The organism is Streptomyces flaveolus (genome assembly GCF_014648815.1).
In the GTDB taxonomy this organism is placed as follows: domain Bacteria; phylum Actinomycetota; class Actinomycetes; order Streptomycetales; family Streptomycetaceae; genus Streptomyces; species Streptomyces flaveolus.
Genome location: NZ_BMRV01000021.1, coordinates 1 through 108,429, shown reverse-complemented (window position 1 = coordinate 108,429; position 108,429 = coordinate 1). Strand labels below are relative to the sequence as shown.

Annotated in this window: 112 protein-coding genes, 1 tRNA gene and 1 pseudogene (1 of these 114 only partly in view); 51 read left to right on the top strand and 63 right to left on the bottom strand. The window is 72.3% G+C overall.

Annotated elements, in window-relative coordinates; translation table 11 throughout:
* Together IEZ05_RS33435 and cdgB are read right to left on the bottom strand one after the other, a co-directional pair.
* A protein-coding gene (locus IEZ05_RS33435; protein WP_189234059.1) for a carbohydrate-binding protein crosses the window boundary here: on the bottom strand, window positions 1–875 show its 5' portion. It extends 112 nt beyond the left edge of the window; 875 of the gene's 987 nt are visible here — the first part of the coding sequence; the start codon lies at window positions 873–875; its stop codon lies beyond the left edge, outside the window.
* 119 nt (window positions 876–994) lie between these two features.
* A pseudogene (gene cdgB, locus IEZ05_RS33430) lies at window positions 995–2,654 on the bottom strand (diguanylate cyclase CdgB).
* A 327-nt stretch (window positions 2,655–2,981) separates the two neighbouring features.
* Here cdgB and IEZ05_RS33425 point away from each other — a divergent pair.
* Window positions 2,982–3,581, top strand: coding sequence for a flavin reductase family protein (locus tag IEZ05_RS33425; RefSeq protein ID WP_189234058.1), 600 nt, complete (start codon window positions 2,982–2,984; stop codon window positions 3,579–3,581).
* 48 nt (window positions 3,582–3,629) lie between these two features.
* Entirely contained in the window at window positions 3,630–4,100 is a 471-nt protein-coding gene (locus IEZ05_RS33420) for a GNAT family N-acetyltransferase (protein ID WP_189234057.1), read from the top strand.
* Window positions 4,101–4,259: 159 nt separating this feature from the next.
* Here the strand turns inward: IEZ05_RS33420 and arfB are convergent, their stop codons facing one another.
* Window positions 4,260–4,697: an alternative ribosome rescue aminoacyl-tRNA hydrolase ArfB gene (gene arfB / locus IEZ05_RS33415; protein ID WP_189234071.1), complete on the bottom strand. Its 438-nt coding sequence runs from the start codon at window positions 4,695–4,697 to the stop codon at window positions 4,260–4,262.
* Window positions 4,698–4,855: 158 nt separating this feature from the next.
* Here arfB and IEZ05_RS33410 point away from each other — a divergent pair, with 158 nt between their 5' ends.
* Window positions 4,856–5,431, top strand: a complete 576-nt coding sequence (locus IEZ05_RS33410) for a TerD family protein (RefSeq protein WP_077797970.1) — start codon at window positions 4,856–4,858, stop codon at window positions 5,429–5,431.
* Between the two features lie 61 nt (window positions 5,432–5,492).
* Here IEZ05_RS33410 and IEZ05_RS33405 read toward each other — a convergent pair whose 3' ends face one another.
* On the bottom strand, window positions 5,493–6,140 hold the full coding sequence (locus tag IEZ05_RS33405) for a response regulator (RefSeq protein WP_189234056.1): 648 nt from the start codon (window positions 6,138–6,140) through the stop codon (window positions 5,493–5,495).
* On the bottom strand, window positions 6,137–7,363 hold the full coding sequence (locus IEZ05_RS33400; protein WP_189234055.1) for a sensor histidine kinase: 1,227 nt from the start codon (window positions 7,361–7,363) through the stop codon (window positions 6,137–6,139). Before IEZ05_RS33400 ends, IEZ05_RS33405 begins: the two co-directional genes overlap by 4 nt.
* A 254-nt stretch (window positions 7,364–7,617) precedes the next feature.
* Between IEZ05_RS33400 and IEZ05_RS33395 the strand changes: the two genes are divergently transcribed.
* Entirely contained in the window at window positions 7,618–8,187 is a 570-nt protein-coding gene (locus tag IEZ05_RS33395; RefSeq protein WP_189234054.1) for a GlcG/HbpS family heme-binding protein, read from the top strand.
* A 73-nt stretch (window positions 8,188–8,260) separates the two neighbouring features.
* Complete coding sequence (locus IEZ05_RS33390) at window positions 8,261–9,667, top strand: M1 family metallopeptidase (RefSeq protein WP_189234053.1); 1,407 nt, start codon at window positions 8,261–8,263, stop codon at window positions 9,665–9,667.
* 21 nt (window positions 9,668–9,688) lie between these two features.
* Here IEZ05_RS33390 and IEZ05_RS33385 read toward each other — a convergent pair whose 3' ends face one another.
* On the bottom strand, window positions 9,689–10,636 hold the full coding sequence (locus IEZ05_RS33385) for a bifunctional GNAT family N-acetyltransferase/NUDIX hydrolase (protein WP_189234052.1): 948 nt from the start codon (window positions 10,634–10,636) through the stop codon (window positions 9,689–9,691).
* Window positions 10,637–10,703: 67 nt separating this feature from the next.
* On the opposite strand from IEZ05_RS33385, the gene IEZ05_RS33380 reads away from it, so the two are divergent.
* The gene (locus tag IEZ05_RS33380; protein ID WP_189234051.1) at window positions 10,704–11,204 is read left to right on the top strand and encodes a hypothetical protein; all 501 of its coding nucleotides are present in this window, start codon (window positions 10,704–10,706) and stop codon (window positions 11,202–11,204) included.
* Window positions 11,205–11,243: 39 nt separating this feature from the next.
* Here the strand turns inward: IEZ05_RS33380 and IEZ05_RS33375 are convergent, their stop codons facing one another.
* Complete coding sequence (locus tag IEZ05_RS33375) at window positions 11,244–11,936, bottom strand: pentapeptide repeat-containing protein (protein ID WP_189234050.1); 693 nt, start codon at window positions 11,934–11,936, stop codon at window positions 11,244–11,246.
* Between the two features lie 150 nt (window positions 11,937–12,086).
* Here IEZ05_RS33375 and IEZ05_RS33370 point away from each other — a divergent pair, with 150 nt between their 5' ends.
* From IEZ05_RS33370 to IEZ05_RS33360, 3 genes are all read left to right on the top strand, one after another.
* A complete protein-coding gene (locus tag IEZ05_RS33370) occupies window positions 12,087–13,247 on the top strand; it encodes an NAD(P)-binding protein (protein WP_189234049.1) in 1,161 nt (386 codons plus the stop codon).
* Between the two features lie 47 nt (window positions 13,248–13,294).
* Window positions 13,295–14,275, top strand: a complete 981-nt coding sequence (locus IEZ05_RS33365; protein ID WP_189234048.1) for a zinc-binding dehydrogenase — start codon at window positions 13,295–13,297, stop codon at window positions 14,273–14,275.
* A 67-nt stretch (window positions 14,276–14,342) separates the two neighbouring features.
* Window positions 14,343–15,845, top strand: coding sequence for an MFS transporter (locus IEZ05_RS33360; RefSeq protein WP_189234047.1), 1,503 nt, complete (start codon window positions 14,343–14,345; stop codon window positions 15,843–15,845).
* Between the two features lie 43 nt (window positions 15,846–15,888).
* Here the strand turns inward: IEZ05_RS33360 and IEZ05_RS33355 are convergent, their stop codons facing one another.
* Window positions 15,889–17,295, bottom strand: a complete 1,407-nt coding sequence (locus IEZ05_RS33355) for an NAD(P)/FAD-dependent oxidoreductase (protein ID WP_189234046.1) — start codon at window positions 17,293–17,295, stop codon at window positions 15,889–15,891.
* A 131-nt stretch (window positions 17,296–17,426) separates the two neighbouring features.
* On the opposite strand from IEZ05_RS33355, the gene IEZ05_RS33350 reads away from it, so the two are divergent.
* A complete protein-coding gene (locus tag IEZ05_RS33350; RefSeq protein WP_189234045.1) occupies window positions 17,427–18,305 on the top strand; it encodes an aminoglycoside phosphotransferase family protein in 879 nt (292 codons plus the stop codon).
* Window positions 18,306–18,370: 65 nt separating this feature from the next.
* On the opposite strand, the gene IEZ05_RS33345 is transcribed toward IEZ05_RS33350, so the two are convergent.
* Window positions 18,371–18,444, bottom strand: a tRNA-Thr gene (locus IEZ05_RS33345).
* Window positions 18,445–18,668: 224 nt separating this feature from the next.
* Here IEZ05_RS33345 and msiK point away from each other — a divergent pair.
* From msiK to IEZ05_RS33330, 3 genes are all read left to right on the top strand, one after another.
* The gene (gene msiK / locus IEZ05_RS33340; protein ID WP_189234044.1) at window positions 18,669–19,805 is read left to right on the top strand and encodes a diacetylchitobiose ABC transporter ATP-binding protein MsiK; all 1,137 of its coding nucleotides are present in this window, start codon (window positions 18,669–18,671) and stop codon (window positions 19,803–19,805) included.
* A gap of 250 nt (window positions 19,806–20,055) precedes the next feature.
* A complete protein-coding gene (locus IEZ05_RS33335; RefSeq protein ID WP_189234070.1) occupies window positions 20,056–20,511 on the top strand; it encodes a hypothetical protein in 456 nt (151 codons plus the stop codon).
* A 58-nt stretch (window positions 20,512–20,569) separates the two neighbouring features.
* Window positions 20,570–21,307, top strand: a complete 738-nt coding sequence (locus IEZ05_RS33330) for a nucleotidyltransferase family protein (RefSeq protein WP_189234043.1) — start codon at window positions 20,570–20,572, stop codon at window positions 21,305–21,307.
* 542 nt (window positions 21,308–21,849) lie between these two features.
* Here IEZ05_RS33330 and IEZ05_RS33320 read toward each other — a convergent pair.
* The 6 genes from IEZ05_RS33320 to IEZ05_RS33295 all read right to left on the bottom strand — a co-directional run bounded on the left by IEZ05_RS33320 (window position 21,850) and on the right by IEZ05_RS33295 (window position 28,534).
* Complete coding sequence (locus IEZ05_RS33320) at window positions 21,850–23,568, bottom strand: DoxX family protein (RefSeq protein ID WP_189234042.1); 1,719 nt, start codon at window positions 23,566–23,568, stop codon at window positions 21,850–21,852.
* A 132-nt stretch (window positions 23,569–23,700) separates the two neighbouring features.
* Window positions 23,701–24,642 (bottom strand): 23S rRNA (guanosine(2251)-2'-O)-methyltransferase RlmB, encoded by a 942-nt coding sequence (rlmB, locus tag IEZ05_RS33315; protein ID WP_189234041.1) that lies wholly within the window; start codon window positions 24,640–24,642, stop codon window positions 23,701–23,703.
* Between the two features lie 116 nt (window positions 24,643–24,758).
* Window positions 24,759–26,159: a cysteine--tRNA ligase gene (gene cysS / locus IEZ05_RS33310; protein ID WP_189234040.1), complete on the bottom strand. Its 1,401-nt coding sequence runs from the start codon at window positions 26,157–26,159 to the stop codon at window positions 24,759–24,761.
* 312 nt (window positions 26,160–26,471) lie between these two features.
* Window positions 26,472–26,975: a 2-C-methyl-D-erythritol 2,4-cyclodiphosphate synthase gene (gene ispF, locus IEZ05_RS33305; protein ID WP_189234039.1), complete on the bottom strand. Its 504-nt coding sequence runs from the start codon at window positions 26,973–26,975 to the stop codon at window positions 26,472–26,474.
* Window positions 26,965–27,741, bottom strand: coding sequence for a 2-C-methyl-D-erythritol 4-phosphate cytidylyltransferase (gene ispD, locus IEZ05_RS33300; protein ID WP_189234038.1), 777 nt, complete (start codon window positions 27,739–27,741; stop codon window positions 26,965–26,967). The genes ispF and ispD overlap by 11 nt, the downstream gene beginning before the upstream one ends.
* Before the next feature lie 310 nt (window positions 27,742–28,051).
* Window positions 28,052–28,534, bottom strand: coding sequence for a CarD family transcriptional regulator (locus IEZ05_RS33295; RefSeq protein WP_003953493.1), 483 nt, complete (start codon window positions 28,532–28,534; stop codon window positions 28,052–28,054).
* Between the two features lie 665 nt (window positions 28,535–29,199).
* Here IEZ05_RS33295 and IEZ05_RS33290 point away from each other — a divergent pair.
* The gene (locus tag IEZ05_RS33290) at window positions 29,200–29,889 is read left to right on the top strand and encodes a DUF461 domain-containing protein (protein WP_189234037.1); all 690 of its coding nucleotides are present in this window, start codon (window positions 29,200–29,202) and stop codon (window positions 29,887–29,889) included.
* A gap of 109 nt (window positions 29,890–29,998) precedes the next feature.
* Here IEZ05_RS33290 and IEZ05_RS33285 read toward each other — a convergent pair whose 3' ends face one another.
* Both IEZ05_RS33285 and IEZ05_RS33280 read right to left on the bottom strand, forming a co-directional pair.
* Window positions 29,999–30,679 carry a response regulator transcription factor gene (locus IEZ05_RS33285; protein ID WP_004929857.1) on the bottom strand — a complete coding sequence of 227 codons (681 nt, stop codon included), beginning with the start codon at window positions 30,677–30,679 and terminating at the stop codon, window positions 29,999–30,001.
* A complete protein-coding gene (locus tag IEZ05_RS33280; RefSeq protein WP_189234036.1) occupies window positions 30,676–32,001 on the bottom strand; it encodes a sensor histidine kinase in 1,326 nt (441 codons plus the stop codon). Before IEZ05_RS33280 ends, IEZ05_RS33285 begins: the two co-directional genes overlap by 4 nt.
* Window positions 32,002–32,202: 201 nt before the next feature.
* Here IEZ05_RS33280 and phoU point away from each other — a divergent pair, with 201 nt between their 5' ends.
* The 3 genes from phoU to IEZ05_RS33265 all read left to right on the top strand — a co-directional run bounded on the left by phoU (window position 32,203) and on the right by IEZ05_RS33265 (window position 33,584).
* The gene (gene phoU, locus IEZ05_RS33275; protein ID WP_189234035.1) at window positions 32,203–32,892 is read left to right on the top strand and encodes a phosphate signaling complex protein PhoU; all 690 of its coding nucleotides are present in this window, start codon (window positions 32,203–32,205) and stop codon (window positions 32,890–32,892) included.
* A gap of 189 nt (window positions 32,893–33,081) precedes the next feature.
* On the top strand, window positions 33,082–33,237 hold the full coding sequence (locus IEZ05_RS33270; protein WP_189234034.1) for a hypothetical protein: 156 nt from the start codon (window positions 33,082–33,084) through the stop codon (window positions 33,235–33,237).
* A 98-nt stretch (window positions 33,238–33,335) separates the two neighbouring features.
* On the top strand, window positions 33,336–33,584 hold the full coding sequence (locus IEZ05_RS33265) for an SCO4226 family nickel-binding protein (RefSeq protein WP_189234033.1): 249 nt from the start codon (window positions 33,336–33,338) through the stop codon (window positions 33,582–33,584).
* Window positions 33,585–33,711: 127 nt separating this feature from the next.
* Here the strand turns inward: IEZ05_RS33265 and IEZ05_RS33260 are convergent, their stop codons facing one another.
* Entirely contained in the window at window positions 33,712–34,122 is a 411-nt protein-coding gene (locus IEZ05_RS33260; protein WP_373298895.1) for a DinB family protein, read from the bottom strand.
* On the opposite strand from IEZ05_RS33260, the gene IEZ05_RS33255 reads away from it, so the two are divergent.
* A complete protein-coding gene (locus IEZ05_RS33255; protein ID WP_189234031.1) occupies window positions 34,048–34,257 on the top strand; it encodes a hypothetical protein in 210 nt (69 codons plus the stop codon). The two genes, IEZ05_RS33260 and IEZ05_RS33255, sit on opposite strands and share 75 nt — an antisense overlap.
* A 22-nt stretch (window positions 34,258–34,279) precedes the next feature.
* Here the strand turns inward: IEZ05_RS33255 and IEZ05_RS33250 are convergent, their stop codons facing one another.
* Together IEZ05_RS33250 and IEZ05_RS33245 are read right to left on the bottom strand one after the other, a co-directional pair.
* Window positions 34,280–34,447, bottom strand: coding sequence for a hypothetical protein (locus tag IEZ05_RS33250; protein ID WP_189234030.1), 168 nt, complete (start codon window positions 34,445–34,447; stop codon window positions 34,280–34,282).
* Window positions 34,448–34,594: 147 nt separating this feature from the next.
* The gene (locus IEZ05_RS33245; RefSeq protein ID WP_189234029.1) at window positions 34,595–35,356 is read right to left on the bottom strand and encodes a phosphoglyceromutase; all 762 of its coding nucleotides are present in this window, start codon (window positions 35,354–35,356) and stop codon (window positions 34,595–34,597) included.
* 155 nt (window positions 35,357–35,511) lie between these two features.
* On the opposite strand from IEZ05_RS33245, the gene IEZ05_RS33240 reads away from it, so the two are divergent.
* Entirely contained in the window at window positions 35,512–36,786 is a 1,275-nt protein-coding gene (locus tag IEZ05_RS33240; RefSeq protein ID WP_189234028.1) for an MDR family MFS transporter, read from the top strand.
* A 6-nt stretch (window positions 36,787–36,792) separates the two neighbouring features.
* Here IEZ05_RS33240 and IEZ05_RS33235 read toward each other — a convergent pair whose 3' ends face one another.
* Complete coding sequence (locus IEZ05_RS33235; protein ID WP_189234027.1) at window positions 36,793–37,230, bottom strand: DUF2000 domain-containing protein; 438 nt, start codon at window positions 37,228–37,230, stop codon at window positions 36,793–36,795.
* A 49-nt stretch (window positions 37,231–37,279) separates the two neighbouring features.
* Here IEZ05_RS33235 and IEZ05_RS33230 point away from each other — a divergent pair, with 49 nt between their 5' ends.
* Window positions 37,280–38,083 (top strand): AraC family transcriptional regulator, encoded by an 804-nt coding sequence (locus IEZ05_RS33230; RefSeq protein ID WP_189234026.1) that lies wholly within the window; start codon window positions 37,280–37,282, stop codon window positions 38,081–38,083.
* Between the two features lie 7 nt (window positions 38,084–38,090).
* Here the strand turns inward: IEZ05_RS33230 and IEZ05_RS33225 are convergent, their stop codons facing one another.
* The 4 genes from IEZ05_RS33225 to IEZ05_RS33210 form a co-directional block, all read right to left on the bottom strand.
* Window positions 38,091–38,591: a type III secretion system chaperone family protein gene (locus IEZ05_RS33225; protein WP_189234025.1), complete on the bottom strand. Its 501-nt coding sequence runs from the start codon at window positions 38,589–38,591 to the stop codon at window positions 38,091–38,093.
* The gene (mshA, locus tag IEZ05_RS33220) at window positions 38,584–39,921 is read right to left on the bottom strand and encodes a D-inositol-3-phosphate glycosyltransferase (RefSeq protein WP_189234024.1); all 1,338 of its coding nucleotides are present in this window, start codon (window positions 39,919–39,921) and stop codon (window positions 38,584–38,586) included. The genes IEZ05_RS33225 and mshA overlap by 8 nt, the downstream gene beginning before the upstream one ends.
* 130 nt (window positions 39,922–40,051) lie before the next feature.
* The gene (locus IEZ05_RS33215) at window positions 40,052–40,621 is read right to left on the bottom strand and encodes a TetR/AcrR family transcriptional regulator (protein WP_189234023.1); all 570 of its coding nucleotides are present in this window, start codon (window positions 40,619–40,621) and stop codon (window positions 40,052–40,054) included.
* On the bottom strand, window positions 40,584–41,012 hold the full coding sequence (locus IEZ05_RS33210; protein ID WP_189234022.1) for a DUF4260 family protein: 429 nt from the start codon (window positions 41,010–41,012) through the stop codon (window positions 40,584–40,586). The genes IEZ05_RS33215 and IEZ05_RS33210 overlap by 38 nt, the downstream gene beginning before the upstream one ends.
* A gap of 132 nt (window positions 41,013–41,144) precedes the next feature.
* Between IEZ05_RS33210 and IEZ05_RS33205 the strand changes: the two genes are divergently transcribed.
* The 3 genes from IEZ05_RS33205 to IEZ05_RS33195 all read left to right on the top strand — a co-directional run bounded on the left by IEZ05_RS33205 (window position 41,145) and on the right by IEZ05_RS33195 (window position 44,998).
* Complete coding sequence (locus IEZ05_RS33205) at window positions 41,145–41,957, top strand: class I SAM-dependent methyltransferase (protein WP_189234021.1); 813 nt, start codon at window positions 41,145–41,147, stop codon at window positions 41,955–41,957.
* Between the two features lie 290 nt (window positions 41,958–42,247).
* Window positions 42,248–43,351, top strand: a complete 1,104-nt coding sequence (locus tag IEZ05_RS33200) for a C40 family peptidase (RefSeq protein WP_189234020.1) — start codon at window positions 42,248–42,250, stop codon at window positions 43,349–43,351.
* Window positions 43,352–43,621: 270 nt separating this feature from the next.
* Window positions 43,622–44,998, top strand: coding sequence for a PP2C family protein-serine/threonine phosphatase (locus tag IEZ05_RS33195; protein WP_189234019.1), 1,377 nt, complete (start codon window positions 43,622–43,624; stop codon window positions 44,996–44,998).
* Between the two features lie 24 nt (window positions 44,999–45,022).
* On the opposite strand, the gene IEZ05_RS33190 is transcribed toward IEZ05_RS33195, so the two are convergent.
* From IEZ05_RS33190 to IEZ05_RS33145, 10 genes are all read right to left on the bottom strand, one after another.
* A complete protein-coding gene (locus tag IEZ05_RS33190) occupies window positions 45,023–45,358 on the bottom strand; it encodes a DUF2516 family protein (RefSeq protein WP_189234018.1) in 336 nt (111 codons plus the stop codon).
* 107 nt (window positions 45,359–45,465) lie between these two features.
* Window positions 45,466–46,074 carry a hypothetical protein gene (locus IEZ05_RS33185; protein ID WP_189234017.1) on the bottom strand — a complete coding sequence of 203 codons (609 nt, stop codon included), beginning with the start codon at window positions 46,072–46,074 and terminating at the stop codon, window positions 45,466–45,468.
* An 80-nt stretch (window positions 46,075–46,154) separates the two neighbouring features.
* Window positions 46,155–46,637 carry a helix-turn-helix domain-containing protein gene (locus IEZ05_RS33180; protein ID WP_189234016.1) on the bottom strand — a complete coding sequence of 161 codons (483 nt, stop codon included), beginning with the start codon at window positions 46,635–46,637 and terminating at the stop codon, window positions 46,155–46,157.
* Window positions 46,638–46,718: 81 nt separating this feature from the next.
* Complete coding sequence (locus IEZ05_RS33175; protein ID WP_189234015.1) at window positions 46,719–48,011, bottom strand: phosphatase PAP2 family protein; 1,293 nt, start codon at window positions 48,009–48,011, stop codon at window positions 46,719–46,721.
* A 136-nt stretch (window positions 48,012–48,147) separates the two neighbouring features.
* The gene (locus IEZ05_RS33170) at window positions 48,148–50,280 is read right to left on the bottom strand and encodes a HelD family protein (protein WP_229869969.1); all 2,133 of its coding nucleotides are present in this window, start codon (window positions 50,278–50,280) and stop codon (window positions 48,148–48,150) included.
* 83 nt (window positions 50,281–50,363) lie between these two features.
* Entirely contained in the window at window positions 50,364–50,969 is a 606-nt protein-coding gene (locus tag IEZ05_RS33165) for a TetR family transcriptional regulator (RefSeq protein ID WP_189234014.1), read from the bottom strand.
* 10 nt (window positions 50,970–50,979) lie between these two features.
* Entirely contained in the window at window positions 50,980–51,978 is a 999-nt protein-coding gene (locus tag IEZ05_RS33160) for an ATP/GTP-binding protein (RefSeq protein WP_189234013.1), read from the bottom strand.
* Between the two features lie 86 nt (window positions 51,979–52,064).
* Complete coding sequence (locus IEZ05_RS33155; protein WP_189234012.1) at window positions 52,065–53,198, bottom strand: phosphotransferase family protein; 1,134 nt, start codon at window positions 53,196–53,198, stop codon at window positions 52,065–52,067.
* A 69-nt stretch (window positions 53,199–53,267) separates the two neighbouring features.
* Complete coding sequence (locus IEZ05_RS33150; RefSeq protein WP_229869968.1) at window positions 53,268–54,017, bottom strand: HAD family hydrolase; 750 nt, start codon at window positions 54,015–54,017, stop codon at window positions 53,268–53,270.
* The gene (locus IEZ05_RS33145) at window positions 54,017–54,892 is read right to left on the bottom strand and encodes a GntR family transcriptional regulator (protein WP_229869972.1); all 876 of its coding nucleotides are present in this window, start codon (window positions 54,890–54,892) and stop codon (window positions 54,017–54,019) included. Before IEZ05_RS33145 ends, IEZ05_RS33150 begins: the two co-directional genes overlap by 1 nt.
* Window positions 54,893–55,041: 149 nt before the next feature.
* Between IEZ05_RS33145 and IEZ05_RS33140 the strand changes: the two genes are divergently transcribed.
* The gene (locus tag IEZ05_RS33140; RefSeq protein ID WP_189234010.1) at window positions 55,042–55,230 is read left to right on the top strand and encodes a hypothetical protein; all 189 of its coding nucleotides are present in this window, start codon (window positions 55,042–55,044) and stop codon (window positions 55,228–55,230) included.
* A gap of 48 nt (window positions 55,231–55,278) precedes the next feature.
* Here the strand turns inward: IEZ05_RS33140 and IEZ05_RS33135 are convergent, their stop codons facing one another.
* Window positions 55,279–56,190: a winged helix-turn-helix domain-containing protein gene (locus IEZ05_RS33135; RefSeq protein ID WP_189234009.1), complete on the bottom strand. Its 912-nt coding sequence runs from the start codon at window positions 56,188–56,190 to the stop codon at window positions 55,279–55,281.
* A gap of 189 nt (window positions 56,191–56,379) precedes the next feature.
* Between IEZ05_RS33135 and IEZ05_RS33130 the strand changes: the two genes are divergently transcribed.
* Window positions 56,380–56,565, top strand: coding sequence for a hypothetical protein (locus IEZ05_RS33130; RefSeq protein ID WP_189234008.1), 186 nt, complete (start codon window positions 56,380–56,382; stop codon window positions 56,563–56,565).
* A gap of 165 nt (window positions 56,566–56,730) precedes the next feature.
* Here the strand turns inward: IEZ05_RS33130 and IEZ05_RS33125 are convergent, their stop codons facing one another.
* The 3 genes from IEZ05_RS33125 to IEZ05_RS33115 form a co-directional block, all read right to left on the bottom strand.
* Complete coding sequence (locus tag IEZ05_RS33125) at window positions 56,731–58,011, bottom strand: GNAT family N-acetyltransferase (RefSeq protein ID WP_189234007.1); 1,281 nt, start codon at window positions 58,009–58,011, stop codon at window positions 56,731–56,733.
* Window positions 58,012–58,284: 273 nt separating this feature from the next.
* Window positions 58,285–59,268, bottom strand: a complete 984-nt coding sequence (locus IEZ05_RS33120; protein WP_189234006.1) for an asparaginase — start codon at window positions 59,266–59,268, stop codon at window positions 58,285–58,287.
* A 91-nt stretch (window positions 59,269–59,359) separates the two neighbouring features.
* The gene (locus IEZ05_RS33115) at window positions 59,360–59,914 is read right to left on the bottom strand and encodes an RsiG family protein (protein WP_373298892.1); all 555 of its coding nucleotides are present in this window, start codon (window positions 59,912–59,914) and stop codon (window positions 59,360–59,362) included.
* 252 nt (window positions 59,915–60,166) lie between these two features.
* Between IEZ05_RS33115 and dtd the strand changes: the two genes are divergently transcribed.
* A complete protein-coding gene (gene dtd, locus IEZ05_RS33110; RefSeq protein WP_189234005.1) occupies window positions 60,167–60,592 on the top strand; it encodes a D-aminoacyl-tRNA deacylase in 426 nt (141 codons plus the stop codon).
* 27 nt (window positions 60,593–60,619) lie between these two features.
* Here dtd and ygfZ read toward each other — a convergent pair whose 3' ends face one another.
* The 3 genes from ygfZ to IEZ05_RS33095 are packed head-to-tail and all read right to left on the bottom strand — an operon-like array spanning window position 60,620 to window position 62,624.
* A complete protein-coding gene (gene ygfZ / locus IEZ05_RS33105; RefSeq protein ID WP_189234004.1) occupies window positions 60,620–61,585 on the bottom strand; it encodes a CAF17-like 4Fe-4S cluster assembly/insertion protein YgfZ in 966 nt (321 codons plus the stop codon).
* Between the two features lie 9 nt (window positions 61,586–61,594).
* Entirely contained in the window at window positions 61,595–62,032 is a 438-nt protein-coding gene (locus tag IEZ05_RS33100) for a Fur family transcriptional regulator (protein WP_189234003.1), read from the bottom strand.
* A gap of 16 nt (window positions 62,033–62,048) precedes the next feature.
* Window positions 62,049–62,624, bottom strand: coding sequence for a heme-binding beta-barrel domain-containing protein (locus IEZ05_RS33095; RefSeq protein WP_189234002.1), 576 nt, complete (start codon window positions 62,622–62,624; stop codon window positions 62,049–62,051).
* A gap of 251 nt (window positions 62,625–62,875) precedes the next feature.
* Here IEZ05_RS33095 and IEZ05_RS33090 point away from each other — a divergent pair, with 251 nt between their 5' ends.
* Window positions 62,876–63,238 carry a DsrE family protein gene (locus tag IEZ05_RS33090; RefSeq protein ID WP_077799246.1) on the top strand — a complete coding sequence of 121 codons (363 nt, stop codon included), beginning with the start codon at window positions 62,876–62,878 and terminating at the stop codon, window positions 63,236–63,238.
* Between the two features lie 4 nt (window positions 63,239–63,242).
* On the opposite strand, the gene IEZ05_RS33085 is transcribed toward IEZ05_RS33090, so the two are convergent.
* The 8 genes from IEZ05_RS33085 to IEZ05_RS33055 all read right to left on the bottom strand — a co-directional run bounded on the left by IEZ05_RS33085 (window position 63,243) and on the right by IEZ05_RS33055 (window position 68,558).
* Window positions 63,243–63,503 carry a DUF3099 domain-containing protein gene (locus IEZ05_RS33085; protein ID WP_189234001.1) on the bottom strand — a complete coding sequence of 87 codons (261 nt, stop codon included), beginning with the start codon at window positions 63,501–63,503 and terminating at the stop codon, window positions 63,243–63,245.
* Window positions 63,504–63,599: 96 nt separating this feature from the next.
* On the bottom strand, window positions 63,600–63,887 hold the full coding sequence (locus IEZ05_RS33080) for a DUF1416 domain-containing protein (protein WP_100569102.1): 288 nt from the start codon (window positions 63,885–63,887) through the stop codon (window positions 63,600–63,602).
* A 40-nt stretch (window positions 63,888–63,927) separates the two neighbouring features.
* Complete coding sequence (locus IEZ05_RS33075) at window positions 63,928–64,773, bottom strand: sulfurtransferase (RefSeq protein ID WP_189234000.1); 846 nt, start codon at window positions 64,771–64,773, stop codon at window positions 63,928–63,930.
* A 127-nt stretch (window positions 64,774–64,900) separates the two neighbouring features.
* Window positions 64,901–64,981: a putative leader peptide gene (locus IEZ05_RS37155; RefSeq protein WP_350310325.1), complete on the bottom strand. Its 81-nt coding sequence runs from the start codon at window positions 64,979–64,981 to the stop codon at window positions 64,901–64,903.
* Window positions 64,982–65,217: 236 nt separating this feature from the next.
* Window positions 65,218–65,955: an LmeA family phospholipid-binding protein gene (locus IEZ05_RS33070; RefSeq protein WP_189233999.1), complete on the bottom strand. Its 738-nt coding sequence runs from the start codon at window positions 65,953–65,955 to the stop codon at window positions 65,218–65,220.
* 145 nt (window positions 65,956–66,100) lie between these two features.
* Window positions 66,101–67,378 carry a hypothetical protein gene (locus IEZ05_RS33065; RefSeq protein WP_189233998.1) on the bottom strand — a complete coding sequence of 426 codons (1,278 nt, stop codon included), beginning with the start codon at window positions 67,376–67,378 and terminating at the stop codon, window positions 66,101–66,103.
* Between the two features lie 2 nt (window positions 67,379–67,380).
* Window positions 67,381–67,635 (bottom strand): MoaD/ThiS family protein, encoded by a 255-nt coding sequence (locus IEZ05_RS33060; protein WP_189233997.1) that lies wholly within the window; start codon window positions 67,633–67,635, stop codon window positions 67,381–67,383.
* 62 nt (window positions 67,636–67,697) lie between these two features.
* Window positions 67,698–68,558, bottom strand: a complete 861-nt coding sequence (locus IEZ05_RS33055) for an alpha/beta hydrolase (protein WP_189233996.1) — start codon at window positions 68,556–68,558, stop codon at window positions 67,698–67,700.
* A 234-nt stretch (window positions 68,559–68,792) separates the two neighbouring features.
* Between IEZ05_RS33055 and IEZ05_RS33050 the strand changes: the two genes are divergently transcribed.
* The 6 genes from IEZ05_RS33050 to IEZ05_RS33025 all read left to right on the top strand — a co-directional run bounded on the left by IEZ05_RS33050 (window position 68,793) and on the right by IEZ05_RS33025 (window position 74,364).
* The gene (locus IEZ05_RS33050) at window positions 68,793–69,566 is read left to right on the top strand and encodes a response regulator transcription factor (RefSeq protein WP_189233995.1); all 774 of its coding nucleotides are present in this window, start codon (window positions 68,793–68,795) and stop codon (window positions 69,564–69,566) included.
* 68 nt (window positions 69,567–69,634) lie between these two features.
* Window positions 69,635–70,657 carry a LacI family DNA-binding transcriptional regulator gene (locus tag IEZ05_RS33045; protein ID WP_189233994.1) on the top strand — a complete coding sequence of 341 codons (1,023 nt, stop codon included), beginning with the start codon at window positions 69,635–69,637 and terminating at the stop codon, window positions 70,655–70,657.
* Window positions 70,658–70,768: 111 nt separating this feature from the next.
* A complete protein-coding gene (locus IEZ05_RS33040; protein ID WP_189233993.1) occupies window positions 70,769–71,860 on the top strand; it encodes a S1C family serine protease in 1,092 nt (363 codons plus the stop codon).
* Window positions 71,861–71,880: 20 nt separating this feature from the next.
* Complete coding sequence (locus IEZ05_RS33035; RefSeq protein WP_189233992.1) at window positions 71,881–72,066, top strand: hypothetical protein; 186 nt, start codon at window positions 71,881–71,883, stop codon at window positions 72,064–72,066.
* Between the two features lie 121 nt (window positions 72,067–72,187).
* A complete protein-coding gene (locus tag IEZ05_RS33030; RefSeq protein ID WP_189233991.1) occupies window positions 72,188–72,928 on the top strand; it encodes a response regulator transcription factor in 741 nt (246 codons plus the stop codon).
* Window positions 72,925–74,364: a sensor histidine kinase gene (locus IEZ05_RS33025; protein ID WP_189233990.1), complete on the top strand. Its 1,440-nt coding sequence runs from the start codon at window positions 72,925–72,927 to the stop codon at window positions 74,362–74,364. Before IEZ05_RS33030 ends, IEZ05_RS33025 begins: the two co-directional genes overlap by 4 nt.
* 72 nt (window positions 74,365–74,436) lie before the next feature.
* Here the strand turns inward: IEZ05_RS33025 and IEZ05_RS33020 are convergent, their stop codons facing one another.
* Complete coding sequence (locus IEZ05_RS33020; protein WP_189233989.1) at window positions 74,437–76,260, bottom strand: bifunctional metallophosphatase/5'-nucleotidase; 1,824 nt, start codon at window positions 76,258–76,260, stop codon at window positions 74,437–74,439.
* Window positions 76,261–76,441: 181 nt separating this feature from the next.
* Here IEZ05_RS33020 and mshD point away from each other — a divergent pair, with 181 nt between their 5' ends.
* Window positions 76,442–77,368 carry a mycothiol synthase gene (mshD, locus tag IEZ05_RS33015; RefSeq protein WP_189233988.1) on the top strand — a complete coding sequence of 309 codons (927 nt, stop codon included), beginning with the start codon at window positions 76,442–76,444 and terminating at the stop codon, window positions 77,366–77,368.
* 51 nt (window positions 77,369–77,419) lie between these two features.
* On the opposite strand, the gene IEZ05_RS33010 is transcribed toward mshD, so the two are convergent.
* The 5 genes from IEZ05_RS33010 to IEZ05_RS32990 all read right to left on the bottom strand — a co-directional run bounded on the left by IEZ05_RS33010 (window position 77,420) and on the right by IEZ05_RS32990 (window position 81,941).
* Entirely contained in the window at window positions 77,420–78,109 is a 690-nt protein-coding gene (locus IEZ05_RS33010) for an ABC transporter (protein ID WP_229869967.1), read from the bottom strand.
* Window positions 78,100–79,623 carry an ABC transporter permease gene (locus tag IEZ05_RS33005; protein WP_189233987.1) on the bottom strand — a complete coding sequence of 508 codons (1,524 nt, stop codon included), beginning with the start codon at window positions 79,621–79,623 and terminating at the stop codon, window positions 78,100–78,102. Before IEZ05_RS33005 ends, IEZ05_RS33010 begins: the two co-directional genes overlap by 10 nt.
* A complete protein-coding gene (locus IEZ05_RS33000; RefSeq protein ID WP_189233986.1) occupies window positions 79,620–80,480 on the bottom strand; it encodes an ABC transporter ATP-binding protein in 861 nt (286 codons plus the stop codon). The genes IEZ05_RS33005 and IEZ05_RS33000 overlap by 4 nt, the downstream gene beginning before the upstream one ends.
* A 73-nt stretch (window positions 80,481–80,553) precedes the next feature.
* Window positions 80,554–81,402, bottom strand: a complete 849-nt coding sequence (locus tag IEZ05_RS32995; RefSeq protein WP_189233985.1) for a zf-HC2 domain-containing protein — start codon at window positions 81,400–81,402, stop codon at window positions 80,554–80,556.
* Entirely contained in the window at window positions 81,399–81,941 is a 543-nt protein-coding gene (locus IEZ05_RS32990) for an RNA polymerase sigma factor (RefSeq protein WP_189233984.1), read from the bottom strand. The genes IEZ05_RS32995 and IEZ05_RS32990 overlap by 4 nt, the downstream gene beginning before the upstream one ends.
* A 257-nt stretch (window positions 81,942–82,198) precedes the next feature.
* Between IEZ05_RS32990 and IEZ05_RS32985 the strand changes: the two genes are divergently transcribed.
* The 7 genes from IEZ05_RS32985 to pstB all read left to right on the top strand — a co-directional run bounded on the left by IEZ05_RS32985 (window position 82,199) and on the right by pstB (window position 90,352).
* Window positions 82,199–84,439, top strand: coding sequence for an RNA degradosome polyphosphate kinase (locus IEZ05_RS32985; protein ID WP_189233983.1), 2,241 nt, complete (start codon window positions 82,199–82,201; stop codon window positions 84,437–84,439).
* A complete protein-coding gene (locus IEZ05_RS32980; RefSeq protein ID WP_189233982.1) occupies window positions 84,420–85,565 on the top strand; it encodes a CHAD domain-containing protein in 1,146 nt (381 codons plus the stop codon). Before IEZ05_RS32985 ends, IEZ05_RS32980 begins: the two co-directional genes overlap by 20 nt.
* Window positions 85,566–85,590: 25 nt before the next feature.
* On the top strand, window positions 85,591–86,034 hold the full coding sequence (locus IEZ05_RS32975) for an NUDIX hydrolase (protein WP_189233981.1): 444 nt from the start codon (window positions 85,591–85,593) through the stop codon (window positions 86,032–86,034).
* A 184-nt stretch (window positions 86,035–86,218) separates the two neighbouring features.
* Entirely contained in the window at window positions 86,219–87,349 is a 1,131-nt protein-coding gene (pstS, locus tag IEZ05_RS32970; RefSeq protein ID WP_189233980.1) for a phosphate ABC transporter substrate-binding protein PstS, read from the top strand.
* Window positions 87,350–87,476: 127 nt separating this feature from the next.
* On the top strand, window positions 87,477–88,490 hold the full coding sequence (pstC, locus tag IEZ05_RS32965) for a phosphate ABC transporter permease subunit PstC (RefSeq protein ID WP_189233979.1): 1,014 nt from the start codon (window positions 87,477–87,479) through the stop codon (window positions 88,488–88,490).
* On the top strand, window positions 88,487–89,545 hold the full coding sequence (gene pstA / locus IEZ05_RS32960) for a phosphate ABC transporter permease PstA (protein ID WP_189233978.1): 1,059 nt from the start codon (window positions 88,487–88,489) through the stop codon (window positions 89,543–89,545). The genes pstC and pstA overlap by 4 nt, the downstream gene beginning before the upstream one ends.
* Before the next feature lie 30 nt (window positions 89,546–89,575).
* Entirely contained in the window at window positions 89,576–90,352 is a 777-nt protein-coding gene (gene pstB, locus IEZ05_RS32955; RefSeq protein ID WP_030191650.1) for a phosphate ABC transporter ATP-binding protein PstB, read from the top strand.
* A gap of 105 nt (window positions 90,353–90,457) precedes the next feature.
* On the opposite strand, the gene pitH is transcribed toward pstB, so the two are convergent.
* A complete protein-coding gene (gene pitH, locus IEZ05_RS32950) occupies window positions 90,458–91,456 on the bottom strand; it encodes a low-affinity phosphate transporter PitH (protein ID WP_189233977.1) in 999 nt (332 codons plus the stop codon).
* A 7-nt stretch (window positions 91,457–91,463) separates the two neighbouring features.
* The gene (locus tag IEZ05_RS32945) at window positions 91,464–92,084 is read right to left on the bottom strand and encodes a DUF47 domain-containing protein (RefSeq protein ID WP_077799272.1); all 621 of its coding nucleotides are present in this window, start codon (window positions 92,082–92,084) and stop codon (window positions 91,464–91,466) included.
* Between the two features lie 228 nt (window positions 92,085–92,312).
* Here IEZ05_RS32945 and IEZ05_RS32940 point away from each other — a divergent pair, with 228 nt between their 5' ends.
* Window positions 92,313–92,690, top strand: a complete 378-nt coding sequence (locus IEZ05_RS32940) for a metal-sensitive transcriptional regulator (protein ID WP_189233976.1) — start codon at window positions 92,313–92,315, stop codon at window positions 92,688–92,690.
* A gap of 14 nt (window positions 92,691–92,704) precedes the next feature.
* Here IEZ05_RS32940 and IEZ05_RS32935 read toward each other — a convergent pair whose 3' ends face one another.
* Window positions 92,705–92,869 carry a hypothetical protein gene (locus IEZ05_RS32935; protein WP_189234072.1) on the bottom strand — a complete coding sequence of 55 codons (165 nt, stop codon included), beginning with the start codon at window positions 92,867–92,869 and terminating at the stop codon, window positions 92,705–92,707.
* 77 nt (window positions 92,870–92,946) lie between these two features.
* Window positions 92,947–93,846 carry a hypothetical protein gene (locus tag IEZ05_RS32930; RefSeq protein ID WP_189234066.1) on the bottom strand — a complete coding sequence of 300 codons (900 nt, stop codon included), beginning with the start codon at window positions 93,844–93,846 and terminating at the stop codon, window positions 92,947–92,949.
* Between the two features lie 701 nt (window positions 93,847–94,547).
* Here IEZ05_RS32930 and IEZ05_RS32925 point away from each other — a divergent pair.
* Entirely contained in the window at window positions 94,548–96,122 is a 1,575-nt protein-coding gene (locus IEZ05_RS32925) for an FAD-binding oxidoreductase (protein ID WP_189233975.1), read from the top strand.
* Window positions 96,123–96,124: 2 nt separating this feature from the next.
* Here the strand turns inward: IEZ05_RS32925 and IEZ05_RS32920 are convergent, their stop codons facing one another.
* Complete coding sequence (locus IEZ05_RS32920) at window positions 96,125–96,832, bottom strand: phosphatase PAP2 family protein (protein WP_189233974.1); 708 nt, start codon at window positions 96,830–96,832, stop codon at window positions 96,125–96,127.
* 224 nt (window positions 96,833–97,056) lie between these two features.
* Entirely contained in the window at window positions 97,057–98,076 is a 1,020-nt protein-coding gene (locus tag IEZ05_RS32915; RefSeq protein ID WP_189233973.1) for a C40 family peptidase, read from the bottom strand.
* A 383-nt stretch (window positions 98,077–98,459) separates the two neighbouring features.
* Between IEZ05_RS32915 and IEZ05_RS32910 the strand changes: the two genes are divergently transcribed.
* The 6 genes from IEZ05_RS32910 (at window position 98,460) to IEZ05_RS32885 (ending at window position 105,705) form a co-directional block, all read left to right on the top strand.
* On the top strand, window positions 98,460–98,768 hold the full coding sequence (locus IEZ05_RS32910) for a hypothetical protein (RefSeq protein WP_019526682.1): 309 nt from the start codon (window positions 98,460–98,462) through the stop codon (window positions 98,766–98,768).
* Window positions 98,769–98,973: 205 nt separating this feature from the next.
* Window positions 98,974–99,810 carry a hypothetical protein gene (locus IEZ05_RS32905; protein ID WP_189233972.1) on the top strand — a complete coding sequence of 279 codons (837 nt, stop codon included), beginning with the start codon at window positions 98,974–98,976 and terminating at the stop codon, window positions 99,808–99,810.
* Window positions 99,800–101,146: a hypothetical protein gene (locus tag IEZ05_RS32900; RefSeq protein ID WP_189233971.1), complete on the top strand. Its 1,347-nt coding sequence runs from the start codon at window positions 99,800–99,802 to the stop codon at window positions 101,144–101,146. The genes IEZ05_RS32905 and IEZ05_RS32900 overlap by 11 nt, the downstream gene beginning before the upstream one ends.
* A 14-nt stretch (window positions 101,147–101,160) precedes the next feature.
* On the top strand, window positions 101,161–102,702 hold the full coding sequence (locus IEZ05_RS32895) for an SCO6880 family protein (protein WP_373298896.1): 1,542 nt from the start codon (window positions 101,161–101,163) through the stop codon (window positions 102,700–102,702).
* A 12-nt stretch (window positions 102,703–102,714) separates the two neighbouring features.
* Window positions 102,715–104,127 (top strand): ATP-binding protein, encoded by a 1,413-nt coding sequence (locus tag IEZ05_RS32890; RefSeq protein ID WP_189233969.1) that lies wholly within the window; start codon window positions 102,715–102,717, stop codon window positions 104,125–104,127.
* 18 nt (window positions 104,128–104,145) lie between these two features.
* Window positions 104,146–105,705 carry a type IV secretory system conjugative DNA transfer family protein gene (locus IEZ05_RS32885; RefSeq protein WP_189233968.1) on the top strand — a complete coding sequence of 520 codons (1,560 nt, stop codon included), beginning with the start codon at window positions 104,146–104,148 and terminating at the stop codon, window positions 105,703–105,705.
* Window positions 105,706–105,738: 33 nt separating this feature from the next.
* Here IEZ05_RS32885 and IEZ05_RS32880 read toward each other — a convergent pair whose 3' ends face one another.
* On the bottom strand, window positions 105,739–106,299 hold the full coding sequence (locus tag IEZ05_RS32880; RefSeq protein ID WP_189233967.1) for a GNAT family N-acetyltransferase: 561 nt from the start codon (window positions 106,297–106,299) through the stop codon (window positions 105,739–105,741).
* A 94-nt stretch (window positions 106,300–106,393) separates the two neighbouring features.
* Here IEZ05_RS32880 and IEZ05_RS32875 point away from each other — a divergent pair, with 94 nt between their 5' ends.
* The gene (locus IEZ05_RS32875; protein WP_189233966.1) at window positions 106,394–107,641 is read left to right on the top strand and encodes a sensor histidine kinase; all 1,248 of its coding nucleotides are present in this window, start codon (window positions 106,394–106,396) and stop codon (window positions 107,639–107,641) included.
* The gene (locus IEZ05_RS32870) at window positions 107,638–108,315 is read left to right on the top strand and encodes a response regulator (RefSeq protein ID WP_189233965.1); all 678 of its coding nucleotides are present in this window, start codon (window positions 107,638–107,640) and stop codon (window positions 108,313–108,315) included. The genes IEZ05_RS32875 and IEZ05_RS32870 overlap by 4 nt, the downstream gene beginning before the upstream one ends.
* Window positions 108,316–108,429: the final 114 nt, after the last annotated feature.

Below are 108,429 nucleotides of genomic sequence, written 5' to 3'. Positions count from 1 at the left end.
CAGGCATAGGTCTTGGTCCAGCCCTTGGCGAAGTCGCCGTCCGCGGCGTGCGCGAAGTTGCTCAGGTTCATCTTGCTGCCGAACGGCTTGCCGTTGACGGTGAGCGTCATCGACTGGTCCTCGCCGGCCGCGCTGTAGCGGGCGAAGAGGGTGTAGGCGCCGTCCTCGGGGATGCCGTCGACGGTCCAGGTGACCGAGGCACCGGGCTGGTTGAGGTTCGTCACGTAGGCGCCGCCGTCCGACTCGGCGCCCTCGATGTCCGAGGCCGTCGCCACGCCGGGCGACAGCTGCAGCTGGCCCGCCTGGACCGACGGCAGCTTCACCTCGTCGTCGGCGCTGCTGCTCGCCGACGGGGTCGGGTCGGTGCTCTCGGACTGGGTCGGGGCGGTGCCGCCACCCGCCTCGTTGCCGCCCTTGTCGTCGTCCGCGCCGCTGCTGGTCATCGCCACGGCGATGCCGATGACGACCGCGGCGACCACCGCGACCGCGCCGATCAGCAGGCCCTTGGTGTTGGGGCCGCGGCGTCCGCCGCCACCGCCGCCGCGGGACGACTGCTGCGGGGCGGTGGGGGCACCGCCGCCGGGGATCGTCTCCGGTGCGGCGTAGTGCGCGTTCGGTCGGCCGTAGGCGCCCTGCTGCGGACCGTAGGCGCCCTGCTGCGGCGGGGCCGCCTGGCCGTACGCGGCGGTCGGGGCGGCCTGGCCCTGCGGCGCCCCGTACTGCCGTGTGCCGACGGGACGCACCCGGTTGACGGAGTTCGGGTAGCCGTAGCCGCCTGACGGCGGCTGGGCTCCGTTGGCCTGCCCGTCGGCGTACAGGTAGCCGAACGGGTCGTCGTCCTCGGGCGTGCTCGCGCCGTTGTTGCCGGGCGTCATCCCTAGGTCTCCTAACCAGGTGCGGTGCGTTTGCGGTACAGGTGGTGAGAGGGCGAGCCTACCCGCTCCGACTGACCCGAACGGGTGACTCCGACCGCATCAGTACGCTGACCTGGGGATCATCCCGCACGACGGTGCTGTTTGGGACGAGATCGTTTCTCTACGTACATCCGTTCGTCGGCGGACTTGAGGACTTCGTCCGCCGTCATGCCGCAGTGGGCCCATCCGATGCCGAAGCTGGCGCCGACGCGGACGGCCCGTCCCTCGGCCCGGATCGGCTGGATGATCTCGTTGCGCAGCCGTACGGCGAGGTCCTCGGCGTCGGCCCGGCCGAGTCCGTCGGCGAGGATGACGAACTCGTCACCGCCGAGCCGGGCCACCGTGTCGCCGTCGCGCACCCCGCCGCCGAGCCGGCGGGCGACCTCGATGAGGACGGCGTCGCCCGCGTTGTGCCCGAACCGGTCGTTGATCGACTTGAAGCCGTCCAGGTCGCAGAAGAGGACCGCGAGCCCCTTGGTGCCGTCGTCCCGGCCGTCGCCGGGGGCGATGGTGTGCACGTGGTGGTCGTAGACCCCGTAGGGATCGGCGCCTGAGCCGAAGTCGAAGGTGTGGCCCCCGGAGTCGGTGACGGGGTGCCCGTAGGCCGCGTCCATCGCGTCCGCCACCGCCGCGTGCGGGGACTGCGGGCGCCGGCACAGCCGGGCGGCGAGCCGGGCACGCAGCTCGGCGGAGTTCGGCAGGCCGGTGAGGGAGTCGTGGGAGGCGCGGTGGGCGAGCTGGAGCTCGCGGCGCTTGCGCTCCTCTATGTCCTCGACGTGCGTGAGCAGGAAGCGGGGCCCGTCGGCGGCGTCGGCGACGACGCTGTTGCGCAGGGAGACCCAGACGTACGTGCCGTCGCGGCGGCCCAGGCGCAGCTCGGCCCGGCCGCCCTCGGCGGAGGTGCGCAGCAGGGTGCCGGTCCTCGGGGTGGACGAGGTCGGAGAAGGCGTAGCGGCGCATCGCGGAGGCGGGGCGGCCCAGCAGCCGGCACAGGGCGTCGTTGGTGCGCAGGATGCGGCCGTGCTGGTCGCCGCCCATCTCGGCGATGGCCATGCCGGAGGGGGCGTACTCGAAGGCCTGCCGGAAGCTCTCCTCGCTCGCCCTGAGGGCCTGCTGGTCGCGTTCGAGGCGGACCAGGGCGCGCTGCATGTTGGAGCGGAGGCGGGCGTTGCTGATGGCGATGGCGGCCTGGAAGGCGTACATCTGCAGGGCCTCGCGGCCCCAGGCGCCGGGCCGGCGGCCGTTGCGCGGGCGGTCCACGGACAGGACGCCGATCAGTTCGCCGCTGGTGTCGCCGCGCTGCGGGCCGGGCGCGTACATGGGGGCGAAGAGGCGGTCCGAGGGGTGCCACTCGTCCTCGAAGCGGGGCGCCGGCCCGTCGGTGTACCACTGCGGGACGTCGTCGTCGTCGAGGATCCAGCCCTCGGTGTGGGGTATGAAGATCAGGTCGCCCCACTGCTCGCCCATGCTCAGGCGGCGTTCCCAGGACTCGCGGGAGCCGGCCCGGCCGGTGATCAGGGCCTCGGCGGCCTGGTTGCCGGAGAAGGCCGCGACGACGAGGTCGCCGTCGGGGCGGACCAGGTTGACGCACGCCAGCTCGTACCCGAGGGCCTGGACGACGCCGTCGGCGACGGTCTGCAGGGTGTCCGCCAGGCTGCGGGCCGTGTTCATGTCGGCCATGACCTGGTGCAGTTGCCGCAGGGACGCAAGGCGGACGTAGGGCTCCGACTCGGTCTCCATGCTCGCCCTCCCCCCGAGACCTCGCAGCGAATCAAGGGTTCTCTTCGGCGTATCGTCCTTACCAGCTTCCGCCACTGAATCACAGCGCGCTGCCCACTCGGTACACAGGGTCAACAATTACTGTCCCTTGTGACTCAAGTCACAGCCAAAGATGAACAATTGAGTGGTGATTCTGCGTTTTCCGCGTGCGTTTACTGAACGCAAAGTTTGTAGGTATGCGCACGACTCCTCCCGGACGCCTCCTGCCGAGGTCCTAGGCCGGTCCTAGGCCCCTGTTCGGACCGGGGGCCGATGCCGGGCCGGCGGCCCGGCGATTAGCGTGGCGGGGTGCCGAACACTCCTTCCCTCGCGTCCCCCGCACCCTCCGCGTTCTCGGTGCCGTCGCCAGCCTCCGGGCATCCTGAAGGGGTGAGCAAAGACGAATTCCGTGCCGCCATGTCCCGGCTGGCCTCGGGCGTGGTCCTGGTGACCGCGCAGGAACCGCCGCTCGACCCCGACGATCCGGGGGCGCCGCGCGGCGAGGACGTCGGGATGACGGCCACGGCGTTCATGTCGGTGTCCCTGGACCCGCCGCTGGTCCTGGTCAGCCTGCGGGAGGGCTCCCGGATGGACGACCTGCTCGACGAGCAGCCGGTGTGGGCGGTCTCCGTCCTGTCCGAGAGCCAGCGGCACATCGCGGGGCGCTTCGCGATGAAGGGGCGGGTCAGCGACCGGCTCCTCTTCGAGGACATCCCGTACGTACGGGGCGAGGTGTCCGGGTCCCCGCTGGTGGGCGGCGCCCTGGCGACTCTGGAGTGCCGCACCGAGCAGCGCATACCGGCCGGGGACCACACCCTGGTGATCGGCCGCGTCCTGACCGCCGCCCTGCCGAGCGCGGACGGGGGGCCGCTGACGTACTTCCGGGGCCGGTACCGGCACCTGGACTGAGCGCTAATTCGCTCGTCCGGCGAGCGGGCGCCTGCCTAGGGTGCGCGCATGACGACCCGCACCACGCTCCGCCTGGAGCAGATCACCCCGGCGAACATCGAGGCCGCCCTCGCGATCCGCGTACGCCCCGAGCAGGAGTTCGCCGTCTCCCCGGTGGTGAAGTCCCTCGCCGAGGCCTACGTCCACCCCGAGAAGGCCTGGCCCCGGCTGATCGTGGACGGCGACCGTCCCGTCGGCTTCCTCATGGGCTTCTTCGGCATCGACTGGTACGACGACGGCAGCGCCCTGCGCTCCGGTCTGTGGCGCCTGAACATCGCCGCCGAGGAGCAGGGCCGGGGCTACGGCCGCTTCGCGGTGGAGTCGGTGGCGGCCGAGATCCGGCGCCGCGGCGGCACGGAGTGCTTCGTCACCTGGCACCCGGGCGAGAACGGCCCCGAGAACTTCTACCTGGGCCTCGGCTTCCGCCCGAACGGGGAGAAGGCGGAGGAGGAGACGGTGGGCGTGCTGGCGCTGGACTGAACGCGCTCCGCAGGTGGACGGGACGGACTGCGCCTCGATGACGGGCTGAGGGAACGCGCCCCGCAGGGGCGCGGGGCTGTGACATTTGCGGCTCCGCCGCGTGGGCGCGCCCAGCCACGACGAACCCGCAGGCACACTCGACAGTCGCCGCCCGGCCCCTCACCCCCAGTCCCGCGCGGAGCGCCCCCGCTTGGTGTCCGAGCGCTGCTTCTTCTCCCGCAGCCGCCGCTCGTTGATGCCGCGCGGGATGCGGGTCGGCCTGCGCGGCTTGGGCGGCGGCGCGGTCGCCTCCGCGAGCAGCGCCGCGAGGCGCACCGCGGCGGTCTCGCGGTTGCGCCACTGGGAGCGGTGCTCGGAGGCGCGCACGGTGACGACCCCGTCGGTCAGCCGGCCGGCCAGCCGCTCCAGCGCCCGCCGCTTCCACACCTCGGGCAGCGCCTCGGTGCGCGCCAGGTCGAAGCGGAGCTCCACGGCCGTGTCCGTGGTGTTGACGTGCTGCCCGCCCGGCCCCGAGGAGCGCGAGAAACGCCAGACGAGCTCGGCCTCGGGAAGCGAGACGGAGCCGCGGATGACATGGGGACCGGACATGCCGTCAATGTTCCCCTCCCGGGACGGCCCACGTCACCCGAATATCCTCGGTCCCGGACTCGGTAAAGAAAGTAAAGAGACCTGGAACCTTGCGTACCCCTCTCGTCGTTCATGGGGGTAGCTGTAGCTTTCTTGCCGTACGTAAACGAGGGAAGGGACTCCCAACAATGGCTGTAAGCCTGTCCAAGGGTGGCAACGTCTCGCTCACCAAGGAGGCTCCGGGCCTGACCGAAGTCACCGTGGGCCTCGGCTGGGACGTCCGTACCACCACCGGCACCGACTTCGACCTCGACGCCTCGGCGATCGCGGTCAACACGCAGGGCAAGGTCTATTCCGACGCCCACTTCGTGTTCTTCAACAACAAGCAGACCCCGGACAACACGATCGTCCACACCGGTGACAACCGCACCGGCGAGGGCGCCGGCGACGACGAGGCGATCAACGTCAACCTGGCCGCCCTGCCGGCCGACATCGACAAGATCGTCTTCCCGGTCTCGATCTACGACGCGGAGAACCGCTCGCAGAACTTCGGCCAGGTGCGCAACGCCTACATCCGCATCATCAACCAGGCCGGCGGCGCCGAGATCGCCCGCTACGACCTGTCCGAGGACGCGGCCACGGAGACCGCGATGGTCTTCGGCGAGCTCTACCGCAACGGCGCCGAGTGGAAGTTCCGCGCCGTCGGCCAGGGCTACGCCTCGGGCCTGGTGGGCATCGCCCAGGACTTCGGCGTGAACGTCTGACGTCCGCCTGTCCGTTGACCGTACGAAGGCCCCCCGGCGCTGTGCCGGGGGGCCTTCGGCGTCAGGGCAGCAGGCGCTGTTCCTTCGCCACCGAGACCGCGCCCGCGCGGGTGTCGACGCCCAGCTTGTCGTAGATGCGGCGCAGATGGGTCTTCACGGTGGCCTCGCTGATGAACAGGGCCCGGGCGATCTCCCGGTTGCCCAGACCGGTGGCGAGCTGGGCCAGGATGTCGCGCTCCCGGTCGGTGAGGGAGGGGCGCGGGCTGCGCATGTTGGCCATGACCCGGCTGGCGACCGGCCCGGACAGCGCCGTGCGGCCCCGCGCGGCGGCGTGGATCGCGGCGAACAGCTCCTCGGGACGCTCCGCCTTGAGCAGGTAGCCGGTCGCGCCGGCCTCGATGGCGCGGGTGATGTCGGCGTCGGTGTCGTACGTGGTGAGCACCAGGACGTGCGGGGACGGGCCGCCGGTGGCGGTGAGGCGGCGCGTGGTCTCCACCCCGTCGATGCCCTCGCCGAGCTGAAGGTCCATCAGCACCACGTCGGGCGCCAGCCGCGCGGCGAGGGCGAGCGCCTCCTCCCCGGTGCCGGCCTCGCCGACCACCTCGATGCCGGGAGCGCTGTCGAGCAGGGCCAGCAGTCCGGCGCGGACGACGACGTGGTCGTCGCAGACGAGGATGCGGACGGGGGCCGGGGCGGCCGGTTCGGTCATCGGGGTGCCTCCAGCGGGTCGGCCGGGTCGGTCCGGGGCGGGTCCAGGGGGACGGCGGCGGACACGACGGTGCCCTCGCCGGGGGCGGACTCGACGGTCAGGGTGCCACCGAGCCCGCGCAGCCGGGCACGCATGGCGGGCAGTCCGTGCCCGCGCACTCCCGACGGGGCACCGGGCAGCGCCGCCGGGTCGAAGCCGTGGCCGTCGTCGGTGACGTCCAGGACGGCCTGGTCCTCCAGGAGGGTGAGGGTGAGCGCCGCGGTGGAGGCGCCCGCGTGCTCCCGGACGTTGGCCAGGGCGCCCTGGGCGATCCTCAGCAGGGCCGACTGGACACGGTCGGGCAGCAGCGGGGCCCGGCCGCCGTCGTCCACGTGGACCCGCACGGTGAGGTGGTCGCCGGACTCCCGCTCGGCCAGGGCGCCGAGCGCCGCCACCAGGCCGCCGCCGCGGGCGAGGTCGGCCGGGGCGAGGTCGTGCACGAAGCGGCGGGCCTCGGCGAGATTGTGCTCGGCGACGGACGCGGCGCCCCGGACGTGGGTGCGGGCCTTGCCCGGGTCGGACTCCCAGACCCGCTCGGCCGCCTGGAGCAGCATCCGCTGGCTGGACAGGCCCTGGGCGAGGGTGTCGTGGATCTCCATGGACAGCCGCTGGCGTTCGGCCAGGGTGCCCTCGCGGCGTTCGGCGGCGGCGAGTTCGCGGCGGGTGCGGATCAGGTCGTCGATCAGGGCCCGCTGCCGGGCCGCCTGCCGTTCGGTGTGCAGGAACACGGCCGTGGCGATGGCGGCGACGGCCGGCGGGGCGAGCAGCAGGTTCGGGTCGAAGCGCCCCGCGAGCCGGAGCTGCGCGGCGACGACGAACACCGTCAGGACGGTCACCAGGACGAGCGCCGCCCGGGCCGGCAGGGTCCGCAGGCCGGTGTAGAAGAGGGGCACCGCGCACCAGGAGAAGCTGGGTGCGAGGACGACGAGCACCATCCACACCGCGACCACCGCGCCGAGCCAGGCCAGGCTCCGCCGGGTGGGCCGCGCCCCGGCACCGCTGAGCACGGGCCCGAGCAGGTGCAGCGCGGCGAGGGCGAGGGACAGGGCGATGATCCAGGGGGTGCGGGGCTCGCCGGGGTGGCGCAGCAGGAAGCGGGCGAGGGCGCCGCCGAGCAGGAGGAAGAACGCCACGTGCAGGACGGCACCGAGCCACCGGGTGTCCGGGTCACAGGGCTTCGGCATCCGCGCACGCCTCCTTTCCACCGTTGTGTCCTTCCACGCTGAGCTGCGCGTTCACTCCCATGGTGACCTGCCCGGACGGTGGAGGGGTCAGCCGATCGGACGACCCCGCTGTCGCCCGTTCCGTCGCGGGGGAGCAGCCGGAACGGCGACCGCACACTCCAGGTGCGGGGCGGAGGGTGGAGAGCAGAAGGACGGAAGCGGCCCGCAGGGGCCTCGACGCGGACCGTCCGCCCCGACCCCGAGGAGCATCCACCATGAAGAAGACCCTTTCCCGGCGCGCCCGTATCGCCACCGGCGGCGCCGTCCTCGCCGCCGTCGCGGCGGGCACCTTCGGCACGGTGGCGGCCAACGCCTCGGCACCGGAGGCCGCCCCGGACGCCGCGGTGGCCGCCGCCCCCGCCGCCGCGGCCGGCAAGCGCGACACCACCACCTCCACGCACCTGACGATCGGCGCCGCCACCGAGGCCGCCCAGGCCGCGCTGAAGGCCGCCGCGAAGGAAGGCCAGCGCATCACCGTCGCCGTCGTCGACCGCAACGGCAACACGATCCTCACCATGCGCGGGGACGGCGCCGGCCCGCAGTCGTACGAGTCGGCCGTGAAGAAGGCGTACACCGCCGTCTCGTGGAACGCCACGACCACCGAGCTGGAGGGCCGCCTGGAGAACGCCCCCAACCTGAAGGACATCCCGGGCACGCTGTTCCTGGGCGGTGGCGTCCCGGTCACCGCCGACAAGGCGCCGATCGCCGGTATCGGCGTCGCGGGTGCCCCGTCCGGCGCCCTGGACGAGAAGTTCGCGCAGGCGGGCGCGGAGGCGCTGGGCTAGGCCCTGCCGCCCGACGGGCGCAACGGCCGGATCCGGCGGGCGTTTCACGTGAAACGCCCCATAGGATCACGGCGTGCGCCTCACCCGTCTGCTCGTAGCCGCCGCCACCGTCACCGCCCTCGCGGCGTGCAGCAGTGGTGGCGGCGGTGTCGACGGCACCCCCGGCGGTTCGGGCGTGCGCGATCCGTACTTCCCCAAGGCGGGCAACGGCGGCTACGACGTCGGCCACTACGACCTGGTCCTGGACTACGACCCCGACGCCGAGCAGCTCACCGGCACGGCGACGATCACGGCACGTGCCACCCAGGACCTGTCCGCCTTCAATCTGGACCTCAAGGGCCTGGACGTCGAGAACGTCACCGTGGAAGGCCGGGAGGCCCGCTTCAACCGGGCCGGGCAGGAGCTGACCGTCCGCCCGCCGGACGAGCTGGACGACGGAGAGACGTTCCGCGTGCGGGTCCGCTACTCCGGCGAGCCCGAGACCGTGACCGACCCGGACGACTCCGAGGAGGGGTGGCTGCCCACCGACGACGGCGCGGTCGGACTCGGCGAGCCGACCGGCTCGATGGCCTGGTTCCCCGGCAACCACCACCCCTCCGACAAGGCGACGTACGACCTCGCGGTCACCGTCCCCGAGGACTACGGGGTCGTCTCCAACGGCCGGCTGACCGACGAGACGACCAAGGCCGGCCGTACGACGTACCGCTGGCACACCGCCGAGCCGATGGCGAGCTACGTCGCCACGATCGCCGTCGGCGACTGGCGGATCAGCCGCTCGGCCACCGACGACGGCCTGCCGGTGTACACGGCCGTCGACCCGGAGCAGGCCGGCGCGAGCCGGACGGTCCTCGCACAGATCCCCGCGATCCTGAAGTGGGAGCAGGGCCTCTTCGGCCCGTACCCCTTCTCCTCCACCGGCGCGATCGTCGACCGCCCGGACGACGCCGGCTACGCCCTGGAGACCCAGACCCGGCCCTACTTCCCCGGCGCCCCCGACACCGAGACCCTCGTCCACGAGCTGGCCCACCAGTGGTACGGCGACTCCGTCACGCCGAAGACCTGGCGCGACATGTGGCTCAACGAGGGCTTCGCCACCTACGCGGAGTGGCTGTGGACGGAGGACCACGGCGGCGACACCGCCCAGGAGACCTTCGACGCGCTCTACGACGGCGACTACTTCGACGACGAGGCGGCGAACGAGGCCGTCTGGGCGTTCCCGCCCGGCAAGCCGTCCGATGCCGCCCACATCTCCGACAGCCCGGTCTACCAGCGCGGCGCGATGGTGCTGCACCGCATCCGGCAGACGGTCGGCGACGACGCCTTCCGCGCCCTGCTGCGCGACTGGGCCGCCGCCCACCGGCACGGCAACGCGGACACCGACGACTTCACGGCGTTCGTGGAGAAGTCGGCCCCCGGGAAGGACTTCACGGAGATCTGGGACGACTGGCTGTACGGGGACGGGAAGCCGGAGCGCCCGTGAGGCGGGGCGCCGCCCGCCGCCTCACTCCTCGAACGCGTCGAGCAGCCGGGGCAGGTCCGGCGGCCACAGGGCCTCGGGCGCCTCGGCGAGTTCCGCGCGGCTCCACCAGCGCCAGGTGAGGATGCCGTCCGCGGCGTGCGCGGCGGCGAGGTGCGGTCCGGTGGGCTCGCGCCGGGGGCCGTGGGCGACGTAGATGTGCTCGTGCTGGCGGACCGGGCCCACGCTCAGGTGGGTGAAGTCGTGCTCCCAGGTGCACAGCAGCGGGCCGGGCTCCAGGTCCGTCCAGCCGGTCTCCTCGCGCAGTTCGCGCAGGGCGCCCTCGCGCGGGCTCTCGTCCTCGTCCAGGCCGCCGCCGGGCATCGCCCAGTGCACGCCGACCTCGACGTTGTCGTAACGCAGGAGGAAGACCGCGCCCTCGGGGTCGAGCACGGCGACGCGGGCCGCGCGGCGCGGGATGCGCAGCGGCTTGCGCAGCACCGTGCAGGGGCGGGCGGCTTGCAGGTCCCGGCGGTGGCCGACGGTCTCGTAGCCGAGGGCGGTCCAGAAGGCGAGGGCGTCGCCGTTGCCGTCGAGGACGGCGAGCCGCAGACCGGCATGGCCCGCGGCCCGGAAGCGGTCCTCGACGAGGGACGCGAGCCGCCTGCCGTGCCCCTTCCGGCCCAGCTGCGCGTCCACCATCAGCAGGCCGATCCAGGGGTCGGGGTCGGCCGGGTCGGGATGCCGGGCGAGGGTGACCGCGATCCCGACCAGCCGGCCCGCGTCCCGGGCGAGCAGGACCTCCGCGCCCGGCTGCGCCAACTCGTCGGCCAGCGCCGCCGCCACCTGTTCCGGACGGATGTCGTCGGGATCGGGGAAGTCGCCGCTGAGGGCGTGGAAGGCGCGGTGGGACGCGTAGAGGGCGGTCAGCTCGGTGAGGAGCGGTCCCGGGATGTCGTGGTCGGGGGCGAGCGTGAGCGGGGTGATGATCACGCGGGGCAACCTACCCCGCGCCGGTCCTGCGGTGGCCCGGAAGCGGGGGCATGACACCATCACCTGCGTGCTCGACATCGGCTACGCCCTCTCCACCCGATTCCCCGACCCGCCGCAGACCGACTACCGCCGCGCGGACGTCCACGCCCTGCGGCACGACCTGTTCTGCGGGGACGTGTATCTCGCCGACACCAAGGAGGACCGGGAGATCTCCACAGCCTGGGGATGGGTGCCGGTGCTGGACTTCGCGTGGGCGCTGTGCGACATCGTGGAGCAGGTCGACCGGGATCCGGCGGGCTCCCGGGCCGCCCGGCCGCAGCACGCCGAGCTGGACTTCACCGAGTCCACCGACCGTCTGCTGTTCGAGCGCCGCTTCGGCTGGGTCGACATCGAGGCGGAGTGGCTGCCGGCGAGCGAACCGCCGCTGTCCTTCTCGCACACCGCACTGCGCCGGGAGGCCCGGGACTTCCTCCACGACCTGATCGCGGACCTCACGGACATGCACGAGACCCTGGCGGAGAACCCGGCGATCTGGACCCTCCAGGCCCGCTTCCCCCGCGTCTCCTGACCGCGCCCGTCCCGCCCGGTCGGGCCCCTGGCAGTGCCCCTACTCCTCCGCCAGCACCCGAACCCCCATTTCCGCCGCCAGTACCGGCGCCAGGTCGAGCAGCTGGGCCGGGCTGATCACCGACCCCGCCAGCCGGTCCACGCCGCGGGCCAGCTCCAGCGGATCGGCACCGCGCAGGTCGACGTCCGTCAGGGTCGCCGCGCTGAGGTCGGCGTCCTTCAGGGCGCAGCCCACGAACGCGACCCGCTCCAGGCGCGCGCCCCCGAAGTCCGGCTCGACCAGGACACAGCCTTCGAAGACGACGTCCTTGAGCCGGGCCCGGCGCAGATTCATATAGTCGATCTTCCCGCCGCGGATCAGGACCCGCTCCAGCGCCGCCCCGTGCAACTGCGTGCCGCCCAGCCGGGCGTCGACCAGCTCCACGTCGCGCAGCGTGGCCTCGGCGAGGTCCGTGCCGACGCCCCGTACGCCGGTGAGGACCGAGTCGAGCAGCCGGGCGCGCGGCAGTGACGTCTCGTCCAGCGCGCACCCCGTCAGCGCGCAGTCCATGAAGCGGGCGCCCGCGCCGTCCTGCCCGGCGAAGTCCGTCTCCAGGAACTCCAGCCCGTCGTAGTCGCCGTCCGGCTCCAGTCCTCCGCCGCCGTACGGCTCCAGCGCCGGCAGGCGCACCTCGGGGCGCCGCACCGGCCGCAACGCCGCCGTACCGCCGCCGCCCGCAGCTCTCCTCGCCATGGCCCCATGCTGCACCCCGCCACCGACAATGGCCCCCACCTGCGGCTTCGTGATTCCCTCCGACCGCGTGTCACGTTTCCCGGCCGCGCATCCGTCGTACTCGCAGAAACGCACGACACCAGGCGAACGCGACCCGAGGGAGCCCCAGCCATGCACCGCATCACCGTCGTCGGCGGCGGCTTCGCCGGACTGACCGCCGCCATCACCGCCGCCGAGGCGGGCGCCAAGGTCACCGTCCACGAGGCCCACCACACGCTCGGCGGACGGGCCCGCACCGCCGACGGCCCGTACCGCACCAACGAGGGCCCGCACGCCCTCTACAACGGCGGCCCGCACTGGTCCTGGCTCAAGCAGCGCGACCTGATCGGCCCCCTCGCGCCCCTCCCGCCGCTGGAGGCGGCCCGGCTGCGGCTGCGCCACCGGGGCGCACTGCGCCGCACCCCGCCCCTCGCCATGCTCAGACTGCTGCGCCGGGGCGTCGGACCGGCCCCCGTCGACACCGACTTCCTCACCTGGGCGACCGGCGTCGCGGGCGAGGAGGGCGCCCGTGCCGCCGCCCACTACTGTGCCGTCGCCCTCTTCCACCACGACCCCGGCTCGCTGTCCGCCGCCTTCGTGCAGGAACGCCTGCGCCGGGCTACCAAGCTGCCGCCCGAGGCGCACTACCCGCGCGGCGGCTGGGCCGGCGTCATCGACCGGATGGCCGCCCTGGCATGGAACCTCGGGGTCCGGATGGAGACCCTGTCCCGGGTCGACACCCTCCCGGCGGACACCCCGGTCGTCGTCGCCACCTCCCTCGACGCCGCCCGCCGTCTGCTCGGCGACCCGGCGCTGACCTGGCCCAGCGGGCGCACCACCCTGATCGACCTGGCCGTGCGGTCCCGGCGCGGCGACGCCTTCGCGGTTTCCGACCTGGACGCGCCGGGCTGGATCGAGCGGTTCACCGCGCAGGACCGCACCCTGGCACCGGCGGGCGAGCAGCTGATCCAGGGGCAGATCCCGATCGCGCCGGACGAGTCGAAGGCCGACGGCACCGCCCGCGCCGAGCACCTGCTCGACCTGGGCTTCCCGGGCTGGCGCGAGCGCGTCACCTGGCGGCGCGAGTCCGTCGCGAACGGCCGTACGGGCGCCGTCGACCCGCCCGGCACCACCTGGCGGGACCGGCCCGCCGTCGACCGCGGCGACGGCGTCTACCTCGCCGGGGACCAGGTCGCCGCGCCGGGACTGCTGTCGGAGGTCTCCTTCAACAGTGCCCTGACGGCCGTGTCCCTGGCGCTCGGCCGGAAGGAGCTTGACCTCAAGCAGGCTTGAGGTCGTTGAGTGGGGCCCGGACCACAAGCCTCACAGGGGGGACCGCCATGCGCGCCATCCGTCTGCACACCTTCGGCCCGGCCGAGAACCTCGTCCTCGAAGAGGTCGAGGACGCCCGCCCGGGCCCCGGCGAGGTCCGCGTCGCCGTCCGCGCGGCGGGCGTCCACCTGCTGGACACCGCCCTGCGCGAGGGCGTGCGGGGGCCGGCGCCCGAGCTGCCCGTCCTGCCCACGATCCCCGGCCGCGAGATCGCCGGCGTCGTCGACGCCCTCGGCGCGGGCACCCCCGAGCGCTGGCTCGGCCGGCGGGTCGTCGCCCACCTCGGCTTCGCGCCCGGCGGATACGCCGAACTCGCCGCCGTCGGCGCCGGCCGCCTCCACGAGATCCCGGACGGCCTGGACTTCGCCGAGGCCGTCGCCATGATCGGCACGGGGCGTACGGCGATGGGGATCCTGCAGTTCGCCGACCTCGGCCCCGGCTCCGTCGCCGTGGTCCCGGCCGCCGCGGGCGGCATCGGCACACTGCTGGTGCAGTACGCGAAGAACGCCGGCGCCACCGTCGTGGGGCTGGCCGGCGGCCCGGCGAAGACCGCCCGCGTCGCGGCGAACGGCGCCGACCTCGCCGTCGACTACACCGACCCGGACTGGCCGGCCAAGGTGCGCGCCCATCTGGGCGGCCGGGCGGCGACCGTCGTCTTCGACGGCGTGGGCGGGGACGTCGCCCGGGAGGCCGTCGCCCTCCTGGGACCCGGCGGCCTGCACCTCGTCTTCGGCTGGTCGGGCAAGGGCCTGCGCGACGGCGGGCCCTACCTCGTCGACGGCGTGTCCCAGCAGGTGCTCGGCCCGGTGATGATGGAGAAGGCCGGCGGGCCCGACCCCGTCCGCACGCTCGAACTGCGCGCCCTCGCCGAGGCCGCCGAGGGCCGCCTCTCCCCCGCCGTGCACCGCTTCCCGCTCGCCGAGGCCGCGGCCGCGCACCGCGCGCTCCAGGACCGGGGGACGACCGGGAAGGTGGTTCTGGAGCCCTGACCGGCGACGGTCCCACGGACGACCGGAACGGGATGCGATACGTCCCGATCCATGGTCTTCTGGCCCAATGAGTGCCACCCGGACAGGTGAGGGAACCGCCTCCGCGGACGCCGACCCCCGCCGCTGGTGGGGGCTGGTGGTGATCGCCCTGGCCCAGCTGATGGTCGTCCTCGACGCGACGATCGTGAACATCGCGCTGCCCTCCGCGCAGCGCGACCTGGGCATGTCCGACGCCAACCGCCAGTGGGTGATCACCGCCTACACCCTCGCCTTCGGCGGTCTGCTGCTGCTCGGCGGACGCATCGCCGACCTCGTGGGACGCAAACGCACCTTCGTCATCGGGCTGATCGGCTTCGCCGCCGCCTCCGCGCTCGGCGGCGCCGCCGTCGGCCCCTCGATGCTCTTCGGCGCCCGAGCGCTGCAGGGCGTCTTCGCCGCCGTCCTCGCGCCCTCCGCGCTGTCCCTGCTGACGACCACCTTCACCGACCCCAAGGAACGCGGGAAGGCCTTCGGCATCTACGGCGCGCTGGCCGGCAGCGGCGCCGCCGTCGGCTTCATCGTGGGCGGCGTGCTCACCGAGTTCCTGAACTGGCGCTGGTGCCTGTTCGTCAACATCCCCATCGCCGTCGTCGCCGTGACCGGCGCCCTGGTCCTCCTCCGCGACCGGCCCGGCCACGCCGACGTCCGCCTCGACGTCCCGGGCGTCGTCCTCGGCTGCGGCGGCCTGGTGGCACTCGTCTACGGCTTCAGCGAGGCCCAGCCGCGCGGCTGGACCGACCCGCTCGTCCTGGCGCTGTTCGCCGCGGGCGTCGTCCTCCTGGGGATCTTCGTGTGGTGGCAGACCCGGGCGCCGGTGCCCCTGCTGCCGCTGCACATCATCCGCGACCGCAACCGCGCCGGCTGCTTCCTGACGATGATGCTGGCCGTCATCGGCATGTTCGGGCTGTTCCTGTTCATGACCTACTACCTCCAGGTCATCCTCGACTACTCCCCCGTGCAGACCGGCCTGGCGTTCCTGCCGTTGACCGCCACGATCGTCATCGGCTCCACCCAGATCTCCGCCCGCCTGCTGCCCCGCGTGGGCCCGCGCATGCTGATGGCCCCCGGCATGCTCCTCGCCTCCGGCGGCATGGTGATCCTCACGCAGATGACCGTGCACTCGCAGTACACCACCGAGATCCTGCCCGCCCTGCTCCTGATGGGCCTCGGCATGGGCCTGACCTTCATGCCGGTCTTCTCCACCGCCACCGCCGGTGTCGCCCCGCAGGACTCCGGCGTCACCTCGGCGACGGTCAACACCTCGCAGCAGGTGGGCGGCTCGATCGGCACGGCACTGCTCAACACCATCGCCACCAGCAGCAGCGCCTCCTGGATCACGTCCCACCTCACCGACCCGACCCGGCGGGAGGAGATCATCAGGGAGGGCATCGTCCACGGCTACACGGTCGCCATCTGGGTGGCCGCCGGCATCATGCTGCTGGCGGGCGTGATCGCGGGCCTGATGGTCACGGCCAAGGCCCCGAAACACGGCACCCCGGCCGACCACCCGGTCCCGGAACCGGTGGGCTGAGGACTCCAGGGGCCGCCCGCACCCCCACCGCGGCGCTGAGCGCTCAGTGGCGCCCCGCCACCCGGTCCGCCAGCAGTGCCAGCCGGGACGACGACGCGCGGTGCGTCGTGCGCTCCCGCCGGTCCGCCTCCCGGTACACGGCGTACATGCCCTGCACGCCCAGCCAGCGCAGCGGCTCCGGCTCCCAGCGGCGCACCCGGTGCCCCACCCACGGCAGTCCGGTCAGCTCGGTGCCACCGCCCTCACCCGAGTCCCGCCGCACCAGGTCTCCCAGGGTGCGCCCGGCCAGGTTGGCGGTGGCCACCCCGGAACCGACGTACCCGCCCGCCCAGCCCAGCCCCGTCGACCGGTCCAGGGTGACGGTCGCGCACCAGTCGCGCGGCACCCCCAGCACCCCCGACCAGGCGTGCTCGATCCGCAGCCCGGCCAGGGAGGGGAAGAAGCGGACCAGGATCTCCCGCAACGCCTCGACGGTCGCCGCCTGCGTGGAGCCGTCGTTGTCGGTGCGGGAACCGAAGCGGTACGGCACCCCGCGCCCGCCGAGCGCGATCCGGCCGTCGGCGGTGCGCTGCGCGTACATGTAGGCGTGCGCCATGTCGCCGAGGGTCTGACGGCCCGCCCAGCCCACCGACTCCCACTGCTCGTCGGTGAGCGGCTCGGTGGTGATCATCGAGGAGTTCATCGGCAGCCAGGTCCGCCGCTGGCCCTTGAGCGAGGCGGTGAAACCCTCGGTGCAGCGCAGTACGTAGGGCGCCCGGACGGTGCCGTACGGCGTCACCGCCTGCCGGGGCCGGATCTCCGTGACCGGCGTCGACTCGTGGACCGTCACCCCGAGGCGCTCGACGGCCGCCGCGAGTCCCTTCACCAGCTTCACGGGATGCAGCCGCGCCCCGTGCGGCGTCCATGTCGAACCGACGGCGCCCGCCACCCTGATCCGCTCCGCCGTCTCCCGGGCCCCGTACAGCTCCCGGTCCTTCTCGCCGAACGCCAGCTCGGCCTCGTGGAACGCTTTCAGCCGGGCCGCCTGCGCGGGCGTGCACGCCACTTCCAGCACCCCGCCCTTGTGGACGTCGGCGTCGATGCCCTCCTCCGCGGCCGCCCGGATCACCTCGTCCACGGTGTCGTTCATCGCCCGCTGCAGCCGCACCGCCGCCTCGTGGCCGTGCAGCTTCGCGTACCGGTCGCGGCCCGCGATGCCGTTGTACAGCCAGCCGCCGTTGCGGCCGGAGGCGCCGTAACCGCAGAACCTCTGCTCCAGGACCGTGATCCGCAGGGACGGCGCCGCCTTCTTGAGGTAGTACGCCGTCCACAGTCCGGTGTAACCACCCCCGACGATCACCACGTCCGCCGACGCGTCCCCGGCGAGCGGCTCCCGCACCGCCGGGAGACCGTCGTCCGCGTACCAGTAGGAGATGCCACCGTTCACGACGCCGCTGCTCGGGCTGCTCATGGGCAGGACGTTAGCCCTGGTGAAGGGCCGCTGTCTGCTTCGGATTCCGTTGAATTGCGACGCCCGCGGCGCTCCCGCTGAGCACGAAAAGCACCTGACCGCGCCGCCGCCCGCCGGTACCGTCACCGGACGTGATCGACGTTCCGGACGCCCTCGCGGCATCCCAGGCGAAGTACAACGGGGAAGCGGGCCGCGCCTTCATCGACGCCCTGCCCGAGCTGGCCGCCGGCTTCCTGGACCGCTGGCGACTGCGCCTCGACGGTCCCCCGATGCACGGCTGGGCGGCCCTGGTGCTGCCCGTCGTCCGCGGCGACGGCACACCGGCCGCGCTCAAGCTCCAGATCCTCGACGAGGAGACGGCGGGCGAGCCCCTCGCCCTGCGCCTGTGGGACGGCGACGGGGCGGTACGCCTGCTCGACCACGATCCCGCCACCGGCACCATGCTGCTGGAGCGCCTCGACCCGACCCGCACGCTCGGCCACGTCGAGGACTCCCGCGCGGCGGTCCTCGTCGTCGCCCGGCTGCTCGCCCGCCTCACCGCCACGCCCGCTCCGCCCGGCCTGCGGAGCCTAGACGACATCGCGCGGGCCATGCTGGAGCGGACGCCCTGGGCCCTGGCCCGCATCCCCGACCCCGAGGCCCGCCGCCTGGTCACCGACTGCGCCGCCGCCGTGCGCGAGGTCGCCGGCGAGCCCGGCGACCGGCTGCTGCACTGGGACCTGCACTACGAGAACGTCCTCGCCTGCGACCGCGCCCCCTGGCTCGCCATCGACCCCAAACCGCTGGCCGGCGACCCCGGCTTCGACCTCCTCCCCGCCCTCGACAACCGCTACGACCCGGCCGAGACCCGGTGGCGCTTCGACGCCCTGACCGACATCCTCGGCCTGGACCGCGGACGGGCCCGCGCCTGGTCCCTCGGCCGCGTCCTGCAGAACCTCCTGTGGAACGTGGAGGACGGCGACCCGCTGGAGGCGGAGCAACTGGAGATCGGACGCCTGCTGCGGACGTGAGCGGCCCGGCACCGGAACACGACAACGGCCCCCGCCTGTCGCAGGCGGGGGCCGTTCCGTCACCGAGCCCCCTGTCGGATTCGAACCGACGACCTTCGCTTTACAAGAGCGGCGCTCTGACCAGCTGAGCTAAGGAGGCAGGCATCGCGCGGCGGCGCGCGCGGAGGCTGCTCCACTGTACACAGAGCCGGTGAACGATGGGATTCGAAAATTTCGGCGAAGTTCACAGGGCCACAGGTACTGACAGATCACATGAACGCCGGGTACCGTCCTGAGCCAGTTCACCCGCGTGGACTACACCAACCACCTTCCTACAACGGATCGTCCGGCACGTTCCTGCCGGTAGAAGGGGGCCCATTCATCATGGCCACAGTCCAGTTCGACAAGGCGACCCGCGTGTACCCGGGTTCCGACAAGCCCGCCGTCGACGGTCTCGACATCGACATCGCGGACGGCGAGTTCCTCGTCCTGGTCGGCCCGTCCGGCTGCGGCAAGTCCACCTCGCTCCGCATGCTCGCGGGGCTCGAGGACGTCAACGGCGGCGCCATCCGCATCGGCGACCGCGACGTCACCCACCTGCCGCCGAAGGACCGGGACATCGCCATGGTGTTCCAGAACTACGCGCTGTACCCGCACATGACGGTCGCCGACAACATGGGCTTCGCGCTCAAGATCGCCGGCGTCAACAAGGCGGAGATCCGGCAGAAGGTCGAGGAGGCGGCGAAGATCCTCGACCTCACCGAGTACCTGGACCGCAAGCCGAAGGCGCTCTCCGGTGGTCAGCGCCAGCGTGTCGCGATGGGCCGCGCGATCGTGCGTGAGCCGCAGGTGTTCCTCATGGACGAGCCGCTGTCCAACCTGGACGCCAAGCTCCGTGTCTCCACCCGCACCCAGATCGCCTCGCTCCAGCGCCGTCTGGGCATCACCACCGTCTACGTCACCCACGACCAGGTCGAGGCCATGACCATGGGCGACCGCGTGGCGGTGCTCAAGGACGGTCTGCTCCAGCAGGTCGACTCGCCGCGCAACATGTACGACAAGCCCGCGAACCTCTTCGTCGCCGGCTTCATCGGCTCCCCGGCCATGAACCTGGTCGAGGTGCCGATCACCGACGGCGGCGTGAAGTTCGGCAACAGCGTGGTCCCGGTCGGCCGCGACGCCCTGAAGGCCGCGTCCGACAGGGGCGACCGCACGGTCACCGTCGGCGTCCGCCCCGAGCACTTCGACGTGGTGGAGCTGAACGGCGGCGCCGCGGCGTCCCTGACCAAGGACTCCGCCGACGCCCCGGCCGGTCTCGCGGTCTCGGTCAACGTCGTCGAGGAGACCGGCGCCGACGGCTACATCTACGGCACGGTCGAGGTCGGCGGCGAGACGAAGGACCTCGTGGTCCGCGTCAGCAGCCGTGCGGTGCCGGAGAAGGGCGCGACCGTGCACGTCGTGCCGCGGCCGGGCGAGCTCCACGTGTTCTCGTCCTCCTCGGGCGAGCGCCTCTCCGACTGAGGACCCGACCGGTGTGTGCCGGGGGCGGACGTCCCCGGCACGGGTGAATTCCCCCCGCAGTGACGAGAAGGGCCCCGCAACCTGCTGCGGGGCCCTTTTCGTTGTCGACAAATACCCCGGCACAACGGACGTTTCGAGCAGTGTGCGTCAACGCCTTACCCATTTTCGGGCCTTGCTATGTCACCCGAACCGGTGACTAAATGTCGCCAAATCATCACCGGGCGCTACCCTCACTCGCGTGAAGCACTCCGTGAAGCACTCCGCCACCCAGCAGACGCGAAGCGGCCGGGGCCCCGCCCGCCGGATCGGCCGTTCTCTCGCCTTCGTCCTGCCCGTCGTCCTGGTGCTCTCCGGGACCCTCGCGGTCACCCGGGTCAACTGGTCGGGGGATCCCTCGAACTCGGTGCTCACCGCGTCCGACGCCTCCGCCGCCGGGGCCTCCTCGCGCGCCGCGGCCCGCGCTCCGCACGAGGTGCTGCGCGACCGGCTGCTGACCGAGCTTCAGGAGGAGGACCCGGGCGTGGCCCTCACTCACCTCCAGCAGGCCGTCGACGAGCGCCCGTCGCTGGCCAAGCACTGCGCGTCCATCGCCCGCGCCCTCGGCCGCGCGGCCGTCAAGGTCTACGGCCCGACGCGCGCCCAGTCGTACGCGCGCCCCGTCTGCGACACCGCCTTCGCCTCGGGCGTGCTGGCCGCGCACCGCTGAGCGCCCCACGGCCGAGCACCCCCACGGGGCCGACGGGACGCCACGTACAGTTCGGGTCATGACCGATCCGAACGCCGCGTCCCGCCGCCCCGTTCAAGCCGTCGTCCTGGCCGGCGGACAGGGTTCCCGCCTGCGCCCGTACACCGACGACCGGCCCAAGCCGATGGTCGAGATCCCGGGCACCGGAACCCCGATCATCGGCCATCAGCTCGCCTGGCTCGCCGAGGAGGGCGTGACCGACGTGGTGGTCTCGTGCGGCCACCTCGCCGAAGTGCTCCAGAAGTGGCTGGAGACCGCCGACCTGCCGCTCTCCGTCACCACCGTGGTGGAGCCCGAGCCCCTCGGCCGCGGCGGCGGCCTCAAGTACGCCGCCGCGCGTCTCCCCCACCCGGACCGGCCCTGGTACGCCACCAACGGCGACATCTGGACGCGTTTCTCCCTGCGCGACATGGCGGACTTCCACACCGAGCGGGACGCCGTCGCGACCCTCGCCCTGGCCCGTCCCCGGCTGCCCTGGGGCGCCGTGCAGACGGACGGCTTCGGGCACATCACGGACTTCATAGAGGCGCCCCCGTCGACCTTCGAGATCAACGCGGGCGTCTACGTCTTCTCGCCCGCCTTCGCCGAGATGCTCCCGGAGCGCGGTGACCACGAGCGGACGACGTTCCCGCGGCTGGCCCGCGAGCACCGGCTGGCCGGCTTCCCGATCCCGCAAGGCTCCTACTGGCGGGCGATCGACACCGCGAAGGACCTGACGGAGGCGGCCCGCGAACTGGCGGCCCTGGCCGGCCGCTGAGCGGCCCGCCGGCTACGGAAGCGGTCGCTGCCACCTCACCGTCCCGCCGTGCGAGCGACGTTCCGTGCCCAGCGCCGCAGGCGCCGCCTTCACGGTCACACCGCAGCTCAGCTGCGCCCATTCCGAGGACCGGCCGGCCCGGGTCCGTGGTCGGCCCTTCCGGCCAGCCCCTCCGCGAGGTGGGCCAGCCAGCCGCTCGGAGAGTACGGCGGCGGCGGGTCGACGTCCATCCCCAGCTCCGCCATTGCGAAGCGTGAGGCGGGCGACCAGTTGCGGGTCCGTGGTGGCGGTGCAGTCGCGTACGGCCGCGACATGGTCCGGGAACCCGCCCGGCATGTCCTGCGAGAGCCAGCCACCGGGGAACTGGGCCTACTCGGGGAAGCGGGCGTGCCGCTCCCAGTGGGTGCGGGGCCCGGCCGGGGTCGGGACCACGCCCTCCTGCGCGCCGGCGAGCCGCTGAGCCCCCACGGCGACGGGTCCCGCACGTCATCCGTGCGGGACCCGTCGTCGTACGCGCCCTGGGCTGGCGCGGCGGCCCCGGCCTAGCCCAGGAGACCGCCCACCAGACGGCCGCCCGGCTGGCCCGTGGAGGAGGAGCCGCCGTCGCCGTCGCCGCTTCCGGTGGAGCCGGTGGAGCCGTCCCCGCTGCCCCCGGTGGCGGTGCCGCCGGAGGTCGGACCCGCGGTGGTGCTCGGGGCCTCTCCGGCCGGGGAGGTCCGCTGCGGCGGGGCCTGACCCGTGGTGCCCTGGGTCTGGCTGGGGGCGCCGCCGGGGGTGGTGCCGCTGTCGCCGGTCGCGCCCGGCGTGGTCTCCTCGCCCTCGGAGGGCGTGGCCGCGCCGGCGGTGGCGCCCTCGGTGGATGCGGAGGAGGAGGCCTCCGGCGTCTTCTCCTTCCGCTCGCCGGGCTCCTGGGGAAGCGGGGAGCCGGGGAGTTCGTTGCGCGGGCCCTCGCCGGGTCCGGGCACGACCACGCGGTCGGCGTCGCGTACGGCACCGCCGAGCAGCGAGCCGACGAGGAGGGTGACGCCGGCGACGAGGAAGGTGATGAGGGCGCCGCGGCGCAGCACGTAGCGGCGCAGGTCCCAGATGTCGGCGCGGGGGCCGAGGCGGCGCCAGGCACCGCCGGCGAGACGGCCGTCCACGGAGTAGACGGGCGCGCCGGCGATGATCAGCGGGGACCAGGCGGCGAGGTAGATGATGTCGGGCGCGTCGTAGACCGGGGTGCTCTTCCAGCTGACGGTGACCAGGAGCGCGGCGGACAGGATCGCGCCGATGACGGCGGCGACGCGCTGCCAGCAGCCCAGGACGGTCAGGACGCCCACGATGACCTGGAGGAAGGCGATGACCAGGCCGGACCCGACGGGGTGCTCCAGGGCGAACTGGCGCAGCGGTTCGGCGACGTCCCAGGGGTGCAGGGTGTTGAGCCACTTGACCATGGACCCGCGCTCGCCGCCGTCGAAGTAGACGGGGTCGCAGAGCTTGCCCATGCCGGCGTAGACGGAGATGAAGCCGAGGAAGACGCGCAGGGGCAGCAGCACCACGCCGAGGTTGATGCGGCGTCCGGGGTAGTAGGCGTGCCGTGCCGGATCGTCGGCGTGACGCCTGGTGCGCGGTTCCGTGTCCGTGCCGTCGCCGTAGTCGTGACCGGCGGGGGACGGGCCGAAGTCGTCGTCGCCGTAGGCGGGTTCGCCGTAAGCGGGTTCGTCGTAGGCGCTGCCGACGGTGCGCATGGCGGGCAGCAGCCGGGTGCCGTCGCGGACGGGGCCGCGCTGGGCGCCGACGAGTGGGGCCTCGAGGGGCTGGGTGTCGGGCCCGTCGTCGAAGTCGTCGTACGGGTCGTAGCCGGGGCGCCCGCCCTCGCCGACGCGCGGGATGACCTGGGTGGCGCCGGCGTCGGCGAGCGGGTCCTCGGTGTGACGGCCCGCTCCGGCCCGCACTGCCTGGAGCAGTCGGTGGGCGCCGGTGTCGTCCGGGTCGGACCGGCCGCTCCAGACGACGGGGCGGCGCCGGGCGGGCGTGGGGACCCCCGTGCCGGCGACGGGCATGCGGGCGGTGTCCTGGGTGGCGCTCAAGTGCCGCGCGATCCGCGGGGACCGGGTCCGCCGCGCGGAGGCACCGAGCTGCACGCGGAAGCTGGCGTGATTGACGATGACCTGGGCCGGATCGCTCGGCACCTTCACCATGCTCAGCGCGGGAGCTTCGTCGTAGCCCGACGAGCGGTCCCCCGTGGGTGTGCGGGGTGTTCTGGTGTCCACGCTCATCTAACCGAGTGATGTGTCGTTAGGACACTGCCTCGGCCCGCCGGATCTGTCCGGACCGCGTCAAGCTTGTCCGGGCCACCCGGAACGCCCCGTTCGGGGGACCGCATCGAACGCGCGATCCCCCGACCGCCGTCAGGCGCGTCGGCGCGCCGCCTCGTAGAGCACGATCCCCGCCGCCACACCGGCGTTGAGCGACTCGGCGCCACCGGGCATCGGGATCCGCACCCGGAAGTCGCAGGTCTCGCCGACCAGGCGCGACAGGCCCTTGCCCTCGCTGCCGACGACGATGACCACGGGCCCGCCCAGGGCGTCCAGGTCGCCGAGCTCGACCTCGCCGTCGGCAGCGAGGCCGACGACCGTGATCCCGGCCTTCTGGTACGACTCCAGCGCCCGGGTGAGGTTGGTGGCGCGGGCCACCGGCGTACGGGCGGCCGTACCGGCGGACGTCTTCCAGGCGCCCGCGGTCATGCCGGCCGCGCGCCGCTCGGGCACGACGACGCCGTGGCCTCCGAAGGCGGAGACGGAGCGGACGACGGCGCCGAGGTTGCGCGGGTCGGTCACGCCGTCGAGGGCGACGATCAGCGGGTCCGCGCCCTCGTCGTGGGCGGCGGCGACCAGATCCTCGGGGTGGGCGTACTCGTACGGCGGGACCTGGAGGACGAGACCCTGGTGGTTGAGCCCGTTGGTCATCCGGTCCAGTTCGGGCCGCGGCGCCTCCATGAGGTTGATGCCGCCGCGCTCGGCCGCGAGCTGGAGCGCCTCGCGCACCCGCTCGTCGTTGTCGATGAACTGCTGGACGTAGAGCGTCGTGGCGGGCACGCCCTCGCGCAGGGCCTCGTAGACGGGGTTGCGGCCGACGACGAGTTCGGACGTCGACCGGCCGCCCCCGCGTCGCTGCTGGGGGCGCCCCGTGGCACGGCGGGCCTTCGCGTTCGCGGCGCGCTGCTTGGCGTGCCCCTTGCGCATCTCGGCGGGAGGCGTCGGCCCCTTGCCTTCCAGGCCCCGGCGTCGCTTGCCGCCGCTGCCGACCTGCGCGCCCTTCTTGCCGGACATGCGGCGGTTGTTCGCGGCCATGAGTTACCTGTCTCGCTCTCTACGTCTTCACGGGAGTGTGGGTGGTGCTTGCGTCTTATGCAGTGTGCCGCCCGGGAGGCCGGGCGGCACAGTCGATCTTCCGGGACCGAGGAGGTTCAGCGGGAGCCGAGGCTCCAGCGGGGCCCCTGCGGGCTGTCCTCGATGGCCAGCCCCGACTCCTTCAGCCGGTCGCGGATGGCGTCCGCGGTGGACCAGTCCTTCCGTCCCCGGGCGGCCTCCCGCTGGTCGAGGACGAGGCGTACGAGGCTGTCGACGACGTCGTGCAGGTCCTCGCCCTTCTCGCCCTCGCCGGCCCAGTGCGGCGCCTGCGGGTCGAGACCGAGCACGCCGAGCATCGCACGGACCTCGGCGAGGCGGGCGACGGCGGCCTCCTTGTCGTCGGCGGCCAGTGCGCTGTTGCCCTGCCGGACGGTGGTGTGCACGACGGCGAGCGCCTGCGGGACGCCCAGGTCGTCGTCCATCGCCTCGGCGAAGGCGGGCGGCACCTCGGCGGCGGGCTCGACGGTCCCGCCGGCCAGCTCGGTGACGCGCTGCACGAAGCCCTCGATCCGCGCGTACGCCGACTCGGCCTCGCGCAGGGACTCCTCGCTGTACTCGATGGTCGAGCGGTAGTGCGGCGTGCCCAGGTAGTACCGGAGCACGACCGGGCGCCACTGCTTGACCATCTCGCTCACGAGCACGCTGTTGCCGAGCGACTTCGACATCTTCTCGCCGCTCATGGTGACCCAGGCGTTGTGCACCCAGTACCGGGCGAAGGCGTCGCCGAAGCCCTTGGCCTGGGCGATCTCGTTCTCGTGGTGCGGGAAGATCAGGTCGATCCCGCCGCCGTGGATGTCGAACTCGGTGCCCAGGTACTTGTGCGCCATGGCGGAGCACTCCAGGTGCCAGCCGGGCCGCCCGCGTCCCCACGGCGTCTCCCAGCTCGGCTCCCCGGGCTTGGCCGCCTTCCACATGGCGAAGTCCCGCGGGTCCCGCTTGCCGGTCTCGCCCTCGCCCGCGGGCTGGCGCAGTTCGTCGATGTCCTGGTTGGACAGCGACAGGTACCCGGGCAGGGACCGTACGTCGAAGTAGACGTTGCCCTCGGCCTCGTAGGCGTGCCCGCGCTCGATGAGGCCGCGCATCATCTCGACCATCTCGGTGATGTGGCCGGTGGCACGGGGCTCGTAGGTGGGCGGCAGGCAACCGAGCGCGGTGTAGGCGTCGTTGAACGCCCGCTCGTTCTCGTACCCGATGGACCACCAGGGGCGGTTCTGCTCCGCCGCCTTTCTGATGATCTTGTCGTCGATGTCCGTGACGTTGCGGATGAACGTGACGTCGTAGCCGCGGTACGCGAACCAGCGGCGCATGATGTCGAAGTTCAGGCCGGAGCGGATGTGCCCGATGTGCGGGGCGGCCTGCACGGTGGCACCGCACAGGTAGATCGAGACACACCCGGGCGTGAGGGGGGCGAAGTCACGGATCTGCCGGGCGCTGGTGTCGTACAGGCGAATAGTCACGAGTCCAGGGTAGTGGCCCCCGGGCAGTGCCACGGGCGCACGGCCCGCTTGTTCACCGCACCGAATCCTTCGGAGACGACGCCCGTCCCTCACCCGGCCGAACGCGAGGGCGACGGACACCGCGTGTCCGGCCGAGCCGCGGCCTTCGTCCACCCCTCACCCGACCGAGCCCGGAGGCGACGGTCACCGCCCGGCCGACCGAGCCCGGAGGCGACGGTCACCGCCCGGCCGACCGAGTCGGGTGGTGGGTGGGCGCAGGCCGGGGTCCAGGGGCGGAGCCCCCCGCGGCCACCGTGGCACGGGCCGTGCCCGTCACCCCACCCGCACCACCAGCGCCGTGGCGATCGCCATCAGCCCTTCCCCCCGCCCGGGAAACCCGAGCCCGTCCGTCGTCGCCCCCGACACCGACACCGGCGCCGACACCGCCTCGGACAACACCTTCTCCGCCTCCGCCCGCCGCTTGCCGATCTTCGGCCGCGGCCCCACCACCTGCACCGCGACGTTCCCGATCCGGAAACCGGCCGCCCGCACGATCCGCGCGGCCTCCGTCAGCAGGGTCACCCCCGACGCCCCGGACCACTCCGGTCGCCCGGTGCCGAAGTGCTGCCCCAGGTCACCGAGCCCGGCCGCGGAGAACAGCGCGTTGCACGCCGCGTGCGCGACGACGTCCGCGTCGGAGTGCCCGGCCAGCCCGGCCCCCTCGCCCTCCCACTTCAGCCCCGCGCACCACAGCTCGCGCCCGTCCTCGAAGGCGTGGATGTCGGTACCGATCCCGACCTGCGGCAGCACCAGGGGAACGTCCGCCTCAGAACCCATCGTTCAGCCTCCGGCGCGCCAGGACCGCCTCCGCGAGCACCAGGTCGAGAGGCCGCGTCACCTTGAACGCCTCCTCGTGCCCCGGCACGACCATCACCGTCTGTCCCAGCTGCTCGACCATGCTCGCGTCGTCGGTGACGTCACCGGTCACCGTCTCGTGGGCCCGCACCAGCGTGGCCCGGTCGAAGCCCTGCGGCGTCTGCACCGCCCGCAGCCGTGCCCGCTCCGGCGTCGCCACCACGGGTTCCGGCTCGCCCGGCACCGCCGCGGGCTCGACCTGCTTGACGGTGTCGGCGAGCGGCAGCGCCGGCACCACGGCGGGCGCGCCGTCCCGGACGGCCTCGATCACGCCGTCCACCGTGTCCACCGGCACCAGCGGCCGGGCCGCGTCGTGCACGAGGACGATGTCGTACTCCGGCGGCAGCGCGTCCAGGCCGAGCCGTACGGACTCCTGCCGTGACTCGCCGCCGGGGACGACGAGGAAGTCGGTCCGCTCGGGCAGGGCGTGCGCGTCGAGGAGGCTCTTGACCTCGGCGGCGCCGTCGGGCGGGGCCACGACGACGACCAGGGAGACCGCGCGGGACGCGGCCATCGCGCGCACCGCGTGGATGAGCATGGGCGTGCCGCCCAGGGCGCGGAGGGCCTTCGGGGCGCCCGGGCCGAGGCGTACGCCGCGGCCGGCGGCCGGGATCACGGCCGCGGTCCGGGCGTTCGTACGGGCGCCGGCGGGCGGCTGCGCGGGCGAGGGGCGCGATTCGTCAGACATCGGTTCCTGTCAGGTTTGTGTGCTCGACCTAGTTGGGTATGGCCTCACCGTGCCGGGCGCGACGCCTTGACCGGACCCTTCCGTGACCCCGGTCGAGCCTGCAGCCCGGGCCCGGCACGCCAGGACCGGGGGCACGTCTCCCGGGATGAGCGTACGAAGGCGTACGGCGTCAGGGTATGAAGATGCCGCAGCGCCCGGCGACAGCAAAGATGTCATCGGGCACCGCGGCATTTCCGTGCGCTGAACCGAGTGGGCCTGATTCGAGCGGCCGGTGGGCCGTGTCTCGCGTCAGGTCACGCGAGGGTTCGCCTCAGGAGGCGAGCACCTCGTCGAGCAGGGCCTCCGCCTTGTCCTCGTTGGTGTTCTCCGCGAGAGCGAGCTCACTCACCAGGATCTGGCGGGCCTTGGCGAGCATGCGCTTCTCACCTGCGGAGAGTCCGCGCTCGCGCTCACGCCGCCACAGGTCGCGTACGACTTCCGCGACCTTGATGACGTCGCCGGAGGCGAGCTTCTCCAGGTTTGCCTTGTAACGACGCGACCAGTTCGTGGGCTCCTCGGCGTACGGCGCGCGCAGCACCTCGAAGACCCGGTCCAGCCCGTCCTGACCGACCACATCACGCACGCCGACGAACTCCGCATTGTCCGCTGGCACACGTACCGTCAGGTCACCCTGGGCGACCTTCAGCACCAAGTAGGTCTTGTCCACGCCTTTGATCTGGCGAGTTTCGATAGCCTCGATCAGCGCGGCCCCGTGATGGGGATAGACCACGGTGTCGCCAACCTTGAACGTCATGTGACAGGTACCCCTTCCGTGGCTATCCAGGGTAACACGGATACGGCGTCTTCTGAATGGCGTTTTCGCAGGTCAGGGCATATCTCGGGGCTTGACAACAGCAACAGGAACGTGCTGCGCCGGGTGAGCGGAAGAAGGTATTCGCAGGTCGGAGCGGCTCTTACGGCCGGGCGAAACGTGCACGTCACACACGCCGAGAGGACCCCCCGAACGCCCGAAGATCCCCATATGTCCGGTTCCATGCGTGCGACTTCCGCTACTCCGTTCGGTGCCCGGCGCGGGCTTCCGGACGAATCCGGAATTGATCACCGGCGCGCCCGGCCGGCCCCGTCGGTGATCAATTCCGGGTCCGCCCGCACATTCCTTCACGCAGAATTCGTGCGCGGGCAGGGTGCCGGTATGACGGCGCTTCTTATCCGAATGGCGGATGAGCGCCTGTTGACTCTGCGTACCAATGTGACGCCTGATGCCAGTGCGCCGGGTGCCCTCCTGGTGCGGCCGGCCGGCTGCGGAACTGCCGCCTGCCGGGCGAAGCCGAGCACCTCCGGGGAGGGTCGGGTGCGGCGGCCCGGGAACGGCTCGGTAACCTAAGGCCGCTGACAGTCACTTAGGGCGGCTTTATCCGTTGCCGCCGCCTCGCTCGAGTCCAAGGAGTTGCCGCCGCCGTGAGCAGCAGCCTTCGACGCGGTGCCCTCGCCGCCGCCGCCATCGCGTTCTCGATCGCCTCGCTCGCCGCGTGCGGTGCCGGTCACAACGCCCAGACCCTGGAGATCAAGCCGGACAACGCGGCCACCTCGGTGGGTGACCTCAAGATCCAGAACGCGCTGGTCATCACGCAGCCCGACCTGGAGTCGACCGGCCCGGCCGTGGTCTCCGCCACCCTGTTCAACAGCGGTTCGACCGACCAGACGCTGGATTCCATCACCGTGGCCGGCAAGACCGCCGAGCTCAAGCCCGCCAAGGGCGGCAAGGACCTGACCGTCCCGGCCGGCGGTTCCCTGATCCTGGGCGGCAAGGACAACGCCTCCGCGGTGCTGCCCAGCAGCCGCGAGGCCATCCAGGACGGCAACGCGCAGAAGGTCACCTTCGCCTTCAGCAAGACCGGTGACGTGAGCCTGCGCGCCTTCGTCGTCCCGGCCGAGAGCTACTTCTCCTCGTGGGGCCCGGCCGACGTCCCGGCGGCGCCGGGCGCGTCGGCGGAGCCGTCCGCGGAGGCCTCCGGGGAGCCGGCCGCCGGTGAGACCTCGGGCGCCCCGGCCGACGGCGCGTCGGCAGGCGCGACCGACGGTGCCTCGGCGGACGCGACCGGTACGGCGACCGACTCCGAGGCGCAGGAGGAGACGGCCGGCCACTGAGCCCCGTACAGCGCAGCACGCGGTACGCCGAAGGGCGGGACCCCTGAGAGGGAGTCCCGCCCTTCGGCGTACCGTCCGGCGGTCCGGAAAGGGGCCGGGGCCGGTCCGGCTACGGCTCGAACTTGTAGCCGAGCCCGCGTACCGTCACCAGGTACCGCGGCGCGCCCGGGTCGGGCTCGATCTTGGCGCGCAGCCGCTTGACGTGGACGTCGAGGGTCTTCGTGTCACCGACGTAGTCGGCGCCCCACACCCGGTCGATCAGCTGCATGCGGGTCAGCACGCGGCCGGCGTTGCGCAGCAGCATCTCCAGCAGGTCGAACTCCTTCAGCGGCAGGTCGACCTTGGTGCCGCCGACGGTCACCACGTGCCGGTCGACGTCCATGCGGACCGGCCCGGCCTCCAGTGCGGCGGGGGTGACCTCCTCCGGCTCGCCGCGACGGCGCAGGACGGCCCGGATGCGGGCGACCAGCTCGCGCGAGGAGAAGGGCTTGGTGACGTAGTCGTCGGCCCCTATCTCCAGCCCGACGACCTTGTCGATCTCGCTGTCCTTGGCGGTCACCATGATCACGGGTACGTTCGAGCGGCCGCGCAGCTGACGGCACACCTCGGTGCCCGGCAGGCCGGGCAGCATCAGGTCGAGGAGGACGAGGTCGGCGCCGTTGCGCTCGAACTCGTCGAGTCCGTCGGGCCCGGTGGTCGCGACGGCGACCTCGAAGCCCTCCTTGCGGAGCATGTAGGACAGGGCGTCGGAGAAGGACTCCTCGTCCTCGACGACGAGCACACGGGTCACGGAAGGACCTCCGGGGCGGGAAGCGTTTCGTACGGGGATGTATGGGGGGTGGTGGGGGCGGACCGTCCGTCGCCGGCGATCTCGCCGTGCTCCACGTGTCCCAGGTCCATCTGTTCCACCTGGTCCATGTGGTCGGCGTCGTGGGCGGTCCGCCGTGCTGCGCGGTCGCGGGCGGTGCCCGACTCCGGCAGTCGCAGGGTGAACGTGGAGCCCTGGCCTTCGGCGCTCCACACCGTGACCTCCCCGCCGTGCGAGGCGACCACGTGCTTGACGATCGCGAGACCCAGGCCGGTGCCTCCGGTGGCCCGGGAGCGGGCCGGGTCGACGCGGTAGAAGCGCTCGAAGACGCGCTCCTTGTCCTTCTCGGAGATCCCGATGCCCTGGTCGGTCACGGCGATCTCGATCAGGTCGCCGCCGGGCGCGCTGACGCGCCGGGCCGCTATGCCGACGCGGGTGCGGGCGGGCGAGTAGTTGACGGCGTTCTCGACGAGGTTGCCGAGAGCGGCGGCGAGCTGGCCGCGGTTGCCGCGGACGTGCAGGTCCGCGGTGCCTCCGGCGGCCATCGTGATCTGTTTCGTGCCGGCCGCCTGCCGGCAGCGGTCGATGGCCTCGGCGACCAGCTCGTCGACCCGGACGGGCTCGGCGTCGTCCAGCGGGTCGTCGTTCTGGACCCGGGACAGGTCGATGAGCTCCTGCACGAGGTTGGTGAGCCGGGTCGCCTCGATCTGCATGCGCCCGGCGAACCGCTCCACGGCCTCCGGATCGTCGGAGGCGTCCATGACGGCCTCGGAGAGCAGGGAGAGCGCGCCGACCGGCGTCTTCAGCTCGTGGCTCACGTTGGCGACGAAGTCGCGCCGCACGGCCTCGATGCGGCGGGCCTCGGTCAGGTCCTCGACCAGCAGCAGCACCAGCCGCGACCCGAGGGGCGCCACACGCGCGGACACGGCGAGTGCCTCGCCGCGCCCGGTGCCCCGCCTCGGCAGATCCAGCTCGACCTGCCGTATCTCCCCGTCCCGCCGTGTGTCCCGGGCCATCTGCAGCATCGGCTCGACGGCGAGCTTGCCGCCCCGGACCAGGCCGAGGGCGTACGCCGCCGAGCTGGCCTTGACGACTCCGTCGGCCTCGTCGAGGACGACGGCGGAGGACCGCAGCACCGACAGGACGGTGTCCACGCCGGGCGGGAGCACCGGGTCCGTGTGCAGGGAGGTGCGGGTGGGGCGCTTCTGGTCGCGCTCGCTCCAGCGGAACGCGAGCATGGCGATGACGCCGGTGAGTACTCCGGCGATCGCTGCCGCTGCGGCGACCGCCGCGTTCACGTCCATGAGTCCAGGTTAGGCATGGCGAACGTCCCGGCATCAGCCATCGGGGTGCGACCTCGAACACTCGTCGCCCGAAGTTCACCTTGGAGCCAGGGCCGGTTCACTTGGGATGCCGGAAACGGACGCGTACGGGCCGGAGCGTGTAAGCGTGGGGGTGCGGCGAGGGGTTCGAGCCCCCTCCTAGGACGTACGAGAGGGAACCTGATGCGGGACGCGTACCACGAGGAACTGGACTCGATCGGCGACAGTCTGGTGGAGATGGCCCGGTTGGTCGGGTCGGCGATCGGGCGCGCCACGACCGCCATCCTCGACTCCGACCTGAAGCTGGCCGAGCACGTGATCGAGGGCGACCAGAAGGTCGACGAACTCCAGCACGAGCTGGAGGCGAAGGCCATAGCCCTGCTGGCCCGGCAGCAGCCGGTGGCGACGGACCTGCGGATCGTCGTCACGTCGCTGCGGATGTCGGCCGACCTGGAGCGCTCGGGCGACCTGGCCCAGCACGTGGCCAAGCTGGCCCGGCTGCGCTACCCGGCGCGTGCGGTCCCGCACGACCTGCACGCCACGATCCTGGAGATGGGCCAGCTCGCGCAGCGCCTGATGGCGAAGGCGGCCGAGGTGATCATCACCAAGGACGTGGACCTGGCGCTCCAGCTGGAGCAGGACGACGACGCCATGGACCTCCTGCACCGCACCCTCTTCCAGCACCTGATGGACGACCGCTGGAAGCACGGCATCGAGACGGCCGTGGACGTGACCCTGCTCGGCCGCTACTACGAGCGCTACGCCGACCACGCCGTCGCGGTCGCCAAGCGGGTGGTCTACCTGGTCACGGGCGAGCACGCGGACGAGCTCCAGGCGGACATCCAGCCGGTGACGGGGGTGGAGGGGGCCTGACGGCCGTGTCGCCGGGCGGCGGGTCGTGCCGGCGGATGCCCGCGGGTCGGCCGCCCGGGCGCATCGAGTCGACGCCTGGGCGCATCGAGCGGCCTCCCGGGGGCGCGCGAGAGCGCCTCAGTGCGCCGTTGATGCGACCAGGGCTCCGGGCTTCCAATGGGCTCAGGCACCAGCCTCGAGGAGGAACCCATGGCCGATTCCCCCAGCACGACACCCGACCCCGCGCAGGAACGCCGGACCGAGCAGCCCGCCGACCTCCGCAGCCTGCCCCTGATCGCCGCCTGCGGCTGCGGTTCGGGCTGCGGCTGCGGCTGCCAGTCGGGCAACCCGTGCCAGTGCGGCTGACGGGGCGATGACGCGGTGACGCGTACGGCGGCCGGGCTCGCTCCGGCCGCCGTACGGGCGCACCCTGGAGGGGAGAACCCTGAAGGGGGTGCGAGGCCATGGCTCACTTCATGGACGTGCACCGCGGGATGCACGGAATCACGGCGGACCAGCTCCACCAGGCGCACCAGGCCGACCTGGCGCTGGAGAAGGACGAGGGCGTCCACTTCGAGCACGCGTGGGCGGACCCGGACTCCGGCACGATCTACTGCCTGTCCGAGGGCCCGACGGCCGAAGCGGTCCAGCGCGTCCACGAACGCACGGGACACAAGGCGGACGAGATCCACGAGGTCTCGCTGTCGGTATGACGGCTCCTGTCTCCCCGTAGGCGTCGCGCCGCCGCGAGTGAGTACGGGTCCAGTCCCTGGCACCGGGCGCGACGCCGGAGGCCCTGCGGGGGTCGTTAGGAGGCGGAGGCGGCGTCAGGCCCTGACGTCACGCTTTCCACCCCGTGCGCCGCCCCAGGTAGTTGAGGAGCGCGTCGGCGTCGTCCGCGCCGGCCTCCGGCTCGGTCGCCGCGCCGAAGGCGAAGCCGCGCAACGGTTCCACCAGGGCCTCGGCGACCGGACGCAGCGACCGGGCCAGGGACGGCGTCAGCGGTGAGGGCTGACCGGTCGCGACGGCGATGTCCCACGCGTGGACCGCGAGGTCGAGTGCGGCGGCGCCGGCCGCCAGCTCGGCCGGCACCTGGAACGGGGGCAGCGGCACCGGCACCGCGGGATCGTCCGGATCGACCGCGCCGAAGGCATCGGCGGAGCTCCTGAGCACCTCGTGCTGCTCGCGGAGGACAGCGCCTCGCAGGCGGCGTGGAAGGTCAACGAGCGCCTCTGGGACCTGCTGACCCACGCCCGTGACCCGTCCGGCGCCTCCGCCACCCGCCGTGCCGAGCTCGGCTCCACGCTCATCGACGCGCTGAACAGCCTCCATCAGGCGGCGCGGGCGGACCTGGCGATAGGCAGGCCACGGGCCGGACGGCGCTGACGGCCCTCTGCTTGCCCGGCGGCTAGGACGGCGTCTGACCGAGGCGCCGCTGCCGCACGTAGCGGAGGATCACGAAGGCGATCGCGGCGAGCTGCGCGACGAACCAGATGCCGATCTCCACCCCGCCCATGCCGCTGCCGAACGCCACCAGCGCCAGAGCGAACACGGCGATGACCAACAGAAGGCTCACGATCAAGTTACGCAACGTCCTACCCCCAGACTCATGGGCTCGCGCCCTGGCGAGCATGATCGCAGGTGGTGATCGCCGCGTACAGGTCTCGATCAAAAGCCCCCGACCTGCCGGAGGGACGCAGGTCGGGGGCTTTCTCAGTACCGCTTACTTCTTCTTGCCCTGGTTCTTCACGGCCTCGATCGCCGCCGCCGCCGCGTCCGGGTCGAGGTACGTGCCGCCCGGGTTGACCGGCTTGAAGTCGGCGTCCAGCTCGTAGGAGAGCGGGATGCCCGTCGGGATGTTCAGGCCCGCGATGTCGGCGTCGGAGATGCCGTCGAGGTGCTTGACCAGGGCGCGGAGCGAGTTGCCGTGCGCCGCGACCAGGACCGTGCGGCCGGTGAGGAGGTCGGGGACGATGTTGTCGAACCAGTACGGCAGCATGCGGACGACGACGTCCTTCAGGCACTCCGTCTGCGGGCGCAGCTCCGGCGGGAGCATCGCGTAGCGCGCGTCGGAGAACTGGGAGTACTCGGCGTCGCGGTCCAGCGGCGGCGGCGGGGTGTCGTAGGAACGGCGCCACAGCATGAACTGCTCCTCGCCGAACTCGGCGAGGGTCTGGGCCTTGTCCTTGCCCTGGAGGGCGCCGTAGTGGCGCTCGTTCAGGCGCCAGTGGCGGTGCACGGGGATCCAGTGGCGGTCCGCGGCCTCCAGCGCGAGCTGGGCCGTGCGGATCGCGCGCTTCTGGACGGACGTGTGGACCACGTCGGGCAGCAGGCCGGCGTCCTTGAGCAGCTCGCCGCCGCGCGTCGCCTCCTTCTCGCCCTTCGGGGTGAGGTTGACGTCCACCCAGCCGGTGAACAGGTTCTTCTCGTTCCACTCGCTCTCGCCGTGGCGGAGGAGGATCAGCTTGTACGGTGCGTCGGCCATGGCTCCGAGCGTAATCGACCCCCCTGACCGACCGCGCGCCGCGCCCGCTGGGCGGACGGTTGACGGGAACTGTTAATTGACTGGCCTGCGACAACCGCGCGCTCGTAAGTTGTGCTCATCGCTTGAGCCGCTTACATGCCATCACGGGGGTCCCCATGTCCGTCGCCGGGCTGAGACATGCCGCGCGCGAGTCCGTCTCCGGGCTCCCGCGCGAGTTCTGGTGGCTGTGGACCAGCACCCTGGTCAACCGGCTCGGTGCCTTCGTCGCCACCTTCATGGCGCTGTACCTGACCCTCGACCGCGGCTACTCCGCCTCGTACGCCGGTCTGGTCGCCGCCCTGCACGGACTCGGCGGGGTCGTGTCCTCGCTGGGCGCCGGGGTGATGACGGACCGGCTCGGGCGGCGGCCCACGCTGCTCGTCGCGCAGGCCTCCACCGCTGCGTCCGTCGCGCTGCTCGGCTTCATGCGGGACCCGGTCGCCATCGCGGCCGTCGCCTTCCTGGTCGGCATGGCGAGCAACGCCTCCCGGCCGGCCGTGCAGGCGATGATGGCGGACATCGTGCGGCCCGAGGACCGTATCCGCGCCTTCTCGCTGAACTACTGGGCCATCAACCTCGGCTTCGCGATCTCCTCGATGGGCGCCGGGTTCATCGCCGAGTTCAGCTATCTGGCCGGCTTCCTGATCGAGGCGGGCATGACCCTGGTCTGCGCGGTCCTCGTCTTCGTGAAGCTGCCCGAGTCGCGGCCCGGGAAGACCTCCCTGGACGCCGGCTCGGCGGGCGAGCCCCCCGTCTCCCTGATGACCGTCCTGCGCGACGGGCGCTACATGAGCGTCGTCGGGCTGTCCTTCCTGGTCGCCCTCATCTTCCAGCAGGGCTACCTGGGCCTGCCGGTCGCCATGGGCGAGGCCGGGTTCACACCCGCGGACTTCGGCCTGGCCATCGCCGTCAACGGCGTGCTGATCGTCGTCCTGCAGATTCCGGTCACCCGGTTCATCGAGCACCGGGACCCCCGGCGGCTGCTCGTCGCCTCGTCGCTGCTCGCCGGGTACGGCTTCGGGCTCACCGCCTTCGCCGGGTCGGTCGGGGTGTTCGCCCTCACCGTGTGCGTGTGGACGCTGGCCGAGATCGTCAACGCGCCGACGCAGACGGGGCTGGTCGTGCGCCTCTCCCCCGTGCACGGGCGCGGGCGCTACCAGGGCATGTACACCATGTCCTGGGCCGTCGCCTCACTGGTCGCGCCGCTGATGTCGGGCTTCGTCATCGACCACTGGGGCGCCGAGTGGCTGTGGGGCATGTGCGCGGTCGTCGGCACGGTGGCCGCCGTCGGGTACGGGGCACTGATGCGACGGCTGCCGGAAGAGGAGCCGACGGCGGCCGAGGTGCCCGTCGCCGAGGAGCCCGCGAAACCCGAGGTCAGCGCGGCCTGACGCCCCTCACGGGTGCATCCGCGCCCCCTTCAGCACCTTGTCCACCGCGTTCTTCGGGCCGTACACCGCCAGTCCGACCAGGTCCAGCTCCGCGGTCGGCACGGCCCTCACCGCCGCCCGGTTGTCACGGTCGTTGCCGGTGGTGAAGAGGTCGGAGGTGAACACCGCGCGGGGCAGGGCGCGGGACAACACGCGCGCGTGGGCGTTGGTCAGCGTCTCCTTGGTGCCCTCGAAGACCAGCACCGGCTGCCGGAACATCGGCAGGTACGCGGTCGCGTCGGCGTCCTCGTAGGGCTCGCCGATCACCTCGGGGATCTGGCTGCCCAGGCCGCTGACCAGGAAGGCGGTGACGTTGAGGCGCTGCCAGGTCTCCAGGTCCTCGCGCAACAGGACGGCGATCTTGGTGTCGAAGCGGACGGGGCTCTCGGTGTCGTGCGTGCTCATACCGTGAGACTGCCGGTCGGCGCGGGGCGCGGTCTTGTACGTTTTTTGCATGGCCGACCAGCGGAAAGTATCCGCCTGGCGTCCCCGGGTCCCGGGCGTCGTCGAGGTCTTCCACGCCCACTACACCGAGTACAGCTACCCGATGCACGTCCACGACGCCTGGACGCTGCTCATCGTGGACGACGGTGCCGTCCGCTACGACCTGGACCGGCACGAGCACGGCACGCCGCACGACACGGTGTCGCTGCTGCCGCCGCACGTGCCGCACAACGGCTCCCCCGCCACCCCGGACGGCTTCCGCAAGCGCGTCCTGTACCTGGACGCCTCCCGGCTCGGCGAGGAGCTGATCGGGCGCGCGGTCGACGCCCCCGACCTGCGTGACCCTGTGCTGCGGCGGCGGGTCGGGCAGGTGCACGCCGCGCTGGCCCGGCCCGGTGACGAGCTGGAGGCGGAGAGCAGGCTGACGCTGATCGGGGAGCGGCTGCACGCCCACCTCCGGCCCCGGGGCGCGCCCGGTTCCGCGCGGCCCGACCCCGTCCTCGCCCGCCGGCTGCGTGAGCTGCTGGACGAGCGGGTCGTCGAGGGCGTCGGGCTGGAGGAGGCCGGCGGGCTCGTGTCCGCCCATCCGGCCCATCTGGTGCGGGCGTTCAGCACGGCGTACGGGATCGCCCCGCACCAGTACCTGATGTCCCGTCGGGTGGATCTGGCCCGGCGGCTGCTGCTCGCGGGGCGTGCGCCGGCCGACGTGGCGGGCGCGACCGGGTTCTACGACCAGGCCCATCTGACCCGGCACTTCAAGAGGCTGGTGGGGGTCACGCCGGGGCGCTACCGCACCGGGGCGCAGCGGCGCTGACCGGACGTCAGTCCTCGGAGCGCTCGATCAGGTGCTGGAACGCCTCCAGGTTCCGCGTCGACTCCCCGCGCGAGGTCCGCCACGCGTACTCCTTGCGGATGGCGGACGCGAAGCCCAGCTCCAGCAGGGTGTTGAAGGCGCCGTCGGCGGCCTCCAGGACCTGCCCGAGGAGGCGGTCGATCTCGTCGGCGGTGACGGCGGACAGCGGGAGCTTGGCGGTGACGTAGACGTCGCCGAGGCGGTCGACGGCGTAACTCACCCCGTACAGCTTGAGGTTGCGCTCCAGCAGCCAGCGGTGGACGGCCGGTTCGTTCTCGTCGGGGTGGCGGACGACGAAGGCGTTCAGGGAGAGGGAGTGCCGGCCCAGGAGGAAGGAGACCGTGGTCGACAGTTTGCGGGTGCCGGGGAGCTTCACGACGTAGTTGCCGGGCTCGGGGCTCTCCCACTCCAGCTCGGCGTCCTTCAGGGCGCCCTCGAGGATCTGCGCTGCCTTCTGTGCCTCAGCCATGGTGGGAGCGTACGCGACGGCGGTGGGACTGGGCCGCGGCCGTGTAGACGTCGGCCGTCGCCGCGGCGGCGCTGTCCCAGCCGAAGGACTGGGCGTGCCGGGCGGCGGCGTCGCCCATGCGGGACACGAGGTCCGGCTGGTCGGCGAAGTCGCGCAGCACGCGCGCGTACGCGGCGGGTTCGTGGCCCTGGACGAGCCGGCCGGTGTGCCCGTCGCGCACCGCGACCGGGAGGCCGCCGACCGCCGCGGCCAGCACGGGCGTGCCGGTCGCCTGGGCCTCGATGGCGACCAGGCCGAAGGACTCGCTGTAGGACGGCATGACCAGCACGGACGCGGCCCGGAACCAGTCGGCGAGCTGTTCCTGGCCGACCGGCGGGCGGAACCGTACGACGTCGGCGATGCCGAGCCGCGCGGCGAGTTTCTGCAGGCCCTCCGGCTTGGCGAGGCCGCTGCCGCTGGGGCCGCCGACGACGGGGACGACGATGCGGGAGCGCAGCTCGGGGCGTTCGTCGAGGAGGACGGCGACGGCGCGCAGCAGGACGTCGGGAGCCTTCAGGGGCTGTATGCGGCCGGCGAAGAGGGGGATCAGGGCGTCCTGCGGCAGGCCGAGGCGGGCGCGGGCGGCGGCGCGGCCGTCGGCGGGGCGGAACCGGTCGAGGTTGACGCCCGGGTGGACGACGGCGACCTTGGCCGGGTCGGCGGCGTAGTGCCGGACGAGTTCGTCGGCCTCCTCGGCCGTGTTGGCGATCAGCCGGTCGGAGGCGGCGACGATCTGGGTCTCGCCGATGACGCGGGCGGCCGGTTCCGGGGTGTCGCCGTCGGCCAGGTTGGCGTTCTTGACCTTGGCCATGGTGTGCATGGCGTGCACCAGGGGGGCGCCCCAGCGCTGGGCGGCGAGCCAGCCGACGTGGCCGGAGAGCCAGTAGTGGGAGTGCACGAGGTCGTAGTAGCCGGGGCGGTGTCCGGCCCAGGCCTGCATCACCCCGTGGGTGAAGGCGCACAGCTGGGCCGGCAGGTCCTCCTTGGCGAGCCCCTCGTAGGGGCCGGCGTCGACGTGCCGGACGAGGACGCCGGGCGACAGTTCGACGGTGGGCGGGAGGGCGGCGGTGGTCGCGCGCGTGAAGATCTCGACCTCGATGTTGATCGCGGCCAGGCGCTGCGCGAGCTCCACGATGTAGACGTTCATGCCGCCGGCGTCGCCGGTGCCGGGCTGGTGGAGCGGTGAGGTGTGCACGGAGAGCATGGCGACGCGGCGGGGCCTGCGATGCAGCCGCAGCCGCGTGGAGGCCGCCGGTGAGCGACGCCCGAGCCTGCTGACGTACTGGCTCACGAGCCGTTCCTCCTCCGCTGCGGGCATGCCGGTCGGAGGACAGGCGTCGCCCTCCAAGGTGTGGGAACACCGGAGGACGGTGCCCCATTTCCGGTTCGCCGCCCTTTACCGAATCATTACCGGCGGTCGCTCAACCGTTCGATGACGCGGTGCGTGCGAGGGCTTCCATGCCCTTCCTCCACGCCTCCGTCAGGTCCGCATCCGGGGGAAACCGGCCGTGGATCTCGAGGACCACCATCCCGTGCGCGAACGCCCAGACCGAGCGCGCCAGGTCCCCGTCCCCGCCGCAGGCCCGCAGTAGCGGTGCGGCGGCCCGGTCCTCCAGGCCGGCCGGGAGGGACTCGCGGGGCAGGGGGCGCTCGTTGGCCAGGCAGTACAGGTGGGGGTGCGCGAGCGCGTAGGCCCGGTACGCCCGCGCCAGCGCCACCGGCGAGCCGGGAGACCGCGCCACGGCGGCCTCCATCGCCTCGGCGGCCTCGGTGAGGAACTGGGCGACCAGCTCGACCTCGACGGCCTTCTTGTCCGGGAAGTGCTTGTAGAGGGAGGGGGCCTTGATGCCGAGGCGGTCGGCGAGCGCCCGCAGGGTGAGCGCGGCGGGCCCGGACTCCTCCAGGAGCACGCGCGCCGCCGCGGCGATCTCCCGGGCCCGGGGGGACAGGCGGTCAGCCACGCTGGAAGCCCTCCTTCGTACGCAGTCCATAGCCGAAGGCGCGATCGTACGAGATGTGGGCGAGCCACCCGCACAGCGCGGCGAACACAGGCGCCCAGGTCAGCGGCGCCACGGTGGAGATCACGAGGAGCGCGAGCGGGATCGTGGCACGGTGGGCGGCGTTGTAGTACGGCACCGCGCGGGGCGGCAGCCGCCCCTTCTCCATGCGGGGCGCGTCGGACAGGCCCGCCAGGAAGGTCAGGTCGGGCGCCAGGAAGAAGGCGAACGCGAGGAGGCCCGCGGCCCAGCCGTGGTGCACCGCCTCCAGGACGGCGAACGCGGACCAGAACAGCGCGCCCAGCAGCCAGGCGGTGCGCCGGGCGAGGGGAAGCGCACGCGGAGGACGTGGAGTGGCGGTGGGCGTCACGGTGACCGTGCTCATGGGTTCGTTCCCCTCGTGCTGGGCGGGACGTAGGCTAACGCGGTTAGCCCCACCGTAGGGCTAACGGTGTTAGCCGTCAAGCGTGCCTCCCTGGCCCGGCCCGGGCAGGACCGGCCGCATACCCTCGTACGCATGACAGCCCGCGCCGCCCCCCGCCCCGTAGGGGCGGTCACGCGCGGGACGACCAATCCGAACCGGCTGCGCCGCATGGACCGCTGGATCGCGGCCACGCACGGCGCCGAACTGCGCCGCGCCGCCGACCCCGTCGCCGTCGACCTCGGCTACGGCGCGGCCCCCTGGACCGCCGTCGAGCTGCTGCACCGCCTGCGCACGGTCGCGCCGCGCACGCGCGTGGTGGGCGTCGAGATCGACCCGGCGCGGGTGGCGGCGGCCGAGCCGTACGCGCGCGCGGGGCTCGTCTTCCGGCACGGCGGCTTCGAGGTCCCGGTCCCCCGGCCCCCGTCGCTGATCCGCGCGGCGAACGTGCTGCGCCAGTACGACGAGGACGAGGTCGCCGCCGTCTGGCAGCGGCTGTGCGCGCGGCTCGCCCCGGCGTCGGCGCACTCCCGCGGCGGCCTCCTGGTCGAGGGCACCTGTGACGAGATCGGGCGGCGGCACGTGTGGGTCGCGCTCGGACCGGAGGGGCCGCGCACGGTCACCTTCGCCACCCGGCTCGGCTCCCTGGACCGCCCCTCCGACCTGGCCGAACGGCTGCCCAAGGCGCTCATCCACCGCAACGTCCCCGGCGAGCCGGTGCACGCCTTCCTGCGCGACTTCGACCGCGCCTGGGCCGCCGCCGCGCCCTACGCCTCCTACGGCGCCCGCCAGCGCTGGATGCGGGCGGTGCGGGACCTGGGCGCCGACTGGCCGGTGAGTGACGGTCCGGGGCGGTGGCGGCAGGGTGAAGTGACGGTGCGCTGGGAGGCGTTGGCCCCGCGCGGCTGAGCGGCGGCCTCGGCACGGGAACGATCTCCGTGAGGTGTTCGTCACACAGCACGGGAAGCGCCGTGCCGGCACAGCGGGGGAAGACGGGGAGCGGCGGTGGCGAAGCGGGCGGGAACAGCGGGAGACACGGGCGGAGCGACAGGGGGAGAAGCGGCGGCAAAGCCGCGGCAAGCGGGGGGAAGCCCTCCACAAGCCCCGGAAGTATCCCCTCTGTCGCTTTCCGCGCCGGCATGGCACGATCCCTCGAGCGACGGAAGTTACTGACGGTAAATCAGCTCTGGGGGCGAGGTATGCGTACGGGGAAGCGTGGCTTGACGACTGCCGCCGTGACCGTGGTCTGCGCGGTCACCGTGCTGGCCGCCCCGGGCACGGCGTTCGCGGACCCGGGCCCCGCCCCGACACCGACGGCCTCCACGACGGCACTGCCCGCGGCGGCTCCCGGCAAGGACCTGGAGGCCGTGCGCAAGAAGCTCGACGAGCTCTACCGCGCGGCGGCCTCGGCCACGGACGAGTACAACGCCGCCGAGGAGAAGGCGCAGCAGCAGTCCGCCGAGATCGTCGCACTGGCCAAGAAGATCGTCGAGGGCCAGGAGAGGCTGGACCGCCTCAAGGACCGCGCGGGTGCCGCGGCCCGCGCCCAGTACCGCACCGGCGGGCTGTCCGACGAGGCCAAGCTGATCCTGAGCGAGGACCCCGAGGAGTTCCTCGACAGCACCGGCCGGGTGATGCAGGGCCAGCGCGCCACCAAGGGCCTGCTCGGCGAGATGGCCCGCGCCCAGGAGGACCTGAAGGCCTACCAGGCGGACGCCTCCGCCCAGTGGAAGAAGCTGGAGGCCAACCGCAAGGCCAAGGCCAAGGCCCAGAAGAAGATCGAGGGGCAGATCGCGGCGGCCGAGAAGCTCGAGTCCGAGCTGGAGCAGGAGGAGAAGGAGCGCCTCGCCCGGCTGGAACGGCTGGCCCAGGAGAAGGCCCAGGCCGCCTGGCTCGGCTCCGGCGTGGTCAAGGACCTCGACGCCTCCGCGACCGAGCAGGGCAGGAAGGCCGTGGAGTACGCCACCGCCCAGCTCGGCAAGCCGTACCAGTGGGGCGCCGAGGGCCCGGACGCGTACGACTGCTCCGGCCTGACCTCACAGGCGTGGGTGGCGGCCGGGCAGGTGATCCCGCGCACCTCGCAGCAGCAGTGGCAGCAGCTGAGGCACGTCGACATCAAGGACATGCGCCCCGGCGACCTGATCATCTACTTCGACGACGCCAGCCACGTCGGGATGTACGTCGGTGACGGCAAGGTCGTCCACGCCCCGCGCCCCGGGCGCACGGTGACGATCGCGGGGGCGGGCACGATGCCGATCCTCGGCGTGGTGCGGCCGGACACGGCGACCGCGCCCCCGCGGTGACGCGGGCCACGCGGCCCGCGCCCCGGGCGTGACGCCGCCCACGTGACCCAGTCCACGCCGGACACCCCGCCCCGCGTGACGTTCGTCATCCCCGTACCGCGGTCGACGTGTCCAACTGCGGTACGGAACGCGGCATATGACAGTGGCCGATGGCCGTCCGACGTGTGGTGGACCATTCCGCAGCGGCGCCGTCACCCGCTATGGTCCCCGTCGGTGGGTCGAGGTCCCTCGCCCCGCCATGCCCTCGGGGGGAGGGAAGGAACCCAGACGATGCCCGTACCCGTACCGCGGCAGAGGGCGATCCCGGCCGTGGAGTGTGGTCAGGCGCCCGCCGCGTCCCCGCGGAGCGGCCGTTCCCCGGAACAGGCCCCGCTCGGGACGAACCCGGCCGAGAACCCCACCAGTCAGCGAGAGAACCCGACGGAGAAGCGCGAGAAGACCACGGACCAGCGAGAGAGCACCACTCCCACGAACCTGACGCTGCTGCTGATCGAGGACGATCCGGCCGGCTCGCCGATCGTGCCGGACCTGCTCGACCAGGCCGGCAAGCCGATCCGCGTCCGCACCGCACGCAACCTCACCGAGGCCGAGCGGCTGCTGACCGACGACGTCCACTGCATCCTGCTGGACCTGGCCCTGTCCGCCCCGGCGCGGGCGGGCGACGGCGAGGACGACGACGAGCTGGCGGTGCTCAAGCACGTGCTGGAGCTGGCGCCCCGGCACGCGGTGCTCGCGCTCACCTCCTCCAGCGACGCCGAGCGCGGCGCGGAGGCGGTGGCGGTCGGCGCGCAGGACTACCTGTTCCGCGACGAGCTGGACGGCCGGCTGCTGAGCCGGGCCATCCGCTACGCCGTCGAGCGCAAGCGGTCCGACTCGGCGGAGCGGCGCCTGGCCGAGGGCCGGCTGCGCGCGCAGGAGAACGCGCGCCTGGAGCGCGGTCTGCTGCCGACCCCGCTCCTGGAGGGCTCCCCGCTGCGGTTCGCGGCCCGCTACCGTCCGGGCCGTTCGCGCGCCCTGCTCGGCGGCGACTTCTACGACGTGGTCCGCACCCCGGACGGCACCGTGCACGCCATGATCGGCGACGTCTGCGGGCACGGCCCGGACGAGGCGGCGCTCGGCGTGGAGCTGCGGATCGCCTGGCGTGCGCTGACCCTGGCGGGCCTGTGCGGGGACCAGCTGCTCGGCACGCTGCAGCAGGTGCTGGAGCACGAGCGCTCGGACGACGAGATCTTCGCGACGCTGTGCACCGTGGACATCGCACCGGACGGGCGCCGCGCGGGCCTGTGCCTGGCCGGACACCCGGCGCCGCTGATCGCCGGCCCCGGCATGCCCGCCCGTCTGCTGCCGTACGACAACAACGGCCCGGCGCTCGGGCTGCTGCCGGGTGCCCGCTGGCCGCGCATGCAGGTGGAGCTGGGCGCCGAGTGGAGCCTGATGCTCTACACCGACGGCCTGATCGAGGGCCACATCGGCGAGGGCCGCGAGCGGCTCGGCCAGGACGGCATGGTGGAGCTGGTCCGCCGCCGCTTCGCCGACGGCCTGCGCGGCGAGGAGCTGATCCGGACGGCCGTCAACGAGGTCCGCGACCTCAACGGCGGTGAGCTGACGGACGACGTGGCCGTCCTGCTGCTGGACCGGGCTCCCTGACCGCCCCGCGGGGCGGCGCGGCGGTCAGCGTCCGCCGTTGTACGGTCCGTACGGGCCGTCGCTGCTGGAGCCGCGGCGGCTGTTGCGGCCGCCGCCCGGCAGGCCGCGCAGCACGGGCCGCACGTCGACCATGTACACGATCGTCGCGACGAGACCGATGATCGGCAGGAACGACAGGATCGGGAAGAGCAGGTTCACCACGAACGCGAGTCCGAGAATGATCAGCCAGAACGGCTTGGTCTTCTTGTCCGCCGCGCGGTAGGCGTCCTCCCGGCGCGTGGCCGCGTCGATCAGCGCGAAGCCGCTGAAAACGATCAGGGCGGTGCTCAGCAGCCACATGAAGCCTGCGAACCCCTGCATCAGCACAACGTCCACCACCAGACTCGGGTCGTCATTACGCGGTCACCGTACCCGGAGAACGGGCCGGGCACCCCAAGGGTGCCCGGCCCGCGTGTGCTTCCGCTCTCCTACTTGCCGGGCGGCGTCGTCTTCTTGGCGACGGTGGTGGGGGTGGGGGTGGGCTTCTTCGCCGGAGCCTTGCGGGCGGGCGGGGTCTTCTTCGCCGCGGCCGGCTTGTCCTCCGTGACCGTGACGGGTTCGCGCTTCGGCTCGACGGCCACGGCCACCTCCTCCACGCCCTCGGCGAGGTCCTCGATGCCGTCGGCGGCCTGGCCGCGCCAGGTGCGCACGGCCTGCTCGCCGTGCTCGGCGACCTTCTCGTAGGTCTCCCGGGCCTTGACGGCGTACTCGGCGGCGACGCCGACACCGCGCAGCGCGAGGTCCTGGGCGGTCTCGCCGAGCTTCTTGAAGTCGGCGTCGAGGGACCCGAGGAGCTCGTTGACCTTGGTCTGCAGGGTGCCCTGCGTCTCCTTGACGCGGGCCGTCGCCTTCTCCTGGACGGCCTTCGGGTCGGTGTTGCGCACGGCCTCGATACGCGCCGGCGCCTCGGTGCGCAGCTGCTCCACCAGCACCGGCACCTTCTTGGCCTGCTGGAAGGCCAGGTCGGCGGTGCCGGCGGCGAAGTAGAGCGGGGTGGGGTCGCTGAAGGTCTTGCGCAGGTCGTCGGTGATGGCCATGGTGCTGGTCCTCCCGGAATGCGTTCGGCTGAGGGTCGGTTGGTGGTCCCGCGCCCGGCCGGCCGGCTGCTCGCTCGTGCTCATCCGGCCGTCTGCTGCGGGTCGGCGTCGCCGCCGCCGCTCGTACGGGGGCGGCGGCCGGGTATGGAGCCGCCGCCGCCGAGGCCGCCCTCGGGGGCGTCGTCGGCGACTTCGCCCGGGGTGTCGTCCGTACCGAACCCGTTCTCCTTGCGGAACGAGTCGTAGATCTGGAGCAGCACCTGCTTCTGCCGCTCGTTCAGCGTGGGATCGGCGAGGACGACCGCACGCGTCTCCACTTCGTCCCGGTCCCGTTCCGCGTCAAGGATCCCGGCACGCACGTACAGCGTCTCGGCGGAGATCCGCAGCGCCTTGGCGACCTGCTGGAGCACCTCCGCGCTCGGCTTGCGCAGCCCGCGCTCGATCTGGCTCAGGTACGGATTCGACACCCCGGCGGCATCGGCGAGCTGCCGCAGCGACAGTTGCGCGTTGCGCCGCTGCTCGCGCAGGTACTCACCGAGATTGCCGACGTTGAGCGAAGCCATGTCTCCACCATGCACCAGCGTGCTAACTATTGCAAGCAGCCGCTTGCAAGAGTGCGCCTCGGCGCCGCCCGGCGGCCGGGCTCACACCAGTTCGGGCTGGGGACGCGCCTGCGGTGCCGGTACCGGCACGGCCTCGGGGTCCCACAGCCCGGTGGTGCGCGTGTACCCGTACACCACGGAGGCCATCGCCAGCAGCAGGAGCGGCCCGGCCACCCACGGGTGCGCGGCCATCTCCACGGGCAGGTAGCGGTACGAGACGAGCAGCGCGCCGAACACCGTCGCGCCGTAGGCGACCAGCCGGATGCCCGGCCAGTCCAGACCGCGGTCGTACGTGCGCAGCCCCGCCTCGACCGTGCACGCGAACACCACGCCGGCCACCAGGTCCACGCCGTAGTGGTAGCCGAATCCCAGCGTCGCGGTGAGCGTGGCGACCAGCCAGAACGCGCCCGCCCAGCGCAGGACGCGGGGGCCGGTACGGGAGTGGATGAAGATCACGACGGCCCATGCCGTGTGCAGGCTGGGCATGCAGTTGCGCGGGGTGAAGGCGTCGTACGGCATGTGCTGCGGCGCGCCGGCCGGCGGCAGCGTGTGCGGCCACAGATGGGCCACCGCCCATGGCCCGCCGCCGGTGCCCCAGGCGCCGTCGCCATAGGCGAAGATCGGCCCGACCACCGGGAAGACCATGTAGACGGCCGGCCCGAGCAGGCCGACGGCCAGGAAGGTGCGCACCAGGTGGTGGCGCGGGAAGCGTCGCTCGGCCGCCACCTTGCGCAGCTGCCACACGGCGACCACGACCGCGGCCACGGGGAGCATGACGTAGACGAAGTCGAGGACCCGATGGCCGACCGGGCCGGTGGCGCCGACGATCCGGCCGGCCACCCACGACGGGTTGCCCAGCGCGTGGTCGGCGCTCGCCAGGTACTGGTCCAGCACCGTCGGGCGGGTCTTCGACGTGATGAGCAGCCAGGCGTCGCCGGTCTTGCGGCCGGCCACCAGCAACAGCCCCAGCCCGACGCCCTTCAGCAGCAGGACGCGTTCCGGCCCGGTGCGGCGCGTGACGGCGACCACCGCGCCGCCCAGGATCACCCACAGCGCGCCGTTGCCGAAGTTCATCTCGGCGCCGACCGCCCACCGCACCAGGGCGAAGACGACGTCGATGCCGACCGCGACGCCGGCCGCGACGAACCGCTGCCGCCAGGTGAGCACCACCGTCATCAACGCCATGCTGGCGTACAGCAGCGGCCCGGAGGCGGGGGCGAAGACCACCTCGCGCGCCTGGTTGGTGATCGGTCCCGGCTCGCCGTAGTGACGCGCGGCGATCTCCAGCGCGACGAGGAACCCGAGGACCGCCACACCCGCCGTGGTCCACAGCATCACCCGTGGCCGACGCCACGCGGTGAACGTGCTTCTGACGCTTATTCGCGACAACAGGCGCGACGCTGCAGGTATCAATTTTTGGCCGATTTGTGAGGAACAGGCAGTTAAGGAAACACGAACGAGTGATGGGCGATCATCGTAAGTTCGGACATGCTAGCGAATCCGGCGCGGGGTGCGTCCATGGCTTTCGGCCCCTCCGTCCGAACGGCAGCGGCCGTGCGTGCACCACGTCCAGCCGGGACACCGCCCGGGTCAGCACGACGTACAGCCGGTGCAGTCCCCGCTCCTCCGCCTCGGCGATCGCCGCCGGTTCGACGGCGACGACGTGGTCGTACTCCAGGCCCTTGACGAGGCTCGCCGGAACCACGGACACCGGGGCACCGAGCTCCTCGGGACCCGCCGCCGCGATTCCGGCCGCGTCGAGGGCGGCCCGCACCCGGGAGACGTCGGCGTCGGCGGCGACGACACCGACGGAACCCTCCCGGGCCAGCGCGTTCCGGACGGCGCCGGCGACCGCGTCCGCCAGATCGCCGGGCGCGGCCGGGCGCATCGTCAGCTCTCCGTCCCCGCGCAGGGAACGGGCCTCGGGCACGTCCACGTCCAGCCGGGCGAGCAGCCGGTTGGTGAGGCCGACGATCGCCCGCGGCACCCGGAAGCCGGTGGTCAGCGGCACCACGGGCGCCTCCGGCCTGCCCAGATGGGCGAGGAGCGCCGGCCACGACCGCGCCGCCCACGGGGTGGTGCCCTGGGCCAGGTCGCCGAGGACGGTGAGCGACCCGAAGACCGCACGCCGCGCGATGGCCCGGCACTCCATCGGGGACAGGTCCTGGGCCTCGTCGACGACGATGTGGTCGTAGCCCTCGGGGTGTTCGAGGAGCCCGGCGACCTCGTCGAGGAGGACGAGGTCGGCGGCCGACCAGCGCGCCGACCGCCACGACCGCGGCGACCCGGCCGCCCGGTGCAGCGCCTTCTGCTCGTCGGCGTCCAGCAGCCCGTCCGCGGCCTTCGCCAGCTCCCCCGGGTCACCGAGCAGCCGGGCGACGACCTCCTCCGGCCGCACCCGCGGCCAGACGGCGTCGAGGTACGCGCCGACCGGCCGGGCCCGTTCGATCCGGCGCACCCAGGTGCCGTTCCGCGGCCCGCCGCGCCGTTCGGCCTCGTCCTGGACGTACCGCACGATCCGGGACCGCACCCGCTCCCGCCCCACGGCGTACGGCGGTTGCTCCTCCCGTACGTCCGTCACGATCCGCGCGAGCACGTCGCCCGGCACCCGCCGGCGGTACGAACCGTCCGGCACGACGAGGGAGTCGGCGGCGTCGGCGGCCACGCGCGCGTACAGGGCGCGGCGCAGCACCTCGGCCATGCGGGCGTCGTGCTTGACGGCGGCGGCCCGCTCGTCGTCGGTGCCGGTGACCGGGTGCAGGGCGATCTCCTGGGAGAGCGTGGACTGCCGTACGCCGGTTTCGCCGAGGGCCGGCAGCACCTCGGCGATGTAGGAGAGGAAGGTGGGGTTGGGGCCGAGGATCAGCAGGCCACCGCGCCGGATGCGCTGCGGGTGGGTGTAGAGCAGGTACGCGGCCCGGTGCAGGCCGACGGCGGTCTTGCCGGTGCCGGGGGAGCCCTGCACGCAGACCGAGGCGGTCAGGCCGGCGCGGACCAGGTCGTCCTGCTCGGGCTGGATGGTGGCGGCGATGTCCCGCATGGGTCCGACGCGGGGCCGCTCGATCTCGCGGGCGACGATGCCGCTCGGGCCGGACTCCCCGCGCCCGAGGTGCTCGTCCTCCAGTCCGGTGAGGTCGGCCGGGTCCCCGAGGCTGCCGGGCGCCCAGCCGAAGCGGCGGCGGACGGCGACGCCCTGCGGTGCGCGGGCGGTGGCCTGGTAGAAGGCGCGGGCGACGGGGGCGCGCCAGTCGACGACGAGCGGCGGGGCGGCGGGGTCCTCCGTGATCCGCAGCCGGCCGATGTGCAGTGTCCGGCCGTCGTCCTCCTGCCCCGGAGGCTCGCGGTCGCCGTCACCGTCGCGTCCGGCGAGGTCGAGCCGCCCGAAGAACAGCGGCCCCTCGGGCAGTTCGTCCAGGGCCTTGGCCCGGCTGCGCAGCCGGTATCCGAGGACCTCGGCGTCGGCACCGGAGGCGGAGACGTCCTCGCCGGTGACGACGTGGTCCCGGGCGCCGTCGATCATGGCGGCCAGGGCGGTCCGGCAGTGCTCGTGGTGGGCGCGCTCGCGGTCGAGGGCGTGCCGAAGGGCGGGGTCCGGTGACGTCATGGCGGCGAGCGTAGCCGAAATAACGTTACCGAGTTAAATTTATGTCCGAGTTACGCACTGCTGAGCCGGTCGGGCGCGAGCCGTCAGGCGAGACGCGGCAGCCCCGCCGCCAGCCGCGCGAACGCGCGCTCCGCCGCCGCCACGGCATCCGCCCGTACGTCCTCCGCCCGCTCCCCGGCCGCGATCCGCCGCCAGTTGTCCTGCGCGAGGATCCGCTGCACGGCGATGATCTGCCCGGCGGCCAGCCTGGCGTCCAGGTCGCCGCCGAGCGCCTCGGCGAGCGCGGCCTCCGACCGTTCCAGGTGACCGTGGAGCCGGGCCACCAGGGCGGGGGTGCCGTAGAGCAGCCGGTGGAAGGCGAGCACGTCGGGACGGTCGTTGAGCCCGGTCACCGGGTCCGACCGCTCCAGCCCGTCCAGGAAGTGCCGTCGCAGCGCGGCGAGCGGCGCCGGCCCCTCCCCCGCCACCCGGGCCGCCTCGCCCTCGTGATCGGCGATCCGGTGCAGGACGAGGTCCTCCTTGGCCGGGAAGTACCGGAAGAGGGTCGGCTTGGAGATCTCGGCCGCGGCGGCCACCTCCGCGACGGACACCGCGTCGAAACCCTTCTCCAGGAAGAGCCCGACGGCGATGTCCGACACGTGCCGGAACATCCGCTGCCGCTTGCGCTCACGCAGGCCGATCTCGCTCATGGCGCCGAGCCTACGCACCGCTCCCGTCGGCCGCGGAGAGCGGCTCCAGGGCACTCGCCGCCTCCCACAGGACACCGAAGAACGCCCGCCTGCGAGCGACCACGTCGCGCCCCCGGTCGCTGTCGTCCCGGCACCAGCGGGTCAGCAGCGACCCGTGCCCGATGAGGTCCAGCAGCTGGTCGTCGTCGTGCGACCGCGACGGGGCCGGGACCAGGGAGCGGTACTCGTCCGGCCTCAGGTCGATCTTGTCGTAGATCCCCTCGAACACCACGTCGTCGTTGATCACGTAGAGCTTCAGGAACGGCGACATGTGCACCACCCGGAACTCGACCGACAGCGCACCCTGTCCCCTGCGGAGCATCCGGCCGCGCATCATCCGCAGGTCCCGCTCGTACCCAGCGATCTTCCCGACCAGGTACCGGCGGAATCCTGGGGCGTCCGTCAGCTTGCCGTCCGCGTCCCGCACCAGGCCGGGAACCTCCATCGGCCGCGTGAAGTCCGGTACCAGGATGCGGACGTCCACCGACCGGGACGGGTCCGGAGGGAGATCCTCCAGCACCCTCCTCATCGGATCGGCGAAGGTCTCCCCGGTGAAGCACATCCCCCACAGCCGGACGTCACCGCCGCGCCGGAGCGCCTCGGCACACTCCCGCACCAGCTGGTCCGTCGTGGCGTGCTCGCCCGACCGCGGCCGCAGCCGCGCCGTCAGGTCCCGGACCTCCTCGCCCAGCCGCCGGACCGTCTCGTCCAGTCGCCGCGTCTGCTCCCGCTGCGCGTCGTGCGCCGTGTTCAGCCGCAGCACCTCCGCGTACAGCACGTAGCCCACGATGCTGAGCAGCGCTCCGCCGATGTAGGTCTTGCCCTGCAGGGCGTCGCCCACCGGTTTGACGAACTGGGCCACGAGGCCGACGCAGAAGACGGCCAGCAGCAGCACCCTGGTCACCGCCGACTCGGCACGACTCCACCGCGCCACCATCCTGCCGCCCAGCGACGGTCCGCGCTCCGGCACCAAGTCCCCCCGTGGACACATGAGTTCTCACCGCGCCCACTCATGGTGCCCGGTACCGGTGCCGGCAGGAAGAGGGCGGCGCGGGCCTATACGGGCCGTCGGGCCGGATCCGAGGGGACACCGTCCGGCCGGCCGTGCTCACCGTGCACGTCGTGCCACGCCCGCAGCGCGTCCAGGACCTGTTCCCGGCCCGGTACGTCGACCAGCTGGAGCGGCTCGCGGGCCCGCCGTGTCGCACGCCGGACGCGGTCGGCGGCGAGGCCGAAGTGGTCCGGGCCCGCGTCGGCGGGCAGGTCGAGCGCCGCGCGCATCACGTCGGGGAAGACGGACTGGGCGTGCTCGAAGGCGAGGTAGACGGGGAGGTCGTCGTCCAGGCCGGCGGTCAGCCCGGCGAGACCGGCCTCCTCCATCGCCTCGGCCCACAGCTCCGTCATGCGGACCCGGTCGTGCTTCTCGTACCCCATGCGGACGAGGTGCGTCGCGAGGTCGTGCAGGGGGTCACCGAATATCGCCAGCTCCCAGTCGATCACCGTGAGCCGCTTGCCCCGGAGCACCGCGTTGGCACGGTGGACGTCCGTGTGCAGCAACCGGAACGGCCTGGCCGTCCGGCAGCGGTGGTGCGCCGCGAACCGTGCCATCGCGTCCCGGGGGACGCCGACCGCGTCGAAGAGCGCGCCGAAGCGGTCCCGGTTGGGGCGGTGCACCCGCTCCTCGGTGAAGCGGACGAGCCAGTCCAGGAAGCCCTGCGTGTCACCGTCCTCGGGCCAGTCGCCGGGGCGGGCCGGCAGTTCCGCCACGGGGACCCGCGCGGTCCTGACGAAGAACGCGGCGAACTCGCGCATGAGCGTCTCGTCCGCGCCCCCGGTCCCCTCGGTCCGGAGCTCGCTGAGCGCCCGGCCCATCCGGTACCGGTGCACGGAACGGTCGCCGAGGTCGGCGAGGCACGGCGGCACCTCGCGCAGGTGCCGGCACACGACGCGGAGCACCTCCGACTCCCGCGGCCAGATGCGCGGCACGACCTCGACGGTCGTCAGCGGGACGCGGTACTTGAACCGGGTGAACGGCACGGCGCCCAGCAGCAGCGCCAGCACCGGTCCGGCGCGCAGCACGTAGTTGGTGTTGTGGTGCCCGCGCAGCACCTCGACCCTGCCACGGAGCCTCCGGGACTCCACAAAATGGCGCACAAGCGCCTTGTGCGCTCGGTGTGGCAGACGGTGCATGGCCGGAGAGTAGCGCCTCCGGTCCGTCACCGGCGGCCGCGTCCGAAGGGTGTCCGCCGAACGCCGGAGTCAGCCCCCGGACGCCCTGCCGGTGCGGAGCAGTGCCAGCAGCGGTTCGAAGGAGCCGATGACGGTGTCCGCGCCGGCGTCCCGCAGGGACTTCTCCTTGCGTTCGTTGCGGGCGTAGCCGAGGAAGGGGACCTGGGCCAGCCGGGCGGCCTCGCAGTCCGAGGGGGAGTCGCCGATGAACAGGGAGGCGGCCGGCGCGGCTCCCATCGCGCTGAGCGCCCGGACGAGGGTGTGCGGATCGGGCTTGAGGAGCCTCAGTTCCTGGGTGCGGCCGTAGATGTGCGGAGTGAAGCACGGCAGCAGACTCCGGCCGGTCAGATAGGTGCGCACGACCCCCGGGGCGTTGTTGGTGGCGACGGCCAGCCGCACGCCCACGGCCGTCCAGGTCCGGATCAGCGGATCGGCGTACGCGGTCGGCATGGCGGAGGCGGTGGCCCGCAGCTCCTCCTGGGTGAGACGTTCCTCCAGTTCCGCCACCAGGTCACTGTCGGGATGCCGGCGGTCCACCGCGCGGAGCACCGCGTGCGGGTCCGGGGACTCCCGTTCCGCCTGGGTCAGCAGGCCGCGCAGCCCGCGCTCCTCGAGCCAGTCGACGAGGTCGGCCGCCACCCGCTCCGCCGTGTGCCCGGCGAACAGCCGGCAGATCGGCCCGTCGAAGTCCCAGAGCACGAACCTGGCGCCGCGCACCAGCCGTCCGAGGTTCTCCGTGTCCGCCGCCACCGGCTCGGTCTGCGTCGTATCAGAAGTCACTAGGAGAGTGTCATGTCCGTGGTGATGGTTTCCCAGAGGGCGTCGAACCACTTCTGTGATTCCTTCACGAACACCGCGTCCCGCTGACCCGAGCGGGTCAGGAAGGAGAACAGCAGCGACTGGGAGCCGAGGGCGTCGTACATCTCCAGCGTCCGGCTCTCGTACTCCTCCTCGCGCCGGGTGAGCATGTAGTAGCCGAGGAGCGCCTCCTCGCCGTTGAGCAGGTACAGCTTCATCGGCGGGGTGAAGGGCAGCGCGCGGAAGGCGATGCGCACGTCGACGCGGTGGGTGGACCGCACGGCGTACAGGTTGTGCTGGAGGACGCGGGCCTGGGCGTTGCGCATCTGCAGCCAGCGCTGGTGGACCGGGTCGTCCTCCTCGTCCTCGACCAGGACGGGGAAGGCCAGCTCGATGTCCCGTGACGGCATCAGCACGCGGAAGTCGATCGACTCCGGGCGGATCCGGCCCTCGTGGATCAGCCGGAGCGGCTCGCTGAGCGCCAGCATCAGCGTCTCCGAGGTGTGGCACACGACGTCCACGCGCACGTGGGGCACCGAGAACGCCTCCGCCAGCCGGGGCCCGAGCGCCACCATCGTCGGCTGCGGCTCGCCCCGGACCGGAGGGGGCTCGGCGATGCGGGGCGGGCTGCCCTTGCTGACGTTGGTGAGCAGGCCGTCCTCCTGGAGGGCCCGAAGTGCCTGGCGGACGGTGCCGCGCTCCACCTTGAACTCGTCGGCCAGTTCGGCCTGGGTGGGCAGGCGGTCGCCCGCCTTGAGGTCGCCCCCGCGGATCCGTTCCCGCAGGATGTCGGCGATCTCCTGGGCCGAGAGCCTTCTGCTGCCGTTCACGGACACGTTCTCCTGGGTCACGACCAGACGCTACAACTCCGACCTACCTAGCGGGAGTTGTTTGAAACTTGTTTATAACTAGTAGCCAAGTGGGGACAACCTAGGCAGAGTTGGTTGCCAACTTATTCGAGTTGGCGGAAGTTTTACGTCCCGAAGCTTCCGAAGGGGGAAAGACCATGCCCGTCCTCGCCCTCGTCTCCGCGGTCTTCGTCATCGCCTTCGAGCAGATCGTCCAGTGGAGGTACGGCGCCACCGGAGTCGTCGGCCTGCTCCTGCTCACCATAGGCATCAAGGCCAAGAGCCCGTCCGTCAGCTCCGCCGGCGCGGTGCTGCTGGCCCTGCTGGTCGCGGGGCCCGCCCTGTGAGGGGCCGGCCCCCGGATCCGCACGGGGAACATCGGATGTGGGAGACCGTCAGTCCGTGAGCACCAGCTCCGAACTGATCGTCTCCCACAGTGCGTCGAACCACAGGCGCGACTGCCGCACGAACGACGTGTCGCGCGGGCCGGCCCCCTCCGCGAAGGCGAACAGCGTCGAGCGGGTGCCCTCGGCGTCGTACATCTCCAACTCCTCCTCGCCGACCCGCTCCTCGCGCCGGGTGAGCGTGTAGTAGGCGAACAGCGCCTCCGTGCCGTTGAGCAGGTAGAGCTTCACCGGCGGGGTGAAGGGCAGCGCGCGGAAGGAGACGCTCACGTCGATGCCGTGCGTGGCACGCAGCGCCAGCAGGTTGTGCTTGAGCACCTGTCCCTGGGCGTTGCGCATGGCCAGCCACCGCTCGTGCACCGGGCCGGCACCGCCGCGCCCCGCCACCGGCACCGGGAACGCCAGGTCGATGTCCCGGCCCGGCAGCAGCACACGGACGTCGACCTTGGCCGGTTTGCGCCGCCCGGTGTGGATCTGACGCAGCGGTTCGCCGATGGCGAGCGTGAGGGAGACGGCGGTCAGACACAGCGCGTCGATCGTGACGTGCGGGGCCGCGAAGGCGTCCGCGATCCGCGGGGCGAGGGCCACCGTGGTCGGCATCGGCAGCGCGTCCGGCCCGGTCAGGGCCTTGCCGGGGTCAGGGGCGACGGTCGCCGGGCTCCCCTTGGACACATTGGTGAGCAGATGCTCCGACTGCAGGATGCGCAGGGCCTGGCGGACGGTGCCGCGCTCCACACCGAACTCGTCGGCCAACTGCGCCTGTGTGGGCATGCGCTGGCCCGACTGCAACGTCCCGGACCTGATCCGGGCGCGCAGTTCGTCGGCCACCTCGCGATGGGTTCTCGCAGGCTCCTGAGGCTTCTTCCGCCCATTGACGGAGGCATGTTCCCGCTCCACGACCAAACACTACAACTTCCCGCCATCTTTGGGCAGTTCACGGAAAGGTGGTTATGAGTCGCTCCCAAGAGGAGATAACTACAGAGAAGTTGGCTGCCAACTTGGGCAACGTGGTCGGACCCTCTCGGGGGTTGGCCACCACGTGACAGCAGAAGGGGACACGTCCCGCGCGGGACGGCCCGAAGGGGGACCGCCATGCCGCTCATCGCCATCGTCATCGCCGCTCTGGCCATCGGGTTCGAGCAGCTGGTGCAGTGGAGGTACGGACCGATGGGAATCATCGCGTTCGCCGCCCTGTCCATCGGCATCAAGGCGAAGAACACCGCGATCGGCGGGGTCGGCGCGGTGATCCTCGTGATGCTGCTCGCCCAGTCCGGCTGAGTCGGCGTACCGCTGTCCGGGCCCCCTTCCGGAGGGGAGCCGGGAGCCCGGACAGCCGGTCGGCACCACCGCACGACAACCACACACCGCACAACAACCACAACTGAAGAGCAGGCGCTGACTACGGACAGCGCGTCCACCCGTCGCCTGCAGAAGGGAGCGACCTCAGAACATGTCCGGGCACCAAGGCCGCCTGGACGTACGCAGCAGGGCGTCGGCCAGCCGGGCGGCGCCCGCTCGCTCTTCCCGGACCCGGCCGAGCGCCGCCAGCCGCACGGCCGACTCGTCACCCAGCCACAGCGCCGCCAGCTCACCGACGCCGAGCACCAGGGCGGCGCTCTCGGTGGTCGGCGTGCAGGACGCCCCCGTCTGCGAGGCCTCCAGCCGCCACCGCCCGCCGGTCAGACCTCCCCCGCTCGAGCGGGGGGACCCCCACCTGTCCACGACCTCCAGCACGAGCGTTCCCTCGGCGCCGTACGTGCGGTCCTCCAGCGCCCGTGCGACGTCCAGGATCCGCACCCACAGCCAGTCCGCCTGCGTGGTGATCCTGGCGGCGCGCGGGTCCGGCAGCAGGTGCGGGAGCAGATCGTCGGGGGCCCGCCAGCCGCTCTTCACCGTGGTGATCCAGTCGACCGAGCACAGATACCGCCACAGCGCCCGCTCGGCGGCCGGGGTCACGCCGAGCAGCCAGTCGACGGTCGCCGTGTTCAGCGGCTGCTTGGCGTCGCCCCACCTGTCGTCCGCCCGGTAGGAGACCATGCCCTCGACCTCGCCGTCCGCCGAGCGGTACACGGCGTAGAACGGCTCGGTCCACGGGGCGCCGTCCATGCGCACCGCGCCGGTCCTGGCCAGCCACCACAGCTCGGCCCGGCTGACCGCGCCCGGCTGGGCCCGGCGCAGCCGCTCGTGCAGCTCGGGGCCCAGCTTGCGGACGTCCTCGCCGTCCACGAGGTCGATCCGGCCGCCGTCCTCCGGGGCGGCCCAGCGCGGGTCGAGACCGGCGCGGGGCACGTCGACGGTCCACTCGGTCATGGTGGTGGCGGGGCCGAAGCCGTAGCGGCCGTAGATCGGGTACTCCGCCGCGATCAGCGTCGCGACGACGTCTCCGCGTTCCTTCGCGGCCGCCAGGTCCTGCGCCATCATGCGGGTGAGCAGACCGCGGCGGCGGTGGGTCGGGCTGACGGTGACGTTGGAGACGGCGTCGGCCGGGACGGGCGCCCCGCCGACGGCGGTGACCTCCTGGTCGAAGGACCGGAAGGTCGCCACACAGCGGTCGCCGTCGAAGGCGCCGAGGAGCCGGCCGGGGACGAACTGGTTGCGACGGGCCTCCAGTTGCTCCGCGCCGACGGCGGGCGGCTGCAGGAAGCCGGTGTTCAGGGCACGGTTCCAGTCGGGGAACTCGGCCTCGGTTATGGGACGTACGTCGATGTCGGTGCGGCGGGTCATGCGCTCACGGTAGGTCGGCGGCCACCCCGTCGTCGCGGGTATTTGTCCGCACCGCGAGGTCACCCCCCGCGTGCCGCAGATCCCGGCGCCTCGTATGCCCCCGCCCTCGGGATGCTGGTCGGCGCGTCGGCAGCGGGGACGGGGGCCACCGCGCGGACGGCCGTGGCGCCTCGCGAGCCCTGGCGTCTCACCGGCCCACCGGCGGACTCACGCCCCGCAGCCCCGCGGTGCCTCGCGCACTCCGGCGCAGCGCGCCCCGCGCACTCCCCGGCGTCAGAAGGCCGCCCGGATCTCGCCCACCTCGTGGCCGCCGCCCAGCAGCGGGGCCCGGCCGATGCGCTCGACCACCGGGGCGTCCACGCCCAGCAGCGTCAGCGCGCGGGCCAGTACCGGACCCAGGGCCCTGGTCGCCCCGTCCTCCACCTTGAAGGCCAGCGCACGGCCGTCGGGCAGGGCCACCGCCTGGACGGCCTCCGCGCCCATCTTGGAGAGCGTGCCGGGCACCTCACGCATCAGCCAGGTGTCGGCGCGGCGGGTGCCGGCGACGTACTCGGGGTGGGCGCGCATCGCGTCGGCGACCCGGCGCTCCGCGGTGCCGGGCTCGGCGCCCACGAAGCTGCGGAAGGCGCGGGCCAGCCCGACCAGGCTGATCGCCATCAGCGGCGCCCCGCACCCGTCCGTGCCGACGGCGGCGACCGGCTCGCCCGCCGCGTCCTCCACAACCCTGTGGATGAGCCGCTGGAGCGGGTGGTCCGCGTCGAGGTAGGTCTCCAGCGGCCAGCCCCGCTGGGCGCAGACGGCCAGCATCGCGGTGTGCTTGCCGGAGCAGTTCATGGTGATCCGGTCGGGCCCCGCGCCCGAGGCCAGGTACGTGTCCCGCTCCTCCGGGTCCAGCGGCAGGTCGGGCGGGCACTGGAGCAGGGCCGGGTCGAGGCCGTACTCGTCGAGCATCTTGCGGACCAGGTCGCGGTGGAAGGGCTCCCCGGAGTGGCTGGCGGCGGCCAGCGCCAGCCGCTCCCCCGCGAGGTCGAGACCGGCCCGCAGCACGCCCGCCGCCTGCATCGGCTTGTTGGAGGAGCGCGGGAAGACCGGCGCCGTCACGTCCCCCAGCGCCAGCTCCACGGCTCCGTCGGCGGCCAGGACGACCAGACTGCCCCGGTGCCGCCCCTCGACGAAGCCGGACCGCACGACCTCGGCGAGGACGGGCGGCGCGACGGGCGAGAGGGCGGACGTGGGCGCGGACGGGGACGCGGGCATCGGCGGTGGCCTTCCGGACGGGTGACCCGCCGCCGTGACGGCCCGGGTTCACCAGGCTCCGCGGGGCGGCCGGCGTAGGCCGCTCCCGGCGTCACACGAGCAGGTCGTCGACTTGTGCTTCCCCCTCACGGTACCGGCGTGCGATCTCCGCGCTGCAGCCGTCGGCCGTCCGCTGCAGCCGCTGCCGCCGGCGGGAGACCTGCTGCTCGTAGCGCACGAGGCGGCCCATGGCGGCGTTCAGCTCCGGGTCGGTGCGGGCCGTCAGGTCGGACAGCTCCACCTCGCCGAGCATCTCCGCGGCCAGTCTCCGGCCCTCCTCGCTGCGCGGTGTGCCCAGCGTCACATGGCGTGCGGAGGACCGCTGCCGGGCCGGCGCGTCGGTCAGGATCTCCGACAGCCGCGCCACGACGGACGCCACGGACTCCGCGGCCGTCACGCCCGGATCCACCGCGGGCCCCGGCCCACGCCGCGCCAGCTCCGCCCGCAGGATGTCGATCCGCCCCTGCAGCAGCCGCCGTACGTAACTGAGATCGGCCTCCTCGCGCTGGGCGTCCCGGCGCAGCGTGCGCAGCTCGGGCAGGCTCAGCACGGGCAGGTCGTGCTCCGGCGGGCCCACGGGCAGCTCCGGGCTGTCCGTGCGCTGCACGGGCGGCCGGGGCGGCTCGAGGCCCCCCCGGATAGGTCCACGCGACAGTCCCAGGCGGCTGTCCCGTACTCGGTGTGCTCATATCCCTCAACCGTCCCCTCGACCGGCGTCTGGCAAGCATCGTGCCACCCCAAGTGGCCGCTATGTGACCGAGTGCCCCCGATCGGCCCCAGATGGGGGGTTACGGAGCAAAAAGAAGCCCCCGTACGGCCCGCCCGCCGGGCTCCCGCGGCGGCACGGCATCATGGCGGCATGCGTGCGGTGGTGCAGAGAGTGGACGGCGCGAGCGTCGTCGTGGACGGCGAGACGGTGGGGGCGATCGACGGCGAGGGACTGTGCGTCCTGGTCGGCGTCACCCATGAGGACACCAAGGAGAAGGCGGCGCAGCTGGCCCGCAAGCTCTGGTCGGTGCGGATGCTGCACGAGGAGAAGTCGTGCAGCGACATCGACGCCCCGCTCCTGGTGATCAGCCAGTTCACCCTGTACGGCGACGCCCGCAAGGGCCGCCGCCCCACGTGGAACGCCGCCGCTCCCGGTGATGTCGCCGAGCCGCTCGTCGACGAGGTCGTCGCGCAGCTGCGCGCGCTGGGGGCGACCGTGGCGACGGGCCGCTTCGGCGCGAGGATGCGGGTGTCGCTGACGAACGACGGCCCGTTCACGGTGCTGATCGAGGTCTAGGGCCTGCCGGACAGGCCCCAGGCCCCCCTACGGTTCGACGACCGTCTCCTGGGCAGCCGCCGTGGTCTCGGCGAGCAGCCGGGCGTCCACCGGCACGCTCCGCTTGACCAGGGCGAGGGCGACCGGGCCGAGCTCGTGGTGGCGTACGGACGTGGTGACGAAGCCGATCTTGCGGCCGTCGGGCCCGTCGTCGGCGAGGCGCACCTCGGCCCCGGCGGGCGGCAGGTGCACGTCGCTGCCGTCCAGGTGCAGGAAGACCAGCCGGCGCGGTGGCTTGCCCAGGTTCTGCACGCGGGCGACGGTCTCCTGCCCCCGGTAGCAGCCCTTCTGCAGGTGCACGGCCGTGCCGATCCAGCCCAGCTCGTGCGGGATGGTGCGGTGGTCGGTCTCGAAGCCGAGGCGGGGCCGATGCTGCTCGACGCGCAGCGCCTCGTGGGCGAGGATCCCGACCGGCGGACCGGTCTCGGCGGCGAAGGCCTCCAGTTCCTCGCGCGGCAGGAAGAGATCACGGCCGTACGGCGTCTCGCGCACGACGGCGCGCTCGGGGGCGGCGGCGATGGAACCGGCCGGCAGGTGGACGACCGCGGTGTCGGCGGTGCGGTCGGCGACCTCGACCCGGTAGAAGAACTTCATCGACTCCAGGTAGGCGATCAGCGCCTCCTGGGTGCCGGGCTCCACGTGGGCCCAGACGGTCTCGCCGTCGTCCACGAGGTACAGCGCGTGCTCGATGTGGCCGTTGGCGGAGAGGATCAGCGCCTCGGTGGCCTCGCCGGCCGGCAGCTCGCTGACGTGCTGGGTGAGCAGCAGGTGCAGCCAGGCCAGCCGGTCGTCGCCGCTGACGGTGACGACACCGCGGTGGGACAGGTCGACGAAGCCGGTGCCGTCGGCGAGGGCACGCTGCTCGCGGAACAGGTCGCCGTAGTGGGCGGCGACGCCTTCGTCCACGCCCTCGGCGGGGACGGCGCCGGGCAGGGACAGCAGAGGGCTCTTCATACGCCTAGCCTACGACTCGGTAGTTGAACCCTTCAGGGAGCAGTCCCGGCACCGGCCGAAGATCGCGAAGTGCTTCATGTCGGTGTCGAAGCCGAACTGCTCGCGCAGCTTGGCGGTGAACTCGGCGGCCACCGACAGATCGGCCTCGATGACGCTGGTGCAGTCCCGGCAGACCAGGTGGATGTGGTGGTGCCGGTCGGCCAGGTGGTAGGTGGGCGCCCCGTGCCCGAGGTGGGCATGGCTGACCAGCCCGAGCTCCTCCAGCAGCTCCAGCGTGCGGTACACGGTGGAAATGTTGACCCCCGACGCCGTCTTCCTCACTTCGCCGAGGATGTCGTCGGGGGTCGCGTGTTCCAGGGTGTCGACGGCTTCGAGCACCAGCTGCCGCTGCGGGGTCAGCCGGTAGCCGCGCTGCCTGAGGTCGCTCTTCCAGTCGGTGCTCACCACACCCCTGAGTCTAGGACTACTTGAAGAAAGCGATCCCGTCGTCCGGCATGTCGTCCGGCAGGGCCTTGGCCCAGCGCTCGACGTCCTCCGGGGTGACGACCTTCTTCAGGTGCGCCGACATGTAGGGGCGCAGCTCGACCTCGGGGGTCTGCTTCTCGCCGACCCACATCAGGTCGCTCTTGACGTAGCCGTACAGCCGCTTGCCGCCGGTGTAGGGCCGCGAGGCGGCCGTGCGGGCCACGGCGTCGGTCACCAGGTCGATCTGCGGCTTCTGGTCGGCCAGTTCGCCGTACCAGATCTCGATGACGCCGTCGTCGCGGGTCATCGTGACCTCGACCTTGCGCCGGCCGTCGATGCGCCAGAAGCCGTGCTCGGACTCGAGCGGGCGGACCTTGTTGCCGTCCTGGTCCAGCACCCAGGTGTGGGACTGGTATTCCAGGAAGTCGCGGCCGTCGTGGCTGAAGGTGACTTCCTGCCCGAAGTTGCACTTCTCGGCACCCGGGAAGTCGTGCACGCCCGCGCCCGCCCAGTTGCCGAGCAGGAAGGCGAGCGGGACGAGGTCCTTGTGGAGGTCGGACGGGATCTCGATCATGAGCAGAACTTCCTGGCGTGGGGGGTCAGCGCTGGCCCTGGTACAGCTTCTTCACGGTCAGTCCGGCGAAGGCGAGGACGCCGACGCAGACCAGGACCAGCAGGGTTTCGAAGAAGATCTCCACGGGTGCTCCTCGATTGAGCGGGGTGCGGTGCGTGCGCTGTGTGCACAGGGGCCGGTGCCCAGCTTACGCGGCCGGGCCGGACGGCACTTTGTGAGGTACGCCCTCGCGGCGGCCGTACGATTCCGCCATGGCGAAGAAGCTCGTGATCAAGGTGACGGCGGGGGCCGATGCGCCCGAGCGGTGTTCTCAGGCGTTCACGGTGGCGGCGGTGGCCGTGGCCAGTGGGGTCGACGTCTCGCTGTGGCTGACCGGCGAGTCCGCCTGGTTCGCCCTGCCGGGCCGGGCGGCGGAGTTCGAGCTGCCGCACGCCGCGCCGCTGCCCGATCTGCTCGACTCGCTGCTGGCGGGGGGCCGGGTGACCCTGTGCACCCAGTGCGCGGCCCGCCGCGACATCACCGAGAAGGACGTCCTCGAGGGCGTGCGGATCGCGGGGGCCCAGGTCTTCGTGCAGGAGTCCCTCGCCGACGACACGCAGGCGCTCGTCTACTGAGCCCTCAGCGTCCGCGGCGCTTGCCGTCCAGCTCGTCCCACCACTCGTCGGACTTCGCGTCGCCCGAGGGGTCGTCCCACCAGCGGTCGTCGGGACCCCGGCGGTTGGCGACCACCGCGGCCAGCGGGGGGATGACCATGGCCACCACGCACATGCCCACGGCCGCGGGGACCGACCAGAGGCGGACGACGCCCCAGGCCAGGACGAACAGCGCGATGCAGGTGCCCATCATCACGAAGTAGACGTGCCGCCGCCGTGCGTACATACGTCCAGCGTAGGTCCGCGCACACCGAAGGGACCGCACCCCAGGCGTCCAACCCGGTGGGTGCGGCCCCTCGGCCGTTGCGTGGCGCGGCTGCCGTCAGACGGCGATCGCGACCTCCGCCAGCCCGCCCTGCTGGGCGACGACCGTGCGGTCGGCGCTGGCGCCCGGGACGAGCGCCCGTACGGTCCAGGTGCCCTCGGCCGCGTAGAAGCGGAACTGGCCCGTCGCGGAGGTCGGGACCTCCGCCGTGAACTCGCCGGTGGAGTCCAGCAGACGGACGTAGCCCGTCACCGGCTCGCCGTCGCGGGTCACCTGGCCCTGGATGGTGGTCTCACCGGGCTTGATCGTCGAGGCGTCGGGGCCGCCGGCCTTCGCTCCGCACATGTCGTACTCCTGAGGGGTTGGAAAAGGTCGGTCGGGTTGCTTACTTGTTGGCGCCGAGCTCGATCGGCACGCCGACGAGGGAGCCGTACTCGGTCCAGGAGCCGTCGTAGTTCTTGACGTTCTCCACGCCCAGCAGCTCGTGCAGCACGAACCAGGTCAGGGCCGAGCGCTCACCGATGCGGCAGTAGGCGATGGTGTCCTTCGCCAGGTCGACCTGCTCGTCGGTGTAGAGCTGCTTGAGCTCCTCGTCCGACTTGAAGGTGCCGTCGTCGTTGGCGTTCTTCGACCACGGGATGTTGCGGGCGGACGGGACGTGGCCCGGACGCTGCGACTGCTCCTGCGGCAGGTGGGCCGGGGCGAGCAGCTTGCCGGAGAACTCGTCGGGCGAGCGGACGTCGACCAGGTTCTGCGCGCCGATCGCCTTGACGACGTCGTCGCGGAAGGCGCGGATCGAGGTGTCCTGCGGCTTCGCCTTGTAGTCGGTCGCCGGGCGCTCGGGCACGTCGGTGCCGTCGACCAGCTCGCGGGCGTCCAGCTCCCACTTCTTGCGGCCGCCGTCGAGGAGCTTCACGTTCTCGTGGCCGTACAGCTTGAAGTACCAGTAGGCGTAGGACGCGAACCAGTTGTTGTTGCCGCCGTAGAGGACCACGGTGTGGTCGTTGGAGATGCCCTTCTTCGACAGGAGCTTCTCGAAGCCCTCCTGGTCGACGAAGTCACGGCGGACCGGGTCCTGGAGGTCCTGCGTCCAGTCGATCCGGATCGCGTTCTTGATGTGGTTCTTGTCGTACGCGGACGTGTCCTCGTCCACCTCGACGATCGCGATGGTCGGGTCGTCCAGGTGGTCCTGCAGCCAGTCGGCGTCGACCAGGACGTCGCTGCGGCTCATGCTTTCTCCTCCGGGGCAGTTGCGGCGGGGCGTGCGAGTGAGAGGGTGTGCGCGCTCATGCCGGAGCGGCGCGCGGGTGCCCTGAGCAGGGCGGTGAGGGGAACCGGACGGCGGCGTCGCCGTCCGCTCAGAAGGTGCGACAGAGCATGGCGGCAACGCGGCACAGGTCCACTGCCCGCCGCTTCGTGAGATCCGCCTGTCGCTTCATAGGCTCGATCGTAGGGACGGATACCGGGCCATGTCACCGGCGTGTCGCATGATGAGACACGATCGTCCGGGATGTGGGATCGGTGAGGCTCCCGGGGTGCCGCCGAGGGGGTCGCGGCCCGTCGCTTCCGCCGTCACATCTGCGGTGCGGACGTCGGCGTCTCGCCTGTCGGACGCCGCTTCGTCACCGGCCGGCCGGCGGGCGTCCGCCGGCTCTCCCGGGGTGCCGACCGTCGTCTACCCGGCCAGCTTGACGTCCGAACCCTTCACCGTGATCTCGACTCCGTTCTTCGCCGCCTCGACCTTGTCCAGCTCGATACCGCCGGGCAGCTCGTCGATGGTCTGCTGGAAGTCGGTGATGGCCCGGATCCGGGACTCGGCGAACTGCTTGCCGCCTATCGTCGGCAGGCCGTCGGCGACGACCTCGACGTCGTCGTCCTTGACCTTGACCGAGCTGAGCACGTCGACCGGCTCGGGCAGTTCGACGCCCAGGATCGTGGCCCGGAGCGACACCTTGATCTTGCCGTTGCCGCCGTCGGAGAGGCCGACGACCTTGGCGGTGATGCCGAACCCGATGTCCGTGGGCTCGGATTTGGTGGCCTTCATCAGCTCGTCGTAGCCGATCGTCGCAGTGCCGGTGGCCGTGGCCGCGGTGGCGGAGCTGAAGTCGCCGGAGAACTCGACGCCCCTCATGTCCGCCCGCAGATCGTCGATACGGATCTTCTCGGCGCCGTCGCCGGTGGTGGCCTCGTAGTCGTGGATGCCGACCTCGACCTCGTCGAGCTCACCGCCGGCGAGCTGCGTGAGGAAGGGGAAACCGTTGATCGACACGTCCGGCGTCGAGGCCAGGTTCTCGGTGGTGCGCAGCTTGTCCGCCGCCTGGTCCTCCGCGAAGTTGACCGCGATCCGGTCGGCGATCACGAAGAGCCCGCCCAGGATCACGACGACGACCAACAGTATTCGCAGTGCGCGCATGCGAGCGTTCCCCACCAGTAGGCGTCAACGACAGCGGTCCCCCGACGACCGGCGGCCGTCCAGCGCGAGCGTAACGCGATGGGCACCGGCCGCCGGATTTTTGTCGATCACCTGTGACAGGCGGGGTCCGGGCCCCGGGGACTGCTCAGCCGAGCGCGCGGCCGAGCAGGTACACAGCCGGTGCCGAGGCCGCCAGCGGCAGCGCCACACCCGCCGTGAAGTGCACGAACCGCGACGGGTAGTCGTAGGCCGCGACCCGGTGCCCGATCAGCGCGCACACCGCGGCGCCCGCGCCGAGCAGCGCACCCGACGTGCCGATGTCCGTCACCGCGCCGGCCGCGATCCCGGCACCCGCCGCCGCGAGCAGCGCGACGACCACGCAGACGGGCGTCGGCAGCGGCAGCGCGCGGGCCACGAGGGCCACCGCCACGGCGACCGCGCCGACCGTCACCGCGTCCGCGTCGGCCGCGAGGTAGCCGCCCGCCACGACGGCCAGGGCCGCCGCGGCGACGGTCGCCATCAGGCCGTACATCCGCTCGTCCGGGTCGGCGTGCGACCGCAGTTGCAGGACCAGGGACAGCAGCACCCATACGCCGAGCGTGCCGAGGAGCGCCGCCGGGGAACGGTCCGACACCAGCATCGCCGCGTCCGCGGCCAGCGCGCCCGCGAAGCCCAGCGCGATGCCCTGCCGGGCGGGCCACATGCCGTTCAGCCGGAACCAGCCCGCCGCGGTGACGGCCTGGAGGACGATCAGCGGGACGAGCAGCGCGTACGTGCCGACCGCGGCCGCACCGGCCAGCAGCAGTCCGAGCAGCGCGGTGAGCGCGGCCGGCTGCATCCCGGGATCGATGATCGGCGAACGCCCCTCGGCCCGGGCCCGCTGCGCGTCGGTGATCCGGGCGTTGCCCGCGAGGGTGGCCGGGCCGTACTCGGGTGCGTCGGTGGAGGCGGTGGCCGCCGCGGCCGGCGCGGCCGGCGAGGGCTCGGGGGCGGTGGGGAGGGCGGGGGGCTCGGATGCGTAGGGCTGCGGCTGGGGCTGAGCCTGGGGGGCGTACGTCTGGGGTTGCGGCTGGTACTGCTGCGCTTGCGGCTGCGGCTGCGCTTGGTACTGCTGCGGCTGGTACGGCTGCGCCTGATGCTGCTGCGGCTGCGGCTGGTACTGCTGTGGCTGCGGCTGGTACGGCTGCGATCCGTACGCCTGCCCGCCGTACCCACCGCCGTACCCGCTGTCCCCCTGCGGGGGCAGGTACGCCGTCTCCTCCGCCGGGACGGGCGGTTGCAGCTGGGTCTCCCAGGTCTGGCCCTGCCACTGCTGCGTGTGCTCGCCCTGCTGGTGCTGTCCGGGCCACACCGGGGCGTCGTACCCCTCGTGTCCCTCGTACGGCTGATGCGGCTGCTGCCCGTGATACGGCTGGTCGGTCATCGTCACCCTCCCGCGAACGGCGGGAGCACCTCGACCGTGCCGCCGTCGGCCAGCCGTACCGTCTCGTGCGCGCGCGTGCCCACGGGGTCGCCGTCGACGAGGAACGAGCAGCGCAGCAGCACGCGCGTGAGTTCGCCGGGGTGGCTCTCGCGCACCGCGTCGAGCGCGTCGGCGAGCGTGGCCGCCTCGTGCGGCTCCTCGGCCACTCCCGCCGCGGCCTTCGCGGCCGCCCAGTAGCGCACCGTGACCTTTGCCATCTGGATCCTTCGTCGCCGGTGCCGATCGGCGTCCGTGCCGATCGGCGGTGAACACCGTCAGGCTAGCCCGCCCGCGCCACGGCCCAGTCGCCGATCCTGCGCAGCAGCTCCTCACCGGAGGCGTGCTCGGCGTGGCCCATGCCGGGCTCCACCCAGAGTTCGCCGTGGTCACCGGCCGCCTCGGCCAGCATCCGGGGGTGGTCGAGGGGGAAGTAGCCGTCCCGGTCGCCGTGCACGAGGAGCAGCGGCGTCGGCGCGATGCGCGGCACCGCCTCCACCGGCGACAGCGGCACCGGGTCCCAGTCCCGGTGGTGGATACGGGTGCGCAGGCCGTAGCGGCCGACCAGCCGCCCGGCGGGCCGCATCACCAGCCAGTGCAGCCGGCGCATGGGGGCCGTACCCCGGTAGTACCAGCGGGCGGGGGCGCTCACCGACACGACGGCGTCCGTGCGAGCGGCACTGTCGTCGCCGTACAGAGCGGCGTGCCGCAGCACCACCGAGCCGCCCATGGAGAAGCCCACGGTCACGACGCGCGCGTGACCGAAGCCGCGCGCCCAGGCCACCGCCGCCGCGAGGTCGAGCACCTCCCGGTCGCCGACGGTCGAACGCCCGCCGGAGGCACCGTGACCCCGGAAGGAGAACGTGACGACGGCCCCGCGGCGCGCGAACGCCTCCGCGATCCGGCGCACGTGCGGGCGGTCGGCGTCGCCGGTGAACCCGTGCGCGACGACGAACACCAGGTCGGCGGCGTCCCCCCGGTCCGGACCGGGGTCGTACACGGCGTCGATGCGCACCCCGTCCGACGTGCGCAGAAACGTCCGTGCGGGCGTGCGGCGGGGCGTCCGCCCCGCCGTCCCCCGGGACGTCCCAGGATGTGGACGAATCGTGGAACGCGCCACATGACCTGCCCGACCGTCGCTCATGTCGGCTATTCTGCTGGGCAGAGGACTCGGGCGACGTAGCCCCCGGGTCCTTTTGTGCTTTCGGGAGCGTTCACCAGCGTTCACCTCCCGGACTCGCAGCGGACTCCACGGGCGCGGGGTCCGCACCGTACGAAGCAGTGCCGTAAACGTCCTCGCAGGGACCGAGGAGGAACCAGACGTTATGGGCGAGCGAACCGTGCACGACCGTAAGACGACCCAGGCAGGTGGGGCGCGATGAGTTCTCTGCTGCTCCTGACCAACGCCCTCCAGCCGTCGACGGAGGTGCTTCCCGCCCTCGGCCTGCTGCTGCACAACGTCCGCGTGGCCCCGGCGGAGGGGCCCGCTCTCGTCGACACCCCCGGCGCCGACGTCATCCTCGTCGACGGGCGCCGCGATCTCCCCCAGGTGCGCAGCCTGTGCCAGCTCCTGCGCTCCACGGGCCTCGGCTGTCCGCTGATCCTCGTCGTCACCGAGGGCGGCCTGGCCGCCGTCACCGCCGACTGGGGCATCGACGACGTGCTGCTGGACACCGCAGGTCCGGCGGAGGTCGAGGCCCGGCTGCGGCTGGCCATGGGCCGCCAGCAGATCGTCGGCGACGACTCCCCCATGGAGATCCGCAACGGTGACCTGTCGGTGGACGAGGCGACGTACTCCGCCAAGCTCAAGGGCCGGGTCCTGGACCTGACGTTCAAGGAGTTCGAGCTGCTGAAGTACCTCGCCCAGCACCCGGGCCGGGTCTTCACCCGCGCCCAGCTGCTCCAGGAGGTGTGGGGCTACGACTACTTCGGCGGCACCCGCACCGTCGACGTGCACGTACGGCGGCTGCGCGCCAAGCTCGGCCCCGAGCACGAGTCGCTGATCGGCACCGTCCGCAACGTCGGCTACCGCTTCGTCACGCCCGAGAAACCGGAGAAGAAGGAGCGGGCCGCGGAGGAGCCCAAAGCGAAGACGGGGTCCACGGCCGAGGCGGACGCCGCGGAGGCTGCGCCCGCCGCGGCCGAGGCCTGAGCGTCACCGGGCGGACCGAGGGCTGATACGCCCTGCCCGGAGCCGGTCCATCCGCGTAGACTCCGCGCGTGGCCAAGGTGACTCGGGATGATGTGGCGCGACTGGCGGGGACTTCGACCGCCGTCGTCAGCTATGTCATCAACAACGGACCCCGGCCGGTCGCCCCGGCCACGCGCGAGCGTGTCCTCGCCGCGATCAAGGAGCTGGGGTACCGGCCCGACCGGGTCGCCCAGGCCATGGCGTCTCGGCGCACGGACCTGATAGGCCTGATCATCCCGGACGCCCGCCAGCCCTTCTTCGGGGAGATGGCCCACGCCGTCGAACAGGCCGCGTCCGAGCGCGGGAAGATGGTCCTCGTCGGCAACACCGACTACGTCGGCGAGCGCGAGGTCCACTACCTGCGTGCCTTCCTCGGCATGCGGGTCTCCGGCCTGATCCTGGTGAGCCACGCCCTGAACGACCTGGCCGCCGCCGAGATCGAGGCGTGGGACGCCCGGGTCGTGCTGCTGCACGAGCGTCCCGAGGCCATCGACGACGTCGCCGTCGTCACCGACGACCTGGGCGGCGCCCAGCTCGCGGTGCGCCACCTGCTGGAACACGGGTACGAGTACGTGGCCTGTATGGGCGGCACCGCCGACACCCCGTCCGTCGGCGACCCGGTCTCCGACCACGTCGAGGGCTGGAAGCGGGCGATGAAGGAGGCCGGGCTCTCCACCGAGGGCCGGCTCTTCGAGGCGCCGTACAACCGCTACGACGCGTACAAGGTGGCCCTGGAGGTCCTCGCCGGGCCGCGCCGCCCGCCCGCGGTCTTCTGCTCCACCGACGACCAGGCGATCGGCCTGCTGCGCGCGGCCCGTGAGCTGCGCATCGACGTCCCCGGCGAGCTGGCGGTGGCCGGCTTCGACGACATCAAGGAGGCGGACCTGGCCGACCCGCCGCTGACGACGGTCGCCTCCGACCGGTCGGCGATGGCGCGGTCCGCCGTCGACCTGGTCCTGGACGACGGGCTGCGGGTCGCGGGCTCGCGGCGGGAGCGGCTGAAGGTGTTCCCGTCGCGGCTGGTGGTACGGCGCTCCTGCGGCTGCGAGTAGCCTCCGGCGGTCACTGGAGCCGGGTGCCTTTATATCGGGCATACGAGGTTCTGCCGGGCTTCTCAGGCGGGACTCAGGAAGCTCTCATCCGCGGGCGCGAAGCTCATGGACATGACCGAGAGCTTCCGCCGCAGCGGCGAGTACGAGAACGCGCATCCGTACGTGACCCCCTATGAGGGCGCCCAGCAGCACGCCTCCTCGCCGGAGAGCCACGCGAGCCCGGAGAGCCACGCGAGCCCCGTGAACCCGGAGTGGCCGCCTCCGCCGGCCCAGCCGCCCCACCCTCCGATGGCCGCGGTGCCGGGTGAGCCCGCCCCGTCGCCCCGCAGGCGGACCCGGCGCGGTCCGGTCGCCCTGCTCGCCGCCGTGGCGATCGTCGCGGCGGCCGTCGGCGGCGGCACCGCCTTCGGCATCCAGGAGCTGACCGGCGGCGACACCGTCGCCTCCAGCTCCACCAGCACCACCGTGGTGCCCTCCAGCCAGAAGGGCACGGTCGCCGGTGTGGCCCGGGCGGTCAGCCCGAGCATCGTCGAGATCAGCGCCGCCTCCAACGCCGGCTCCTCCACCGGCTCCGGCGTGATCATCACCGGTGACGGCGAGATCATCACCAACAACCACGTCGTGTCCGGCGCCTCGTCGATCAAGGTGACGACCAGCGACGGCAAGCAGTACAGCGCGCAGGTCGTCGGCACCGACAGCAAGAAGGACCTGGCGCTGATCAAGCTGGAGAACGCCTCCGGTCTGAAGACCGCCACCCTCGGTGACTCCGACGGCGTCCAGGTCGGCGACCAGGTCGTCGCGATCGGCTCCCCCGAGGGCCTGACCGGCACCGTGACCAGCGGCATCGTCTCGGCCCTGAACCGTGACGTGACCGTGTCGGCGGACGAGGGACAGCAGCAGGAGCAGCAGCGGCAGGGCGGCCAGTGGCCGTTCGAGTTCGGCGGCCAGCAGTTCAACGGCGACACCGGCTCGTCCACGACGACGTACAAGGCGATCCAGACGGACGCCTCCCTCAACCCGGGCAACTCCGGCGGCGCGCTGATCGACATGAACGGCAACATCGTCGGCATCAACTCCGCGATGTACTCGGCGGCCGGTTCGTCCTCGTCGGCGGACGCGGGCAGCGTCGGTCTCGGCTTCGCCATCCCGATCAACACCGTCAAGGCGGACCTGGCCACGCTGCGGGCGGGCGCGGACGGCTGAGCGAAGGAGCGCAGCACGCCATGATCCAGCGGATCGCGCACGCCGCGACGTCCATCGACGGCGGCCCGGCCGGAGTCGTCCTCGCCCTGGAGGTCGCCTCCGCACTGCACCCTCCGGTGCCCCGGGCGCCGGAGGTGTCGGCCCGCGCCGCCACTCGCGCCGCCGCCCGCACCGCGGCACACCGTCGCCGCGCCGTACGGGGATGACCCGCACGCACCGCGCCGCAGGGCGCCGGCCCCGGCCTGCGGCACCGCACGGGCCGACTCGGACGTGCGACGCTGAAGGCGTTGGCAGCCCCTACCCACCGCACCCGAGGAACCCGAGCCCATGAGTCCCGCAGAAGGCGACCGCGACCGTGACACCCAGCGCATCCTGATCGTCGACGACGAGCCGGCGGTCCGCGAAGCCCTCCAGCGCAGCCTCGCCTTCGAGGGGTACGGCACCGAGGTCGCCGTCGACGGCGCCGACGCCCTGGAGAAGGCGGCGGCGTACCGGCCCGACCTCGTCGTCCTCGACATCCAGATGCCCCGCATGGACGGCCTGACCGCCGCCCGCCGGATCCGCGGCGCGGGCGACACCACCCCGATCCTCATGCTGACGGCCCGCGACACGGTCGGCGACCGGGTGACCGGCCTGGACGCCGGTGCCGACGACTACCTGGTCAAGCCCTTCGAGCTGGACGAACTCTTCGCCCGCATCCGCGCGCTGCTGCGCCGCAGCTCCTACGCGGCGGCGCTCGAGGCCACCGCCGGCAACGACGACACCCTCAGCTTCGCCGACCTGACCATGGACCTGGCGACGCGGGAGGTCACGCGGGCCGGGCGGCCGGTGGAGCTGACCCGCACGGAATTCACCCTCCTCGAGATGTTCATGGCGCACCCGCGCCAGGTCCTCACCCGGGAGCAGATCCTGAAGGCGGTCTGGGGCTTCGACTTCGAGCCGTCGTCCAACTCCCTCGACGTGTACGTCATGTACCTGCGCCGCAAGACCGAGGCGGGCGGCGAACCGCGCCTCGTCCACACGGTCCGCGGCGTCGGCTACGTCCTGCGGCAGGGCGGCGCGGAGTGATCAAGCGGTTCCGCACCCTGCCCCTGCGCTCCCGCCTGGCGCTGCTGGTCGCGGCGGCGGTGGCGTTCGCGGTGGCGGCGGTCTCGGTGACGTGCTGGTTCGTGGTCCGCAACCAGCTGTACCACCAGCTGGACGACCAACTGCGCGGTGAGCAGGTCTCCAGCCAGCTTCTGCAGAGCATGCTGGCCAACTGCCGGTCGGCCGATCCCCAGGAGCTGCCGCAGGCACCCAACGCCCCCATCGTGACGATCCTCTACTCCGACGGCTCCACGTGCGTGGATCCGGGCAGCGAGGAGATGCGCGTGCAGGACGCGGACGTGGCCGTCGCCGACGGCCTGGCGGAGAGCACGCTGCACACCGGCAGAACCACGGAGGGCACCACGGTCCGCGTCTACACCCGCCCGGTCGTCGACCGGCTCACCAAGCAGGTGCAGCCGGGCATCGCCGTGTCCGTCGCCAAACCGGTGAAGGAGGTCACCGAGCCGCTGTCCTCGCTGGTCTGGGTCCTCCTGCTCGTCTCCGGCATCGGCGTCGTCGGCGCCGGGGCCGCCGGAGCCGCCGTCGCCCGCGCCGGGCTGCGTCCGGTGGACGACCTGGCCCAGGCCGTCGAGCACGTCGCCCGGACCGAGGACCTGAACGTCCGCATCCCCGTGGAGGACGACAGCGAGGACGAGATCGCCCGCCTGTCCCGCTCCTTCAACTCGATGACCTCCTCCCTGGCCAGCTCCCGCGACCTCCAGCAGCAGCTCATCGCCGACGCCGGCCACGAACTCCGCACGCCCCTCACCTCCCTGCGTACCAACATCGAGCTGCTCTCCCGCAGCGAGGAGACCGGCCGCCCGATCCCCGAGGCCGACCGCAAGGCGCTCCTCGCCTCCGTGAAGGCGCAGATGACGGAGCTCGCCGCGCTCATCGGCGACCTCCAGGAGCTGTCGCGCCCGGACACCGGCCAGCACGCGGGCAGGACGCAGATCCTCGCCTGGCAGGACGTCGTCGAGTCGGCGCTGCGCCGGGCCCGCCTGCGCGGACCGGAGCTGACGATCACCGCCGACGTCCGGCCCTGGTACGTACGGGCGGAGCCCTCCGCCCTGGAGCGCGCGATGGTCAACATCCTGGACAACGCGGTGAAGTTCAGCCCGGACGGCGGCACCGTCGCCGTACGCCTCGCCGACGGAGTCCTCACCGTCCGCGACCACGGACCCGGCATCCCCGCCGAGGAACTCCCCCACGTCTTCGACCGCTTCTGGCGCTCCCCGTCGGCCCGCGCGCTGCCCGGCTCGGGCCTCGGCCTGTCGATCGTGGCCCGGACGGTCCAGCAGGCGGGCGGCGAGGTGACCCTGACCCCGGCGGAGGGCGGCGGCACGACGGTCACGGTGCGACTGCCGGGGGCGCCTGTGCCGCCGCCGGATCTGGGCGCGGCGGACGGGGAGGACTGACACGGCACGAGGCCCGGGCCGCGTACCGGGTGGACGCGTCCCGGGCCTCGCCGAGAGAGGTGCCGGAAGCCGTTACTGCACGACCGTGATCCGGTCCGCGGCCGGCGGGGCGATCGGGGCCGACGCCGACGAGTTGGCCGTCAGGTACTGCTCGAGGGCCGTCAGGTCGTCCGTGCCGACCAGTTCGTCCGTGCCCCGGCCCAGCGTGGTGAAGCCGTCGCCGCCGCCCGCGAGGAAGCCGTTCATCGCGACGCGGTAGGTGGCCGCCGGGTCGATCGGGGCGCCGTTCAGGCGGATGGAGCCGGTGACGACCCGGTCCGCGCCCGTCTTCGTCAGGTCCAGGGTGTACGTCAGACCGGACGAGATCTGGAGGATCTTCGGCGCCGCCTCGTTGCCGCCGGTCACCTGCTCCTTGAGGGCCTGGATCAGTTGGGCACCCGTGTAGCTGCGCAGGTTCACCGTGTTGGCGAAGGGCTGGACCGTGAAGCCCTCGGCGTACGTCACCACGCCGTCACCCTCACCGGCCTTCGCCGCGTACGTGAGCGGCGCCCGGATGCCGCCCGGGTTCATCAGGGCCAGGTCGGTCTCCGGGTCCAGGGACTTGCCGTAGGCCAGCTGCGCGTCGGCGATCAGGTCGCCGAGGGGGGACTCGGTGCCGTCGCGGTTGATGTCGCCGGAGATGTAGCCGATGGGACGGTTGCCGATGGGTGCGGCCAGGGTGTTCCACCGCTCGATCAGACGGGTCATGTCCGGTGCCTTCGGGACGTCCCGCGTCACCACGTGGTTCGCCGACTTCACGGCCGTACGGGCGATGTCACCCGTCGCGCGGTCGTACGTCAGCGTCGTGTCCGTGTAGAGGCGGCCGAAGGACGCGGCCGACGTGACCATGCGGGGGTTGCCCGCCGGGTCGGGGATCGTGCAGACGTACGCGTTGTGGGTGTGGCCGGTGACCAGCGCGTCCACCTCGGGCGTGACGTTCTTGGCGATGTCGACGATCGGTCCGGAGATGCCGTCGCCGGCGCCCGGGGAGTCGCAGTCGTAGTTGTAGGAGGACGACGCCGGGAAGCCGCCCTCGTGGACGAGGGCGACGATCGACTTCACGCCCTGGCGCCGCAGCTCCTCGGCGTACTTGTTGATCGTCTCGACCTCGTCCTTGAACTGCAGGCCCTTCACGCCGTCAGCCGAGACGATGTTCGGGGTGCCCTCCAGGGTCACGCCGATGAAGCCGACCTTGACGCCCTTCTGCTTCCACACCCAGTACGGCTTCAGGAGGGGCTTCTTCGTCTTCTCGTCCAGGACGTTGGCCGCCAGGTACGGGAAGTCGGCGCCCTCGAACTCCTCGTCCGTGTAACAGCCGTCGGTGGGGTGGCAGCCGCCGTTCTGCAGGCGGGCCAGCTCCCTGGCGCCCTCGTCGAACTCGTGGTTGCCGACGGACGTCACGTCGAGGTCGAGCTTGTTCAGCGCCTCGATGGTCGGCTCGTCGTGGAACAGGCCGGACAGCAGCGGGGAGGCGCCGACCATGTCGCCGCCGGCCGCGGTGACGGAGTACGGGTGCCCCTTGCGGGCCTGGCGCAGGTGGGTGGCGAGGTACTCGGCGCCGCCCGCGTCGATCGTCTTCGTGGTGCCGTCCGGCTGGAGTTCGGTGACCCGGCCGGAGGAGCCGGCCGGGGGCTCCAGGTTGCCGTGCAGGTCGTTGAAGGAGAGGAGCTGGACGTCCTGGTAGCGGCCCGGCCGGTGATCGGGCTGGTGACCGCGGTGGCTCTCGCCCGCGGTCGCCGACGCCGGCAACGCCGCGGCGGCGAGCGCTCCCGCGGTGACGACACCGGCGGTCACCGCGAGCAGGCGGTTGACGCGGCGTCTGCGGCGCGGTTGGTACGACTGTGCTGTGGCTGGCATGCGCCCCCCTGTGGGTCTGCCTGCGGATCTGCTGGTGCGAGCCGTCGAGGAGAGGGACGGCCCGTCGGCGCAGCCTAGAGTCAACGCGCGTAGCGCGACAGGGGTTTCCGGGTTACAGCCTGGTTTACCTTCGTCGTCCTGTGCCGCCACTTTGCCGGGCCCGCCCCTTACCCTCGTACGCATGACCAGCGACGACACCGTGCGGCCCGGCCGCCCCCGCTCGATCGAGACCCTCGCCGCACTCACCCCGGAACAGACCGAAGCCGTGCTCGCCCTGCTCGGCGAGGCCGCCCGGAACGACGGGCAGCACGCCGTGTCCGAGCAGGGGCGCCTCCAGCTGCGCGGTGGCGCGCGGGAGGGCGTCGCCCACCTGCTGCTCACCGTGGACGGCGAACTCGTCGGCTACGCCCAGCTGGAGGACACCGACCCGGTGGAGCCGCCGGCCGCCGAACTGGTCGTCCACCCCTCCTACCGGGGGCAGGGGCACGGGCGGGCGCTGGGCTCCGCGCTGCTCGCGGCCTCCGGCAAGCGGCTGCGGATCTGGGCGCACGGCGGCCACTCCGCCGCCCGGCATCTGGCGCAGGTGCTCGGGCTGACCCTCTTCCGCGAATTGCGGCAGATGCGACGCCCGTTGGCCGGCCTGGACCTGCCGGACCCGCGCCTGCCCGAGGGCGTGAGCGTGCGCACCTTCGTGCCCGGTCGGGACGACGCGGCCTGGCTCGCCGTGAACGCCGCCGCCTTCGCCCACCACCCCGAGCAGGGCGCCCTCACACAGCGGGACCTCGACGACCGCAAGGCCGAGGCCTGGTTCGACCCCGCGGGGTTCTTCCTGGCCGAACGCGGGGGCGAACTGATCGGCTTCCACTGGACGAAGGTGCACGCCGAGGAACGGCTCGGTGAGGTGTACGTCCTCGGCATCCGTCCCGACACCCAGGGCGGCGGCCTGGGCAAGGCCCTGACCACCATCGGCCTGCGGCACCTGGCGGAGCAGGGCCTGCCCACGGCGATGCTGTACGTCGACGCCGACAACAAGGCGGCGGTGTCCGTCTACGAGCGCCTCGGCTTCGTCACGCACGAGACGGACCTGATGTACCGCACGGAGACGTGAGCCGTCACCTGCGCGCCGCGCCTGCCGGAGACGCGAGCCGTCCCCCGCGCCCTACGCCTGCCCGCCGGGAGCGCGGGGCGGCCCGGGCAGGGTGACGGCTCGCGACCGTCCTCGCCGCCCGCGCCGGCCCACCGGTTCCGGTCCGCACACCGCCCACGCCACCGCGACCGCCGCCAGCAGGATCGCCCAGCGGTCGTGCGCCACGGGCCACCGTGGGTCGTCCGGCACCACGAACAGCGCCCAGTCGTCGGGTATCAGCAGGGGCGCGAGAACGGCGACGACCAGCAGGGCCGCCGCGACGGCCGGACCGGGGCGCGGTTCGTCCGTCAGCCGTACCGCCGCCGCGGCACCGGCGAGCGCCAGCACGCACATCGCCGCGGCCTCCAGGGTGATGTCGCCGACCGGGGGCCGTGTACCCGAGGGCGCGAGCAGTAGCACCGCCGTCCACCACAGCGCGGCGGGCGGTGCGACGAGGGCCACCCGCAGGGCCTGCCGGAGGGGGCGCCGGGTCGGGACGGGCGCGGTGAGGTGCCGGGCCCGGTCGTCCAGCAGGAAGACCAGGCCGAGCGCGCCGACCAGGGCGACGCCCCGCAGCAGGGTGAGCGCCTGCCAGGGGGTCGGCTCGGCACCCGCCATCCTCGGCGTCCCGGCGAGCAGCAGCCCGAGGGCGCCCGCGGAGCCCAGGGACCGCCACGGCAGCGTGCGCCACACGGGGCCGGCCAGCGCGCGCGTCACTCGCACGAGTCCGCCTTCTTCGGCCCGGCCACGCCCAGCAGCCCGGCGGCCTCGTCCGTCGTGACGTCCGGGGAGGTCAGCTCGGCCCAGTGCGCCTTCACCCGCTCGGCGACACCGGGGCGCGGCTTCTCGAGCAGCTGCCGTACGACGTCGGTCTGACCCTCCGTCATGGTCAGCGGGTCGGTCGGGGACAGGACCATCGCGGATCCCTCGACACTGTCGTCGAGACGGACGCGGCGCAGGGCGTTCATCGGGTCGTCCTGCCAGCTGAGGGACAGCCACATGATGGTGACCATGCGCCCGTCGCACACCGCGCTCCCCGCCTCCTCGCTGCCCGCGACCAGCACGGCGGCGACGGCGGTGGAGAACTCCGGGACCCGGTTGCCGCCCCAGGCGGTGCCCACGGTCACCCGGTGCGGTGCGCTCAGCGCGGGGATCGCGGCGTCGTCCCCCAGTCCGTACCGGGCGTCTATGCGCTGCCGTACGAGGAGCCGCTGATCGTGCGCGGTGCCGCCCGCGAGGGACTGGACGCGGTCCACCACCCCGGCCCAGGTACCGGTCCGGGTCTCCCACTCGGGGAAAGCGCAGTACGTGGACGGACCGTGCCCGACGCAGGTCTGCTCCTTCTCCGGGCTCACCGAGGCCCGCTCGCGGGCCTCGGTCAGCTCGGGCGACGGGTCCGCGCTCCGGGCCTGCAGTATTCCGCCGGCGACCGCCAGCGCGAGGGTCAGGGCGACGCCCGCCCGGACGGCCGGTCCGCGTCCGCCGGCCACCAGTACCGCGAGGAAGCCCACGCACAGGGCGGCGCCCGCCAGGTACAGGGCGTGCCAGGCGGCGGGCCGCCCGAGCAGGTCGGAGGGCAGGGACTTGGCACCGCCCTCGACGACCACCGGGGACAGCCACGACAGCCCGCCCGTACCGCCCGTACCGGTGCCGAGGACGAGCGTGAACAGCAGGCAGACCACCAGCAGCGGCGCGGCGAGCGGCGACCGCAGCACCCGGGCCAGCAGCACACCGAGGGCCCCGAACAGCAGCACCGTCAGGGGCCCCACGAGCAGCTCGGCCGGTGAACCGTCCCCGACCGCTCCGTCCTTGGCCGCCTCCCACGCGAACTGTCCGGCCACGCACAGCGCGGTGAGCGCGGCGGCCGGTACGACGGCGAGCGCGTGTGCCACCGTACGGCGCCAGGGCGCCACGACCAGGATCGCGAACTGGCTCTCCGTGCCGTGGCGCGCGGAGCGCAGGACGGCGAAGTTGGCGGACACCAGGACGGCGAGGCCGACGAGGAGGGGCCCGCCCTGGGTGGCGCGGTCGGCGTCCTGGAGGGCCGGATATCCGTCCCAGGAGCTGCGGGTGCGCCACACGATCCAGGCGACGTAGGCGACGAACGCGACGACGACGGGGATGCTCAGCAGCAGCCGGCGTGCCTCGAACCGGGCGAGGGCCAGCACGGCCCGGGCACCGCCGCCGCGCGGCCCGGCGTCCACGGCGGGCGGGGCGGACGTCTGAACAGTGCTCATGCCGCCACCTCCGCACCGGCGCCGTCGAGGGTCAGCAGGTAGCCGTCCTCCAGCGTGGGTTCGAGCAGTTCGGCGCCGGAGGGCGGGTCGCCCACGTTCCGGAAGGAGCCGGTGCCGGTGCGCCACCCGGCCTTCGCGTGCGGGTCGCGTTCCGTACTGCTCCACACGCGCCCGGCGGCCCGCGCGGTCAGTTCGGCGGGGGTCCCGTCGAAGCGCACGGCTCCGGCGGCCATGACGACCACCCGGTGGCAGAGCATCGCCACGTCCTCGGTCTGATGGGTGGACAGCAGCACGGTCCGCCCCTCTCCCGCCCCGGCGATCAACTCCCGGAACCGCATCCGCTGTTCCGGATCGAGTCCGACCGTCGGTTCGTCGAGGACCAGGAACCCGGGGTCACCGACGAGCGCCGCCGCGAGCGCGACCCGCTGCCGCATGCCACCGGACAGCTTCCTGATCCGCTTGCCGCGCACGTCGCCCAGGGCGACCTCGTCCAGGACGCGCCGCACCTCGCGGTGCCGTCCGGCCCGGTCGGTCAGCTCCTTCAGGATCGCGACGTAGTCGACGAACTCGAAGGCGGTGAAGTCCGGGTGGAAGCCGGGGGTCTGCGGCAGGTACCCGAGCCGCCGACGCACCTCCTGCCGTCCCCGCGCGGTGCCCGGGTCGTGCCCCAGCACGGTGAAGGTGCCCCGGTCGGCGGGCACGGCGGTCGCCAGCACACGCAGCAGCGTGGTCTTCCCGGCCCCGTTCGGTCCCAGCAGCCCGGTGACGCCCGGCGTCAGCCGCAACGACACCTCGTCCAGGGCCAGGGTGCGCCCGTAGTGAAGGCTGAGCCCGGCGGCGGTAACGGTGGGGGTCATACGGCACTCCCGTACACAGGTCGAAAGGAGAAGAAAGAGAAGGAGAAGGAGAGGGTGGAGAAGGGGGAAGGGCTCACGCGGCGCCCCGCGGGAAGACGTCGAACCGGTCGCGGAATAGGACCAGCAGCCCCGTCCCCAGCACGGCCACGGCCGCGGACACGCCCTGCCCGGCCGCGGTGAACGGCGCCAGCGGACCGCCCTCCGCGGCCTGCGCGGCGTCGGCGGCGAACAGCACGGCACCCCACGCCCCGGCGACCACCGAGGGCGCGACCACAGGGCCCAGCCGGGGCGTCAGCGCCAGCCCGGACGCGGTGAGGGCGAGCGCGGGCAGCAGCCAGGCCAGTGCGCGCAGCCCGTATCCCGGCAGGGCGAGCGTCGCGAGGCCGTTGACGCCGAGGCCGACGGCCAGGACGGCGACCGTGCGGATCATCAGCAGCCGGAAGCCGTGCATCGGCGAGACGACCGCCATCTCGTACGTCGGATCCAACGCGGGCCCGTAGGCGAGCGCCACCCCGGCCAGCGGCAGCAGCGGCGCGAAGGCGAGGAAGACCGTGGGCCTGTCGGTGGCCCCGGACGTGAAGGCGACGACGAAGGTCATCACCAGCACGGCGACGACCGCACCCAGCCAGGACCGGCGCAGCACGGGCGTGGCCGCGAGCAGCCGCGCCGTGTGGTCGGCGACCCCGCACCGCACCAGCAGGCCCTCCAGCCACCCCGGCCGGGGTGCGTCCAGCTCGGCGTCGAGCCGCTCCCACCCCGCCTCCAGGGCGGCGGCGTCGCTCACCTCGGCGAGGACGCCCCGGCACCGCGCGCAGGCGGTCAGATGGGCATCGGCGGACCAGAGCACGGGCGCCGCGAGCTCGCCGCGGGCGTACGCCCGCAGGTCGTCCTCGTCCACGTGCCAGCCGTTGTCGATTCTCATGCCAGCGCCTCCCGCAACTGCCGGCGGGCCCGCATCGCCCGCGTCTTGACCGTGCCCGGCGGGATGCCGAGCAGGACGGCCGCCTCGCGGGTGCTCAGCCCGTCGATGACCGTGGCCTGGAGCACCGCGCGCAGCTCCGGCGAGAGCCGGACGAGCGCGCCGGCGAGGTCCCCGTGTTCCACGCCGGCGAGCACCCGCTCCTCGGCCGATGCCTCGTCCCGGTGCCGCAGGCGGGCCAGCGCCTGCCGCAGCCGCCCCCGGGCTCCGTCGCCGCGCAGCGCGTCGACCAGCCGCCGGGAGCCGATCCGCCACAGCCAGCCGGCCACGTCCCCGTCCTCCCGATAGCGCGCGCTGCCCCGCCACACCGCGAGGAACGTCTCCTGCACGACGTCGTCGACGACACCGGCGTCGGCGCAGCGGCCGCGCATCCGGGCGGCCAGCCAGGGGGCGTACCGCCGGTACAGCTCCTCGAAGGCGCGCCGGTCGGCGTCCGCCGCGACGGCCCGCAGCAGCTCACCGTCGGTTCTCGTTTCGCTCACATCTCCTCATCGGACGAGCCGGGGCGTCCGGTTCACACGATCACAGGTCGGTTTTCCGACCCGGCGCCCCGGGCGAGGTGTCCGACGTGACGCGGCCTGCCGGAGGCCCCCCGCTATCCCACACGTCATGTCCCCGTAACCATCGATTCAGACAGCCTTGCGACCCTCACCGAATGAAGCCGACCGTGCCACCAGGAGCAGAGCATTCCGCGCCGTCCGACGCGCCTGTCCTGCGCGCGGCGCGGAAGAATGGGTTCATGAGGCAGCCGAACACCCAGGCCGAGGTCCAGCACTCGCAGCCCTCCGTGGGCTCCATCGCCGCGCACCGCCCGCACACCGTGGCCGCCACGGTGTCCGATCTGGAGCCCGACATCGACGCAGACCTGGACGCGTACGAGGAGTCGGAGGCGTCCCAGGCCGGTGGCGCCCAGCTGCCCCAGGGCCGCTTCCTGGACCGTGAACGCAGCTGGCTCGCGTTCAACGAGCGCGTCCTCGAACTCGCCGAGGACCCGAACACCCCGCTCCTGGAGCGGGCCAACTTCCTCGCGATCTTCGCCAGCAACCTGGACGAGTTCTTCATGGTCCGCGTCGCCGGCCTGAAGCGCCGCATCGCGACCGGTGTGGCCACCCGCTCCGCCTCCGGCCTCCAGCCCCGCGAGGTGCTGGAGATGATCTGGGCCCGTTCCCGCGAACTCATGGCCCGGCACGCCGCCTGCTTCCACGAGGACGTCGCCCCGGCCCTGGCCGAGGAGGGCATCCACCTGGTCCGCTGGAGCGAGCTGGCCGAGAAGGAGCAGGCCCGCCTCTTCACCCTCTTCCGGCACCAGATCTTCCCGGTCCTCACCCCCCTCGCCGTCGACCCGGCGCACCCCTTCCCGTACATCTCGGGCCTCTCCCTCAATCTCGCGGTCGTCGTCCGCAACCCCGTCACGGGCCACCGCCACTTCGCCCGCGTCAAGGTCCCCCCGCTGCTGTCCCGCTTCCTCGAAGCGTCCCCCGGCCGCTACGTCCCCATCGAGGACGTCATCGCCGCCCACCTCGAAGAGCTGTTCCCCGGCATGGAGGTCCTGGAGCACCACGCCTTCCGCCTCACCCGCAACGAGGACCTGGAGGTCGAGGAGGACGACGCCGAGAACCTCCTCCAGGCGCTCGAGAAGGAGCTCATGCGGCGCCGCTTCGGCCCGCCGGTCCGCCTGGAGGTGGAGGAGTCCGTCGACCGGGAGGTCCTGGACCTCCTCGTCCGCGAACTGAAGATCGGCGAGGCGGAGGTCTACCCCCTGCCCGGTCCCCTGGACCTCACCGGCCTCTTCCGCATCCACAGCATCGACCGCCCGGAGCTGAAGTACCAGAAGTTCGTCGCCGGCACCCACCGCGACCTCGCCGAGGTCGAGTCCGCCTCGGCGCCGGACGTCTTCGCCGCCCTGCGCAGCCGCGACGTCCTGCTCCACCACCCGTACGACTCCTTCTCCACCTCCGTGCAGGCCTTCCTGGAGCAGGCGGCGGCCGACCCGGACGTCCTCGCGATCAAGCAGACGCTGTACCGCACCTCCGGCGACTCCCCGATAGTCGACGCGCTCATCGACGCGGCCGAGTCCGGCAAGCAGGTCCTCGTCCTGGTCGAGATCAAGGCCCGCTTCGACGAGCACGCCAACATCAAGTGGGCCCGCAAGCTGGAGGAGGCCGGCTGCCACGTCGTCTACGGGCTGGTCGGTCTGAAGACCCACTGCAAGCTGTCCCTGGTCGTCCGGCAGGAGGGCGACACCCTGCGCCGCTACAGCCACGTGGGCACGGGCAACTACCACCCGAAGACGGCCCGCCTCTACGAGGACCTCGGCCTGCTCACCGCGGACCCGCAGGTCGGCGCGGACCTCTCCGACCTGTTCAACCGCCTCTCCGGCTACTCCCGCCGCGAGACCTACCGCCGCCTGCTCGTCGCGCCCAAGTCCCTGCGCGACGGCCTGGTCTCCCGTATCCACAAGGAGGTCCAGCACCACCGCGCCGGCCGCCCCGCGCACATCCGCATCAAGGTCAACTCGATGGTCGACGAGGCCGTCATCGACGCCTGCTACCGCGCGTCCCAGGCGGGCGTCCCGGTCGACGTGTGGGTGCGCGGCATCTGCGCGCTGCGCCCGGGCGTGGCGGGCCTGTCGGAGAACATCCGGGTCCGTTCCGTCCTCGGCCGCTTCCTCGAGCACTCGCGCGTCTTCGCCTTCGGCAACGGCGGTGAGCCCGAGGTCTGGTTCGGCAGCGCCGACATGATGCACCGCAACCTCGACCGCCGTATCGAGGCGCTCGTCCGGGTCACCGACCCGGCCCACCGGGCGGCCCTGAACCGGTTCCTCGAGACCGGCATGTCCGACGGCACCGCCTCCTGGCACCTCGGGCCGGACGGCGAGTGGACCCGGCACGCGACCGACGCGGACGGCCAGCCCCTGCGCAACGTCCAGGAGATGCTCATAGACGCCCGGAGGCGCCGGCGTGGCACAGCAACACCTTGACCCGACGAACCGCCTGGCCGAGCCGGCCGAACGGGCCGAACCGGCGAGCTCGGCCGGACCGGTTCCCGCGGAAGCCCTCGCGGGCTACCTCCGTGCCCAGGCCACGGAGTTCCTCCGCGCCCTGCGCCTGCACCGCGAGTCGGGCGCGGGCGCGAACGGTTCGTCCGGCGTGGGCGACGGCTCCGCGGGCCCGGTGGACGCGGCCCGCGCCCTGCGCCGCGCGGCCCGCCGTCTCAGCGGCACCCTGCACACCTACCAGCCGCTGCTCGACGCCGACTGGGCGGAGGGCATGCGCCCCGAGTTGGCCTGGCTGTCCGGCACGCTGGCTCTGGAGCACGCGTACGCCTCGCGCCTGGAACGCCTGCTCCAGGCGCTGCACCGCCTGTCCGGCTCGTCGGCGTTCCCGGCCCGCCGGCAGGTGGCGGCCGCTGCCGTGTCCGCCACCCTCCCGGCACCCCCTGCGGCCCCCGCGCCCCCGGACCGCGGCAACCTCACCGTGGGCGCGGCCAAGGCGGGCGCCCTGCTCGACCGCCAGCTGACCCTGGCCCGCACCCGGGCCCACTCCACCGCCTTGCAGGCCCTGGGCAGCAGCCGCTTCCACGCGGTCGCCGACAAGGTCGCGTTACTGGCCAGCGAGGTGCCCCTGCGGGCGACCGCCGACGTCACCGCCGACCTCCGCTCGCTGGCCGGAGCGGCGGAGGGCCGCCTCGCCGACGCGGTGGCGGCCCTGCCCCTGGTCACCGCGGGCCACCCGTACAACGCGGAGGCGCTGATCCACGGCCTGTCCCCGGACCCGGCACCTCACCCGCAGGACGCCCCTTGGCACCAGGTACGCCTGCTGCTGCGCCTGCACCGGTACGCCCGCGAGGTGCTGGCCGGCGAGGGCGGCCCCGGGGGTGAGGACGCGCGCCTGCTCACCGCGGGCGAGGCCCTCGACCGCCACCGCGACGCGTCGGAGGCCGCCGCCGCGGCGGCCCAGGCCGCCCGCACGCCCCGCATCGCCCCGGCGACGGCGTACGCGCTCGGCGTGCTGCACGCCGACCAGCGCCACGAGGTGGAGGCGGCACGGTACGCGTTCCAGCACGACTGGCAGCACAGAGGCGTCCGCCCGGCGCCGGCGCAGTGACCCGCGAAGGGACGGCGAGCCCCGCATGAGCACTCCCGAGGACACCACCGTCCGCGCGGCCGGCTGCGTGCTGTGGCGCCGCGCCCCGGGCACCGGCGAGCCGCAGCTCTGCCTGGTCCACCGGCCGAAGTACGACGACTGGTCGCACCCCAAGGGCAAGCTGCTGCGCGGGGAGGACCCGCTCGCCGGTGCCCTGCGCGAGGTGGCGGAGGAGACGGGGTACACCGCGTCGCCCGGCATCGAGCTGCCCACCGTGCGCTACCCGGCGGACGGCCGCCCCAAGGAGGTCCGGTACTGGGCGGCGGAGGCCGTCTCGGGCGGTTTCACGCCGAACGACGAGGTCGACCGCATCCTCTGGCTGCCGGTCCCGGCCGCCCGGGCCCGTCTCACCCAGCCCAGGGACCGGGCCCTCGTCGACGCCCTCCCGGCCGCGCTGCGCCCACAGGGGGACGCTCCGTACGACGGATGACCGGGAGACCGCGCCGTGTCATCGGCGTAAGCATTCCGTGACCTCACCGCACCGTCCACAGGGGTTCACCCCTCGTTCATTCACGCCCATCGGCGGCTTCACCTGTTCTGCCTAATTTCGGCCGTAGACAGTCCTCGCACGCCGCCGGATTCAGGACGGCGGCTCCTGGAAGGAACTCCCTCAAGTGAAGCTTCAGCGCATGAACCGGCGGGCCCTCGCTCTCGGTGCTCTCGCCGTCTCCGGCGCCCTGGCCCTCACGGCGTGCGGCTCCGACGACACCGGCGGAAACAGCAACGGCGGCGACTCCTCCGCCAGCACGCAGGCCGGCAACATCAAGTGCGACGACGCCAAGGGCCAGCTCCAGGCCTCCGGCTCCTCGGCCCAGAAGAACGCCATCGACGCCTGGGTCAAGCAGTACGTCGCGGCCTGCAAGAGCGTGCAGATCAACTACAACCCGACCGGTTCCGGCGCGGGCATCACCGCGTTCACACAGGGCCAGACCGCGTTCGCCGGTTCGGACTCCGCGCTGAAGCCCGACGAGATCGAGGCGTCGAAGAAGGTCTGCAAGGACGGCCAGGCCATCGACCTGCCGATGGTCGGCGGCCCGATCGCCGTCGGCTTCAACGTCCCCGGCGTCGACACGCTCGTCCTGGACGCCCCGACGCTCGCGAAGATCTTCGACAGCAAGATCTCCAACTGGAACGACCCGGCGATCGCCAAGCTCAACCCCGGCGCCAAGCTCCCCGACCTCAAGATCCAGGCGTTCCACCGCTCCGACGAGTCCGGCACCACGGACAACTTCACCAAGTACCTGAAGGCCGCCGCGCCGAAGGACTGGACGTACGAGCCGGGCAAGTCCTGGGAGGCCAAGGGCGGCCAGTCCGCGCAGGGCTCCTCCGGTCTGGCCGCGCAGGTGAAGCAGACGTCCGGCGCCATCTCGTACTTCGAGCTGTCGTACGCCAAGGACGGCATCAAGACGGTCGACGTGAAGACCGAGGCCGCCGAGCCGGTCAAGGCCACCGTCGACAACGCCACCGCCGCCATCGGCGCGGCCAAGGTCGTCGGCACCGGCAAGGACCTCGCGCTGGAGCTGGACTACACGCCGACCGCCGACGGTGCCTACCCGATCGTCCTCGTGACCTACGAGATCGCCTGCGACAAGGGCAACAAGGCGGAGACCCTGCCCGCCACCAAGTCCTTCCTGAACTACATCGCCTCGGAGGACGGCCAGGGCCTGCTGGCGGACGCCGGCTACGCCCCGATGCCCGCCGAGATCATCACCAAGGTCCGCGAGAACATCGCGAGCCTGAGCTGACCCGAGTGCGGTCCGGTCCCTGCCCGGGGCCGGACCGCACCGTCCGGTGCACCGCCGCCAGGAGCCCCCGCACGGACGGCTCCGCCCGAGCCGCCGCGTACGACGGCTCCGCAGACCGGAGAACCCGATGGACATATCCACTGATCCCCAGAAGCCAGCAGCAGCCCCCGTACCCCAACAGCCCCCGGGCCCCGAGGACAGGCGGGCCGCACGCGGCGCCACCCGGCCCGGCGACCGGATCTTCGTCGGGCTCTCCCGCGGGTCCGGCATCCTGGTGCTGGTCATCATGGCCGCCATCGCGGCCTTCCTCACGTACCGCGCCTCCCTCGCGATCAGCAAGGACGAGGCCAACTTCTTCACCAGCTTCGACTGGAACCCGAGCGGCGACCCCGCGGAGTTCGGCATCGCGGTCCTGGCCTTCGGCACCGTCGTGTCGTCGATCATCGCCATGGCCATCGCGGTCCCCGTCTCGGTCGGCATCGCCCTGTTCATCACGCACTACGCGCCGCGCAAGCTGGGCGGCGCCATCGCGTACGTGATCGACCTGCTCGCCGCCGTGCCCTCGATCGTCTACGGCCTGTGGGGCGCGCTCTTCCTGGTGCCGCACATGGACGGGCTCTTCGGCTGGCTGGACGAGTACCTCGGCTGGACCGGCATCTTCGAGTGGAACGGCGGAGCGCCGCGCTCGCTGCTCACCGTGGGCGTCCTGCTCGCGATCATGATCCTGCCGATCATCACCAACGTCAGCCGCGAGGTCTTCCGGCAGGTCCCGCGCATGCACGAGGAGGCCGCACTGGCCCTCGGCGCGACGCGCTGGGAGGTCATCCGGATGTCGGTGATCCCCTTCGGCCGCTCCGGCGTCATCTCCGCCTCGATGCTCGGCCTCGGGCGCGCGCTCGGCGAGACGATGGCCGTGGCCATGGTGCTCTCGCCGACCTTCGACATCAACGCCAGCCTGCTCGACCCGGGCGGCGGCACCTTCGCCCAGAACATCGCCAGCAAGTTCAACGAGGCGACCGTGATGGGCCAGGACGCGCTGATCGCCTCCGGTCTGGTGCTCTTCGTCATCACGCTGCTGGTCAACGGCGCGGCGCGCATGATCATCGCCCGCCGCAAGGAGTACTCGGGGGCCAACGCATGAGCCACGCAACCCTTACCCCCAAGAGCCGCAGCTCCCTGCGCGGCGCCACCCTGCCCCAGTGGTTCCCCTGGGCGGTCGCAGCCGGCTCGGTCGCCGCGGGCCTCGGCATCAGCACCGTCGCCGGGCTGAACAGCAGCATCCAGTGGGCCCTGATCGCCGTGGTCCTCTTCGTCGGCGGCACGTACGCCATCTCGGCCCGCGTCGAGGGCGGCCGGCAGGCCAAGGACCGGGTGGCGACCAGCACGGTCTGGGTCGCGTTCCTGCTGGCCCTGATCCCGCTGCTCTCCCTGATCTGGGAGACGGTCAAGCGGGGCGTGAAGGTCCTCGACGGCTACTTCCTCAGCCACTCGATGGGTGTGGTCGCCGACAGCGAGCCCGGCGGCGGCATCTACCACGCCATCCTCGGCACCCTGGAGCAGGTCGGCCTCGCCACCCTGTTCTCCGTGCCGATCGGTGTGCTCACCGCGATCTACCTGGTCGAGTACGGCCGCGGCCGGCTCGCCAAGGCCGTCACCTTCTTCGTCGACGTCATGACGGGCATCCCGTCGATCGTGGCGGGCCTGTTCGTCCTCAGCCTGTGGGTGCTCATCCTGGACATGGGCCCGTCCGGCGTCGCCGGCTCGTTCGCCCTGTGCATCCTGATGATCCCCGTGGTCATCCGCTCCACCGAGGAGATGCTCAAGCTCGTCCCGAACGAGCTGCGCGAGGCGTCACTGGCGCTCGGCGTGCCGAAGTGGCGCACGATCCTGAAGGTGGTCCTGCCGACGTCGGTCGGCGGCATCATCACCGGCGTCATGCTGGCCATCGCCCGCATCACCGGCGAGACGGCCCCCGTGCTGCTGCTGGTCTGGGGCACCGACTTCATCAACGCGAATCCGTTCCAGGACCCGCAGGAGTCGCTGCCGATGTACATCTACCTGCAGTACAGCGCGGGCTCCGCCCCCGCGTACGACCGTGCCTGGGCGGCGGCCCTGACGCTCATCGCGTTCATCATGATCCTCAACCTGGTGGCCCGCGGCATCGCCCGCTGGAAGGCACCGAAGACCGGTCGCTAAGGCCCCGGACCGAAAGAAGCAGTGATTCACATGGCCAAGCGCATCGATGTCAGCGGCCTCAACGCCTACTACGGCTCCTTCCTGGCCATCGAGGACATCTCGATGACCGTCGAACCCCGCTCCGTGACGGCCTTCATCGGCCCCTCCGGCTGCGGCAAGTCCACCTTCCTGCGCACCCTCAACCGCATGCACGAGGTCACCCCCGGCGGCCGGGTCGACGGCAAGGTCATGCTCGACGACGAGAACCTGTACGGCGCCGGCATCGACCCGGTGGCCGTGCGGCGCGAGGTCGGCATGGTCTTCCAGCGCCCGAACCCGTTCCCGACCATGTCGGTGTACGACAACGTCGCGGCGGGCCTCAGGCTGAACGGCAAGTACAAGAAATCCCAGCTGGACGACATCGTCGAGAAGTCGCTGCGCGGCGCCAACCTCTGGAACGAGGTGAAGGACCGCCTGAACAAGCCGGGCTCCGGCCTCTCCGGCGGTCAGCAGCAGCGTCTGTGCATCGCCCGCGCGATCGCGGTGGAACCGAACGTCCTGCTCATGGACGAGCCCTGCTCCGCCCTCGACCCGATCTCCACCCTCGCGATCGAGGACCTGATCGGCGAGCTGAAGGAGCGCTTCACGATCGTCATCGTGACGCACAACATGCAGCAGGCGGCGCGCGTCTCGGACCGCACGGCCTTCTTCAACCTGGCGGCCGTCGGCCAGCCCGGCAAGCTGATCGAGATCGACGAGACGGAGCGGATCTTCTCCAACCCGTCGGTCCAGGCCACGGAGGACTACATCTCCGGCCGCTTCGGCTAGGCCGGATCCGATCCCCTCGCGGTGCTGCATGGCGGTGCCACCGCGAGGCGCACAAGGGCCCGCCCCCGGAACGGGGGCGGGCCCATCGCCTGTGCGCGCACGCCGCTACAGGAACGCCAGATCCACCAGCCAGTACGAACACGCGGCCACCAGCGCGGCCGCCGGCATCGTGATGAACCAGCCCAGGATGATGTTCTTCGCGACGCCCCACCGCACCGCGTTCACCCGCTTCGTGGCCCCCACACCCATGATCGCCGACGTGATCACATGCGTCGTCGAGATCGGCGCGTGGAACAGGAACGCCGACCCGAACATGATCGACGCCCCCGTCGTCTCCGCGGCGAACCCCTGCGGCGGATCAAGCTCGATGATCTTCCGCCCCAGCGTGCGCATGATCCGCCAGCCACCGGCGTACGTCCCGAGCGACAGCATCAACGCGCAAGCGATCTTCACCCACACCGGGATCGGGTCGCCGTAGTCCTCGACATCGGCGATGACCAGCGCCATCACCACGATGCCCATGGTCTTCTGCGCGTCCTGCAGACCGTGGCCCAGCGCCATACCCGCCGCCGACACCGTCTGCGCGATACGGAAGCCGCGCTTCGCCTTGTGCGGGTTGGACCGGCGGAAGAGCCACATGATCCCCGTCATGACGAGGTAACCGACGACCAGACCGATCACCGGCGACACGAACATCGGGATGACGATCTTGTCGACCACTCCGTGCCAGTACACGGTCGTGCTGCCCGCCAGCGCCGCGCCCACCATGCCGCCGAACAGCGCGTGCGAGGACGAGGAGGGCAGGCCGAAGTACCAGGTGATGAGGTTCCACACGATGGCGCCGATCAGCGCCGCGAAAAGGATCCCCATCCCCTTGGAGCCCTCGGGTGTCTCGATCAGCCCCTCGCTGACGGTCTTGGCGACCCCGGAGCCGAGAAAGGCGCCGGCGAGATTCATCACGGCGGCCATCGCGAGCGCCGCCCGAGGGGTCAGCGCCCGCGTCGACACGGACGTCGCGATCGCGTTCGCCGAGTCGTGGAAACCGTTGGTGTACGTGAAGAAGAGCGCGACCCCGATGGTCACGATCAGAGCGAAGGTGTCCATGGAGGGGTCAGGACTCCTTGACGGCGATGGTCTCCACCGTGTTCGCCACGTGCTCGAACGCGTCCGCCGCCTCTTCCAGCACGTCCACGATCTGCTTCAGCTTCAGCACCTCCATGGCGTCGTACTTGCCGTTGAAGAGGTGGGCGAGCAGCTTGCGGTGGATCTGGTCGGCCTGGTTCTCCAGCCGGTTGACCTCGATCCAGTACTCGGTGAGGTTGTCCATGGTCCGCAGGTTCGGCATGGCCTCGGCGGTCAGCTCGGCGGCCCGGGCGAGCACCTCGATCTGCTGGTCGACGCCCTTGGGCAGTTCCTCGACGTTGTAGAGGACGACCAGGTCGACGGCCTCCTCCATGAAGTCCATGATGTCGTCGAGGGACGACGCGAGGGAGTAGATGTCCTCGCGGTCGAACGGCGTGATGAACGAGGAGTTCAGCTGGTGGAAGATCGCGTGCGTGGCGTCGTCACCCGCGTGTTCTGCGGCCCGCATACGCTCTGCGATCTCGGCCCGGGCGGGTGCGTCCGCCCCGAGCAGTTCCATCAGGAGCTTGGAGCCCGTGACAATGTTGTCCGCGGACGCGGCGAACATGTCGTAGAAGCTCGTCTCCCTGGGGGTCAGACGAAAGCGCACGTGGGGTCCTCGGGGTGCATTGGTTTCGGTCAGGCTGATGCTAGGCGCATCATCCGGCCACGGCTAACGGGCCGTCCCCCAGTGTCGCCCATGAGGCAGAGTGATGAGCAGGGGGGCGACCCGAGGCCTTGCTCCGCGCTGCGTCCAGGGGTCCCCTACCCCGGAAAATTCGGTATCATATACCCACCAGGGGTATCTGTCGCCAAAACTGCCCAACAGGAGGACGCGATGACGACCACCGAGGCCGGCGCAGGCGCGCCCTCCTCCACCGTGGACGCGGTGGAGACGGACGGGACGGACGTCGTCACGGACCACGACCGCGGTGTGCACGGCTACCACAAGCAGAAGGACGAGCACCTCAAGCGCCTGCGCCGCATCGAGGGCCAGATCCGTGGCCTGCAGCGCATGGTCGACGAGGACGTCTACTGCATCGACATACTCACCCAGGTCTCCGCCTCGACCAAGGCGCTGCAGTCCTTCGCCCTGCAGCTCCTCGAGGAGCACCTGCGCCACTGCGTCGCCGACGCGGCCGTCAAGGGCGGCTCCGAGATCGACGCGAAGGTGGAGGAGGCGACGAAGGCGATCGGCCGCCTGCTGCGCACCTGAGCCGGCGGGCCCGGCTACTGGCCGGCGCCGCGCTCCTCGGCGACCCTCAGCACCTCGTCGATGCTCTCCAGGCTGAGCCGCTCCCGGGCGGCCGAGGCCGCGATGATCAGCTCTCCGCAGAGCTCTATCTCGGCGAGCGCCACGTGGTCCTGAACTGCCGTACCGCCGACCGGAGCCACGTGCGTCACCTCGTCTCTGCCGTCACCGACTTCCTAGAGTAGGGAGCGGCCTACACACCGCGCATGGCACGGAAGGGCTAGTTCTTGCCGTCCGCGCCGTCACCCGTGCCTCCGCCCGGCCCCTCTCCCGGCTGCTCGGCGATCTTCCCGGCGTAGATGTCGTCCTCCTCGGGCAGCCGTACGCGCACGGCGGCGCCGAAGTCGTAGAGCAGTGTCGTCGAGGCGACGGCCACGGTGCCCTCGCTCTGCCCGTTGGCGAAGCTGAACCGGTGCCGGACCTTGCGGATGCGGCCCGCGTCGTCGAGATAGGCGTCGAACGGCACCTCGGTGGTGGCGAAACCCTCGGCGGCCGCGGCCAGCGCCGCCTTGTTGCCGTCCGAGGCGTCCCGCGCCGCCCGGGTGAGGTCGGCGGTCCCGCGGTAGTGCCGCACCGCGGTCCCCGCCACCTCGGTGCGCCCCACGTACGTCGCCGACCGCGTCCCCCGCAGCACCTCGGCGGCGGCGAACGGGTCCGTCGCCCCGCCGGTCACCAGATTCCCGTCGGAGAGCGTGGCGGTCGCCACCCGCACCCATTTGTCGTCGGGCACGCCGGCGCCCCGGTTCTTCATGAACAGGGCGCCGGGCGCCAGCAGCTCGGTGATCGGGCGGTGCTCGCTCGTGCCCGCGGGGTCCTGCGGCAACCTCACCTTGAGCCTGCCGAGCCGCTCGCGGAAGTCGTACACACCTTCGCCGCGGATGGTCACCCGCGTCCCGCCGCTGGCCATCTCCATGGCCGTGCGGGCCTTGGAGCTGCCGGCGGCCACCAGACGGTCCGCGGCCCGGTGCAGCACGCGGACCGGGTCCCCGGGCGGGGCGTCCTCCACGGCAGCTCCCTGCCCGGAGCACCCGGCCGCGGTCAGACCCACGCCGACCACGGCCCCGACGACGGAGACCGACCCCGTCTTCCTGCCCCGCCGCTCCCTCTCCCGCCCGACCATCGCCACCTACCCCAGCCGACACGGCCCGTCCCGGACCCCCTGTCGTCCCGGTTAACGACGGGCAGGCGACGCCGGTAACGTTGTGGCCGTGGCTCAGCAGGACGCTTGTGAAGCTCCCCAGGACATCCCGGAACACAGCACGACCACGGTCGAACAGGGCGCCTTCTGCGTGGCCCGCTGCACCTGCGGCTGGCGAGGCCCGGCCCGCAGAGCCAGAAGCCAGGCCCGCACGGACGCCACTTCCCACTCCGCCACGTGGCCGTCCTAGCCGCGGGCAGCCGTGCCTCCCCCAGGGCCTGATCGGCCTGGGAGGCGCCACCAGGGGCGGCACGGGCGGGCGGTGGGAGTCTCCCCGCTCAATGGGGCCCCGCGCGAGCGAAGCCGAGCGTGGGGGAGAAGCCGAGAGCGGGGGGGCACCCCGCACGCGCCGGGCCGCGCACCCACCCCCGGCCCGCGCACACCCCGTCAACGCGAAACCCCGCGCGCCGCCGCCCACGCCCCGCACCGCGTGGACCGCGGGCAAACCTGCCGGCACGGCTGCACGCTCCGGCACCCGCCGACGCCGGGCCGCGCCACCTGCCCCCGACCCGTCCACCACCCCCCGGGCACCACGCCGGACACCCGCACGGCCCCACCCATGGAACCCCCACCCCCACCGTCCCGTCTCCCTCCAAGAACCCCCACGGGACGCGGAGACGCACATGAACCGGCGCACCTTCCTGGGCGGCACCACAGCCGCCACCCTCGCCCTCACCACCGCAACCGCCTGCACGGGCACACCCCCTGACAGCCCCTCCGGCGCGGGCAAGAACCCCGCCGCCACCCCCCGCCTCACCCACACCGCCACCTCCACCAGGCCGGCCGCCACCCCCGCCGCGTGGAACGCCCTGGCGAAATCCCTCGACGGTCCCCTCGTCCGCCCCGGCGACCAGCCCTGGCAGACCGCCCACCAGCTCTACAACACCCGCTTCGACACCCTCCGCCCCACCGCCGTCGCCTACGCCGCGCACCCCGACGACATCCGCACCGCCCTCTCCTACGCCCGCGCCCACCGCGTCCCCGTCGCGATCCGCAATGGCGGGCACTCCTACGCCGGTTGGTCCTCGGGCAACGGCCGCCTGATCATCGACGTGTCGAAACTGAACCGCGTCCGGGCGAGCGGCAATCAGGCCACCGTCGGCGCCGGCGCCAAACTGATCGACGTCTACCGGGCCCTGGCCGCCAAGGGCGTGACCGTTCCGGCCGGTTCCTGCCCCACCGTCGGCATCTCCGGACTCACCCTCGGCGGCGGCCACGGCGTCGTCTCCCGCGCCTACGGCCTCACCTGCGACAGCCTCACCCAGGCCACCCTGATCACGGCGGACGGCAAGCAGCTCACGGCCGACGCCACCGACCACAAGGACCTGTTCTGGGCCCTGCGCGGCGCCGGCAACGGCAACTTCGGCATCGTCACGGAGCTCCGCTTCCGCACCCACCCCGCACCCCAGGCCGTATCGGCGTACCTGACCTGGCCCTGGGCGAGGGCCGCCGCGGTCGTCCGCGCCTGGCAGGAGTGGGGCCCGGACCAGCCCGACGAGATCTGGTCGTCCCTCCACCTCGAGGCCGGACCCCACGGCACCCCGACCGTGTCGGTCTCCGCCTTCTCCCTCGGCACCTACGGCGAGTTGCAGAACGCGGTCGACCGCCTCGCCGGCCGCATCGGCGCCCCGGCGAGCAGCGTCTCCCTCAAGCGCCGTTCGTACGAGGCGTCGATGGAGGTGTACGCCGGCTGCTCGTCGTTCGCCACGGACGCCCGGTGCCACCTCCCCGGCACCACGCCCGGCCGGTCACCGCAGGGCGCGCTGAGGCGCGAGACGTACGCGGCCCGCTCGGACTTCTACGACCGTTCCCTGTCGCCCGCCGGCATCCGGGCCCTCCTGGCCCAGGTCCGCTCGGTGCGCGGCGGCGCCGGCAGCATCGCGTTCACGGCGCTCGGCGGTGCGGTGAACCGCGTCGCGCCGACGGCCACCGCGTTCGTGCACCGCCGCTCCCGGATGCTGGCCCAGTACCTCGCCGCCTGGCGGCCGGGCACGAGCGGCGCGGCGGCCCAGTCCTGGCTGACGTCCGCGTACGGCGCCATGCGCCCGTACGCCTCGGGCGCCGCGTACCAGAACTACGCGGACCCGTCCCTCAAGGACTGGCGGCGGGCCTATTACGGAGACGCGGCCCCGCGCCTGGCCAAACTCAAGAGCCAGTACGACCCGGACCGCGTCTTCACCTTCCCCCAGGCCCTGTAGGCCTAGGCGGCGAGGTCCCGCTCCTCCGCCCCGGCGTTCTCCTGCCGGGCGCCCGGGATCACGGAGCCCCGCCCTGCTCCGGCCCGCCCCCGCGCACTGACCAGCCATCCCGCCCGTGGCGACCGCTCGACGGCCTTGACCAACGGCGTCAGCAGGGCCATGGCGACCGGCGACAGCAGCAGCGCGACGGCGGTGCCGAGGGCGAAGCCGCCGATGACGTCCGTCGGGTAGTGCACGCCCATGTAGACCCGGGCGAAGCCGCCGAACAGGGCCAGCACGATCGCGCCGATCCCGAACTTCCGGTTGGCGACGAACAGCGCGACGGCCAGTGCCATGACGAGCGTGGCGTGGTCGCTCACGAAGGAGAAGTCGTCCTTGCCGGAGACGAGCACTTCCAGCCCGTCGTGGTCCTTGAACGGCCGGGGCCGCTCCACGAAGCCCCGTATCGGCACGTTGACGAGTACGGCGATACCGGCCGCCAGCGGTGCCCACACCAGCGCGGCCACGGACGAGGCAGCGTCCGCACCGCCCCGCCGCCGCACACCCCACCAGCACCACAGCACCAGCAGCACGATCGCGAACAGCAGTCCGTACTCACCCACGAACTCCATGACCCGGTCGAACCAGTGCGGCGCGTCCTTGGCCAGTCCGTTGATGTCGTAGAGCAGCTCGACGTCGGGGTTCGACCCGGATTCGGCGAGTCCAGCCATGGTGCAGCGGCCCCTTCGTCATGTCCTCCGGCGCACCTTGCGCGCGCCTCTCCTGCCACCCCCGTGGTCGTAGATCCGCCGGCTCTCCTCGTGTGCCGCACACCTACACGACAACAGGAACGCACGGTCCCCGTTGATACGTTCCACACTCCACCGAATGATCACGCAGACGTTATCGAAGAGAAATACGTCGTCGCAGCTCAGGGGATGGGTTCACGTTCGGTTCACACCGTTGTGGGCAATGCTTTCGCGCCATCTTCGGTCACCCGCGTGGCCCCGAAGTAGTCAGGCGTGTCGACCGGGTCGAACCGGATCACGGCCCCCGGCCGCGGCGCGTCGATCATGTACCCGCCGCCGACGTAGATCCCCACGTGCCGGATGGCCCGGGAATTGGTCAGGTCGTCAGAAAAGAACACCAGGTCACCCGGCAGCAGCTCGTCCCGCGCGGGATGCGCCCCCGCGTTGTACTGGTCGTTGGCGACCCGGGGCAGCTTGATCCCGACACTCTCGTACGCGGCCTTGGTCAGCCCCGAGCAGTCGAACCGCCCTCCCTGGTCGGCGGTCCCGTTCCCACCCCACAGATAGGGCGTCCCCAGCTTCTTCTGCGCGTACGCGATGGCCCCGGCGGCCTGCTCGGAGGGATCGACCCGCGTGGTGGGCGCCGCGAAGCTCTTCTCCAGCGTCGTGATCACCTTGACGTAGTTCTGGGTCTCCTTGTAGGGCGGCACGCCCTGGTACTTGATGACCGCGTAGGCCCCCGCGTTGTAGGAGGCCAGCATGTTTTCGGTCGCGTTCCCGGGCACGTCCTTCACGTACGACGCGAGAGAGCAGTCGTACGACGCCGCCGACGGGATCGCGTCCGCCGGATCCCACACGTCACGGTCGCCGTCCCCGTCCCCGTCGATGCCGTGCGTGGCCCACGTCCCGGGAATGAACTGCGCTATCCCCTGCGCCGCCGCGGCGCTCTGCGCCTTGGGGTTGAAGCCGCTCTCCTGGTAGAGCTGGGCGGCGAGCAACGCGGGGTTGATCGCGGGGCACAGATTGCCCCACTTCTGCACCAGCCCCTGATACGCCGCGGGTACGGCCCCCTTGGCCAGGTTCTTGACTCCGCCGCCCACCCCGCCCGCGAGGTTCCCGGCAACGATGTAGACCCCGACGACCAGCAGCAGAACGAAGCTGACGCCCAGTCCGACCGCGGCACCGCCGATGAACCACACTTTACGCACGGCCCAACCCTTCCCCATCCAGCTGCTACCCAGGCCACGCCCAGCAAGTGTGACGGTATTTCACCGGCGCCGCGTGGCAACCGATTCGACGCGGACGCGCGCCCACCGGAGAGGCGCAGACGCAGGAGTGGCCAACGACGGACCGCGCGGCACGTTGCGGACCCACCTCATTGCCCACCGTGACGCTCCGTGATACACAGAGTGACGATACGAATCTTTGCATACCGGTCAGCGCCACCCTACGAGGGAACGGCGGGGACCGGTGGCAAGCTATTCGTACGAAACCCGCCAATCGATGACGCCAAGTCGACATACGACGGCGCCGTTGTCGGCGACAATGAGGCCTGACCTCTGCACGAAGGCAGAGGGCGCGGAACTACCCAACAGGGGCGGTGACTTACATGCTCTTTGCGGCCGACGAGGGAGACATCAACACCATCATCGGAGGGATCGCTCCGGACTGGGGCCCCTTCGGCAGCCTGGGCAACGAGGCGAAGGTGATGATCGAGGTGGTGATGGCCGTCGCCATCCTGCTCTGCCTCGGCATCGCCATCTGGGGCGCCGCCAAACAGCGCATCGGCGCGACGGCCCTCCGGGACACCTTCAGCGCCGAACAGGGCAAGGGCCTCATTATCGCGGGCCTGACGGGCGTGTTCATCATCGGCTCGCTCGGCACGCTCTTCACCATCGTGTACGGCATGGCCGTGTAGGCGGGCGCGCGGTCCATCGGCCCCGCCGGGCGCGCCCGGTTCCCCCTCCATCCCACCCGCCCGTCGTGCCCACCGGCTGAGGTTGCGTTTCCCTGATGTCCAGTCACCACACCGCGTCCGAGCGGGAGCCAGCACCGCTACCGTCATACTTCTACGGCATGGTGTACGAGGTGTTCCCGCACGACGTCGAGGGGGCGTACGCGGCATGAGTCTCGGAGACGACCACCAGTCCTCCGGCGGTTACGGCGGCACGGGCCAGACGCGGACGCGGCTGCCCGACAGCGGCGGCGACGCGTACGGAGGTGCGCGCCGCGGCGGACGCTCGTCCTCGCGCAGCCTGGTCACCGTGGTCGGCGTGGTCGTCCTGCTGATCGCCGCGATCGCCTTCGCGAACCGTGGAGGAGACGATTCCGCAACGTCCGGCGAGGCGGCGACCGGCGACAAGCCCAAGACCTCGGCGACGGCACCGTCCGGCGACCAGCCGGTGACCACCAAGGCAGCCGGCATCCCATCGGGCTTCCCCCACGACCAACAGGGCGCACAGAGCGCAGCGGCGAACTACGCGGTGGCGCTGGGTTCGACCGGCATGTTCCAGAAGGACAGTCGGCACACCATCGTCGACACCATCTACACCCCCACCGCCGCAGCCAAGCTCCAGAGTGCGATGGACTCGGCGTACTCCCCTGCCTTCCTCAAGAAACTGGGTCTCGACCCCAACGGCGCTGCTCCGAAAGGCAGCATCTTCGTATCACGCACCATTCCCGTTGGCACCAAGGTCGAGCAGTACAGCGACACCACCGCCAAGGTCGCTGTCTGGTACATGGGCTTGATCGGCATGTCCGGGGAAACATCGACCGATCCCGTGACCACGACGTGGAAGACCTGGACCTTCGACCTCGAGTGGGTCGCTGACGACTGGAAGATTGGCACGGACACCCAGAAGGACGGACCGGCGCCGGTCCCAGGAGACGACAGAGCCGCCGGTTCCGACGAGATCAGCAAGGCCATCGAGGAGTACGGAGGGTTCACTTATGCCCGGTAACCCGCGACGCGTACTTACCCTCACGGCCGTGCTGGCGTCGGTTCAGGCAACCGCCGTCCTGCTAGCCACCCGCGCCTTCGCGGCTCCCACTCCAACGCCCGCGCCAAGTGACGACCCCTGTGATCTGCTCATCGGCCCCGCCAAGCAGTACTGCGAGCGCGACGACAGCGGCGGCGGCTCCACCGGAGGTACCGGTGGGGACGCCCCCGGCATCACCTCCACCCTCGACCCCCTCTCCTCCCTCGCCAAGGGCTGTGCCGACGCCGCGTCCTGGACGATCGACAAGCTCAGCGCCGCCGTACAGGACACCGCGAACGTCGACTTCACGAACCAGAAGTTCCTCCAGCAGTACGCCGTCGTCTTCGCGGCGTCCACGATCCTCACGCTCCTCCTCTGGCTCCTCGCCGTGGCGAAGCGCGCCGTGCGCGGCGTCCCCCTCACCACCGCGCTCTCCGAGGCCATCGGGTTCCTCTGGCTCACCGTCCTGGCGTCGGCCTTCACGCCGCTGATCCTCTACACCGTCGTCTCCGCCACCGACGGCGTCACCGACGTCCTCGCCAAGGCCACCGGCGATCAGACGGACACCTTCTTCGGCACGTTCTCCGGCGCCCTGGAGAAGGGCGAGGACATCGGCGGCGGCCCGATCATGCTGATCGTGGTCTCCCTGGTCTCCATCCTCGCCGCCGGCGTCCTGTGGCTGGAGCTCGTCATCCGCGCCGCCCTGCTCTACGTCGGCGCCCTGCTCGGCACCGTCGTCTACGCCGGGCTGGTCGACAAGAACCTGTGGGGCCACGTCCGCCGCTGGGCCGGGATCATGATCGCCGTGATCCTGGTCAAGCCCGTCATCGTGATCGTCCTCGGCCTCGCCGGGGCGCTCTCCGCCGACGACGGCCCCGACGCCTTCTCGGCCGTCGTCTCCGGCCTCGCGATCATCCTGCTCGCCATCTTCGCGTCCGCGATGATCTACCGCTTCGTCCCCGGCTTCGGCGACGAGATCGCCGGCTCCCGCAACAACCGCATCATGCAGGGCGCCGAGGGCAAGGCCGCGGCCGTCATCAGCTCCCCGGCCAACCTCGTCGCCCAGGGCATCAGAACCCACAGCACCCGCCACAACGGCGACGGCGGAGGCGGGTCCAGCTCCTCCTCCGCGTCCCGCCCCTCCAACCCCGCATCCGGCGGGGTCGCCGCGCACAGCTCGCGCCCCTCGAACGGCGGCGGCGGAAATGTCCCCTCCGCCGCACCCGCACCGCGCTCCGGCAGCCCGGTGAACACGCCCCATGCCAGCAACACCCGCAACAGCGGCACCAGCAACAGCTCAGGAGGTGACGGGCGTTGACGACCGAGTCCCACATGTCCCATCCGGTCACGCCCCGCCGTACGTATCTGATCGGCCGCGCCCGGCCGAACGCGATCGTCGGACGCAACCGCGAGACCGGCGAGATCGCGCTGATCATCGCGGGCGCGTTCCTCGGCATGATGTGCGGGCTCCTCGTCCCCGTCCTGACCCTGCGCATCGTGCTGCTCATGGGCTTCCCGCTGCTCGCGCTGGCGGCGGTCTACGTGCCGTACAAGCACCGCACGTTCTACAAGTGGTTCGAGATCAACCGCAGCTACAAGCGGACGCTGCGCAACGGCACCACCTACCGTTCCGGCGTCATCGAGGCCGGCACCCGGCTCGACGGCCGGGAGATCGAGGTCGGCCCGCCGCCCGGCATCGGCCGCATCACCTGGCTGGCCGCGCCCTTCGGGCCGGACGAGATCGCCGTACTGCTGCACGCCGACCGCAAGACCGTGACCGCCGCGATCGAGATCGAGGGCCCCGGCGTCGGCCTGCGCGACTCCGAGGACCAGGAGGCCCTCGTCGACCGCTTCGGCACCCTGCTCAAGCACGTGGCCAACGGCGACGGCTTCGTCACCCGCATCCAGATGCTCGCCCGCACCCTCCCGGCCGACCCGGACGCGCACGCCAAGGACGTCGCCGTACGCGGCGACGACAAGGCGCTGCCGTGGCTGCAGCAGTCGTACGACCAGTTGCAGTCCATGGTGTCCACCAGCAGCGAGCAGCACCGCGCGTATCTCATCGCCTGCATGCACTACACGCGCGAACTGGCCGCCGAGGCCCACACCATGGCCCGGGCGGCCCGGCCGCAGAACGGGCGCAAGGTCGACCGGGACGCCGGACTCGCCGTGGTCATGGCGCGCGAGCTGACCGACATCTGCTCGCGCCTCCAGGAGGCCGACATCCGCGTCCGCCAGCCGCTCGGCCAGGGCCGGCTCGCCTCGCTGATCCACGCCATGTACGACCCGGACCACCCGATCGACCACATCCAGGCGATGACCAAGCGCAACGCCTGGCCGGCCGAGCTGGACGCCATGGAGCCCACCTACCTGCAGGCCAAGACCCGCGAGTCGTCCACCCGCGCCCCCTGGTGCCACGCCACCGCCTGGATCAAGGAGTGGCCGATGACCCCCGTCGGCGTGAACTTCCTCGCGCCGCTGCTCGTCCACACCCCGGACGTCATCCGGACGGTGGCCGTGACGATGGACCTCGAGCCCACCGAGGTCGCCATCGAACGCATGCTGACCGAGAAGACGAACGACGAGGCCGAGGCCTCCCGCGCCGCCAAGATGAACCGGACCGTCGACCCCCGCGACATCGCCGCCCACGGCCGGCTGGACCAGCGCGGCGAGGACCTCGCCAGCGGCGCGGCCGGCGTCAACCTGGTCGGCTACATCACCGTCTCCTCCCGTTCCCCCGAGGCGCTCGCCCGCGACAAGCGGACGATAAGGGCCTCGGCCGGAAAGTCGTACCTGAAACTGGAGTGGTGCGACCGTGAGCACCACCGCGCCTTCGTGAACACACTTCCGTTCGCCACCGGCATCCGAAGGTAGGGGCTGAGCCTGATGCGGGACCCGCTGTCCGTCCTCACCGACGCCTTCACGTCCTTCCTGTTCGGGAAGGTCGAGACGACCCGCCTCCCGGTCCGCACCTCCACGGGCCAGGCACAGGCCGTCTACCTGCCCACCGCCGCACCCGGCCTCGGCGACTCCGGCGTGATCATCGGCCGCGAGGTCTACTCCGGCAAGGGCTACATCTACGACCCCTTCCAGCTGTACGGCCAGCAGCTCCCCGCCCCGCACTGGCTCGTCCTCGGCGAGTCCGGCAACGGCAAGTCGGCCCTGGAGAAGACGTACGTCCTGCGCCAGCTCCGCTTCCGCGACCGCCAGGTCGTCGTCCTGGACGCCCAGGGCGAGGACGGCGTCGGCGAGTGGAACCTCATCGCGCAGGAACTGGGGATAACTCCCATCCGCCTCGACCCGATGGCCGCCCTGGACCACGGCATCCGGCTCAACCCGCTGGACCCGGCGATCACCACGACGGGGCAGCTGGCCCTGCTCCGCACGATCATCGAGGTCGCGATGGGGCACGGCCTGGACGAGCGCTCCGGTTTCGCGCTCAAGGTCGCCCACGCCTACGTCAACGAGACCATCGTCGAGCGCCAGCCCGTCCTCACCGACATCGTCGAGCAGCTCCGCCACCCCGAGCCGGAGTCGGCCGAGTCGATGAACGTCGACATAGACGACGTACGGGCCTGGGGCCTGGACGTGGCGCTGGTGCTGGACCGGCTCGTCGACGGTGACCTGCGCGGCATGTTCGACGGCCCGACGACCGTCGGCATCGACCTCGACGCGCCGCTCATCGTCTTCGACCTGTCCCACATCGACCGCAACTCCATCGCCATGCCGATCCTCATGGCCATCGTCGGCGTGTGGCTGGAACACACCTGGATCCGCCCCGACCGGAAGAAGCGCATCTTCCTGGTCGAGGAGGCCTGGCACATCATCAACAGCCCGTTCGTGGCGCAGCTGTTCCAGCGGCTGCTGAAGTTCGGACGCCGGCTGGGTCTGTCGTTCGTGGCGGTGGTGCACCACCTGTCGGACGTCGTGGACGGGGCGGCGGCGCGGGAGGCCGCGGCCATCCTGAAGATGGCGTCGACACGGACGATCTACGCCCAGAAGGCCGACGAGGCCCGGGCGACCGGCCGGGTGCTCGGCCTGCCCAGGTGGGCGGTGGAGATCATCCCCTCGCTCACACCCGGCATCGCGGTGTGGGACGTCAACGGCAATGTGCAGGTGGTCAAGCATCTGATCACCGAGACGGAACGCCCCCTGGTCTTCACCGACCGCGCGATGACCGAGTCCTCCGCCGACTTCAACGACGACGCCCTGCGCGCCGCCGAGCTGGAGGCGGAGGAGCGGGCGGCTGCCTTCATGGAGCAGCACATCGGCGACTCGTCCGAATCGACGGTGGCGTAGGCGCGGCGGGAGCGACGCATGAGACCGGACGACCGCCGCGACCAGCGGCCGGGACAGCAGGGTGGCATTCCCGACGGGCTGCTGATCGGCATACTCGCGTTCCTCCTCGGCATGACCCTGCTGGTGTGGACGGCGACGGGCCTCGCCGGCCTGTTCTCCCACGGCTCCTGGCCCGCCGGCATCACCTTCGCCGGCACCCCCCTGGCCATGCGCCACCTGATCGGCCGGCCGCACGACATCGCCGGCGCCTGGCCGGACGCCCCCGCGGCGGAACTCTCCGGGTACGGGCTGTTCTGGGGGCTGTTCATCGGCCAGCTGATGGTGCTCGTCGTCCTGGCGGTGTTCGTGATGGGCACGGTGGCCCGGTGGAAGGCGGTGCGGCTCCAGCGACGGGCCGCGCAGTCACCGGCGGGGCACGTACCGCCCCCTCCCGTCACGGCACAGGGCCCGCCGCCCGCCCAGACGCAACCGGCCTGGACACCGCCCCCGGCAGCACAGGCACCCCCGGTACCGGACCCGGCACCGGCCGCAGCCCGCCACGAGGTGCCGACCCCGAGAACCGCCCCGGAACCCGCACCGGCCGCCGAACCCCAGGCGCAGCCGGCGACGGAACAGACGCCCACGGCCTCCCCCCTGGGCGGCAGCCGTGGCGGACGGGAGAAGATCCTGCTGGGCACCAGGGAGAGCCGGCGCTCCACCGCGAGGCAGGCCGTCAGTGACGCGGACGGCCCCGCCCTCGTCGTCACGTCGAACCCCGCCCTGTGGCAGGACACCAAGGACGCCCGCTCCAAACTGGGCCCCGTCCTGCTCTACGACCCCACCCACCTCTGCGACACCCCGGCCCGCCTCCACTGGTCCCCCACCGCGGGCTGCGAGGACAAACCGACGGCCGTCGCCCGGGCGACCGCGCTCCTCACCCCCGTGCGGCCCACCGCCCGCCTCGACCAGGCCGTCAGCGACACCGCCACCACGCTCCTGCGGAGCTATCTCCACGCCGCCGCCATCGACGGCCGCACCATCCGCCACGTCCACCGCTGGTCCCAGGGCAGCCAGCTCCAGGACGCCGTACGCATCCTCCGCACCAACCCCAAGGCCGCCCCCGGCGCCGCGGGCGAACTCGAAGCGGCCCTCACCGCTCACCCGGAACGCCGGGACATGGCTCAGCAGCTGACCACCCGTGCCCTGGCCGCCCTCTCCGTGGTCAATATCCGGGAGGCGTGCACTCCCAATCGAACTGATGCCCTCACCTTGGATTCCTTCGTCCACGAACAGGGCACCCTTTACGTGGTGGGGGAATCCATCGAGGACCCCCGGACGAGCCCCGGCGCCATGCCGCTGCTGACGGCGCTCGTCTCCAGCGTGGTCGAGCGCGGCCGGCGCATGGCCGAACGGTCATCCTCCGGTCGGCTCGACCCACCACTGACGCTGATCCTGGACGACGTCGCCGCCGTGGCTCCGCTTCCCCAGCTCCCGGAGCTGCTGGCCACCGGCGCGGACCGGGGAATGCCGGCCCTGGCCCTGCTCCGGTCCCGCGAACAGGGCCGCGCCCGCTGGCCGCACGACGAGCTGCCGGTGTAGCCGCGGCGAGGACGCGAGATGGGGGACGAGGAGTCAGCGTTCGACGACGAACTCCAGCTCCATCTCCTCCGGCCTGCCCGCCAGCGGCACGGTCCGGCCGCTCGGCACGAACCCCGCCTTGAGATAGAAGCCCTGGGCCCGTCCGTTGTCCTCGTGCGCGATCAGCCGCGCCCGCTCCGCCCCGGCGGCCCACGCCCACTCCAGCCCGGCGTCGAACAGCGCCTTGGTCAGCCCGCTCCCCCGCCACTCGGGCCGCACGAACACGCCGACGACGTGCCCCTGCTTCCGGTCCACGGGAAAGCCGGCCCAGTCCGTCGTCCCGGCCTCCTCCATGAGCACCGTCAGCGTGCCGAGCCACTGCCCGCCCGGCCCCTCCGCGACGATCTGCCGGGCCCCTAGCGCGCCCTCCGCGGCCCCGGCCGCCCGCTCCTGCCAGTAGGCGTCGGACCGGCCCACGGCGTCCTCGTAGGTCTCGAGGAAGGCCAGATGCGCGACCGGGTCCCGCAGCGCGCGCAGCCGCAGCTCCTTCACGGCGGGCCACTCGTCGGCACGTATGGACCGGATCACGTAGTCACCGGGGACCGAGACACTCATGTGGGCCACCGTAATACCCCGGTACTACGCACCTCATCTCATATACGGCCCCGGGACGGACGTCCGCGGCCCCGGGGCGCCCGAAGATGGTCGGATGGAGCCCGTGGTGGAAGAGCGAGCGGCCGAGCCCCTCACCGAGTACGTACAGCGCGTCAACCGGCGGGTCCGCGCCTTCGACCGGCGCCGGCCACTCGTGTGGGACCTCCACTTCACCGCCTTCTGGGTCACGGCCGCCCTGATCGACTACGCAGGCGGCGGCTGGCGCAGCGTCGCCCACGACCCCGGCGTCCCCGGCGGACTCGTCCTCGCCATGAGCCTCGGACTCTCCGTCCCCCTGCTCTGGCGCCGCAGCCACCCCCGCGCCGCCCTCCTCGCCATGGCGCCGGTCGCCGTGGCGAACGTCTGGACGGGCGCCGCCCTCCAGGTCTCCCTGCTGCAGCTGGTCCTCCTCTTCCACATCACCCTGCGCCTGCCCCTGCGCAACCTGTGGTGGGCGACGGCGCTGATGACGGTCCCGACGTGCGTCACGCTGGCCCGCTACGGCGAGGAGGTGGGCCCGTGGAACCAGCAGGTCGGCTCGCAGGTGCTCTCCATGGGGATCGTGGCCCTCATCGCCGTGACGGTCCGCACCCGGCGCAATTACACCGAGGTCCTGGAGGACCGCGCCCGCCGCCTGGAGATCGAACGCGACCAGCAGGCCCAGCTCGCCGCCGCCTCGGAACGGGCCCGCATAGCCCGCGAGATGCACGACATCATCGGCCACAACCTCTCCGTCATCACGGGCCTCGCCGACGGTGGCCGGTACGCCGCCGCCAAGTCCCCGGAACGCGCCGCCCAGGCCCTCGACGCCATCGGCACCACCAGCCGCCAGGCCCTGGGCGAACTGCGGCGCCTGCTCGACGTCCTGCGCGACGAGGAGAGGGAGCAGGCCGAACTCGCCCCGCAGCCCGCCCTCACCGACCTCGACCGGCTCGTCGACGGGGTCCGCAAGGCCGGTCTGCCCGTCCGTACGGCCGTCAGGGGCGAGGCTGCGATCCCCCCGGGCCGGCAGCTCGCGCTCTACCGCGTCATCCAGGAAGCCCTCACCAACACCCTCAAACACGCCGGCCCCGACGCCACCGCCCAGATCGACCTCTCCTACGAGGCCGGCGGCGCCGTCACCCTCACCGTCACCGACACCGGCCGGGGCGGTCCGGCCCCCGCGCTCTCCGACGGCCGGGGTCTGCCGGGCATGCGTGAGCGAACATCCCTGTACGGCGGCACACTTGAGGCCGGCCCGCGTCCACGCCCCGACCGGGGCTGGCGCGTTCACCTGTACCTACCGGAGGAACCCGCGCAGTGACCACCGTCCTCATCGCCGACGACCAGCCCTTGCAGCGTTTCGGTTTCCAGATGCTCCTGGAGAGCCAGGACGACATGACGGTGGTGGGCGAGGCCGCGAACGGATCCGAGGCCGTCCGCATGACGGCCGAGCTCCACCCCGACGTCGTCCTCATGGACGTCCGCATGCCCGGCCTGGACGGCATCGAGGCGACCCGCCGCATCATCGCCGCCGGCCATCGCACCCGGGTCCTCATCCTCACCACTTTCGACCTGGACGAGTACGCCTACGCCGGCCTGCGCGCCGGTGCCTCCGGCTTCCTGGTGAAGGACGCCCAGCCGGAGGAGCTCCTCTCCGGCATCCGCGCGGTGGCCACGGGCGACGCGGTGGTGGCCCCGAGCCTGACCCGCCGCCTCCTCGACGCGTACGTCCACCATCTGCCGGCCGGCTCTGCGGCCGACGACCCCTCCGTCGGCTCCCCGGACTCGCGTCTGGCCTCGCTCACGGACCGCGAGCGCGAGATCCTCATGGTCATGGGCCAGGGCTGGACCAACACGGAGATAGCGCAGCGCCTTCATCTGGCCGAGTCGACGGTGAAGACGCATGTGGGCCGCATCCTGGCCAAGACGGGCTCCCGGGACCGCGTCCAGGCGGTCATCCTGGCGTACGACACGAAGCTGGTGAAGCCGTCCTGAAAAGGACCTGAAACGCAGAAAACCCCGCACCGTAAGGTGCGGGGTTTTCCCAAAAATTGTTCGGCGGCGTCCTACTCTCCCACAGGGTCCCCCCTGCAGTACCATCGGCGCTGA

What these genes read in the sequence shown, in the direction of transcription:
- IEZ05_RS33420 (WP_189234057.1), top strand. Translation starts at nt 3,630, where the DNA reads ATGACGACCCGCACCACGCTCCGCCTGGAGCAGATCACCCCGGCGAAC.
- IEZ05_RS33410 (WP_077797970.1), top strand. Translation starts at nt 4,856, where the DNA reads ATGGCTGTAAGCCTGTCCAAGGGTGGCAACGTCTCGCTCACCAAGGAG.
- IEZ05_RS33405 (WP_189234056.1), bottom strand. Translation starts at nt 6,140, where the DNA reads ATGACCGAACCGGCCGCCCCGGCCCCCGTCCGCATCCTCGTCTGCGAC.
- IEZ05_RS33400 (WP_189234055.1), bottom strand. Translation starts at nt 7,363, where the DNA reads ATGCCGAAGCCCTGTGACCCGGACACCCGGTGGCTCGGTGCCGTCCTG.
- IEZ05_RS33395 (WP_189234054.1), top strand. Translation starts at nt 7,618, where the DNA reads ATGAAGAAGACCCTTTCCCGGCGCGCCCGTATCGCCACCGGCGGCGCC.
- IEZ05_RS33375 (WP_189234050.1), bottom strand. Translation starts at nt 11,936, where the DNA reads ATGGCGAGGAGAGCTGCGGGCGGCGGCGGTACGGCGGCGTTGCGGCCG.
- IEZ05_RS33370 (WP_189234049.1), top strand. Translation starts at nt 12,087, where the DNA reads ATGCACCGCATCACCGTCGTCGGCGGCGGCTTCGCCGGACTGACCGCC.
- IEZ05_RS33365 (WP_189234048.1), top strand. Translation starts at nt 13,295, where the DNA reads ATGCGCGCCATCCGTCTGCACACCTTCGGCCCGGCCGAGAACCTCGTC.
- IEZ05_RS33360 (WP_189234047.1), top strand. Translation starts at nt 14,343, where the DNA reads ATGAGTGCCACCCGGACAGGTGAGGGAACCGCCTCCGCGGACGCCGAC.
- IEZ05_RS33355 (WP_189234046.1), bottom strand. Translation starts at nt 17,295, where the DNA reads ATGAGCAGCCCGAGCAGCGGCGTCGTGAACGGTGGCATCTCCTACTGG.
- msiK (WP_189234044.1), top strand. Translation starts at nt 18,669, where the DNA reads ATGGCCACAGTCCAGTTCGACAAGGCGACCCGCGTGTACCCGGGTTCC.
- IEZ05_RS33330 (WP_189234043.1), top strand. Translation starts at nt 20,570, where the DNA reads ATGACCGATCCGAACGCCGCGTCCCGCCGCCCCGTTCAAGCCGTCGTC.
- IEZ05_RS33320 (WP_189234042.1), bottom strand. Translation starts at nt 23,568, where the DNA reads ATGAGCGTGGACACCAGAACACCCCGCACACCCACGGGGGACCGCTCG.
- rlmB (WP_189234041.1), bottom strand. Translation starts at nt 24,642, where the DNA reads ATGGCCGCGAACAACCGCCGCATGTCCGGCAAGAAGGGCGCGCAGGTC.
- ispF (WP_189234039.1), bottom strand. Translation starts at nt 26,975, where the DNA reads ATGGGTTCTGAGGCGGACGTTCCCCTGGTGCTGCCGCAGGTCGGGATC.
- ispD (WP_189234038.1), bottom strand. Translation starts at nt 27,741, where the DNA reads ATGTCTGACGAATCGCGCCCCTCGCCCGCGCAGCCGCCCGCCGGCGCC.
- IEZ05_RS33295 (WP_003953493.1), bottom strand. Translation starts at nt 28,534, where the DNA reads ATGACGTTCAAGGTTGGCGACACCGTGGTCTATCCCCATCACGGGGCC.
- IEZ05_RS33280 (WP_189234036.1), bottom strand. Translation starts at nt 32,001, where the DNA reads ATGGACGTGAACGCGGCGGTCGCCGCAGCGGCAGCGATCGCCGGAGTA.
- phoU (WP_189234035.1), top strand. Translation starts at nt 32,203, where the DNA reads ATGCGGGACGCGTACCACGAGGAACTGGACTCGATCGGCGACAGTCTG.
- IEZ05_RS33270 (WP_189234034.1), top strand. Translation starts at nt 33,082, where the DNA reads ATGGCCGATTCCCCCAGCACGACACCCGACCCCGCGCAGGAACGCCGG.
- IEZ05_RS33265 (WP_189234033.1), top strand. Translation starts at nt 33,336, where the DNA reads ATGGCTCACTTCATGGACGTGCACCGCGGGATGCACGGAATCACGGCG.
- IEZ05_RS33245 (WP_189234029.1), bottom strand. Translation starts at nt 35,356, where the DNA reads ATGGCCGACGCACCGTACAAGCTGATCCTCCTCCGCCACGGCGAGAGC.
- IEZ05_RS33240 (WP_189234028.1), top strand. Translation starts at nt 35,512, where the DNA reads ATGTCCGTCGCCGGGCTGAGACATGCCGCGCGCGAGTCCGTCTCCGGG.
- IEZ05_RS33235 (WP_189234027.1), bottom strand. Translation starts at nt 37,230, where the DNA reads ATGAGCACGCACGACACCGAGAGCCCCGTCCGCTTCGACACCAAGATC.
- IEZ05_RS33230 (WP_189234026.1), top strand. Translation starts at nt 37,280, where the DNA reads ATGGCCGACCAGCGGAAAGTATCCGCCTGGCGTCCCCGGGTCCCGGGC.
- IEZ05_RS33225 (WP_189234025.1), bottom strand. Translation starts at nt 38,591, where the DNA reads ATGGCTGAGGCACAGAAGGCAGCGCAGATCCTCGAGGGCGCCCTGAAG.
- IEZ05_RS33215 (WP_189234023.1), bottom strand. Translation starts at nt 40,621, where the DNA reads ATGGACTGCGTACGAAGGAGGGCTTCCAGCGTGGCTGACCGCCTGTCC.
- IEZ05_RS33210 (WP_189234022.1), bottom strand. Translation starts at nt 41,012, where the DNA reads ATGAGCACGGTCACCGTGACGCCCACCGCCACTCCACGTCCTCCGCGT.
- IEZ05_RS33205 (WP_189234021.1), top strand. Translation starts at nt 41,145, where the DNA reads ATGACAGCCCGCGCCGCCCCCCGCCCCGTAGGGGCGGTCACGCGCGGG.
- IEZ05_RS33200 (WP_189234020.1), top strand. Translation starts at nt 42,248, where the DNA reads ATGCGTACGGGGAAGCGTGGCTTGACGACTGCCGCCGTGACCGTGGTC.
- IEZ05_RS33195 (WP_189234019.1), top strand. Translation starts at nt 43,622, where the DNA reads ATGCCCGTACCCGTACCGCGGCAGAGGGCGATCCCGGCCGTGGAGTGT.
- IEZ05_RS33190 (WP_189234018.1), bottom strand. Translation starts at nt 45,358, where the DNA reads ATGCAGGGGTTCGCAGGCTTCATGTGGCTGCTGAGCACCGCCCTGATC.
- IEZ05_RS33185 (WP_189234017.1), bottom strand. Translation starts at nt 46,074, where the DNA reads ATGGCCATCACCGACGACCTGCGCAAGACCTTCAGCGACCCCACCCCG.
- IEZ05_RS33180 (WP_189234016.1), bottom strand. Translation starts at nt 46,637, where the DNA reads ATGGCTTCGCTCAACGTCGGCAATCTCGGTGAGTACCTGCGCGAGCAG.
- IEZ05_RS33175 (WP_189234015.1), bottom strand. Translation starts at nt 48,011, where the DNA reads ATGCTGTGGACCACGGCGGGTGTGGCGGTCCTCGGGTTCCTCGTCGCG.
- IEZ05_RS33170 (WP_229869969.1), bottom strand. Translation starts at nt 50,280, where the DNA reads ATGACGTCACCGGACCCCGCCCTTCGGCACGCCCTCGACCGCGAGCGC.
- IEZ05_RS33165 (WP_189234014.1), bottom strand. Translation starts at nt 50,969, where the DNA reads ATGAGCGAGATCGGCCTGCGTGAGCGCAAGCGGCAGCGGATGTTCCGG.
- IEZ05_RS33155 (WP_189234012.1), bottom strand. Translation starts at nt 53,198, where the DNA reads ATGCACCGTCTGCCACACCGAGCGCACAAGGCGCTTGTGCGCCATTTT.
- IEZ05_RS33140 (WP_189234010.1), top strand. Translation starts at nt 55,042, where the DNA reads ATGCCCGTCCTCGCCCTCGTCTCCGCGGTCTTCGTCATCGCCTTCGAG.
- IEZ05_RS33130 (WP_189234008.1), top strand. Translation starts at nt 56,380, where the DNA reads ATGCCGCTCATCGCCATCGTCATCGCCGCTCTGGCCATCGGGTTCGAG.
- IEZ05_RS33125 (WP_189234007.1), bottom strand. Translation starts at nt 58,011, where the DNA reads ATGACCCGCCGCACCGACATCGACGTACGTCCCATAACCGAGGCCGAG.
- IEZ05_RS33120 (WP_189234006.1), bottom strand. Translation starts at nt 59,268, where the DNA reads ATGCCCGCGTCCCCGTCCGCGCCCACGTCCGCCCTCTCGCCCGTCGCG.
- dtd (WP_189234005.1), top strand. Translation starts at nt 60,167, where the DNA reads ATGCGTGCGGTGGTGCAGAGAGTGGACGGCGCGAGCGTCGTCGTGGAC.
- ygfZ (WP_189234004.1), bottom strand. Translation starts at nt 61,585, where the DNA reads ATGAAGAGCCCTCTGCTGTCCCTGCCCGGCGCCGTCCCCGCCGAGGGC.
- IEZ05_RS33095 (WP_189234002.1), bottom strand. Translation starts at nt 62,624, where the DNA reads ATGATCGAGATCCCGTCCGACCTCCACAAGGACCTCGTCCCGCTCGCC.
- IEZ05_RS33090 (WP_077799246.1), top strand. Translation starts at nt 62,876, where the DNA reads ATGGCGAAGAAGCTCGTGATCAAGGTGACGGCGGGGGCCGATGCGCCC.
- IEZ05_RS33085 (WP_189234001.1), bottom strand. Translation starts at nt 63,503, where the DNA reads ATGTACGCACGGCGGCGGCACGTCTACTTCGTGATGATGGGCACCTGC.
- IEZ05_RS33080 (WP_100569102.1), bottom strand. Translation starts at nt 63,887, where the DNA reads ATGTGCGGAGCGAAGGCCGGCGGCCCCGACGCCTCGACGATCAAGCCC.
- IEZ05_RS33075 (WP_189234000.1), bottom strand. Translation starts at nt 64,773, where the DNA reads ATGAGCCGCAGCGACGTCCTGGTCGACGCCGACTGGCTGCAGGACCAC.
- IEZ05_RS37155 (WP_350310325.1), bottom strand. Translation starts at nt 64,981, where the DNA reads ATGAAGCGACAGGCGGATCTCACGAAGCGGCGGGCAGTGGACCTGTGC.
- IEZ05_RS33070 (WP_189233999.1), bottom strand. Translation starts at nt 65,955, where the DNA reads ATGCGCGCACTGCGAATACTGTTGGTCGTCGTCGTGATCCTGGGCGGG.
- IEZ05_RS33065 (WP_189233998.1), bottom strand. Translation starts at nt 67,378, where the DNA reads ATGACCGACCAGCCGTATCACGGGCAGCAGCCGCATCAGCCGTACGAG.
- IEZ05_RS33060 (WP_189233997.1), bottom strand. Translation starts at nt 67,635, where the DNA reads ATGGCAAAGGTCACGGTGCGCTACTGGGCGGCCGCGAAGGCCGCGGCG.
- IEZ05_RS33055 (WP_189233996.1), bottom strand. Translation starts at nt 68,558, where the DNA reads ATGAGCGACGGTCGGGCAGGTCATGTGGCGCGTTCCACGATTCGTCCA.
- IEZ05_RS33050 (WP_189233995.1), top strand. Translation starts at nt 68,793, where the DNA reads ATGAGTTCTCTGCTGCTCCTGACCAACGCCCTCCAGCCGTCGACGGAG.
- IEZ05_RS33040 (WP_189233993.1), top strand. Translation starts at nt 70,769, where the DNA reads ATGACCGAGAGCTTCCGCCGCAGCGGCGAGTACGAGAACGCGCATCCG.
- IEZ05_RS33035 (WP_189233992.1), top strand. Translation starts at nt 71,881, where the DNA reads ATGATCCAGCGGATCGCGCACGCCGCGACGTCCATCGACGGCGGCCCG.
- IEZ05_RS33030 (WP_189233991.1), top strand. Translation starts at nt 72,188, where the DNA reads ATGAGTCCCGCAGAAGGCGACCGCGACCGTGACACCCAGCGCATCCTG.
- IEZ05_RS33020 (WP_189233989.1), bottom strand. Translation starts at nt 76,260, where the DNA reads ATGCCAGCCACAGCACAGTCGTACCAACCGCGCCGCAGACGCCGCGTC.
- mshD (WP_189233988.1), top strand. Translation starts at nt 76,442, where the DNA reads ATGACCAGCGACGACACCGTGCGGCCCGGCCGCCCCCGCTCGATCGAG.
- IEZ05_RS33005 (WP_189233987.1), bottom strand. Translation starts at nt 79,623, where the DNA reads ATGAGCACTGTTCAGACGTCCGCCCCGCCCGCCGTGGACGCCGGGCCG.
- IEZ05_RS33000 (WP_189233986.1), bottom strand. Translation starts at nt 80,480, where the DNA reads ATGACCCCCACCGTTACCGCCGCCGGGCTCAGCCTTCACTACGGGCGC.
- IEZ05_RS32995 (WP_189233985.1), bottom strand. Translation starts at nt 81,402, where the DNA reads ATGAGAATCGACAACGGCTGGCACGTGGACGAGGACGACCTGCGGGCG.
- IEZ05_RS32985 (WP_189233983.1), top strand. Translation starts at nt 82,199, where the DNA reads ATGAGGCAGCCGAACACCCAGGCCGAGGTCCAGCACTCGCAGCCCTCC.
- IEZ05_RS32975 (WP_189233981.1), top strand. Translation starts at nt 85,591, where the DNA reads ATGAGCACTCCCGAGGACACCACCGTCCGCGCGGCCGGCTGCGTGCTG.
- pstC (WP_189233979.1), top strand. Translation starts at nt 87,477, where the DNA reads ATGGACATATCCACTGATCCCCAGAAGCCAGCAGCAGCCCCCGTACCC.
- pstA (WP_189233978.1), top strand. Translation starts at nt 88,487, where the DNA reads ATGAGCCACGCAACCCTTACCCCCAAGAGCCGCAGCTCCCTGCGCGGC.
- pstB (WP_030191650.1), top strand. Translation starts at nt 89,576, where the DNA reads ATGGCCAAGCGCATCGATGTCAGCGGCCTCAACGCCTACTACGGCTCC.
- pitH (WP_189233977.1), bottom strand. Translation starts at nt 91,456, where the DNA reads ATGGACACCTTCGCTCTGATCGTGACCATCGGGGTCGCGCTCTTCTTC.
- IEZ05_RS32940 (WP_189233976.1), top strand. Translation starts at nt 92,313, where the DNA reads ATGACGACCACCGAGGCCGGCGCAGGCGCGCCCTCCTCCACCGTGGAC.
- IEZ05_RS32930 (WP_189234066.1), bottom strand. Translation starts at nt 93,846, where the DNA reads ATGGTCGGGCGGGAGAGGGAGCGGCGGGGCAGGAAGACGGGGTCGGTC.
- IEZ05_RS32925 (WP_189233975.1), top strand. Translation starts at nt 94,548, where the DNA reads ATGAACCGGCGCACCTTCCTGGGCGGCACCACAGCCGCCACCCTCGCC.
- IEZ05_RS32920 (WP_189233974.1), bottom strand. Translation starts at nt 96,832, where the DNA reads ATGGCTGGACTCGCCGAATCCGGGTCGAACCCCGACGTCGAGCTGCTC.
- IEZ05_RS32915 (WP_189233973.1), bottom strand. Translation starts at nt 98,076, where the DNA reads ATGGGGAAGGGTTGGGCCGTGCGTAAAGTGTGGTTCATCGGCGGTGCC.
- IEZ05_RS32910 (WP_019526682.1), top strand. Translation starts at nt 98,460, where the DNA reads ATGCTCTTTGCGGCCGACGAGGGAGACATCAACACCATCATCGGAGGG.
- IEZ05_RS32905 (WP_189233972.1), top strand. Translation starts at nt 98,974, where the DNA reads ATGAGTCTCGGAGACGACCACCAGTCCTCCGGCGGTTACGGCGGCACG.
- IEZ05_RS32900 (WP_189233971.1), top strand. Translation starts at nt 99,800, where the DNA reads ATGCCCGGTAACCCGCGACGCGTACTTACCCTCACGGCCGTGCTGGCG.
- IEZ05_RS32895 (WP_373298896.1), top strand. Translation starts at nt 101,161, where the DNA reads ATGTCCCATCCGGTCACGCCCCGCCGTACGTATCTGATCGGCCGCGCC.
- IEZ05_RS32890 (WP_189233969.1), top strand. Translation starts at nt 102,715, where the DNA reads ATGCGGGACCCGCTGTCCGTCCTCACCGACGCCTTCACGTCCTTCCTG.
- IEZ05_RS32885 (WP_189233968.1), top strand. Translation starts at nt 104,146, where the DNA reads ATGAGACCGGACGACCGCCGCGACCAGCGGCCGGGACAGCAGGGTGGC.
- IEZ05_RS32880 (WP_189233967.1), bottom strand. Translation starts at nt 106,299, where the DNA reads ATGAGTGTCTCGGTCCCCGGTGACTACGTGATCCGGTCCATACGTGCC.
- IEZ05_RS32875 (WP_189233966.1), top strand. Translation starts at nt 106,394, where the DNA reads ATGGAGCCCGTGGTGGAAGAGCGAGCGGCCGAGCCCCTCACCGAGTAC.